Below are 115,343 nucleotides of genomic sequence, written 5' to 3'. Positions count from 1 at the left end.
ATTGGTGCCCTCTCTAAAGGTTATCGCCAGCGGGTGGGTTTGGCGCAAGCGCTGCTGCACGATCCGGAAGTGCTCATTTTGGATGAGCCAACCACTGGCCTCGATCCGAATCAGTTGGTGGATATTCGGCAGTTGATAAAGACGATTAGCAAGGACAAAACGGTAATTCTTTCTACGCACATTATGCAAGAGGTGAAAGCCATTTGCGATCGTGTGGTCATTATTAACCAAGGCAAATTGGTAGCGAACGATTTGCTTGCGAACATGACAGCCAATAAAACCACCCTAAAAGTGGAGTTTCAAGAAGCTGTTGACGAGGCTGAATTGAAAACCTTTGGTGCAGTTACAAAGAGTGGTCAGGTTTACCATATTAGCACTACTGCAAAGGAGGATTTACGCCCTAAGCTGTTCGATTTGGCTAAGCAAAATAACTGGACTATCCTGAGTCTATCGCAAGAGCAGCAAGACCTAGAAGAAATTTTTCACCAACTAACACAAGCCAAATAGCATGTGGTCGATTTATAAAAGAGAGATACAGCAATTTCTGAATTCGCTCATCGCCTACATTGTCATTGGGGTGTTTCTTACGGGCATTGGTTTGCTTATGTGGGTTTTTCCCGAAACCAGTGTGCTCAATTATGGCTTTGCCGATTTGGAAACGCTCTTTTCGCTAGGGCCTTTTGTGTTTATGTTTCTCATTCCGGCCATTACCATGCGCATGGTGGCGGAAGAAAAGAAGTCAGGTACGATTGAACTGCTGTTGACCAAACCTATAACAGAAGCCCAAATTCTGCTGGGTAAATATTTCGCTGCGGTTACTTTGGTGCTCTTTGCCATATTGCCAACCTTGGTTTATGCCTATTCGGTTTATCAGCTGGGCAATCCTGTGGGTAACCTAGATGTCCCGGGAATTACCGGCTCTTACATTGGTTTGTTGCTGTTGGGTGCTGTGTTTGCGGCCATTGGTTTGGCAGCTTCTACACTCACCGAAAACCAGATTGTAGCTTTTATTTTTGCCGTTTTTCTTTCCTTTTTTCTGTACACAGGGCTGAGCTCTATTTCGGCATTGTTTAGTGGGAATGCTGCGGTTTATATCGAAGACTTGAGTTTGAGTTTTCACTATGAGGCACTAAGCAGAGGACTAATTGATACACGAGATTTAGCCTACTTTTTAAGCACCATTATATTCGTGCTTTTTGTGAGTTACTGGAAGTTGGTGTCGCGAAAGCTGAGTTACAAGCCGGTCAGGGCTAGGCTTATTGAGCATTTTTCAATTGGTCTTTTTATCATTTTGCTCATCAATTTTGTGGCTGCGAATTTCTTTGCCCGTTTCGATTTAACAGCCGATAAGCGATATTCGCTAAAGCCAGCCACTAAGGAATTGCTAAGCCAAATTGACGAACCACTAACGGTTGAAATTCTGATCTCGGGCGATTTGCCTGCTGGCTTTGAGCGCCTGAAAAAGGCCATTGAGCAAACCATTGAGGAGTTTGATATTTATACGCCTGGTGATATTGCCTACTTTCATACCGACCCAAGTGGTGCTGAAACAGTGCAGGAAAGGCAAGAGAATATTACCTATTTAATTCAGCAGGGCTTTGAGCCTACTCAGGTTTTCGATACTGAAAATGGGCGTCAAATTCAGAAAACAGTTTTCCCGTATGTCATTCTGCGTTACGGTCAGCGTGCTGCAGGTGTGCTTATGCTCAAGGGAACTACAGGGGCGAGCTCTCAAGAAAGACTGAACCAATCGATTGAGGGGATTGAGTTTGAGTTGGCAGTAGGCTTACAGCGTATTGCAGGCCTTAATCGCAAAACCATTGGTTTGGTGCAAGGCCACAAGGAGCTCGATTCACTCGATATCGCTGGTTTTTTGGGTGAAATGAGGCAGTATTTCGACTTGGTGAAAACAGATTTGACACAGCCACAGACAATCGCAAGTGTAGATGCGTTGGTGGTTGCGCAGCCAAAAGCTGAATATTCCGTGGAGGAAAAATACGCCCTCGATCAGTACATAATGAGCGGAGGCAAGGTGCTGTTTTTAGTCGATAAGCTTCAGGTTAATATGGGTTTGGCCGGTGGCGAAGGTACTTTTGCGCTACCAATAGATCACGGGCTTGACGATATGCTTTTTCGCTACGGAGTGCGTATTAATGCCGAGTATATTCAGGATATACAGAACTTTGGCCGCTACCCTGTGGTACTCGATAATGCCGAGAACATCATTAATCTGCCGTGGCCATTCTATGCATCGGTGAATGATTTTACCGAGCACCCAATCACTAAAAACTTGGATGCGGTCTATGCACGGTTCTTCAGTACCATGGACACGGTAAAGGCCGATGGTGTGGTCAAAACGCCTTTAATGTTTACTTCACCATATACTCGAATTGTGAATAGTCCGGCAAAGGTTGCTTTTGAAGATTTTGCCAATGAGCCAGATGCTGCTCTTTTCGACCATGGCAAAGAGCCAGTTGCTTATTTATTGGAAGGGGAGTTTACTTCGCTTTTCAAGAACAGGGTTTTACCGAGCAATGCGCAAACGGCATTGAAGGAACAAAGTGAAGAAACTAAGATTGTGGTGGTTTCTGATGGTGATATTATTCGCAACGAAAAGAACTTGCGCACCGGTGCGCCATTTGAATTGGGCTATAACCCTTTTGCCGATCAAGGGGAGAAGTTGAAGTACGCTAATAAGGATTTCTTATTTAACGCTTTAGCTTATTTAGTAGATGAAAACGGGGTGATTACTTCTCGCGCCAAAGATATTACACTAAGGCCGCTGAACAGAGTAAAAGTGAGAGAGGAACGGGTATATTGGCAGATACTTAACCTTGTTGGTCCTTTAGTTTTACTTAGTATTTTCGGGTTGATCAGGGTTTTATGGAGAAAACGTAAGTATCGAGCCTGATTAATCAGGTAATAAGTAAACACACAAATGTATAGAGAACCTTTCGTAAGAACGCCACAAGAGTTGGTGGATACAAAGCTGGAGTTGGCAGAAATAACAGCGGCAGACACTGTAGTAGACTTAGGCTGTGGAGATGCTTTTATGTTGATAGAGGCCTGCCAGCGCTACGGGTGTAAAGCCATAGGTTTAGAGTTAGATGCTGAAGTAATGGCTTTGGCAAAGGCCAATGTTGCAAAGCATAATTTGCAAGAGCAGATTGAGTTGCTTGAAGAGGACTATTATCAGTTCGACTATTCAAGAGGAACAGTGTATTTGATTTACCTTTCGCGTTGGGAGTTAGGAAGGCTTTCGTTGCCGATGGAGAAGTCTGTAAAGCCGGGAACGAGAGTTGTTACACACGATTTTGATATGCCTGCTTGGAAGGAGGCAAAACAGGTGGCTGTTCCGTTGATGGCGGGTGATACAAAGGATGTGTACCTGTATAAAGTGACTTAAGTGGAAGAAAGTGCATAGCTTTTACACTATGCACTAATCTAAGTTTTATTAATACTTCATCATATTCGGATCAATCTCATCGGCCCATGCTAGTATGCCGCCTTTAAGATTGTACAGGTTTTCATATCCGTGATTGGCTTCTAACCAGCTGATGACATCGCCACTGCGTTTGCCACTGCGGCAGTGCACTACCACTTGTTTATCTTTTGAGAATTTCTCTACATTCTGCGGTACAGAATTCATTGGAATAAGCTCCCCATCAATTGCCGCAATTTCGGCTTCGTTTGGTTCGCGTACATCAATCAGTTGAAAATCAGCTCCTTCGTCTTTGAGCTTTTTTAATTCTTTTACGGTAATTTCTTTCATATGCTATGCTTCTGGTTCTTTGCTAACGAGGGTCGAAGTTAGTTCGTTTAACTTTTTCACCTTGTAACCAAAGTTACCTTTTAATTGGTCGCGAATCTCGCGCATGTGCTGTAAAAGTTCGTGAATTTCGTCTGGTAAAACTTCATTCAGTGTTTCTTTTAATCTCTTGGCAATTGTGGGTGATTTTCCGTTGGTCGAAATGGCCACCTTTAAATCGCCTTTGGTTACAATACTGCCCAAGTAAAAATCACACAGGTCTGGCGTATCGGCTACATTGGTTAAAATCTCCCTTGCTTTGGCTTCGGCATGAATTTGCTTGTTTGTTTCATGATCTTCCGTAGCAATAATCGCCATTTGAATGCCTGTTAAATCTTCGGAAAAATAGGCGCGTTCAAAAAGAGTAACCTGCGGATGTAATTGTGCAAGCTCCTTTATTTCTGGTTTAATGGTTTTGCCAACCAGCGTTACCTTGGCATTAGGGCTGCTTTTTAGTAAAAAAGAAAGCTTCTCAAGTCCAACTTCGCCACCGCCAACAATCAAGGTTTCAAACTGATGAACCTTTAAGAATATTGGGTATAATTCATTCGCCATAAGTCTGAAACTGCAGGTTTTGCTGTAGTTGTGGAATCCACGCTTGTTTGCCAAGCCGTACTACTTCGCCAATTACAATAATGGCCGGTGAACCAATCTGCTCTTCGGCAGCAATTTGGCTAATGGAACCCATTGTTCCGGTAACCATTTTTTCGTTTGGCATGGTGCCGTTTTGAATAATAGCAACCGGAGTATGTGATTTGTTTAGGGTAGAAAAGACCTCACAAATCTGATCGAGTTTTTTCGTTCCCATTAAGATCACTATGGTGGCGGTAGACTGAGCCGCTAGTTTAATATCGGGTGTTAAGGTGCCTTCTTTTGTGGTAGCCGTTACTACCCAAAAACTTTGGCTCACTCCTCGTGAAGTAAGCGGAATGTTCTGCATGGCAGGCACCGCATAAGCGCTACTTATTCCCGGTACTATATCGCTTTTTATACCATACTTAGCGGCATACTCTACTTCTTCGTAGCCACGGCCAAACACAAATGGGTCACCTCCTTTTAAACGCACTACATGCCCTTTTTCATGGGCGAAGTGAACGATCAATTCATTAATGGCTTGTTGCGTATGGCTGTGTTTGCCCACACGTTTGCCCACATAAATTTTCTCAGTTCCTTGTTTTGCATAAGCCAGTAGCTCCTTGCTCACCAAGTCGTCATAAAGAATTACATCGGCATCGGCTAGTGCCTTAATGCCTTTTACACTGATAAGGTCTGGGTCGCCCGGACCTGCACCAACTAATGTCAATTTGGGGTTTAGTTCCGTTCTCATTAGGCCTTGTAAAAATCAGATATCACTTCTTTGTCTTGTCCGCCCTGAGCTACTAGTTGTGCCTGGCGGAAGTCTCTTACCTTTTGAAGGAAATCGGCTGCTTGCGCAAAGTAGCTGTTAGCAAAAGCTTCCGATGGCTCGTGCTGGTTCATTTCCAGTACATGTGCTTTAAAGCCGCCATCAAATTGAAATACTTCTTGCGTACTGAAATGCTCTTCAAAGCTTTCAAGAATACCAATTTGCGTGTTGCACTTTACGTCTTCGCTCAAAAGCAAAGCCTTAGCTGCAATTACAAAGCTGCTGTAGCTATTGTAAATGGCATCGGCAAAAGCCTTCTGTTCCAGGCCTTCTACCGACCAATCTAGGCGCTCTTGAGATTCCTCGATAATCGTCCCGATAACATCGAGCATTACGCTGGCACATTCGCCCACGCCAATTTCCGGAACAAAGTTTTCGGTTTTACCCCAATCCATGTAGTCGGCTTGGTCTAGCGTTTCTATTTCTGCCAATGGTTTAAGCAAATGGTAAAAGTGCATTTTACCCAAGCGGTAATAGAAGTCGTTAAAGTATTCGCCTTCATTTGCTTCATTTTCATATTCGCGCAGCAAAGTGGCCAAAGCCTCAGGAATTCGCTTTGAAGGAATTTTAATTACTTTCTCTGCGATAAAGCCGTTGCCATCGGGCGAAACACCACCGCCAATTACCACTTGCATGGCAGGAATTACCAAGGCTTTGTTTTTAATAGAACTGCCATGAAAGCCAATGTTTGCGGCCATATGCTGGCCACAGGCATTCATGCAGCCGCTGATCTTAATTTTGATGTTTGCCTCGTTAATCAGGTCTTTGAATTCTGCCTGAAGCATGTCTTCTAAGGCAGTTGTTAAACCAGTACTGTTGGTTACCGCCAAATTACAAGTGTCGCTGCCGGGGCAAGACGTAATGTCGTGGGTTGAATTAAAGCCTGGTTTTGCCAAGCCAAGCGCGTTCAGTTGCTGATAGAAGTACGGCAAATATTCTGGCCTTACATATTTAATAAGTAAGCCTTGGTTTACTGTAACGCGGATGTCATTAGCGGCATAACCTTGCACCAAAGCAGCTAGTTTTCTGGCAATATCACTCTTTATATCTCCTAGCGGTACGCGTACCCAAATGCCATTGTAGCCCGATTGCTTTTGCTGAAAAACGTTGGTGTTTTTCCATGCTTCAAAAGCTTCCCAATCTTCAATGTGGGTTTCAGGAATAGTTCTTTCTTCTGGAATAAGTAAGTTGGATTGTTCGCTGTTTATTTCTATACGTTGGTGTTTTACGGCTTTTCGTTCCGCTTCGGCTAGTTCAAGTAGTTTTTCTAGGCCAATCTTTTTCAGCAAGAATTTCATTCTTGCCTTGTTGCGGTTGGCACGTTCGCCATAGCGATCGAATACGCGAATTAGTGACTCGGTGAATGGAATGATCTGGTGATCTTCCAAAAATTCATAAGCAGTTTGGGCTGTCATGGCTTGTGCGCCTAGACCACCGCCAACCACTACTTTGAATCCTTTAATTACTTTATTGTCCTCGTACTTAAGCTTTGGGATAAAGCCAATGTCGTGAAAGTAGGTAAAAGCAGAATCGCTGTCGTCTGATGTGAAGGCAATCTTAAACTTTCGGCCCATGTCTTGGCAGATTGGATTGCGCAGAAAGTAGTAAGCCAAACTATGCACGTAAGGGGTTATGTCGAAAGGCTCTTTCGGGTTTACGCCAGCATCGGGAGAGGCCGTTACATTGCGAACTGTATTGCCACAGGCTTCGCGAAGGGTTACATCTTCCTCTTCCAGCTCTGCCCATAGTGCAGGCGACTCTTCCATTTTCACAAAGTGCAATTGAATGTCCTGTCGGGTGGTAAGGTGCAAATTGCCAGTAGCGAATTTGTCCGATACATCGGCAATCTTTACCAACTGCTGCGGTGTTACTTTGCCGTAGGGCAGTTTAATGCGAATCATCTGCACGCCTGCTTGCCGCTGGCCGTACACGCCACGTGTTAGGCGGTATAGTTTGAATTTATCTTCCTCAATCTCACCATTTTTGAACCGCGCTATTCTTGCCTTAAGCTCAAGTATATCTTTCTTGGCTTCAGGGCTTACTTTAGAACTGATTTGAACACTCATTTTGCTTGTTGTTAAGTAGTTTTTAGTGGGTAGTTACTATTCCCATAATGCAAACTTAGCAAAAAGAATATAAAACCTACCGAATTAGTAGGGTAATAATATGAATGGTTCTCAAATGGTTCCATTGGGGTTAATTAAAGTGTCGTGCGGAGAACAAAAGAGAATAGCAGGTAATTGACCTCAAATTGGCTTGATTTAATTCGGTATATTGATTTTATTTCTAACTTTAAGCGCTTAAAAATTCAGAGTATAAAACCATCATATATGAAGTTTATTGTTTCTTCAGCCGAGCTTCTCAAAAGACTTTCCAACATTAACGGTGTAATTACCACAAACCCAGTGGTTCCGATTCTCGAGAATTTCTTGTTCGAGATTAAAGAAGGCCTTTTGACCGTTACCGCATCCGACCTACAAACCTCAATGATTACAGAAATTGATGTTGAGGCCAAAGAGGATGGAAGCATAGCAGTGCCTGCAAGAATTCTGATGGACACTTTGAAGAACTTGCCAGAGCAGCCAGTTACTTTCAGCATCGATCAGGAAACTTACAGTGTAGAAATTAACTCTGACAACGGTCGCTATAAATTGGCGGGCGAGAATGCTACGGATTTCCCGAAAGTACCTGAGGTTTCTGATGGCTACTCTGTAGACATGTCTACCGAAGTATTGAGCAGTGCCATTAGCAACACCATTTTTGCAACCAGCAATGATGAGTTGCGCCCTGCTATGACGGGTGTTTATGTAAAGCTTGACGATACCAACACAACTTTTGTAGCTACTGACGGACACCGTTTAGTAAGGTACAGAAGGGTAGATGTGGCGTCTGATTCGGGTATGTCAATCATCATCCCTAGAAAGGCATTGAACTTGTTGAAGTCTACTTTGCCTTCAGAAAACTCGAATGTAATTGTTGAATTCAACGCTTCGAACGCGTACTTCAACTTTAATAATATTAGAATGATCTGTCGATTGATCGATGAGCGTTTCCCTGATTACGAAAACGTAATTCCTCAGGAAAACCCAATCGAAATGTCTATCGATAGAAGTGAGTTGCTTGGTTCTTTAAAGCGTATTTCAATTTATGCTAACAAAACCACGCACCAAATTCGCCTTAAAATCACTGGTAGCGAGTTGACTATTTCTGCAGAGGACCTCGATTTCTCAAACGAAGCGAAAGAAACTTTGGCCTGTGAGCACGAGGGTGAGGATATCGAAATCGGATTTAACGCCAAGTTCTTGGTAGAAATGCTCGGAAATATCCACTCTAAGCAAATTACCTTGCAAATGTCTGCACCTAACCGCGCTGGTTTAATTGTACCGGCAGAGTCTGATGATAGCGAAGATATTTTGATGCTTGTAATGCCAGTAATGCTAAACAGCTACTAAGTAAAAGCAAAGAAGATATAGAAGGAGCTTCGGCTCCTTTTTTTATTAAAGGCCGATTTAATGGTGCGTTTAACGTGCCGAAGGTTTTCTGAAAAATTTAGATATATTAGGCATTAGAATTTATGCTTTCAAAAAAGACCCAATATGCTTTTCATGCGTTGACCTATTTGGCCGAAAACCAAGCCAAGGGGCCAATCCTTATTTCTGAAATTTCTCAGGAGCGCAAAATTTCACTTAAGTTTTTGGAAAACATTCTGCTTGAAATGAAAAAGGCGGGTGTTTTGGGTAGCAAGAAAGGAAAAGGTGGAGGCTACTATTTAATTAAGCCGCCAGAAGATGTGCAGCTAGCAAAGATCATTAGAATGCTAGATGGTCCAATTGCGCTTTTGCCATGTGTAAGCCTTAATTATTACGAAAGATGTGAGAACTGCACCGAGGAACGTTGTGGTTTAAATGAGGTGATGGCAGAGGTGCGCGATAACACCCTGAAAGTTTTGGAAAAAAAGACATTAAAAGACGTTTTAAGGAACCGATAAAAATTTTTTGCGTTATTAGTCTACAAAAAAGGTAGGGAATATATATTTTTGTCCCCTAGAAAACCAAAAAGAACGCTTATGCTAGTAGATGCTTTGGTAAATAAAAAGATTCAGGATTCGACCAAGTCGGGAGATAGTAGCTTTAAAAGCTTAGCCAAAACGGTAAGCTGGAGGATTGTGGGTACACTCGACACAATGATTATTTCTTACCTAATTACCGGTGAGTTGGCCACCGCATTTTCAATTGGATCTATCGAGGTTTTTACTAAAATGATACTTTATTATTTTCACGAGCGCATTTGGGCCGGAATTAAATTGAGGAAGTAATGCAGGAGAAGGTAGACGAATTAAATCGGTTAGTAGAAGATAAGAGTTTAGTAGCATCGCTAGCATTGGTTGCTGAAGAGTTTCCGGGAACTGTGAGGTTTTCTTCCGCTTTTGGACAAGAGGATCAGGTAATTACAGATGCTATTTTTAAAAATGACATAGCAATTGAAGTATTTACCTTGGATACAGGCCGTTTGTTCAAAGAGACTTACGATTTGATAGACCGTACCAGGTCGCGTTATAAAAAGCCAATAAAGGTTTACTTCCCTAAAGCCGAAACAGTACAAGAATTGGTGACCAATAAGGGCATGCACAGTTTTTACGACTCGGTAGACAATAGAAAAGAATGCTGTTTTGTACGCAAAGTAGAGCCGCTTAAACGAGCACTAAAAGGTGCTGAAGTTTGGGTTACTGGGCTTCGTGCCAGCCAATCGGACAACCGCCAAGGTTTTAACATGTTTGAGTGGGATGAAGGTAATCAGGTAATCAAGTTTAATCCATTGTTGCATTGGGGTTACGATGAAATGATAGATTACCTAAAGGAGTTTGGCGTGCCATATAACACGCTCCACGATAAAGGCTTTATTAGCATTGGTTGTGCGCCATGCACTAGGGCAATAGCGCCAGGTGAACATCCAAGAGCCGGAAGGTGGTGGTGGGAAACCTCGCAAAAAGAGTGCGGCCTACACCAAGTAAAAGCCGTGGCTAGCTAAGCTATAGCAAGTACATCCATATCATTCTTGCCATTCGGAAATTGAAAAAGATCAGTGCAGCCAAAATGATTACGGCTACGTAAATAAAGTTTTCGATTGGCAAGCCAACTATTTTCCAAATAATAAAGGCCGCGACTACTTCTGCAATGGAAAGTCCATAGCTCATATACATTGCGCCAATAAAGTAGCCCGGCTCTTTTTCAAACTTATGCTGGCAGTGCTCACACTGCTCATTCATTTTTGGCCCTTTTAGCGTCAGAATGTTTCCATTCGATTGAAAAACATCTCCATTTTTGCATTTCGGACATTTTTGTTGAAGTACATTTTTTATGAATCCGGCCATGAACTTTAATTTTGTTCAAAATTAATATATGAGGACTGCTGGATTGTAATAAGAAAGTTTCCTTTTTTTGGATAAATGCGACATTGAATGGAGCCGAAACTTGATGTTTTACAGCTAAAGAGGTTTGATGAAAGTATACAGGAGTTCTACTGCAATACTTTTAGCGATCATGTGGAGAGACATCATAAAGAGATATTGGTGCCGCATAAACATGATTTTTACCTAACGGTGCTTTTTACTAGGGGGAGTGGTATTCACGAAATCGACTTTAACAGGTATCGGATTGAACCAGGCGCAGTCTTTTTCTTAAGTCCTGGTCAGTCACACTTTTGGGAGCCTAGTGCCGATGCCGAAGGTGTGATTTTCTTTCATTCGAAGGCATTTTTTGACCTGGCCTTTAATGGTAGATCAGTAGAAGATTTACCGTTTTTCGATTCTCTTTTCAATCCACCACAATTAGTATTATCAACCAATACCGATGGTTTTGCAAGTCGGTTTAGCGGAGTTTTGGAAGAGTACCGAGGGGAAGCCCCTTTTAGAGGGCAGGTAATTCGGGCAATGCTGGACCTGCTTTATTTGCAATTGAGCCGCGTTTACTTGAAAGCCAACGATGGAAAAATTGGGCATGTTGGCACTGATGCAAAGCATTTGGCACAGTTCGATCAGCTGGTGGAGCGCTATTACAAAACAGACAAGTCGGCAGGGCAGTACGCGCAGCGCATGAACATGACCGTACGCCACTTAAATAGAATTACGCGGGCCTTGCTCAATAAACCAACAACAGTGTTGATTATGGAGCGAGTAGTGCTAGAGGCTAAGAGGCTGTTGGTTAACACGAACAATTCTTTAACCGATGTGGCATTGGCGCTGGGGTTTGAGGATTACGCCTATTTTTCGCGTGTTTTTAAAAAGTACAGTGGTCTTAGTCCTTCTCAATTTGCTAAGCAGTACAAAACAGCGTTTCTGCGTTAGCGTAATTTTCGATCAATAAGATCGTCTAATCGAATGGCCATGCCATAAGTTTTGTCGAATAATGCGTTGAGTTCAATCTCATTCGCCAGCAGGTTGACCACTAGGTTTTTGAACTCAACACTTTTAATTCTATCGAGCGAAAGAATTTTTTCTTCCCCAAAATCAACATCAGACACCAGAAAGTCATTGTAGTATTTTTCCTTCATGCGCACATAGTATTCCACCACATCGCGCAATTGTAGGTAGTTACTCTTAAGGGTAATCAGCTCGTTTTTTAGGTCAGAGTTTTTATTGGTGTAATTAGTGTTTAGGTAGAAGTTAATGGCCTCGATTTGAAATAGTGGCTTGTAGGTTTGGTTGATTTCGAATAGGTAGAGCGCTAAACTATCGTCTTGCATAAATTGGCCAGCATATAGAATTCTGGCTAATTCGCGGGTGTCATCTTCAATTTGCAGGCGCTCATCAATCAGCGACTCGAAAGTGGTAAGATTTAGCTCATTTTCATTGTGGAGTTTTTCTATGGCGGCATTTTCCAGTCTTAGGTCCTTTTTGTCATCGTAATAAACATTGAGCTGGTAAGCGACCGTAATACCAAATATTACAATGAAGACCTCCATAACGTAAGTCCAGATATCGCTTCTTTTTAGTCGTCTTGATGTTCCGAATTTTACCATAATAAACAGACAAAGGTTAGCGCAATAGGCTGCTTAGGAGATAATACCTTCGAGCACAACACCTACATAATAGGCCAATACAGCGGCAGATCCTCCTAGAAATAACGTTTCTAAAATACCGCGAACTTTGCTAGTTGCGGTTATATAGCTCTTCGCGTAGCCTATAGCGGCAAATGTAATGAATGTTAGAATCGATGAATAACGGAACAAGTGTTCTATTGGCTTACCGGTATAGTCGATTACATAGACAATGAGCGGAATAAAGCCCATAATGATGAAAGAAACGAAAGTTACCAGCCCCATTTGAAAGGGTGATTTTTGCTCCTTTTGCATTTCCAATTCTTCCTTCATCATTACATCTACCCAGCGGTCTTTGTCTTCGGTTATTTTGTCGACCACCTGCTCCAATAGATCGCCTTCAAAGCCTTTTGCTGCGTAAATTTCCCTGATCTCCTCTCGCTCAGCATCGGGAATGTTGTCTACCTCCCAATATTCAATGCGTTTATGTTTCTCAAACTTGTCGCGCTCCGACTTGGTGGAAAGGTAACTGCCAACCGACATGGAAAAACCATCGGCTATTAGGTTGGCAAAGCCCAGGATAATGACTACTGAACTGTCCAAGCCGGCTCCGGCAGCTCCGGCTACTACCGCAAATGTAGTTACGCTGCCATCAATTCCACCGTAAATAAACTCACCGATGTAATCTTGAAATTTGGAGAGAAAAGTGGACTCACCGTGTAGAACTGCTTCTTTATGTTTACTCATTGGCTAAAAGTAGTTCAATGGATTGTTCAACTTTTAGCAATTGCTCTTCCGATAGTTTATAAAGGCGGTTTAGCTCCACCTCATACCCCAGTTGATTCCAAATGATGTTCCTAAATTCCAATGAATTGATTTTGTTCATTGAGACTATTACTGCGTTGGAGAAGTCTACTTCATCTCTTAAATACTTTACAAAGTCTTCCGCTTTGAGTTTGTTGTAGGCCTCGGATACAGCAGTAAGTTCCTGCAGGTAGGTTTGCAGTGCAAGTAGTTCGTTTTTTAGAGAGATGTTTGTTGTGCCGTAATTACTGGCCAAATAAGAAGTGGTTGCCTGATGTTGCAGGTCGGGCGTAGAAGTTCTTACAAGTTTGAAAAGGTACTTTTGAGCTGTGTCTTTGCTTATCGCATCTTGCTGAAGCGCTTTTTGAAACTTAGTTGTTTCTTGGGTAATGCCTTTTCTATAAGCTGCAAGGCTTTCAAACTCATCAATGTTGATTTGAATTTCCTTTTGAAGGTTGAGCAGGGCATTCTGCTCTAGTCGGTTGTTTACAATCCGCTCTTTGTAATTGTTAACCTGATATGCGATTGAGATTCCCAAAATCACAATAACAAGCTCCATAAGGTAGGCTTTTGTATTGCGATTCTGGAAAAGTCTCTTTAACCGCATAGGTTAGTCAATTCGTTCGATATTGGCCCCGAGGGCATTAAGTCGTTTATCAATGTTTTGATAACCGCGGTCTATTTGCTCCACGTTGTCAATGATGCTTCGGCCTTCGGCAGAAAGAGCTGCAATAAGCAAGGCTTGGCCGGCACGAATATCTGGGGAAGTCATGCGAATTCCCTTTAGTTTTTGTTGTCTGTTCAGGCCAATTACGGTTGCCCTGTGTGGATCGCACAGAATTATTTGCGCACCCATATCGATTAGCTTATCCACAAAGAACAAGCGGCTTTCGAACATTTTTTGATGCACTAGCACTGTTCCTTTGGCCTGAGTGGCTACTACCAAAACAATACTCAAAAGGTCTGGCGTAAGGCCTGGCCAAATGGCATCGGCAATGGTCATAATTGAGCCATCAATAAAAGTCTCGATCTCGTAACGGTCTTGAGAAGGAATGAAAATATCGTCTCCTCTAAATTCCATTTGAATGCCAAGACGCTTGAAAGTCTCGGGGATTAAACCTAGTTGATCTATTCGGCAGTCTTTAATGGTGATCTCAGACTGAGTCATAGCGGCCAAACCGATGAAAGAACCAATCTCGATCATGTCGGGGAGCATGGTGTGCTCGGTACCGCTAAGGCTTTCAACTCCTTCAATAGTTAATAGGTTAGAGCCAACACCAGATATTTTGGCACCCATGGCGTTCAGCATGCGCGAAAGCTGCTGTAAATAAGGCTCACAAGCTGCATTGTAAATGGTGGTTTTTCCTTCGGCCATTACTGCGGCCATCAGAATGTTGGCAGTACCGGTTACCGAGGCCTCATCTAGCAGCATGTAGCAACCTTTTAGCTGCGATGCATCAATGTGGTACATACCAGTTTCTGCTTCGTACAGAAAGCGTGCACCCAGTTTTTGGAAACCGATAAAGTGGGTGTCCAGTCTTCTACGGCCAATTTTATCACCACCTGGTTTAGAGATCTTTCCTTTGCCAAAACGCGCCAAAAGTGGCCCGAGGATCATGATAGAACCACGCAAAGAAGATGCTTTCTTTCTGAATTCTTCTGTTTCTAGGTAGTCAATGTCTACATCCTTTGCACAAAACTCATAGCTTTCATTGCCAAGGTATTTTACCTCAACATTCATGTCAGAAAGTAGCTCAATAAGCTTGTTGACATCGCGAATGTCGGGTACTTTGTTAATGGTTACCTTTTCTGGCGTAAGTAAAACCGCGCAAAGAATTTGAAGTGCTTCGTTTTTGGCACCTTGTGGGGTTAGTTCACCCGACAGTTTGGTGCCACCTTCGATTACGAAAGAGGCCATTTAGTTTTTTCTTCTGTATTTGTTGTTTCGCTTTCTGTTGTTGCTATTGTTGTTGCCACTGTGGCGTCTTTCCTTAATGTTGTTGTTGAAAAGACCGTGCTCTTTCACTTTTTCGATGTCGATAGTGAGTTTGCCACCAGAAAGTTCTTCGATTTGCTTCAAGATGATTGCTTCATCAATATTGTCTTTGTTCCAAGTATTGTAGAAGGTTTTCATTAGGCGGCCAATGTGAATAATGGCAGACTCCTTAGTCTCAGGGTCTTCCATTTGAATGGCCTGGTCGATCATAATTTGCACGCTACGACCGTAGTGCATGTATTTGATCTTAGAGTTTTTGTATGGCATGCGGGCCGGTTTTTTACCAATGGCCGATTTTTCAGGCATTGGAAAAGGCGCATCAATGTCCATGTCGAAGTTAGAGATGATGTAAAGGTCGTCCCATACTTTTTGGTCATAGTCTTGGCTGTCCTTTACGTTCGGGTTGATCTGACGCATAAGGTCAGTCAATGTTTGCGCATAAGCACTGCGCTTTTCTTTGTCTTCTATGGTTTTAATGTGGCTTACGAGCTTCTGGATGTTGCGTCCGTACTCTTTCAACCTCACATCGCTGCGTTCGGTATTATATTCTAATTGCATTTATTCTGATTTTGCTTTTCTCAAATTAATAATATTTCTCAAAAAGGACGGTGAATTTCTTTTATTCCACAATCCTTAGTTTGGCGAAGGCCAATAAAAGGGTCTTCTCTCCAAAGTCTTCAAAAACAACTTGTGCTTTTTTGTTGGCTCCGTTCACATCTATCTTCCTCACTTTGCCAAAGCCAAATTTTGGGTGTTCTACCTTTTGGCCTTCTTGCAATTCGGAGATATCACTTGGCCTAAAGTTGGCAGAAGGTTTATGATATTGTAACGGTTTCTTCTGGGTTTGTTGCTTGCGGTTAGCAATTAAGTTTTTAGCATAGTTAGAACTAAAGCCTGGAGGGTTTTCGCTGCGGCCTAATTTAGGTTCGCGGCTGCCATAGCGTGTGTTTACAAAGATAAAGCTCGGGTCTACTTCTTCGATAAATCGGCTCGGCTCGCAGTTCATCAGTCGGCCAAAGCGGTAGCGCGAAAGTGCGTAAGAGAAGTACAGATTCTTTTTAGCACGGGTAATGGCTACATAGAATAGTCTGCGCTCTTCCTCTAAGTCGGCACGGCTGCTTAGCATCATTTGCGAAGGAAAAAGGTCTTCTTCTAACCCCACGATAAACACATTGTTGAACTCCAGTCCTTTGCTGGAGTGGATGGTCATCAGGGATACATAATCCTGGTTTTCATCCTTGTCGTTATCCGTATCGGTAAGCAGGGCCACATCTTGCAAAAATGCACCTAAACCTTTGTCTTCTACATCGGGCGAATCAACAAACTCTTTAATGGCGTTCAATAATTCTTGAACGTTTTCGTAGCGGTTTAGCCCTTCTACTGTTTTGTCGGCATATAGCTCTTTTAGCAAACCAGAATTTTTGGCAATATGGCTGGCTGCTTCGTAAGCATCTTTGGTGTCTGCCGAAATTTTAAAGTTCTTGATAAGCGTAACAAACTCATTGACTGCATTGGCAACTCGGCCAGGTAGGAATGAGTTGATGTTGGTGAGTACTTCCCAAAGTGGAATATCGTGCTCGAAGGCGGCTACCACAATTTTTTCTACTGAAGTAGTGCCAATACCACGTTTTGGCAGGTTAATGATTCTGCGGAAAGACTGCTCATCCTCTGGGTTCATGGCATAGCGCAGGTAGGCCATTAGGTCTTTTATTTCCTTACGCTGGTAGAATGAAAGCCCCCCGAATATTTTATAGTTGATACCTGATTTCCTCAAGGCCTCTTCAATTGCCCTCGATTGGCTATTGGTTCTGTAAAGTACCGCGAAATCGCTGTTTTTTGAACTGTCGCTGGCCTTCTTTTCAAAGATTGCAGAAGCAACAAAACGGCCTTCCTCATTGTCGGAAATAGCCTTGATCAATTCGATCTTGTTGCCTTCTCCGTTGGCAGTCCAAACGGTTTTTTGCAGTTGGCCCTTGTTGAGGGCTATCACAGAATTGGCTGCCTTAACAATGTTTTGGCTCGAACGGTAGTTCTGTTCCAGCTTGATCACCTTCAGGTCTGGAAAGTCCTTTTCGAAATTGAGGATGTTTTCAATATTAGCTCCTCGGAAGGCATAAATCGACTGGGCATCGTCACCTACAACGGCAATGTTTTGTGTAACCGAAGCTAGTTTTTTTGTAATAAGGTACTGCGATACGTTGGTATCCTGAAACTCATCTACCATTACATACTTAAAGCGCTGTTGGTACTTGTTAAGTACATCGATGTGGTCGCGGAAAAGTACGTTGGTGTTAAAAAGTAGGTCATCAAAGTCCATGGCATTGGCCTTGAAGCATCGCAGGCAGTAGGTTTTGTATATCCTGCCCATTTCAGGTTTTTGTGCGGCAGCATCGTCACCCGCGTAAATGGGGTTGTTGATGTATTCTTGCCACGAAACCAAGCGGTTTTTTGCACCCGAAATTCTGTTGAGCACTACATTGGGTTTGTAAACTTTGTCGTCAAGCCCGTATTCCTTTACAATGGTTTTGATGAGCGACTTAGAGTCGTCAGCATCGTAAATCGTGAAATTGCTCGGGTAGCCTAGTTTTTCTGCTTCGGCCCTAAGAATTCGTGCAAACACAGAGTGGAAAGTACCCATCCATAAGTTGCGTGCATTGCTGCCCACTACTTGTTCAATACGCTCGCGCATTTCTTTGGCCGCCTTATTGGTAAAGGTGAGCGCCAGAATATTAAAAGGGTCTACCTTTTTTTCTTGAATTAGGTAGGCAATGCGGAAGGTGAGTACACGGGTTTTGCCCGATCCGGCACCAGCAATAATCATTGATGGGCCATCGGTATTTACTACACCTTCGTATTGGGGTTCGTTAAGCGTTGAGAGGTAATCCATTCAGCACAAATTCAAGCGGCAATTTACAAGATGTGCGGGTTAATCAGTAATCAATTCGTAGAAGTATTCCTCGTAGCCATCAATAGTTTTCTCCATGGTAAATTTCTCGAAGGCTGTTTTTAAGCCGTTAGCTATGAGGTGTTGTCTCAAAGAATTGTCTCTAAGCACTTTTTTGATGCGTTCCGCTAAACCAGCAATGTCCTCGTTTTCAAAAAGCAGCCCGTTTTCTCCGTCCTGTACCACATCAGGAATTCCACCAAAATTAGTGGCGATTACTGGGCACTCCATGGCCATGGCTTCTACCAGTACCAAACCGAAACCGTCCATGGTGGAGGCAAGCACATTCACATCCAACAAACGGTAAACGCTCAAAATATCTTCTGGCGGTAGCTTGCCAAGTAGGTGTACTTCATTCTGGATATTGTACTTGTCTAAGTAAGGTTGGATCTGTTCTGGAAAAGCACCGGCAAATATCAGTTTTATGCTCGGGTCATTTAGCTTGGCTATGGCTTCTATTAGCTGCGGTTGTTCTTTGAAGCGAGAAATACAACCAACTACTTTGTCTTCAGGTTTTAGGTTGAGTTGCTTTCGGAACTTCTCAACCTTCTCTTCGTTCCAGTCGTCAAAACGCTTTTTAGGAATACCATTATGTATCACCTTAATGTGATTTTCTGGATAGCCCTTTTCGATGAAAATTCTTTTCAGCCCATCGCTGATAACGATAATACTGGCCGTGTTCTTTATGTAAAATTTTCTCTGTAGCCAACCACCTGCACTTAGTGGGTTTTGCCTACGGGTATGTACAATTTGTACTGGCAGTTTGAACCTCAGTTTGGCAAAAATACTGGTGTACCTATCGTGACTCGACTGTGCATTGATAATGTCTATCTTCTCATTTCGTACCAAATCACGAATCTCTCGCCAGTTCTCAAAGTCGAACTTGCCTGTAATGCGCATGGGTACGCGTGTTACTCCGGGGTGCTCGATCAAATCCCAAATGGGCATTTCTTCGCGAAGCCCTGCAAAAACTTTATGACCACGGTCGGCCAAACCTTTCGCCAAATAGGTGATAGAATAGGTGGATCCCGCCATGCCACCCTGATAGGTAAGGAAGAGTATTCGTAACTGTCGCATCAAATTGAGGTCAAAATTAGAAAGCTTTCAACTGATTAAGAGCGATTAAGGAAATTTATTCGGTTTTAGTGTAAAAATGGGTGAACATTAAAAGGGGTGTGCCGTTGGGGATAAGAACTTGAGTTGGTGGTAAACCATAAAGCTTTTTGGCCTTTTACAGATTGAAAGGTAGTGTGGCTGCTTTATGTTTTTTGAAATCTAGAATGTAATCTGTTGAACCAGCGCGGGTTATGAGTTAAACTATAAAGTTGAAGGTAATTTTACTATTTTTGAGCCATGTCTGAAGAACAGCAACAAGAGGAGCAACAAGTTCGCAAGCAGAACTACTCTGAGTCTGAGAAGACGGATATTTTTGACAATGAGTTTATGGTTCACGTAGACTCCATGTACAACTTTGCCTACAGGCTAACCTTCGATGAAGATGATGCTAAAGATTTAGTGCAAGACACTTATTTAAAAGCCTTTAGGTTTATCAATTCATTTGAGCGCGGAACTAATGCAAAAGCGTGGTTGTTCCGCATTTTGAAGAACAGCTTCATTAACGAATTCAGAAAAAAGAGTAAGCAACCGGCTAAGGTTGACTACAACGAGGTAGAACAATACTACAATTCTGATGATGCTGGAGCCAGCATTACCACCGATTTGAGGGTGGAAACAGTGCAGGATATGATAGGCGATGAAATCTCGGGAGCTTTGAACGGTATTCCGGTGGATTTTAGAACCGTGATTATATTGAGTGACCTTGAAGGGTTTACTTACGAAGAAATGAGTAAGATTCTTGATATCCCAATTGGAACGGTAAGATCAAGACTACATAGAGCGAGAAATATGCTCAAAGAAAAATTGGTGTCTTACGCGAAAGAAATGGGGTATGCAAAAAATGAATAAAGAAGAAATGGGAGAATTTTCTAACTGGTTCAAAAAGACTTTTAAAAAGTGCTATTGCGAACAGGGAAATTTGATAGACGAAGATGGCTTTTCTGAGCTAGTGCAACTGGTGCTAGACGGTGAAGCTGATGATGAGTCGAGGTCGGTTTTTGAAGAGAAAATCAAGACCTGCGTGAAGTCGAACTTTACCTATGAGAAAGAAAAGAGCATTCAAGCAGAAATCAAGGCTAAGCTGTGTGCTCACCGCTCAGAGTTACCAAAAGACTTGGCTCAAACTATCAAAAACAGCGTTAACCTGTAAGCATGACACAAGGTAAGGCCATCATTTTTGCAGCACCGTCAGGTTCTGGCAAGACAACTATTGTTAAACACCTACTGCAGCAAATTCCAACACTCAGCTTTTCAATTTCGGCCTCTACACGTGACAAACGTGGTAGAAGCGAGCAGCATGGAAAGGACTATTACTTTTTATCGAAAGAGGAGTTTAAAAAGAAAATAGACAGCAACGAATTTATTGAGTGGGAAGAGGTTTACACGGGTAACTATTACGGCACATTAAAGGAAGAGGTGCAACGCATTTGGAATGAAGGCAAGCACGTAATTTTCGATGTGGAAGTAAAAGGTGCCATGAACCTTAAAAAGTACTTTGGTGATGCTGCCCTTGCGGTTTTTGTGAAAGTGCCAAGTATGGAAGAGCTTGAAAAGAGGCTTACTGCTCGGGGGACTGAGTCACGCGAAAGCTTGTCGCAGCGTCTTTATCGTGCCGAATTCGAGATGTCTTTTGAAGATAAGTTTGATGTAACCTTGCTTAATGAAGATTTGGACAGTTCTTTTGCTAAAGCAGAAGAATTAGTTTCCGACTTCTTAAAGAAATAGCAGTGAAAGTAGGTCTGTTTTTTGGCTCCTTTAACCCTATTCATATAGGCCATTTGGTAATTGCCGATGTTATGGCCGACCAAACCGACTTGGATGAGGTTTGGTTTGTGGTGAGCCCACTCAATCCTTTTAAAAGTAGTAGTTCGCTATTGCATGAGTTCGACCGACTGAAAATGGTGGAGCTGGCAATTGCCGATAACTATAAGTTTCGCGCCAGCGATATTGAGTTTAACATGCCGCGCCCAAGCTACACTGCCGATACATTGGCCTATCTATCTGATAAGCACGAAAACCACGAGTTCAAACTCATAATTGGCGAGGATAATTTGGTGCATTTTCATAAATGGAAGAATCATCAGGCCATTCTTGAAAACTTTGGGCTTTATGTTTATCCAAGACCACAAGTAGACAAAAGCAAAATAAAAGTTACCCACGACAACATACGGTATATAGAGTCGCCAATGCTCGATATTTCGGCCACCTTTATTCGCAACTCCATTCGCAATAATCATTCGGTGCAATACCTGCTGCCATCTACCGTGGTAGATTACATCAGAATGAAGAAGTTCTATCAATAGACTTCCCTTTTCTGCCTCCCGACTTTTCACCTGCCGCAATCTGTGTAGGCAGGCTTACTTCTGTTTTCCGTGATCCGACTTCGGTCTTTTTGTCCTTTCTTAACAAGAATTATCATTATTTTAGAAATGGATTCCCCAACTTGGAGAAAAAAAGTGGATAGTCAGCAGACCTTTTAACTGCTTTCTGCGTCTACCCCACAAAGGATAGAAACATTGGGGCAATTTTTGCTCTTGGTCAAACAAAACTCAATCAATGCAACGCTCATTACTCACACTTACATTATGCTTTTTCTCGCTGGGAATGGTCGCCCAAGGCATAAAGGGAACCATAAAAGATGGAAAGGGGGCTCCGCTTCCTTTCGCTTCCATTTTTGTAAAGGAAATTGGCACTGGTACTTCTACTAACCTCGAAGGAAACTTTGAACTACCCCTAAGCTCAGGGAGCTATCAGGTTACTTTTCAGTATATGGGCTATGCCAGCCAAACCAGAAAAATCACTGTAAGAAATAGCTTTGTCGAGCTGCACATTAAAATGGATGAGCAGGTAATCGAACTGCCAACTTTCGAGGTTTCTGGCAAAGCCGAAGACCCATCTTATACCATTATGCGAAAAGCCATTGCCAAGGCGGAATATCATCTACTGCAAAACGATAGTTATTCGGCCGATGTATATATGAAAGGAACCGGCCAGATTACGAATGTGCCCTGGATTTTAAAGCGCACTTTCGAAAAAGAAGGACTCGATACCAGCCAGGTGTATACTTCCGAATCTGTGAGCGAAATTTACTTTGAACGTCCTAATAAGTTCGAAGAGAAAGTTATTTCTGTTAGGGCATCGGGGCAAGACATGAACAATGCAAACCCCAATGCATACATTAATGGGAGCTTTTATATGCCCAAAGTGGTGAATGCTATTTCGCCTTTAAACCCTCGAGCATTTTCATACTACAAGTTTGAATACCAAGGTAGTTTCAGAGAGAATGGTGATGAAATTAACAAGATAAAAGTAACACCAAGATCTAAAGGGGATGATGTTTTTGAGGGGATGATTTATATCCGCGAGAATTTTTGGAACATTCATTCGCTTGACCTGATGACCAGTTACATGGGCTTCAAAATTCACATCAAACAGATTTATGCTCCGGTAGAGGAGGAAATTTGGATGCCAGTAAACCAACAATTTGAGTTCTGGGGATCAATCTTTGGCTTGTCAGGTAAGTATTCATACCTGGCTTCGGTAAGTAACTATAAGGTAGTTCCAAATGAAGATTTGGATCCATCGGTAATATTGGTTGACGAGAAAATTGATGCCGCACCAGAGGAAATCGCTGCGATTAGGGAAGGCAATCTGGAGGAAGGCGTTCAGCAAGTTTTTGAAGAAGACAAAGAAGTTTCGCGCAAGCAGTTCCGCAAACTTATGCGTGAGTATGAAAAGGCCGAACTCAAGGAACGTGATGAACCAGATGTGGTGTCGGATTATAGCTTTAAGGTTGATAGTTTGGCAGCAAAGAAGGATTCGCTTTATTGGGCACGTGTGCGCCCTGTGCCGTTAACCAGCAAAGAGGTTGAAGGTTACCAACGAGAAGACAGTACTTACGTGGCGGAAAAAGCTCAGGCAGAAGCCGATTCTACACTAAAGCGGAATGGCGCACGCTTTAAACCAACGGATGTGTTTTTTGGTGGGTATTACAAATTTGGAGAACGCCTGCGCTTCGACTTCCCGGGCTTTGTGCCACACCTAAGGTTTAATACCGTTGAAGGTTGGAACATGGATTTTACGGGTACGTTTTTATGGAGAAACGATACCACTACAAGAACTAGAATAAGCCCCTTTGTGCGTTATGGATTTGCAAGCGAAACACTTTACGGAAAGTTAGAAACTCAATTTGGTATTGGCGAGCGTGAACAGCGTAGCACTTTCAGGGTGTCGGGCGGTAGTTATGTAGAACAGTTTAATCCTGGTGTGGTAGACCCGCTAATGAATACATTATACTCCTTGTTCTTCGAGCGGAATTACATGAAACTTTACGAAAAGCAGTATGTTGATGCCAGTTGGGCGCGTAGGTTCAACTACCGTTATACCTTAAGTGCTAAGGTTGAATGGGCCAACAGGAGCCAGCTATTTAATAATACCAACTATAGATTTTTTGATAGTGAGAATAGGGCGTATGATAGCAACGTGCCGCTAAACATGGAAATGGGACCGAACCCAGATGATGCTATTTACATGTTTAACGATGCTAAGGCTTTCATTACGCAGTTCAACTTTAGGGCAAAACCGTGGTTGAAATTCCGTAGGTACAATGGGCGTCTTATTCCGTTGAACAATAGTTCTCCAGAGTTGAGACTTACTTATAGAAAGGGGATTGAAGGCGTTGCAAATAGTGAAACCAAATTCGATAACCTTGAATTTGGCCTAAAGACAACTTTCGATATTGGTGTTAGGGCCAAAATTGACTTAGACATGGAGGCGGGCAAATTCTTTGGCCAGAATTCTCAGCAGTTACTGTTTATGGATTACAAGCATTTTCAAGGTAACCGCATTGAATTCACACCTATGGATGTAACGGGCGGCTATAGGTTGCTCGATTACTATGCACACAGTACTGCACAGGAATATGTTTCGGTACTGAGCCATATTCGGTTCAGAAAACTGCTTTTTACCCAATTACCGGTACTGCGCCTTAGTGGAATAAAGGAGAACCTTTTTGTGAACTACCTGCACACCCCAACTTCCGACAATTATATGGAGGTAGGTTATACCATCGACAATATTTTCCGTGTGCTTAGGTTGGAGTTTGTGCAGTCATTCCAAGGCTGGGAGGCCAAAGAGTTTGGTGTGAGAATCGGGGTTGCTTCAATTTTCAATAATTAAATTTCACGCTCCATTAAATTAAACTATTTGTTTAGTTGATTTAAAACTATAAAATTAGTTTATTAACTAATATTTTAAATCAACCGAAATGGCTTATAGAAAAAACAGAACACCCAGTGAGGTAAATGCAGGCTCAATGGCCGACATTGCCTTTTTGTTACTAATCTTCTTTTTGGTAACAACCCAGATAGCAACCAATAAAGGCCTGCTTATGCAGTTGCCGCCACCCAAGCAGGAGCAGGAAGATGTGCCGCTGCCAGAACGAAATTTGCTAAAGATCCAATTGAATTCTTTAGACAAACTAATGGTGGAGCAGGAGATTGTGGATGATGTATCAGAGATTGAAGGGTTGGTTTACGATTTCGTGTTAAACTTTGGCAACCCCGATGATAAGAAACGTGGTTCGGATAAGGTTACGGATAATCAGACCTTTCAGTCGCTGCCACCACGCATGCAGAACTACATTCGCTCAAAATTGGGCGACTCAGAATCTTCCGATGCACCGAGTAGAGCAATCGTCTCTTTAAAAACAGATAGAGGGAGTAGTTACGAAATGTTTATTGCCGTAATGGATCAAATCAATGCTGCCTATTACAGTATTTATGGAGAACGTGTGGGACTCACGGCCGAAGAATATCGTAAGCTAAACCGTAATGACCCGAGGCAATTGCAGCTTTACGAGCGGGGGAAACGCGGTATTAATAAAGCCATTTCTTTAGCTGAACCAAGTTCGCAAGGAGGTAGCTAAGTTTTTGGCCTAAAAACGGCTATTAATCGCGGTTTTTCGTTCTATGGGAGTATCTTTTGTTTTACTTTCGTGAAAAACCTAGTGTTATGAAAAACTACCTTTTAGGACTGATTATAATTTTGGCCGCAACAACGGCATGTGCACAAAATAATAAAGAGGAAAAACAAGAAGAGCAGCAAGCTCAGCAAGTTCAACAAAGTAAGTTTCAGGAGGGTGTCCACTACAATGTAGTTTCAGAGAAGGCGTCTGAAGAGCCGGTTGTTACCGAGTTTTTCTCGCTTTACTGTGGTCACTGTTTTCAGTTTGAAGCATACTTAGACACCTTAAAAACCTCGATTAACGGAGCGAAGTTTGAGAAGTCGCACGTAAGTTATATTCCTCAAAACGATTCTTTGCAAGGCGTAGCAATTGTAAAGGCTTTTGTAATGATGGAAGAACTGGGCAAAATGCCAGAGCTTTCAAAGCAGTTTTTTGCTAGAATTCATTTGGGCGAAGAGCCACTTACAGATGTAGCCGGAATTAAAGAAATTTTCGAGGCTAATGAAGTGTCTTCAAGCGAGTTTGATAAGCTTTTTGCCAATAAGAGCATTAATAAAAAGACCGAAGATATGGTGCAGCTATGGCAAGATCGCCAAATTATGAGTGTGCCTACTTTGGTGGTTAATGATAAGTATAGAATAAATATGGGTAGCGTAGGGAGCATGGGAGAGCTTATTGAGCTTACCAATGTTTTGCTCGAAAGAAAGGACTAGTTCCACTCACCACATTTAGTTTTTAAATTCTGCTTCATAGGTCTAATTTTCTGTTCAAAGAATTACACCTATGAAGCATCTTTTTTATACCCTTCTCTTATTAAGTATTGTGGCTTGCCAGCCTGGTGGAAACACTGAAGTTGACCGCTGGAAAGCCCAAGCCGAAAACGTAACCATTATCCGCGATGATTTTGGCGTGCCTCATATTTATGGAAAAACCGATGCCGATGCTGTTTTCGGAATGCTCTACGCACAATGCGAAGACGATTTTCCGCGAGTAGAGCGCAATTACTATTGGGCACTTGGCCGTCTAGCCGAAGCGGAAGGTGAAGAGGCGCTATTTAGCGACCTTCGCGCGAGACTTTACATGACCATTGACGAGGCTAAAGAGGCTTATAAAGAGGCGCCAGATTGGCTCAAAGAACTGTGCCAAGCATATGCCGATGGTGTAAACTACTACTTACATACGCATCCAGAGGTGCAGCCAAAAGTGCTAACGCACTTTGAACCATGGTTCCCGCTGTTCTTTTTCGAAGGATCGATTGGCGGAGATATCGAGAGTGTTTCTACACGCAGAATTGAGGCTTTTTATGGTAAAAATGAAGCCATGGCCTTTGCTGATTTCCAAGAGCAAGAAGATGTTTTTGAAGAGCCAAAGGGGTCGAATGGTTTTGCTATTGCTGGAGAGCATACTGCTTCTGGCAATGCCATGTTGGTAATCAATCCGCATACTTCTTTCTACTTCCGTGGCGAATCGCAGGTGGTTAGTGAAGAAGGACTGAATGCATATGGCGCCACTACTTGGGGGCAGTTCTTCATTTATCAGGGTTTTAATGAGAAAAATGGATGGATGCACACTTCGACCCGCGTAGATTTTAAAGATGATTTTCTGGAAACTGTAGAAGAGCGTGATGGCAAACTGCAGTATAAGTATGGTGAAGAATGGAGAGATGTTTGGACTTCGGAAGTGACGCTTAAGTACAAAGACGGGGATCAAATGAAGGAGAAAACTTTTCCAATGTATAGAACACATCACGGACCGATTACCGGAAAAATTGGTGATCAGTGGGTGTCAACGGCCCTCAATTGGGAGCCGGTAGATGCACTTATTCAGTCTTTCCAAAGAACCAAAACCAGTAACCACAATGAGTTTTGGGACATGATGAAAATTCGTAGAAACTCATCGAACAACACGGTTTATGCCGATGCTGATGGAACAATCGCTTATTACCACGGAGATTTCATCCCGAAAAGAGACCCACAGTTCGACTATTCTCGCCCGGTTGATGGTAGCAACCCTGCTACCGACTGGCAAGGAATGCATGAATTGGAAGACATTATTACAATTGTAAACCCTGAGAATGGTTGGATACAAAACTGTAATTCAACTCCGTTTACAGCGGCTGCCGAATTTAGCCCTAAGGCGGAAGATTATCCGTTCTATATGGCACCGGACGAGGAGAATTTTAGAGGGGTGCATGCCGTAAAAGTGCTGAGTCAAATGGAAGACATGACTATTGATGATGTGATTACGCTCGCGCACGACCCTTATTTGCCAGCCTTCGAGCAGGTTGTTCCAGGCTTAATTCAGGCTTTTGACCGCAACCCTGCAAAGAAACGCGAATGGAAAAAGGCTTACGACATTATGAAGAGTTGGGATCTCACTACATCTAAAGAATCAGTTGCTATGACTTTGGCGCATTTCTATGGCATCGCATACTACGGCAGTGGCGAGGTGCCACGCGAAGGAAATGGCATGGAGCGTTTTGATTACCTTGGTACCGGTTTAGCCGATGCTAAAAAGCTGGCAATCTTCGAAACCGCGCTTAAGCAAATTGAAGCCGATTTCGGTACTTGGGAATTGCCATGGGGTGAGTATAACCGTTTTCAGCGCTTGTCTGGCGATATGGATTTGCAGTACGATGATGACCAACCGTCAATTGCTGTGGGAATGACTACAGGCCGATGGGGCGCATTGGCTGCCTTTGGCGCAAGGGCTGGAAAAGACACCAAAAAGATTTATGGTTACAGAGGGAATAGCTTTGTGGCTATGGTAGAGTTTGGCGACAAAGTAAAGGCTAAGTCTATGTTGGCCGGTGGCCAAAGTGGTGATCCGGATTCTCCGCACTTTCATGATCAGGCGCAGCGCTATGCTGATATTGAGTTTAAAGATGTGCCTTTTTACAAAGCAGATGTTGAGGCTCGCGCGGAAGAAACTTATAAGCCTGGGCAAAGACAAAAGTAGCTTGCTTGGGGCGTTTAGCCTTGTATCTTTGAGTTATGCAGATTAGCTCAAAACTCCCAAATGTAGGGATAACAATATTTACTAAAATGTCTAAAATGGCACTGGAGTACGGTGCCATTAACCTTTCTCAAGGTTTTCCTGATTTTGATGTTGCGCCCGATTTGATCGACCGGGTACATCATTATATGAAGTCCGGAATGAACCAATATGCACCCATGCCGGGGGTGCCTGCCCTTCGCGAAGCAATTGCAAACAAAACGGAGCAATGTTATGGCTACAAGCCCAATGTGGATACTGAAATTACGGTTACCTGCGGGGCTATTGAGGCGATTCATAGTAGTATTTCGGCCTTAGTTAGCGCAGGGGAGGAAGTCATAATAATGGACCCGGCATACGATGCCTACCAACCAATTATTGAACTGCAGGGTGCCAAAGCTGTGAGGGTTCCACTAACCAGTGCTTATGCTATCAACTGGCAAAGTGTGGCCGAGGCCGTTACGCCTCAAACTAAAATGATACTAATCAATTCTCCGCATAACCCGAGTGGGGCGATCATTTCTGAGGAGGACTTAGCAGCGCTTGAAGAAATTACAGCGGGTACCGAAATATTGGTGTTGTCGGACGAGGTCTATGAGCATATTGTGTTCGATGGGGAGATGCATCAGTCAGTTTTTAAGTCTGAAAAGTTGAGGAAACGCTGTGTGGTTACAGCATCTTTTGGTAAGACGTTCCATGCCACGGGTTGGCGTATGGGCTACCTAATAGCGCCTGAAGTGCTGACTACCGAGATCAGAAAAGTTCATCAGTTCAATACGTTCACCATACACACGCCAACCCAATACGCTTTGGCCGACTATCTACAAAATCCTGCGACTTATGAAGCAGTGGCTAAAATGTATCAGCAAAAGCGAGACTATTTCTTAAAAGCGATGAAGCCTTCAAAATTCAAACCCATTCCTTCAAATGGTACTTATTTTCAGCTCATGGATTATTCAGCTATCAGCGATAAAGGTGATATTGAGTTTGCCGAATGGTTAACCAAAGAAGTGGGTGTGGCTGCCATTCCAACTTCGGTTTTTTATGCCGATGGACGAGACAACAAGGTGTTGCGGTTTTGTTTCGCGAAGCATGAAGATACATTGAAAGCAGCAGCCGAAAAACTTTGTGCATTATGAGCAGTTTGAAATTAGCCCTTATTCAGTCCAGTATTCATTGGCATGAAGTACAGGCCAATTTGGCCATGTTCGAAGAGAAGATTTGGCAAATTACTGAGCCGGTAGATATCATAGTTTTACCAGAGATGTTTCAGACTGGTTTTACAATGGAGACCTCGCTTGCCGAGCCAATGAACCTTACCACTTTTAAGTGGATGAAGCAGATGGCGGCACAGAAAAAGGCAGTGGTTACGGGTTCTTACATTGTGAAAGAAGGCGAGAAGGTGTTTAACCGTTTGGTTTGGATGTTCCCCGATGGAACTTATAAAACTTATGACAAACGCCACCTTTTCCGAATGGCGAATGAAGATCAGCACTTTGATGGGGGCAGCGAAAAATTGGTGGTGCAGTACAAAGGCTGGAGTATTTGCCCACTTATTTGCTATGATTTAAGGTTCCCGGTTTGGTCTCGTAATGTCGACTTGGAGTACGATCTGCTGCTGTATGTGGCCAACTGGCCAGCCGCCAGAGTGAGCGCTTGGGATGCACTGCTAAAAGCTCGAGCAATTGAAAACGTGTCTTATGCTGTTGGTTTAAATCGAGTTGGTGAAGACGGATTGGGTATTGCCTACAATGGCCATATGGGAGCGTATTCTCCCAAGGGTGAAACGCTAATGTTTTCTGATAAAGAAGAAACCGTGATTGTGACACTGGAGAAAGGGGAGCTAGATAGATTCAGAGAAAAATTTCCAGCCCAGCTAGATGCTGATAAGTTTTCGATAGAACGTTAGTTTACTTTGCTTCCCTCGTTGGTGTTGTCACCAACGAGCTGCAGGCTTTATCTGTCATACTCAATCAAAATAAACTGAGACTATGTTTAACATATTTAAAAAGAAACCTAAGGAAGTGCCGCCTTTCCATGAACTTGAAAAGTCGGAACAAAAAGATCAATTTTTTAAAAGGCTTTCGCAATGGGACTGGTTAGACTCAGATACAATTCATGTTATTGATAGAAATGCTCCAAGAATGATTACCATGGATCCTTGGCCTCAATTGGTTTTTCTAAGTGCTAAAGGACAAATTACAATTTCGGAGTTCGTTTATGAAATGGTAGGTAAATACGGGAGGAGTCAGACTGTACCGGAGGAATTAGATGTAATTGTTCTTGATACAATTGATCGTCTAATTAATGAAGGTCTTATTGCTTTATTGAATGAGCAGGAGGTACTTCCGTACTATATTGATTTGCCTACAAGTATGCAAGAGAAGGAAAAAGCAGAAAGGTTGATGATTAGAGATAATTTTCTTAAAAAGTAAAAACTACTTCGCCACCATCGGTGTCCTCACCGATGGGATTTGCAACAAACCTAGTTTTTGGGTTGATTCCTCGGCTACGCCTGACTGCGCAGGCAGGCTCGGAAAAGAAAGGGAGTGGAGGTTGTTTCAAGGATTTTGTTACCTCTCGTTGGTGTTGTCACCAACGAGCTACCAAGTTTTTCATCAAAGGGAAGCTGCGAATGCATTTTTCACTTCCTCCCAATCAATCTTATTTAGCTGATACTCTTTTTGGGGATTCAACATGCTAATTGTTTTGGAGAGCATGTCATGCTCTCCTTCCCAAATGACAGATACAGACTTTTTATGCCGCCTTATCGTTTCTAATAGTTTGCTTAGTGGGCCGATTTTTTCGTTTGGAAGTGCATCGAGGTGTAATAGAATAATGCCGCTTTCTTCTATAAACTCAACACCTCTTTTTAAGTGGTAAAGATCCGATTGATTGTCTGCCTCAAACTGAATAATGCTTGGGTCAATCGCCTTTATTTGTTCGCCAATTGGCGATACAAACTTCACTTGTTTAATGGGTTTTAGTTGTAGGTAGCAATAGAGCTTCATTTTGTTACGATTACTTTCTTGCTAATGGTTTTTCCTGTGTCACTTACCAATCTTAGTATGTAAATACCGGCAGGCAAGCCTTGCATATTCACGGTCAGTTGTTCTCCTGCGGTAACAGCTATGCTTGTTTTGATAGTTTTACCATTCGTGTCGTAAATGGTCAGAAGGCCTGTATCGCTACTAATAATTTCTAAGTCCGTAGAAGTAGGGTTGGGCCGAGTGAGTAGCTGAATATCTTCTCCGCCACCTTGCGCATTACTCTCATTTTCAAGGTGGTAAATTCCGCCCTTTAGCGTGCCGATAAAAACATCGGGTTTGCCTGAGTTGCTCACATCGGCAGTGCTTAAAAAGTTCTGTGTGCCAAAGGCAGAAGCTCTGGTGTTGTCGCCAATTATCAAGAGACTAGTATGCGGGTTATTCGCTTCGAAATTCATGTTTATCGGCCCTTCAAAAAGCCGCATTTGTCCAGAGTTATCAATGGTCAGTAAGTCGTCTGTGCCATCTGCATCAAAATCTGCTACAGCCACAGAAAGGTTCAGACGGTCGAAGTCATCTTCAATTCCGCCAAAGCCATTGATTTCTGCTCCAAAGGTGTTGTTGCCTTCATTTAGAAATAGAGAGAGACTGCCAAATTGGTTTCCAACAAGCAAGTCTGGTTTGCTATCATTATTCACATCATAAAAATGTGGGTTTTCGGCCCTGTCCAGGTTTACATTTAGGGTTTGCTGCGATGCAAATGTTCCATCTTCGTTTCTGCTGTAGAGGAACATTCGTGTGTCTCCGATACCGAAGGTAGCTTGAATCAAAAGGTCTTCAATGCCATTGCCGTTAAAATCAATGAACTGAGGCTTTAAGCCAGTGGCGTTTAAATTGAGTAAGGCTAAGTAGTCTTCGCTTTGAAGCTCAAAATTTGGGGCAAGGGTGTTTCCCGTGTTTTCAAAAAAGTATAACTGCCCTTTAAAGTCACCCGTATTTAGTTGGCCTCTGGTGCCAATAAAAAGGTCTAGGTCTCCATCTGCATCAGTGTCGGTAAAGGTTGGGTAGGTGTTTTCGCCTAAGTCCAGCATTTCATGCTGCAGAAAAGGGGATGAAGCTTGAAACGTTGGAATATCTACTGTGCCTGTGTTTTCATAAACCTTAACATGGCTGCTGAAATTAATAAGGTTACCGATGTTATTGTCGGCATTGGAAGCAATCAATAGATCGGGCAAGCCATCTTGATTAATGTCTTCCATAAAAGCACTTGGGAAGAAGGGAAAACCTGCAGGGTTGTCGAGCGGATAAGACTGAACAGAAGTCATTAGTGCATTTTCGGGCGTTCCTACATTCTCCAAAAAGTAGAGCGTTTCACAAGTTTCGTCTGCACTTATTATGTCAATATCACCATCGTTATCAGCATCAAATGGCAAAATGAGTTTTCCACCTGCGTGCTCAACGGCATTTGGAGCCATTACATCGTTTGGGGCATTTGTTGTTGGGCAGGTTTCTCCAAAAACGAACGAGCTACAGTCGCACTCTTGAAAGTCGCCCCAGCGCCTTTCGGCCCTTGTAAACGAAAGGCTACCGCAGCTCCCCGTGTTTTGGTAATAGTCTACAGTACTAGTGGTTCCAAACCGAAAAACCAGCAAATCTAGCACTCCATCACCATTAACATCTGTAATGCCTGGAATGTCCGTTGCGGCCAGCTGAATGTTGGTGCCGGTATCGAAGGATAGAAAATCTGCTGCTATTTCCCAACTGATGGCTTCGGCCGTGCTGGTGTTTCGGTATACTTTAATGCCAAGTGCGGTGGTGGTAAAAATGTCCTTTTTACCATCGCAGTCATAGTCCTTTAATATCAATAGGTTCACTACATCTTCCGGAAAATATTGGGCGTAATCGCTTGACCATACATATTCGCCATCCAAGTTGAGGTAGGTGGTGATTTCGCGTGCCATGCGGTGGTATATAACCAAATCTTCGGTACCATCACCATTCAGGTCCATTGTTTGAAACTGTGGCGAATTAAGTCCGCCTTCCCATGCACGAGATAAAGCGGTTCCGTTAAAACTCAAAGGAATTTCATGGGTTTGTTTAAACTGAAACTGGCCAATTAAGGCTTGGGGGAGCAAAGAAATTAAGGTCAGTAAAAGAAAACTTCTCATGAAATAGCAAGGTAAATCGAAAATGCGCTGCATTCAATCCATGTTAACGTTCTTTTTGATAAAGCTGTATTATCTTGCCCCACTTATGAGCACAATCGAGCAACTTTATAGATGTTACAAACAGAGTACAGGAGTATCTACCGATACCCGAACTGTTCAACAAGGAAATATTTGGTTCGCTTTAAAAGGGCCTAACTTCAATGCGAATAGATTTGCCGATCAGGCGATTGAAAAAGGAGCAGCTTATGCTGTGGTAGACGATGCTGCTTATGTGAAGGATGAGCGATATCTACTCGTAGAGGATGGGCTAAAGGCTTTGCAGGGCTTAGCTACTTACCACCGCAACCAGTTGAGTATTCCGTTTATGGCTATTACTGGGTCGAACGGGAAAACAACTACAAAAGAGTTGATGCGCGATGTGCTGGCTACTAAGTATAATGTGCTGGCCACAAAGGGAAATCTCAATAATCATATTGGGGTTCCGCTCACTATATTGAGCATAGATGAGGAAGTGGAGTTTGCCATTATTGAAATGGGGGCAAATAAGGTAGGCGATATTGCTGAGTTATGCGCAATTGCGGCCCCTGATTATGGCTTGATCACTAACATTGGGCGTGCACATTTAGAAGGCTTTGGTGGAGTTGAAGGTGTTATTCGAGGTAAGACGGAACTTTATCACCACCTAATCAAAAAGGAGGGTAGAATTTTTGTGAACTCAAATGCTGAAGTGCTTAAAAATATCGCTGAAAAGCGTATAGATGAGCCGATTTACTACCCAAATAACGGAGACTTTTTAGTGGCTCATCTTATTTCTGACGTTGATGGACTTACCATTCAAACCGAGGGAAAAGAATTCAAAACACAGCTTACTGGCCGATATAATTTTGAGAATATTTGTGCGGCTCTGTGTTTAGGCAAGTTCTTTGGTGTTTCTGCAGAAAAAGCTACTGAAGCTGTGGCGAATTATGTTTCTGATAATAACCGATCGCAGCTGGTTCAAATCGGAACCAACCAGGTAGTGTTGGATGCTTATAATGCCAATCCATCGAGCATGGATGCGGCATTGAGAAATGTAGCGGCCAAAGCTGCAAAACATAAAATAGTGGTGCTAGGCGATATGTTGGAGTTGGGTGATGATACCGAGAAAGAGCATGCTGCTATTGGCCAACTAACCCAAACCTTAGGTTTTGATGAAGTGGTGTTTTGCGGAAAGCACATGGCCAGTGCAAAAGCTGCTAATACCGAAGCCTTGTATTTCGAGAAGAAGGAAGCCTTGAAAGCCTATTTTAAAATGAACCCTCCTAAGGATAGTCTGATATTGATAAAAGGGTCTAGAGGCATGAGCTTAGAAACACTTTTAGAGGATTTATAAAATGAATGAGGGATGGCACCACCCATCCCTCAACCTCAACCTAAGAATTGGTGAATGAATCGCTTAACCTTAAGATTCTCCACCAATATTTTACCCATTATTTATCACTGAAACGAACTACTTTTCCGCCTTGCTCAAGCTTGGCATCGTAGCCCATTGTCAATTCTATGGTTAATATTGCATCTCTTATTGCCTTGGTGCTAAACGTACCAGACGAAGAGGCATTAAGTTCGTCTTCACTTAAATCGTGTTCTATCGTGACATCAAAAATGCGCTCCATTTCTTCGAATATTTCACGTAGAGGCATGCTTTCGTAGTCAAACTCATTGCTGCGCCAAACATCGGCACGTGTGGCATTAACGGTTATCGGGTCATCAATAGTTCCGTCTTTTACCTTTACCATTTGGCCTGGGTTTATCACCGTTTTTTGTGTGCCACTGCTGTTGCTTACCTGTACTTTTCCGGTTTTACAAACTACTGTCAGTTGTTCGTTGCGGGTACGAACGTTAAAGCTGGTGCCTAGTACTTCCACTTTACCAAAAGGAGTGATCACCGAAAAGGCTTTTCCTTTCTTTACTTCGAAAAAGGCTTCTCCATCAAGTTTTAGCGTTCTTTGTTCGGACCAACCTGTGTTGAATGAAAGGCTGCTCGCGGCATTTAAAAATGCTTTAGAGCCATCGGGTAGGTTAACCTCCTGAGTTTCGGCAAGTGCAGTGGTAATTGTTCGGGAATTAGTGTTAAAAAGGAAAAAAGCACCTAACGTTAAGATGAAAGAGGCCGCTATTCCGATGATCCAATTTCTTCGCGAAATGGATACAACTTTAGGTGAAGAGAATGAAATCTTGCTTTCCAGAGCTTCCCACGCTTGGGAATTAGACAATACACGCGGAATGTCCAAGTTTTTGCTGCCTTCTACAAGCCTTTCAATGTGCTCAATTTGGTCAGCATCAGGGGCAATATTACGTGCCTGTGCTGAAGAGATTTGACCCTCTAACCATTGCTGCTCCCAATTGATATGGCGCTTTTCTCCTTTCATTAACACCTGTATTACCCACCTAAATGTATATACCCTACTATGGGTATTTTAAAAGTTCAAATTGAGGAATACGGATGGTGTAAAATCAAGCAATGTGAGGTCTCTGTAGAGATTTTCAGGGAGTGTTGCATTGGCTCCCTGGCCAATTAATTCCTCCAATTCTCCTTCGTTTAATCTTCTGCTTTGCACGTTCAATCTGTTGTAAACATTGAGCAAGGAGAGTCCTACTTCGCCTTTCATATGTTGGTTTTGGAATTTAAGGGCAATGGAAACATCTAAGCGATGGTAATTGGGGAGGCGCTCGATGGTGCGCGTGTTGTTGTCAATATTGTAGTTGATAACCTCGCCTTGGTTGTTTCTCACAAGTGATATTTCGGGCTGGTAAAAGGGTAGGCCACTTCCGTAAATCCAGGTGGTCGAAAAATTCCAGCGATCAGACTCTAGAATATTCACGAACTTGAATTCGTGCCGCTGGTCTTGGCGTGATGGTATTTCGTTGCCCCTATTTACTTGCTCGAAAGTATTATAGGCCTTGCTGTATGTGTAGGCTACCCAGCCTTGGTACCATGCGGCAGTTTTCTGAATTAATAGGTCTATGCCCTTGATTTCTCCTGCGCCCGAAATTTCATCAACAATTGCCTTTCGGGTATCTTCAGAATGGTCGTAAATGTGCGAAATGTTCGTTTCGTTAATTCCTTTTACGTTTTTCTTATAAAGCTCAATATCGGCCAGCCAGTTGTTCTTTTCGTATTTAAATCCCAGAATGTAATGGGCTGCATTAAGTACCGGCCTGTCTGTGTTTGTGCCGGCCAAATGCCAACCTTCTCTCGAATCTGAAAGCGGGTCGTTAAAAGTTACATCTTGAATAAATTGGTAGTACTTGCCTCCTGAAGCTTTTAATTGAACACTTGGCGAAAGCTGATAGCGAAGTCCGTAGCGTGGCGAAAAGTAATTTTCGTTTGTCAGTGCTGTGGTGTTGTATCTTCCGCCAAAGTTCAGTGTTAACTTGTCTGTAATGGCGTATTCGTCTTCTAGGTAGAAGGAAATCACACTACCTTTTTCCGTTGGATTTTCCGAGCCAGAAACGGTGTTTAAGTCTTCGATAATCCTTTTGTTTTCTACAGTGAGATCGGAAACGTTTAGTCCAAAATCTAGGCTGTGCCGTTTGCCAAGCGTTAACTCGTTGCGGTAGTTTATTTGTAAGTCTTTTATCGCATTTCTTCTTAATAAACGATAAAGGCCGACTTGCTCCCCACTGTCGTCTTTTGATTGGTATTCGTAAAAATAGTTGAAGAAGTGCCTTGAATGAGCAACCTGAAGGCTAGAGTAATAATTTGTATTCCAACTTCTGGACCATGTAAAGCCGAGTCCATCGTTTCCCCACTCAGCCTTTTCAATATAGCTGTCGGCCATTTCTATTTGCGATGGGTCATTGTCTGAAAATTGCAACACGTTAAAGTCGGTGTCTAGGTCGTCTCGCCCGTTGTAAAAACTTACGTTTACTATGTCTCTTTGCGAAACTTCGTAGGTCGCTTTTACATTCATGTCATAAAAATGAAAGTCTGGTCGAAGCACATCGTCAGTATCTATTGGGTTTTGTTGGTTGCCTATTTGTCCCGACTGTGTACGATAATTTTTGTAGAGCGATTCAAACAGGTTGCTCCTAATGATATCCGTATAGGCTCGCCTTGCACTAATGTGGAAAGCACCTTGACCGCCATTTAGTGGGGCGTTTACACTCATTCTGGCACTCATTAAGTTGATGCCAAGAGAGTAGCTTGGCTCGTTGAAGTTACCTGTTGAGCCTGTCATGTCTACTACTCCGGAAACGCGGCCGCCATACTTGGCACCGAAGCCACCTTTATAAATCTGGATGTCGCGAATGGCATCTGCGTTTATGGCACTAAAAACGCCAAAAAAATGGTCTAGCCTGTAAATTGTAAAGCCATCAAAAAGAATGAGGTTGTCGGAAGATGGGCTACTTCTAATGTTAAGATTTGAGGATGTTTCGTTGGTGCCACTTATGCCTGGTAGTAGTTGTAACGAACGGAAAACGTCCATTTCACCGAGGCTTGGAAGTACGGCAAGGTTCTTTTGGTTGATGGTAATTTGAGAAACATCTTCTCCATAGCTAATGGTTTTGTGGTTGTTTTTCACCACTTCAAAATCGGCTAGTTTTAGCGGAGCCTCTTCCATTCTTACCCTTAAAGTTTGTTTGCTTAGCCCAGGTATTAATTTGAGCTTATGGCTTTCGTAACCTAAATAACTGGCGTATAAGGTGCTTGTGTCTGTAGGTACCATGGGCAATGAAAAGTAGCCGTCCTTATTTGTTATGGCCACTCTGTTAGATCCATGTACGCGAATGATGGCGTTGGGAAGGGCTTCTCCTGTAATGGAATCCTGTACTATGCCAAATACGGTGAGGTTGAACAAGCGTGGGGTGTCCACATTTACCGAGACCTTTTTAGGGGTCAGAATGATCTTTCCATTTAATGTTTGGTAGTCAATACCTTTTTCGCCTAACGCCTCAGTTAAAAAAACTTCTAGCGTTTTGTCGTTGTAGTTTCCTGTAATTGTAATGCCGCTTATTAAAGCATCGTCATAAGCGAGTTTTAGCTGGTACTTAGTTTTTAAAAGCCTTATTACTTTGGTGAGCGGAGTTTGGTCAAAATTTTCTGAGATAATAATATTCGTGGGGCCTTGCGCATTAAGGCCTAAACAGATGAGAAATAAGGCTAAGCATATGGCGTTCCGCACTATTCAACAATTACTTGATCTCCTTCGGTTTGGTAGCTCAACCCCATTGGTACAAATACCAACTCTAGGGCTTCCTCCAAATTATCGCTACTAAAATAACCCGAATAATACCTTTCTGAAAGATCTGTTTTGCTGGTGATGTGAATGTTGAATTGCCTTTCGAGTGCTTTTACTACATTGGTAAGCTTGGCAGAGGTGAAATAATGTTCTCCGTTTTGCCAGCGCCCAACTTCGCTAGGTGATACCTCGTCTGTACGAATCTTGGAAAAGACAGCCGTTCCGTTGACTGTTTCGGTATAAGTGGCGCTTTTACCTCCGATTAAAATGGTTTCCTTTTCTCCAAAAGTTGTTTTTACAATACCGGTTGCACAAGAAACCACAGACTTGTCATCACGTGCATAGATATTAAAGGAGGTGCCCAGTACTTCAACTTTTCCATTGGGGAAGTTCACCGTAAAATCTTCGCCCTCTTTTACGTTAAAAAAGGCTTCGCCAGTTAGGGTTATGGTTCTGTTCCTTTCCCAATTTTCCTTGTCGTATTCAATTTTGCTATCCGCGTTTAGCGCTACCGTGGAGCCATCGGGTAGTAGTTCCGCCAGTGTTTTTCCAGCAGGGTTTTCAATGATTGTCAGCTCGGCTTCGGGTATAAACTGAAATATCACCAGAATTATAATGGCTGCTGCGGCAATAAGCATTAGCCCCCTTTTAGCAGTATTTGGCTTGAAAGAGATTGTTTTGCCTTTAGACTTTGTATCAATTTTTGCTTGAATAGCCTCCCATGCGTTGGTTTTAGAGGTGAGAGAAGGAGCTTCTAAAGTCTCTAGTTTTTCCAATACATCGGTTAGGTGTTTTGCATCCTTCTCAGGTAGGTCGTTTAGGTAGGTCGATATGGTGGAGTCTTTCCTCAAGCAGTTTAAATTTTATAATCTAAGTTGTTTCTTAGATGTTCTAGCGCTCCATGCATGCGTTTTTCAATTGCTTTAACACTAAGGTTCAATCTTTCGGCTATTTCCTTATAAGTTAACTCATCTATCCGATTCATAAGAAAAACTGTGCGTTGCTTTTCGGGCATTGCCGAAATAATGTTTTCGAGCCGCGTTCTAAATTCTTTTTCTTCGAGCGCAAATTGTGGCGACTTTTCTTCTTGTCTTGTCTTATGTTTCTCTACAAAATTGAGGACCACTTTGTCGTGCCTAATCTTGTTAAGCAGCATGTTGTTGGCTATGGTATAAACGTAACTCTTTACCGTATCAAGATTTACTTCATCACGCTTCTCCCAAAGTTTGACAAAAACATCTTGAGAAAGGTCTTCGCTTAGGGCAATATCTCCACATTTGAAGTACAGGAAATTTTTGATCGGGTTGTAATATTGATCAAATATGTTTCTGAACTCGCTTAAGGTCATGAAGGATGGAAAGGTTATGGTGAATGCAAGATAAATAAAAAACGCTTGAGGCCTTTATAAAGCATGTTTTTTAGTGTTGAAGAAAAAAGTTAAAATTATTTTTAGTGTAGTGTTTGCAATAATGAAAACCGGTGTTACCTTTGCACTCCCAATCGGATAAAACGCTGCTCAAAAGCAGTCAAAATCCAGAAAAAGGGCGCTTAGCTCAGTTGGTTCAGAGCACCTCGTTTACACCGAGGGGGTCGGGGGTTCGAATCCCTCAGCGCCCACATCAAATACAAAGCTGCATCGATAGATGCAGCTTTTTTCGTTTCTAGACCAATAGAAGCTTGCTTCGTTTTGGGTTGGAAACGAAAAAAGGCAAAAGCATAGCTTTTGTGGCTTTTATTAGCAGGAGTGGTCTCGCCCCGGGATCACCGCAGGTAATCCCTACGATTTGCCTGTTGTTGACAACACCAACAAGGGCAGAAAGAAGTCAGGCTCTGGCATCACAACTCTGGATGTTTCAAAAACTCCAGCACATCGTTGACCTTCTATCGGGCTTACTGTTCAGCCACAGCCACTCCCACAAATGAATCTGCCGTGCCGTAATACATAAACCACTTGCCCTGAAAAGGAACTAGTGCCTCTAAAAATGTAGTTCCGGCTGCATATTGCCCCGTGGTTTCATGAGGAAGTGTGGGGCAAATAAAAGGCGTATCGAGGCGCATGATAAACTTGGAAGGGTCTTTTAGGTCGAAAAGCGCTTGACCTCCACAGTAGGTGCCTTTGGCAATATTTGGGTCGGCTATGTCTCCTTCATCATTCTTTCCATTATAGATAAGAAGAATGCCTTGCTCGGTCAAGAGGGCAGGCGGGCCTGGTTCAGTCAAAAAACTATCAAAATAGCCTGTCCTTGTCTCCATTACTATGGCTAAGTTATCGCCATCTGTTAGTGGTGTCCAGTTGATTAAGTCTTCGGAGTGCGCAAGGTTTACGCCTCTCTCGCCAAAATACATCCAGTATTTTCCGTTTACTTTAGTGGCTATCAGTTCATCGCCTTTTCTTTCTGTAACAATAGAACCCGACTTGCTCCAAGTGTTTACAAACTTTCCTTCGAAAGCATTTAAAAGTGCAGGGCCATGTTTCGTCCAATTTTTTAAATCACGACTTGAGGCTACTGATAACCTGGCGACATCTTGGTTCCATGAAGTATATGTCATAATGTAATTTCCATCGGGAGCTTTTACCACGCGCGGATCTTCACAGCCACCAGGGTAGTCCCATTGCAGGCTTGTGGAGTCTGGGTAGACAACAGGCCTATCATATTTATTGAAATTCATTCCATCTGTACTCCAAGCCAAGCCTATGCGAGAAGTTCTTCCACCTAAATATGCTTTAGGGTTGTCTTCTGCTCTAAAGAACATGAAAACAGTGTCGTTTTTTACTATTGCAGCTGGGTTAAAAACATCTGCTTTTTGCCAAGCAACTAACGTGTCGGAGAGTGGATCGGCAAACACATAAGAACTGTCTGCAGTCATAATAGGGTTAAAATCAGGTTTCTGAAAACCAGTTAGCCAAGGTGTTTTGTCTTCCGAGCAAGCAAAAAATGTACAGGCGATAAGGTATAGATAGAACTTTTTCACCTTGAAAAATAAGTAACTTAATCAGAAAGTGCTAACCTAGCTTTTCGATTAAATCCATATGTTCTGATTGCTCTTTGCCTAAGGATATTACAAGCGTGCCTTTAACGCCATCATCAGTGGTGATTGCAATTAGCTCCGACTCATCGCTTGGGTTTGTCATTCCGTCAAAGCGGTAGCGCTCGTCAACTTTAAGCCGGCTCGGAGAATATTTCTTTGAGGAGAGTGTGGCGATAAAACTGTCTTTCTCAGCTTTGAACTGCTCCTTATAGCCTTCATCGGCCAAATCACTCATTACTTTGGAAAGGGTTCTGTCGGTAGTCTTCATATTTATAAAACAAACAACACAGTCTATTGTTGTGTTGAATCTGAAAACGGTGGGTTCTTCGTATATTTTGATAAAGTGTAGCATTGAGAATTAGTATTATTATACCAACCCTAAATGAGTCGGCAATAATTGCCAGTCAGGTTGAAGATATTAGGCATAAGGCCAGCGGTTCTGAGGTGGAGATTATTGTAGTAGATGCCAAAAGTCCAGATGGTACCGCTGAGCTTGCCAAGGCAGCAGGAGCTAAAGTTCTTTCGGTTAATAAAGGGTGCAGGGCTAAGCAAATGAATGCCGGAGCTGCTGCTGCAACTGGCGAGGTTTATTACTTTGTTCATGCCGACCTTACGTTACCTCATGGCTTTGCCGATGATATTATAGCTGGCGTTAACTCTGGCAACTCTTATGGCTGTTATCAGGTCTGTTTCGATAAGCCAGTTAAAGGGCTTAAATTCAATAGTAGTCTTTCAAAGTATCAGGGTATTTTCTTTCGAGGTGGCGACCAAACGCTCTACATAACAAAGCCGTTTTTTGAGAAAATTGGCGGGTTCGATGATGAGGTGGTAATAATGGAGGATTATGAAATACTACTAAGGGCTAAGAAGCACGAGAAAATCAATATTATGCCAAGGAAGGTTGTGATTTCAGCTCGTAAAATGGAGGAGAATAATTACTTCAAAACCAACGTGATTAACGTGCTGGTGTTTACGCTTTTCTTTTTAGGTTTTTCGCAGAAAACATTGGTAAATATATACCAAGGCTTTGTGAAGGGGGCTAAGTATTCAATAAAATAAGAGGCTGTCTCAGAAGCTAAATACTTTTGCTTTTGAGACAGCCTCAAATAATTAGTTCGATTCGTCTAATGCTGCGAGTAACTTAGGGTCTGTGATCTTCTTTTTCTCACTATTGAATTTGTCATCTAGCCCTTCGCACTTAAAACAGTAAGCCCTTATGTAGTTGGCAAATTCCTGTGTTACTTCCGTGTCTAGCCCGTCAATTTTCTTAAGTTTTTTAAGTGCTTTTTTTGATGCGCCTCGCAGGGCTAAGTTTAAAACTTCATTCAGTTCGGCTAATTGACCAATGACTTGGTCGTCTTTTTTTGTTGCCTTTTTAAAGTAGCGATTACTCGCATTAAAGAACTGGTTTGAGAGGCTATTGTACTCTATGGTTTTGGCTACCTCTTGATAGGCCACAGCGGTTTGAAAGAGGTTTTCGCTATTTTCTTCATTTTCTAGATTGTTGAGCGCAACATACATGTCTTTCAGGTCAGCGGGTAGGGCTTTCAAAACGCTTAGGTATTCGTTTGCTCCAGAGAAACCTGTTCTGTCCCAAAGAATATCTCCATCAGGTGTCATTATGGCCACTCTAGGTATACTGCTCACGCTATACTTTCGTGCCAGTGCCTGATGGTTGTCTACGTCTAGTTTAAATGCTACAAAGTTGTTGGCCAGAGATGTCATTTCTTCCGACTCCCATAAATCACTATCCATTCTTTTGCAGGGGCCACACCAAATAGCCCAAAAGTCTACAAGTAGAAGTTTTCCTTCTCGGAGGGCTGTTTGTTTGGCGCTCTCCATATCATAATGCCAGTTTATTTGAGCTTGACTTGAAAATAGTATAAAAGAAAAGAGTGATAGAAGTATTGTTTTGCGCATGATTTATTGTTTTGAATAAGTTATGAATGAACTTACCAAAACAATATTTAAAACGAAAGAATTAGTTTGATTGGTTGTTAAAAAAGCAGCCCTTTCGAGCTGCCTTTAAAAATGTGAGTTCTCAATTTCTAACCAAGCGAAGCTAACTTCTCTTCCAATACCTTGATTTTAGATTCGGCATCGGCTTGCTTCTTCTTTTCGCTGGCCACTACTTGCTCTGGCGCGTTATTTACGAAGCGCTCATTACTCAGCTTTTTCATTACTGAGTTTAAGAAGCCTTTGGTGTATTCCAGTTCTTTTTCGATCTCTGCTTTTTCAGCTTCTACATCAATTGAACCTTCTGGCATTGGCAGGTAGAATTCATCCGACTTAATTACAAAGCTTAGTGCATTGTCAACTTTGCTATCGGTAAACTGAAGTTCGCCAATGTTACAAAGCTTTTTGATCATGCCATCAAAGCGTTCGTATGCCGCAGTGTCCTTCGCTTTAATGAAAAGGTCGAGCGAATCTTTAGGCGAAAGCCCTTTGCTACTTCGTGCATTTCTGATTTGCGAAACTAGCTCAAACACAATCTCTGCCTGTTTGGTCAATGCCTCGTCAGTACCGCCAATTACTGGCCAAGCCGAAACAATGATGTCCTGTCCTTCGGCCCTTTCTCTCAGCTCACTCCAAATCTCTTCGGTAATAAATGGCATGAAAGGATGTAATATCTTCATGATCTTTTCGAAGAGGTTGAGCGTAATTTCGTAAGTGGCCGGGTCGATTGGTTCGCCATAAGCAGGCTTAATCATTTCTAGGTACCAAGAACAGAAGTCGTTCCAGATGAGCTTATATGTAGCCATTAGCGCATCCGAAATACGGAATTTACTGAAGTGATCTTCGATCTCTGCAAGTGTTTCGTTAAAGCGAGAGTCGAACCACTGAATAGCGACTGCGTTTTCTGTCGGAGTTGCTGTACCTCCAACTTCCCAGCCTTTTACTAGGCGGAAGGCATTCCAAATCTTGTTTGCAAAGTTTCTTCCTTGCTCTACTAATTTTTCATCGTACAACAAGTCGTTCCCAGCAGGCGAAGAAAAAAGCATTCCTGTTCTAATGGCATCTGCCCCAAATTCCTTTATCAAGTCAAGCGGATCTGGTGAGTTGCCTAGCGATTTGGACATTTTTCTGCGCTGCTTGTCGCGTACAATCCCAGTAAGGTACACGTGCTTAAATGGCTTTTCGTCCATGTATTCGTAACCAGCAATAATCATTCGAGCTACCCAGAAGAACAGAATCTCTGGTGCTGTTACCAATACATTGGTTGGGTAGAAGTAGTCTAAGTCGGCATTTTTGCCCTTAATTACTTTTCCAGTTTCCTTATCAAAACAGTCATCTTTAAAACCATCGAAAACCGCCATAGGGAACAGCCAAGAAGAAGCCCAAGTGTCCAGTACGTCCTCATCTTGATTCAAGTCTGCAGCCGTTAAATTGCTGTTGCCTGATTTTTCTTTGGCTAGTGCAATTGCTTCTTCAATGTTCTCGGCAACAACAAAATCATCATCGCCTGTGCCGTAGAAGTATGCAGGAATACGCTGACCCCACCATAGCTGGCGAGAAATACACCAGTCGCGTACGTTCTCCATCCAGTGGTTGTAGGTGTTTTTAAATTTGGCAGGTACCAATTCTACTTCATCGTCCATTACTACCTGGTGGGCAGTTTTGGAAATATCTTTCATGTTGATGAACCACTGAAGCGAAAGCTTCGGCTCAATCACAGTGTTTGTTCTTTCTGAACGACCAATTTTTGTAGTGAACTCTTCAAAGCCCATTAAAATACCGGCAGCATCAAGGTCTTTGATGATTTGCTTACGAACAGCAAAACGCTCCATGCCCACATAGGCTGGCACGCCACACTTTTCGTTCATAGTTCCATCCAAGTTGATGGTGTCAATAACCTCCAGATTATGGCGCTGGCCGATTTCATAGTCATTCGGATCGTGAGCTGGTGTAACTTTCAAGCAACCCGTACCGAATTCAATTTCTACGTAATCATCGCCAATAATCGGAATTTCACGATTTACGAAAGGAACGATAGCTTTCTTACCAATTAGATGCTTGAAGCGATCGTCTTTAGGGTTTACGGCAATACCGGTGTCACCCATAATAGTTTCAGGGCGCTGAGTGGCGATAACCAATGTCTCATCAGAGTCCTTGATTTTATACTGAACCTTGTAAAGCTTAGAAGTTTCTTCCTTGTCAGCATAAATTACCTCTTCATTGGAAACGGTGGTTTGGGCTTCTACATCCCAGTTTACCATTCTCCAACCACGGTAGATGTAGCCTTTTTTGTATAGGTCAACGAATACCCGGATTACCGCTTTGTAATATTCATCGTCCATGGTGAAGGCAGTGCGGTCCCAGTCGCAAGAAGCACCGAGCTTCTTTAGCTGGTCTAGGATAATGCCTCCGTATTTTTCCTTCCACTCCCAAGAATACTCCATGAACTCGTCTCGGGTAAGGTCCGATTTCTTAATGCCTTTTTCGCGAAGCATGCGAACAACCTTTGCTTCTGTAGCGATAGACGCATGGTCGGTACCAGGTACCCAAAGGGCTTCTTTGCCCTCCATTCTTGCCTTACGAATAAGCACATCCTGAATGGTGTTGTTCAGCATATGCCCCATGTGTAGCACACCTGTCACATTCGGTGGCGGCATGACGATGGTAAAGGGCTCTTTCTGCGGGTTGACCTTAGCATTGAAGTAACCTTTTTCCATCCAATGTTGATACCATTTGTCTTCTACAGACTGCGAATTGTATTTCGTTGAAAGTGACATGTATTTGTACTACTTAAAAATTGAGGTGCAAAAATAGTTGGAAAAGCTGGAAGCTGGAAGCTGGAAGTCGGAAGATTGGAGAGTAAACTATGTAAAGATGGTTATTGACACCATATGAAGTGTTATGTGCGAAGTTATTTACCTAGTCTATATCCCAAGGTAAGATATGTCCTTCTTAAGTTTGTTATTATGGCACCGCTGTTGGTCATGCCATTACTTCTTTCATGCCTGAGGTCAATGGAGTATTTAGAGAATTCGAATCCACCACCAAAAGCAAAACCAATTTCGTGTTTTTTTGTAAAGCTTATTGCCTTTTCCTCTTCTGTTCTAAAGCTGCTTCGGAATGTTATTTCGTCAAAGCGTTTATTCGTTTCACTTATTACGAAGCCATTGGTGATCCCTCCATTAATTTTCAGTCTGTTATTCCCAATAAATAGCCTAAACTGGAGAGAGTTATATAGTTTCAAGTAGCTATATGCTAGATCTGTGGTGTAGTAGGTGTATTGAACTTCGTCTGTATAGTCTAAATAAACATCATCTGTTTTGAAATGAGTGAATGATAGGTCATTATAAAGAGACCACTTTCCTAAGTTTCGTGGGAAAAGAATGTTAAGGCTAACACCAAAAGTTGGGTCTATTGAGGGATCAAATTTGCCGTACTGTAGGTAGTCAAAGACACTACTCTGAAATAAGTAAGAGGTATGAGTTGCCCCAGCAATTACGGCAAATTCAAGCTGTGTTTTGCTTACTCGGTTCTCGCTGTTATGAATTACCCCCATGCAGTTATAGTATGTCTGGAGAGCCCTAGTCAAGCTTTTTTCGTAATACTTTGTTCTTTGAAGTGTTCGTTCAATATCGCTACAGCCAAACAGGTATAGGTTTAATTGCCCTAGAAAATTGTTGTTTTCAAGAACTCTAGGTTTGAGGTCAATATATTTGATGTATTTCTTGAATTTTAATAGCTCGTATTTGCCGTCTGTTTTTATATAAAAATTATCCTTTCCGTCATCAGCTTTTAATTTGTATAGAGACTTTTCGCCTGAGATAATCTCTAGTAAGAATGCCCTGTGTTCCTCTAAAATCAATTCCGGAGTTTTGCTCAACTCTGAGGATGGGCTCAATGGACTCACTTCTATTTCAATACTTGCACTGAAGTATTTATCTCCTTCAACAAAAAAGGAAGTAATATCATTAGGGGAGAAAACCTCTAGCTGACCATTGGCGCCTTTGAACTGAATGCTTGAAGGGTTTTTGTCCCAGTTTAGATATTTTATTTGACCGTATAGCGTGTCTGCTTCAGTAGTTACGAGTAGGGCATCTTTGAATAAATTTTCTTGAGCTTTTAGAGAACTTATTTTAAAGAAGACCAATAAAAAAACTAAGCAGTAGAGTTTGATAAATGATTTCAAAGTGAAAGAATAAAAAAATGAATTCTTAAAATAATGAGAAAAGTAAGGTGAGCAAAAGTGAGGGAGTCAAAAGTGTGGATTTGACAACAATCTTTAAACCTTATAAGCCGTGGTGTGTGTATTCTCAGAAAGAACAAAAGAACTTTGAACTTGGCCACCGCGCACCCTAAATCCCTAAAGGGACCAGCCCGCTTGGCAAATGAAAATTGAATTAGTTAGGGATCCCTTCAGGGACTGAGGGCTTTTGTATTTTAAGTGAAGAATTACTAAACCTTATAAGCCGTAGTGTGTATATTCTCGGAAAGTACAAATGAACTTTGAACTTGGCCAAGGTTGGCGATGGTCGATAGTTTGTTAAGGACGAATGCTTCGTACACCTCCATGCTTTTAACCACTACCTTCAAAAGAAAGTCGAAATTACCGGCAATGTGATAGCACTCCATTACTTCTGGATATTGGCTCACTTCTTCTACAAACTTTTCAAGATACGCGCGGGAGTGCTTGGTAAGGCTTATCGAAATAAAAACAATAAGTCGGAGTCCGAGCTTTTTGTTGTCCACCAAGGCTACGTATTTTTTAATCAGGCCTTCTCTTTCTAGTCTTTTTACCCGCTCAAAAACCGGGGTAGTGGAAAGGTTGAGCTTGTCGGCAAGAGCTTTGGTTGTTATTCGAGCGTCTTGCTGGGTGATCTCTAAAATCTTAATGTCGGTGGCGTCTAGTTTAAGCATAGAATATTTTTCTTCAAGAGGTTCGAATTTAAGTCTTTAAAATTTGAATCTACTATTATTAGATTTGTTATTGGTTGAATATTCTAATTGTATGACTGGTTGTGGTGATATAGTATAAATTGATGCGCTTCTCTATAGATTTGTAATAACGTTTCATGACTTCATTCAGAGCGAGCTTCATTGCTTCGCTTCGTTCTGGATGACGAATCGGAAGCAGGATTTATGAACCTATGGAAGAATTATTAGAGAAGTTTGAGAATAAAAGGCCTGAGATTGTTTTTGAGTGGAACGACCCAGAAACAGAGGCTGAAGGTTGGGTGGTAATCAACTCATTGCGCGGTGGTGCAGCTGGTGGCGGAACTCGTATGAGAAAAGGCTTGAATAAGCGCGAGGTTGAGTCGCTAGCAAAAACCATGGAAGTGAAATTTACCGTATCAGGCCCTCCAATTGGTGGTGCCAAGTCCGGCATCAATTTCGACCCAAATGACCCGAGAAAGGAAGGCGTATTACGCAGATGGTTTACAGCTGTAAGTCCGTTGTTAAAGTTCTACTATGGAACAGGTGGCGACTTGAACGTTGATGAGGTTCATGAGGTGATTTCTATGACAGAGGAGGCTGGGATTTGGCATCCGCAAGAGGGGGTTTTTAATGGACACTTTAAGCCGAATGAAGCATCAAAAATCAATCGAATCGGTCAGCTAAGAAATGGTGTGGTGAAGGTGATTGAAAATCCTTTCTTTTCGCCTGACGTAACACGCAAATACAAAATTGCAGATATGATTACTGGCTACGGAGTGGCCGAGGCAATCCATCACTATTACGATATCTGGGGCGGAGACTATAAGTCGAAGCGAGCTGTGATTCAAGGCTGGGGAAATGTAGGTGCTGCCGCAGGTTTCTACCTGGCGCAAATGGGCGTTTCCGTTGTCGGAATTATCGATAGAGATGGCGGTGTGTTGAAACAAGAAGGTTTCACTTTCGAAGAGGTCCGCGACTTATTCCTTAATAGAAAGGGTAATCAGCTAGTAGCTGAGGATATGATTCCTTATGAGGAAATCAATGAGCAGATTTGGGATTTAGACTTTGAAATCTTTGTGCCGGCAGCTGCTTCTAGATTAATCACTAGAGAGCAGGTAGATCGCATGATCAAAACTAAACTCGAGGTGGTTTCTTGTGGGGCGAATGTTCCGTTCAATGACCCTGAAATCTTCTTTGGAGAGACTGGTTTGTATGCGGATAGCAACCTTTCTGTATTACCTGATTTTATAGCTAACTGTGGAATGGCACGCGTTTTTGCGTATCTTATGCAGAGAGGTGTGGCGCTTACTGACGAAGCCATTTTTGCGGATACATCTGAGATAATCGCTAAAGCCTTGAAGAATGTACACGGCATTTCAAATGACCGTACCGGAATATCAAAAAGGGCGCTAGGCTACTCACTTGAGCAGCTAGTCTAACCACGTTTTTAGAGAACTTAAACGATAAAATTATGCCATTTTATCATCACCTAGGAAAAATACCGCATAAGCGGCACACCACTTTCAAAAAACCTGATGGTGGTTACTATTACGAGCAACTTTTTGGCACCATTGGTTTTGATGGTATGTCGTCTTTATTATACCACAATCACCGACCTACACAGGTTAAGGAGGTGCTCAAGTCGTACGATGTATCGCCAAAAATTGCAGTTGATAAGAACATGCTATCGCTCGGGATTAAGGGTTTCGATGTAAAGCCAAAAGATGACTTTTTAGAAAGCAGAACGGCAGTTTTGGTTAACAATGATTGCGAAATCGTATTGGCTGCGCCTAAAAAATCACTGAGGGAATACTTCTACAAAAATGCCGATTGTGATGAATTACTATTCGTTCATGAAGGCAGCGGAACGTTAAGGACGCTTTTGGGGAATATTCCATTCTCTTATGGCGATTATTTGTTGATTCCGCGGGGCATGATTTATCAGATAGATTTCGATACGGAAGCAAATCGACTGTTTATTGTTGAGTCGCACCGACCAATGTATACCCCAAAAAGGTATCGCAACTGGTTCGGCCAGCATTTGGAGCATTCGCCATTTTGTGAGCGCGACTTTAGAGCACCATCTAAACTCGAAACACATGATGAAAAAGGTGACTTTGTCGTGAAGGTGAAAAAGGAGGGGATGATTCACGAGTACGTTTATGCCTCGCATCCTTTCGATGTTGTGGGTTGGGACGGCTATAACTTCCCATACGCATTTAGTATTCACGATTTTGAGCCAATAACGGGTCGTGTGCATCAGCCGCCACCAGTGCACCAAACTTTTGAGACGGACGCTTTTGTGGTTTGCTCATTCGTGCCAAGGCTTTATGACTATCATCCAGAGGCAGTGCCTGCTCCATACAATCATAGTAACATCGATTCGGATGAAGTGCTGTACTATGTTGATGGCGACTTTATGAGCAGAAATAATATTGAGCGCGGTATGATTACGCTGCACCCAGCTGGTATTCCGCATGGGCCACATCCGGGAGCCATGGAGCGCAGTTTGGGTAAAAAGTCAACAGAAGAATTGGCAGTAATGGTGGATACTTTCAAACCGTTGAAAGTAACCGAAGCAGCCATGCAAATGCTGAATAAGGATTATCATAAATCGTGGTTGGAGTAGTTCAATGTGAGATTTGCCCCAGCCCTAAAGGGTGAAGGATAAAGTCTTCCAGCCAGGTGAACAGAAGTCCCCTTTAGGGGATTTAGGGGTGGAACTAAGAATATACACTTCTGAGTGATGTAACACACTCAAAACGAAAAGAAGAAAAGTAAAACAGTAAACTATAGAATATGGCAACAGAGAACGTAACCTATTCAGGAGAGAAAATATTTAAAGATGCGCAGGATTTTCTGCCTATCAACGGGACGGATTATGTAGAACTATATGTGGGGAATGCCAAGCAGTCGGCTCACTTCTACAAAACCGCTTTTGGCTTTCAGTCAGTGGCTTATGCCGGACTAGAGACTGGTGTAAAAGACCGTGTGTCTTATGTGCTTCAGCAAGATAAGATCAGGTTGGTTTTGACTTCACCACTTAAACAAGATGGCGACATCAATGCACACATCAACAAACATGGTGACGGTGTCAAAGTAGTTGCCCTTTGGGTAGATGATGCTACAAAAGCGTGGGAAGAGACAACAAGTAGAGGGGCTGAGTCTTACTTCGAGCCGAGAGTGGAGGAAGATGAACACGGAAAAGTGGTTCGTTCAGGTATTCATACTTATGGCGAAACGGTCCACATTTTTGTGGAGCGTAAGGAATATAACGGTGCTTTCTTGCCTGGTTTCAAAGAATGGAAATCAGACTATAACCCATCAGAGGTTGGCCTTCGCTATATCGACCATATGGTTGGTAATGTAGGCTGGGGCGAAATGAATAAATGGTGTGAGTTTTACGCGAAAGTGATGGGCTTCACGCAGTTGGTTTCATTTGACGATAAGGATATTTCTACTGAATACACTGCCTTAATGAGTAAGGTAATGAGCAATGGTTCCGGAAGGATCAAATTCCCAATTAACGAGCCGGCAGAAGGTAGAAAGAAGTCGCAGATCGAAGAGTACATCGATTTTTATAATGGGGCAGGGGTTCAGCATATTGCTGTGGCCACTAACAACATTCTTGAAACTGTAGCGCAGTTAAGAGAACGCGGTGTTGAGTTTCTTCGAGTTCCTGAAGTCTATTATGACGATGTGCTTGACCGCGTGGGTGAGATTGATGAAGACCTTGAGCCATTGAAGGAATTGAACATCTTAATCGATAGAGATGATGAAGGCTACTTGCTTCAAATTTTCACAAAGCCTGTTCTAGACAGACCAACTATGTTCTTTGAAATTATTCAAAGAAAAGGTGCTCAGTCTTTCGGTAAAGGCAACTTCAAAGCTCTTTTCGAAGCGATTGAAAGAGAGCAAGAAGCAAGACAAACTTTGTAGAATGTGAAAGCCCCATCCTAACCTTCCCCAGAGGGGAAGGAATCCCTCCTTGGGAGGGACTTAGGGAGGCCAAAGAAACTTTAATATGATCAAAGCAAACGATCCAAAACTTAAAAGCTGGGTAGATATACCCGCTAATTCAGACTTTTCAATACAGAATATACCATTCGGTATTTTCAAAACAGATAGCCTTGGACCAAGAGCGGCAACAGCTATTGGTACTCAGGTACTCGACTTAATGGTGCTTGAGCAGAATGGTTATTTCGAAGGACTAGATTTACCTGATAACATTTTCGCGCTGCCAACTTTGAATGCTTTTATGGAATTGGGTAAAGCCAAAACTAGAGCGGTTAGAAATAGAATTTCCGACTTATTAGAAGAAGGCAATACCGAGCTTAAGAATAATGCAGAGGTATTGAAAGAAGCTTTCTTTGAGCAGCCTGAAGTAGAAATGTGTATGCCTATTCAGGTGCCAAACTACACTGATTTCTACTCTTCAGAGCAGCACGCGTTCAATGTGGGGACTATGTTCCGTGGACCTGAGAATGCACTAATGCCTAATTGGAAACATATTCCGGTGGGCTATCATGGTCGTGCTTCTTCCATTGTGGTTTCAGGTACAGACTTTCATCGTCCAAAGGGGCAAACAAAAGCAGATGATGCTGATATGCCGTCTTTCGGGCCTTGCCGATTGCTCGATTTCGAATTAGAGATGGGTTTCATTACCTGTAAAGAGAATCCGCTTGGCGAACCAGTGAGTACTGCTGAAGCCGATGAATACATTTTCGGGTTTGTGTTGCTCAATGACTGGTCAGCTAGAGATATTCAAAAGTGGGAATATGTGCCGCTAGGACCATTCTTGGCGAAGAATTTTGCCTCGCACGTTTCGCCATGGATTGTTACTATGGATGCGCTTGAGCCATTTAAAGTTGCTGGTCCAGAGCAAGATCCAGAAGTATTACCTTACCTAAAGTATGAGGGCGATAAACACTTTGATGTGAAGCTTCAGGTGGGTATTCAGCCAGAAGGAACAGAAGAAACGGTAGTTTCTAATTCCAACTTTAAGTATATGTATTGGAATGTAAAGCAGCAGTTGGCACACCATACAGTGAATGGTTGCAACATGCAGGTGGGTGACCTTTATGGTTCGGGGACTATTTCTGGGCCAACCAAGCCAGAGTATGGTTCCATGTTGGAAATCACTTGGAGAGGAAGTGAGCCAGTGAAAATGGCTGATGGTTCTGAACGCAAGTTCATTCAAGATGGTGATACCGTAATTATGCGAGGTCACGCTGAAAAGGACGGTGTTCGGGTGGGTTTTGGTGAGGTAACTGCCAAAGTTTTACCAGCCAAGTAATTGGTTTGATTGTTCATATCTGCAATTGTTGTCGGCTGGCGGATAGTCTATCTCATCTGGAAATGAGATACTGCGTATTGCTTTTGAAACATTGATAGATATGAACAATTCTAAATCCAAAACAATCATCACCTGGGTGTTGCGTGTAGTGCCGGCACTCATTATGCTTCAAACCTTGTACTTTAAGTTTACAGGAGCAGAAGAGTCGGTCTACATTTTTACCCAAATAGGCATGGAGCCTTGGGGTCGATATTTAGTTGGGACAACCGAGTTGATAGCAGGAGTTCTACTCTTTACAAGGTGGTATGGACTTGGTGCACTTATAGGTATTGGAGCCATGGCGGGTGCAGTGTTCTTCCACTTAACCAGCTTGGGAATTGAGGTGCAAGGCGATGGCGGATATTTATTCGCACTAGCACTTACTGTATTAATTAGTTGTGTAGTTCTAGTAATTTTGAACTTCAACGACATAAAAACTGAACTACTTTCAATCATCAAATGATAATAGATCCGAAAGAGATTCCGCAGCCACAATTTCACGGTTATATGTTGGGTGTAATTGGTCCAAGACCAATTGCCTTTGCTAGCACGGTAGATGCTGAAGGTAACGTTAACCTGGCGCCATATAGCTTCTTTAATGTGTTCAGTTCTAATCCTGGTACGCTTATTCTTTCTCCCGCATTGCCGCGTAATAGGGCGAAAAAGCACACGTTGATCAACGCCATGGAAACTGGTGAGATTGTTATCAATATAGTGAGTTATCCGATTGTGGAGCAGATGTCTTTGGCTAGTACTGCTTACCCAAAGGGTGTGAACGAATTTGTGAAGTCGGGACTTACTGAGGCTAAATCTGAACTAGTGAAACCTCCTTATGTGGCTGAAGCGATCGCTTCTTTTGAGTGTAAGGTGAAGGAAGTGGTGCATTTGGGAGATGAGCCAGGTGCCGGGAATCTGATCATTTGCGAGGTGCTCTTGGTTCATATGAAAGATGAGGTGCTCGGTGAGGATGGTATGCCTGATCCTTTCAAAGCTGATTTGGTAGGCAGAATGGGAGGCGACTGGTACTGCCGAGCAAATGGACCGGCCATATTTAAGCTGCCAAAACCCAACCGAAACTTGGGAATTGGCGTAGACCAAATTCCCGATGCTATCCGCAATAGTCCGGTGCTTACCGGCAACAATTTGGGTAGATTAGGAAATATTGAAAAATTGCCCGAAATAGAGGCTATTCGGGCTTTTAGTGAGACGGATGAAATACATGAAATATTGACACGTTTCATTAATGATCAGGAATCTTTGATGTATCAACTGCATGAACTTGCACAACGATACTTGGAAGATGACGAACTGGAAAAAGCCTGGTTGACATTATTACAACAACACTTATAAAACTCAATGATGAAAAAACTTATTCTAACATTCGTGCTTTTGGCCATAGGATTTGGCGCAAACGCTCAAATTGATTTTGGACCAAGAGTAACAGTTACTTCTACTAAGCTTTCTTTGAAAGACAACATTACGGCAATAGAAGAGGGAGATAGAGATTTTGGTTATCAGTTTGGCGCCTTTTTGCGCGTAAAAGTGCCAATTATCGGTTTGTACGTTCAGCCTGAAGCGCTTTTTAGTAAAACTGGTGCTACTTTTCAAGATGGAACAGACGACATCGATCTGTCTTTCAACCAGATTGACGTGCCGGTAATGGTAGGTGGTAAAATTGGTCCACTAAGACTTCAAGCAGGTCCTTCTTTCAGGTTCCTTACAAAGGCAGAAACCGATATTAACGGAACCGTGCAAGATGTGAAAGAGAATTACAAGGATACAACAGTTGGCTATCAGGCGGGTGTTGGTATTGACTTGTTGAAGTATTTGGCACTAGACCTTAAATACGAAGGTAGCTTAAGTGATATCTCTGAAGATGCTGGAGGAAATGGTTTTGCGGTAGATCAGCGTGTAAACCAATGGGTATTTGCAGTAGGTTTCAAGTTGTTCTAGTAGCTGCTTACTCCAAAATATTGAAAGCCTCAGGTGCAAACCTGAGGCTTTTTGTTTTTATAACACCCTTATAATCTAAAGAGGGTATGTTGCGAAAAATCCTTCTCAGAGAAATAGTCAACCGAAAGAATCTGTTCGTTAATTGATGTGCATTTATCGGACAGATTCTTTCGGTTTTCGTACCTCAAACCTCAGAATGACTTTTGGTTTACAAAGCTTCCTTTCTTTTTTTGTTAGCCTTTTTAGTGGCTTCTACATTCTTTTCAATACGATGCCCTGGTCGGCTCCACTTGGTTTTTTCACCTTCCGAATTGGTCATTTCTTCTTGTGGTAGTGGAGTAGGCTTAGCGCCTTTGGCGTAAGGCTTCATCGGGTTAATACCGAGGATTTTGAACAACTCCATGTCTTCATTTACATCAGGGTTAGGTGTTGTTAGTAGCTTGTCTCCGGCAAAAATAGACCCAGCACCTGCTAAGAAGCAGAAAGCCTGTCCTTCTTTACTCATTTCCGTTCTACCTGCAGAAAGCCTTACCGTTGTGGTTGGCAATACAATTCTGGTGGTAGCCACCATACGGATCATATCCCAAATAGGTACTACTTGTTGCTCTTCTAGTGGGGTTCCTTCTACAGAAACCAACGCGTTAATTGGCACTGACTCTGGCTGAGGGCTAAGTGATGCCAGTGCTATTAGCATGCCGGCACGATCTTCAATTGATTCGCCCATGCCAATAATACCGCCACTACAAACTGTTACGTTTGTTTTGCGCACGTTCTTGAGTGTTTCAAGCCTGTCTTCCCAGCCGCGGGTTGAAATAATCTCTTTATAGTATTCTTCCGAAGAGTCTAAGTTGTGGTTGTAGGCGTAAAGCCCAGCTTCGGCCAAACGCTGTGCTTGGTTTTCGCTAAGCATTCCAAGCGTGCAGCAAACCTCCATGTCCAATGAGTTGATGGTGCGCACCATGTCCAATACCTGATCGAACTCTGGGCCATCTTCCACATTTCTCCAAGCGGCTCCCATACAAACGCGCGAAGATCCTGAGGACTTAGCACGCAAAGCTTGCGCTTTCACCTGATCAACCGTCATCAAGTCGTTGGTTTCAATATCGGTATGATAACGCGCTGCCTGTGGGCAGTAAGCGCAATCTTCAGGGCAACCACCAGTTTTGATGGAAAGCAATGTGCTTACCTGAACCTCGTTTGGATTGTGATATTTGCGGTGAACGCTGGCCGCCTCGTAAACTAAGTCTAGCAACGGGCGATTATAGATTTCTACAATTTCTTCCTTCGTCCAATTATGTCTTACCTCGCTCATGAAATTCTATTATGAATTGGCAAAATAGTTAGGGTGCCCTTCAACTCCAATAACTATTCATATATTTGCCCGCATGACATCCATTTACCTGCTATTGGGCACTAATTTGGGCAACAAATCTGCAAACCTTCAGCGTGCAAAAGAACTACTCACCTCGCATGCCATCATTATTAAGAAGGAGTCTAGAATATATGAAACGGCCGCCTGGGGTAACGAGGATCAGCCAAGTTTCTTAAATCAGGTAGTGGAGGTTGATAGCAATAAGTCTCCGCAGCGAATTCTTACTTTGGTCAATCAGATTGAGGAGGAAATGGGGCGCGTGCGCTTCGAAAAGTGGGGAGAAAGGCTAATAGATATCGATATCCTTTATTTTGGTTCACATGAGATTCAGAATGAAGACTTGGTGATTCCACACCCTGAGATACAGAACAGACGATTTACTTTGGCACCTTTGGCTGAAATGGCGCCTAACTTTATTCACCCTGTTTTGAAAAAAACGCAGCAGGAACTTTTCGAAGGCTGTGTCGACCCGCTTGAAGTAACTGTTTGGGAACCGGTTTATTCGTAAATACTCCTCCGTGACTTCGATTAAAGAACAGCAAAAGGCAATTTCAGATAAGGGGAGAGGTTATCTCAAGTCTTGGGTAGATAGCATCAGCATTAAAAAAGGCGATGGCTTTGGTACCATTTTACTCAAACTGTTAAAGGCTGTGCTGGGCGTACTGGTTATAATTATTTTGAGCCCAGTTCTGCTACTAATAGTCATTTTAACTTTGGCCATCGCACTGTGATTAGGCTGCTGCTTCACTATAGTTTTGTATTGCCAACTTTAGCTTTTCTAGCCCATCAAGTAGCTTTTTTCTACTTTAATATCTCAATTCCTTTTCTCGATAATTATCTCGATCCATTTTGTTTTAGTGCCATTATGCTGCATTGTTATAAGCTGCAGCACCATTGGGTCGGATTACATAGAGCAGTTTCTAAAGAAGAGGTGTTCGCTTTTGTATTCGTTTTGAGTTTGTTTTCAGAACTGCTTTTCCCCTTTCTTTCAGCCAAGTTTACTGCAGATGTTTTTGATGTGCTCGGGATAACCCTTGGTGGTGTTTGGTTTTACTTTACATCGGCTAAAAATGATGATAAAGTGAAAGGCACCTAAACCCTTGGTTGCTTTCAGTCATCGATAAGAATGAGCTTGTTACCGAAAATGCTCAGCTTAAAATGTTGGTTGCAATACTTTTAAATCAAAAAAAGAGATGAAAAAGTATTCAGTTAAAAACATAAAGAAGGAGTTGAAGCAACTTGCAGCGAAAAGAAATCAATCAGCAATCCATCACTATGCATATTCGGCCAAGCGCTTCGAAATGGCTTGTGCTAATGTGAAATAGGAGAGGTTATTTTCTACTTAGCTCATAATTATAAACTTGCCGGCCTAGCTCGGCCATAAACGGAAATCCAAGTGAGTTGTATTCGTAAACCCCATCGTTAAAGATCTGGTTTTCGTTTACGTGCACAGTTGCTGCCAACATAAACTCAATATCGTTTTCCGAGTCAACTATGTATGCCACATCGGTTAATGTGCCGTAGGCATCGCCTACCTTGTTATAAATTCTGATATTGTCGGGCATAGGATTCTTGTCGTCTCCAAACATTAGAAACTTCACATAGCTCTCGTGGTAACCTTCCGTTTTGTAGTTGGGATATTCACTCTCAAAAGTGTTTCTGCTCATCCAATACTGCAAAAATTCGTGGTCTTCATTGTTAATCTTGAAGCGCTGATCGAGCGGCAGCGTTTTAGGAAACAGTACACCAATCAAGATCTTATTCAAACTGGTGAGTGAAAAATAATTCTTCTCGCTAAAATTAAAGGGCTCGTTATACAAAGTGCCTTCATTATCTGTGTAGCCAACACCTTTTATCATCCCTTTTAGCGGCATGCGGTGCCTTTCTATGGTTGAGGTTAGGCTTGCTTGTTCGTAAACCAGCTCGTTTTGCCCGTTGTAAAACTTAAACTCCCAAGTATGCTTATTGTCTGCTCCGTAAAGAAATTTATGGTTGAGGTGAGAAGGCTCCATGCCATAAATAGAGAGGTAGTTGTTTACGTAATCGCGACCTAAAAAGTCGAAAAGGTAATTGTAAGCATCATTGTCGCTTACTAAAAATATCTTTTTGATCATGTGCCGAATGCTCGGGTAACCCGATTCCGCAGTGCTGTCCTTATCTATGATTACTTCACCGGATTTAGGGTCGAATGCCTCGAAACGGCTATCGAGTGAAATTTCGATACCGTCATGCTGCATTTGCCTAACCTTTTGAATGGCCAATACTGCTACCGGCAATTTGGCGGTGCTTGCCGGGTAGAAGTATCGAAAGTCATCGCGCTGAAAATCAAATGTTTTGAATGATGGATTGCCTGTTTCATCTCGTTCAATTTGGGTGTAGATCACCTGAACTTCGTGTTTGTTCAAATTGTCGGTAATGGCTTTGATCTTTGGTGAATCGCTGGCCATAATTTTATCTAACGGATTTTTAGATTGACAACTGGTAATCATATTCAAACCGAAAATGGTGAAACAAACTATTGCGAATGACTTTAGCGCTGAATTGTTCATTTAGTACTGGTGAAAAGCATCAGAGATGAATTTAAGAACAACTGGCAGCGATTCTCTCCAGTATGTCCAGGTGTGCCCGCCCTGGCGTACACGGTACTCGTGTGGTATTTCTTTCTTGCGCATGGCAATGTGCACCAAGCTGTTGCCTTCATACAAAAAGTCGTCATCGCCACAGTCGATAAACCACCTTACTGATTTGATCTTTTCAATATCGCCATCTTCGATTAGCGAAATGGCATTGTGATTTCTAAAGTACTCTTCTAACTCCGACTGAGAAGCGGAAAGCCCCATTCTTTCCGCTTGTTGTTTAAATTGGTCGAGTGAAAGCGGACCAACATAAGCACTCAAAGGTGCAGCAGAAGAGAATAGGTCAGGTCTGTGTAGGGCGTACATAAATGTGCCGCCACCGCCCATCGATAGGCCAGAGATGGCCCTGAATCGCTTTTGGCTTTTTATGCGGTAGTTTTTCTCCACATAAGGCATCAGTTCTTCAAAAAAGAAGTCTTCGTAGTTCCAATTGTCCGAAGGGTTGTTGAAATAGCCGCGTTGCCCGGTGTTGGCATCTGGCATTACAATTATCATTGGTGTGGCCGTGCCATCTTTTATTGCGCTGTCGGTAATTCTCAATACTTCGCCAAACTGCACCCAGCCGGTGTGATCGTCTCCCGCACCGTGAAGTAGATAGAGCACAGGGTAGCTTCTTTCCGAAGTTTCGTAGTCTGGTGGTAAGTAGATGGCGAATTTTCTGTCGCCTTTCAGTATTTCACTTTTAACAGAAAGGTTGTCGAATACTTTTCCGGTTTGTGCTATGGCCAAAGTGCCCATTAACAACAAAGTTGATAGTAAGGTGAGTTTTCTTTTCATGGTCGGTTGCGTTTCAAGGTGAATAATTTGCGGAAAGAATTTGCAAACGCAAAGCGCAAAGTGATGAAAGGGGAAATAAAAAAGTTCGTCAATGGAGCTTTGAGATTTACAATCTACCCTCAAAAAGGAGACTGTTCAGCCATGCTCACAATGACGAACTCTTAAAAGGAATTTCTATTGTAATTTTAGATGCTTGCTACGTCTGCTTCTCTGTGAATTTTCTTTACCAAGCCTTGCAATACTTTGCCAGGGCCTGATTCAATAAAGTTTGTAGCACCATCGGCAACCATTGCCTGAACAGACTGTGTCCACCTTACCGGAGCGGTAAGTTGCGTCTTTAAGTTGGCTTTGATCACGGCAATATCGGTTTCGGCTTGCGCACTTACGTTTTGATATACCGGGCAAATTCCCTGGCTAAAAGTGGTGGCATCAATTGCTTTTTCTAGCTCTTCTTTAGCTGGTTCCATTAATGGTGAGTGGAATGCGCCACCTACCGGCAACGGAAGTGCTCTTTTGGCTCCGGCTTCTTTTGCCTTTTCGCAAGCTAGCTCAATGCCTTTGTGCGAACCAGAAATTACCAACTGACCCGGACAGTTATAGTTTGCAGCTACAACCACCTCGTCAATCGAAGCGCAAATGTCTTCTACCACTTTATCTTCCAGCCCTAAAATTGCAGCCATGGTAGATGGGTTAATTTCGCAGGCACGCTGCATGGCTAAAGCTCTTTGCGATACCAGTTTGAGGCCGTCTTCAAAAGCTAAAACACCATTGGCAACCAATGCAGAAAACTCTCCTAATGAGTGGCCTGCCACCATGTTTGGCTCGAATGAGTCGGAAATTTTAGCCAAAACCACCGAGTGAAGGAAGATGGCGGGTTGTGTTACTTTTGTTTCTTTTAGCTCTTCTGCTGTTCCGTTAAACATGATATCGGTAATTCTGAAACCGAGAATAGCATTAGCAGATTCTAAAAGTTGTTTTGCTTGCTCTGAGTTATCGTATAGGTCTTTGGCCATTCCTGGGAACTGCGCTCCCTGGCCAGGAAATACATATGCTGTCATAGGCTTAATTTAATTGCGACTGCAAAACTAAGTAATAATCGTTAAGCATCCACAAAGCGGGCACGAAGCTCTGGGGTAGGCATGCGGCAGCTGTCTCTTTTTCCCCACCATTTATAGCGGTTTTTGGCAATAATATCATAAACACCATGTCGAATGAAAGGTGGAATTATGATGAAAACGTAGAGCAAAGGATAAAGCCCGCTAAGTTTTTTGGCTATTCGTAAAGCAGCAGAGCTTTTCTTATAAACTTTGTCTTCGCTTAAAAGCACCAAGCTGTCGAAGTCTTGCTGATTGTAGCCTAATTCTTTCAGTTTTTCTTGTCCAAAATCTGACTGTAGGGCAGCAAATTTAAAATGCCCTTTAGGGTCGTGGTCAATAATGAAGTTTACAGCGCCATTGCATAGGTTGCAAACTCCATCAAAAAGCAACACATCTTGATTTTCTATCGAACTATTTTTACCCAATTTTTAAACTCCTGTTTAGCTTTTGATGGATCCAATACATCAAAGGTAACAGTTGCGGTGTAATAGTAAGTTCCGGATGGCAATTCATTACCGTTTTTATCTGTTCCTTTCCAATCGATGTAGAAGTTCGGTTCCGCAACTCCTTTTGTATTATAGCTAAAGAGTTCATCTCCGCCCCAGCGATTGAATACCTTAAATTCGACTCCCTGAATAAATCTAGGGCACTTTTGGTTTGGCTGGTCAAAGGCTCTGAAGGTGTCATTCATTCCGTCTGCATTAGGGGTAAAGGTGTTTGGTAGCTCGTAGTATGGGCAGTTGTCAAAACAAACGGCATTGCTCATGGTACTCTCGTTATTCGAACGGTCTACTGCAGCAATTTTGTAGCAACCTTTGTAAGAGGCTAGTCCTGTATGAGTGAACTCAGTGTTACGTGTGTTGCCAACTAAAATGTAGCTTTCTTCTTCTCCCGTGGTAGAAAAGTAGATGTTGTAACTCGCTATGTCATTGTCAATATTGTCAGCTGTCCAGGTTAGTGTGTTGCTGTAGTTGTCAAAAGCGCAGGGCTCTAAAACCACTCGTGAACAGTTGGGGTTTTCCAAAATTACAAGTGGTGTTCCGTTAGGCCCCTCAACTGTTGTGGTGTCTCCCGGGACTTCTATTTTGGGTTCCTCTGGTGGAATTTCATCACCAGGCTGCACGCAAATAACTTGCGCGTTATTAATCAATGGTTCTGGTAAAATAGGATTGCCGTAGCTGCCTTGCGTAACTACGTAGTAGCAATAGTCTCTATCGTTAAGCAATGGTGTTCCGTTAAAGTTACCTTCATCCAAATAAGTAAAGCCTTCGGCTGTGACCAGCGTTGAATCAATGAGTTCAAAGTTGTCGGTGTCACTTGCTGCTGCATCAGTGCGATTTCGATAAATATAATGGTAAGGGAAGTTCTGCGTACGATTAGACCATGGCACGTCCGCTTCCCAATTCAACTCTATTGCCTCAATTAAACTCAGTGCTTCTAGCCTAACAGAAGAGGCTGTTGCAGAGCTGTCTATCAGGTTATCTGCATTGTCATAAAAGCGTACCATGTACCGATAGGGTAGGTTTTCGGTATTCAAACCTGAGTCAATAAAAGTGGTATCGGTTGTGGTTGTTACCAAACTGCGTTGACCAAGCCCGTCAAAACCTTCAAAGCGGATTAGTTCGTATTTGTACGGAGGAGGAAAAAGCGTGGTGTTGATCTCCAGAGGGCTGGTCCACCTTACATATATTTCGCCATTCGTTTCATCCGTATTTTCGACAGAAACATTCGTAATGGCCGGAACATCTAGCGGAATGGTAATGCACTTTTCAATAGACGCGTAACTGGTACCTCCTTTAGGCAGTGGGAATTGTGCTACAAGTCTGTAGCAATATGTGGCGCCAGGGCTAAGTTTGTCATTGTCGGTGTAATTGGTTTGGTCAATAGGTAGTTCGTCTATTAGTTCGTAACCGGATTCAGGTGGGATTCCGACATTGCAATTTTCTGGGTCGAAATCGTAACTGTCTACTTTTCGGTAAACCTGCATTACCGGAGCGTAGTTTGCACCAACATATGCTTCCCAAAAGAGCTCTATGTCGAGGTTGGAGCCTATTCGAGCCGCCAATCTTTTAGGTGCAGGCGCAACAACCTTCACATTCCATGTTTCAAAATTAACAAGTTCTGGTAGGCTAGAGTCAGCGGGTTTATCACTCACTTTAAACCGAACCTGATAAGGCCTTTCCCTCACATGGGATAGGTCGGTTTGCCACTTGAATAGAGAAGAGGCTGGCGAATTTCTAAACTCTGGAACTGGGTTGAGGTCTGGGATGCTTAAGAATTCGGCTGGATTACTGTTCTGTTGAAAAACACCACCAAAAGATTCGAGCAAAATGGGGTTGTTGTCAGGGTCGAAACCTTTGATTTCTGCCTGTAAAAGAGCTCCTGCTTCAATGCAAGTGTCTGCGGGGACTTCGAGTTCTGGCCTATTGTTATTGCATTCCTCTACTAAAATCTGCATGTCTCTTGTTACATACCCTAATAGTTCGTATTCCCCTGTTAGGTTAGAAAACCGCCATTCCTCGACTATAAAGGCTATGTTGTATTCCCCAACAAACAAGGGTGCGTCCCATGTCAGGTCTCCCGTAAGTGGATTGATGCTGAAGTTGGCAGGTGAACCACCGTCTTCTCTTGTATTAGAAATGTTAGGGTCGTCTAAAGGAATATAAGTTCTTACGTTTACGCCTCTGTCTTGCATTGGGGTGACAATTTTATAGGCTAAGCTGTCGCCATCTGGGTCATAAGCGCCAGGGTTATGGATAAAGCGTGTGCCTACGCATGCTTTGTCAATAGGCGGGATTGTGAGTTGTGGAGTGCCATTTATATCTAATCCCGGATCGATTTTCAATATTGTTTCTACGTGAAAGGGAATATTTAAAGAATTGGCTCCGCCAAGGTTGATGATTCCCGAGTTTCTGTTTTGCTCAGTATAACTTACCACATAAACCCCTGGGCTATCGAAGGTGTGATCGAATTGAATAACAACCCGCTGCGTTTCATTTCCAACGTTTTGTTCATGAAATACGCCATCTATAGAAGCGTCTTGCAGGGCGGCTCTTCCCGGACCGATTATTCTTCCTTGACCAAAGTTGAAAATCCCACCATCGCCTACTTTTAATGCAGAACCAGTGTCTTTATAAATGATTAGTGTAAAGCGATACCTTAAGCTCGATTGAGAAATGCGTACTGCAGTGATTTCACCTGCTCTGATGTGCGTTGCCCAAAGATTAGTTGAAAAAGTAACAACGAGTAGTAGTGTTAAAAAGTATTTCATGTGTGGTTGTAAAGTTATTAGAACGACCACACATGAAATATATTTTAATTGGGTTTAGCGGATAATTTTCACCCAGTTTTTAAACTCTTGTTTTGCCTTTGCTGGGTCTAGCACATCAAAAGTTACTGTTGCCGTGTAATAGTAAGTGCCAGATGGTAGTTCATTACCGTTTTCATCAGTACCATTCCAGTCGATAAAGAAGTTTGGCTCAACTTCTTCCGTAGTATTGTAGGTAAAGAGTTCTTTGCCTCCCCAGCGATTGAAAACTCTAAACTCAACCGATCTTACAAAACGTGGACATTGCGCATTAGGCTGGTCAAAGGCTCTAAAGGTATCGTTTACACCATCATCGTTTGGAGTAAAAGTGTTTGGCAAGTCATAGTAAGGGCAATTGTCAAAGCAAACCGAATTACTCAAAGTACTTTCGTTATTCGATCTATCTACAGCGGCTATTTTATAGCAGCCCTTGTACGATGATAAACCAGTGTGCGTAAACTGCATGTCTCTAGTGTTTCCTACAAGAGTAAAACTGTCTTCGGCACCCGATGTGGAGTAATAAATGTTGAAACTGGCAATGTCATTGTCAACATCGTCTGCGGTCCAAGTAAGTGTATTGCTAAAGTTGGCGAAAGCACATGGCTCTAATTGTAATTGGTCACAATTCGGATTGTCCAATATAATTAGGGGAGTGCCATCTGGGCCTTCTACGGTGGTACTGTCGCTAGGTATCTCTATCTCCGGTTCTTCAGGTGGTTCTTCATCATTTGGCTGTATGCAAACCACCTGCGAATTATTAACCAATGGTGCTGGTATTATTGGGTTACCATAGCTGCCCTGAGTAACCACGTAGTAGCAATATTCACGGTCTTCTAACAATGGTACACTGTTAAACTGCCCTTCATCTAAGTAAGTAAAGCCATCGGCTGTAACAAGGGCTGAATCTATGAGTACAAAGTTATCAGTGTCGTTTGCGGCAATATCTGCTCTGTTTCTGTATATGTAATGATAAGGGAACGATTGTACTCGGTTAGACCACGGTACATCAGCCTCCCAGCTCAACTCAACAGCCTGTACCAGTCCGAGAGCCTCCAGTCTAACAGAAGATGCTGTGGCAGAACTATCAATCAGGTTGTCGGCATTATCGTAAAAGCGAACCATATAATGATACGGGGTGCCTTCCGTGTTTAAGCCAGTATCCATAAAGGTAGTATCGAGTGTTGAGGTTACCTGCGTTCTGCCTACGTTGCCATCAAATCCTTGGTAACGAATTAATTCATAGCGGTATGGTGGAGGGAAGAGTATTGGGTTGATTTCCAGCGGAGAAGTCCATTTAACAAAAATTTCTCCGTCTGTCATACCTGTGTTTTCAATAGAAACATTGGTAATGGCAGGTACGTCCAAAGGAATGGTAGTACATGTTTCTATAGAGGCATAGCTTGTTCCACCTTCGGGAAGTGGGAACTCGGCCACAAGTCTGTAGCAATATTTTACTCCTGGTCTAACATCATTATCGTCAATATAATTGGTCTGGTCAATCGGTAGCTCGTCAATCAGTTCATAGCCAGATTGTGCAGGTATACCCACAATACAATTTTCAGGGTCAAAATCGTAACTGTCTACCCTACGATAAATCTGCATAGTTGGCGCGTAGTTTGCCCCAATGTAGTCGTCCCAATTTAGTTCAATGGAAAGTCCTGAGTCTACAGATGAGGTTAAGCCGGTTGGCGCAGGAGCCACTACTTGTATGTTCCATGTAGCAAAGTCAACGAGTTCAGGAGCTTCTGGGTCTGAAGGGTCGTCTGTAATTTTAAACTGTACTTGATATGGCCTTGCTCTAACATGAGAAAGGTCTGTTTGCCATCTAAAGAGAGAGGTTGCTGGAGAATCTCTGAACTCAGGGTTTGGGTTAAGGCCTGGTAAGCTTAGGTACTCAGCAGCATTGCTGTTTAGCCCAAATACGCCACCAAAGGCTTCCATTAGTACTTTGTTTCCATCAGGGTCTCTACCCAAAATTTCGGCTTCTAATAATGTGCCCGCTTCAATACAAGTATCTGCAGGTATCTCGAGTTCTGGCCTTTCATTATCACATTCTTCTACCAAAATCTGCATGTCTCGGGTTACGTAGCCAAGCAGTTCGTATCTGCCAGTTAGTTGCGAAAAACGCCACTCTTCTATAATGAAAGCTACATTATATTCACCAGCAAATTTTGGTGCATCCCATACTAGGTCTCCAGTAAGTGGGTCTATGCTGAACTCTGTTGGTCCACCATCTTCACTAATGTCCGAAATGGCTGGGTCGTCAAGCGGCACATAGTTTCTTACTTCTACTCCTCTGTCCTGAAGAGGGGTAACGATTTTATAGGCAAGGCTGTCTCCATCAGGGTCGTAAGCGCCTGGATTGTGAATAAATCTGCTGCCAATACAAGCTCTATCAATTGGTGGAATAGTAAGCTGAGGCGTTCCGTTAACATCTAACCCTGGGTCGATTCTGATTACTGTTTCAATATGAAAAGGGATTTCTTCTGAGCTAGCACCTCCCATGTTGATAATGCCCCCATTACGGTTTTGTTCGGTGTAGCTAATTACGTAAACACCTGGGCCATCAAAGGTATGGTCGAATTGAATTACCGAAATGAGTGTTTCGTTTCCGATTACTCGCTCATCAAAGCTACCATCTACCGATTCTTGCTCAAGTGCGGCTCTTCCCGGGCCAATTGTTCTGCCTTGGCCAAAGTTAAAAATCCCGCCTTCTCCAATTTGAACGGGTGACCCAGTGTCTTTGTAGAGAATTAGAGTGAAGCGATACCTTAAACTTGATTGTGAAATGCGGACAGCTGTAATCTCTCCTGCTCGTATGTGGGTTGCCCATAAGTCAGTTGAAATAGCCGTAAATATTAACAGTAGTAGTAAGCTTCGAATGTTGGTCATCAGTCGGTGCCTTTAAAGGTCTTAACGCAATATCAGTAATTAGTTATATTTTCAAACAATAAAATGTCACATTCTGTTGCGCATCTGTGGCTCTTATTTAGAATCTTTCAACGTAAGAATACCTTTGTTTGATAACGATTGCGACTTAAATTTGAGCCGATTATTAAAAGATTTTCAATCAATGAGCTGGATGAAACAGACGTTCAATAGTTCCATAGGACGCAAATTTGCAATGGCCCTTTCGGCCTTGTTCCTAATGTTTTTCCTATTGCAACACTTTGCCATAAACTTTACTTCGGTATTTAGCGAGCAAGTGTTTAATGACTTATCTCACTTTATGGGTACTAACCCTTTGGTGCAGTTTGCCCTACAGCCAATTCTTATTTTTGGTGTGGTTTACCACTTTGTAATGGGCTTTGTATTAGAGGCTAAGAACAGAAATGCAAGGGCAGTAAAGTATGCTAAGAATAATGGCGCTGCCAATTCTACTTGGTTTTCTAGAAACATGATTTATAGCGGAATGGTGATTTTACTTTTCTTAGCTGTACACTTTTACGATTTCTGGATCCCAGAAATTTCTACCAAATATATTCAAGGCGACATGTCTGGATTATTGGCCAATGGCGAGTTCAGATACTATGAAGAAATGGTTGAGAAATTTCACGACCCAATAAGAACTGGTATTTATGTACTTGCTTTTGTCTTTTTAGCATTACACTTAATGCACGGTTTTCAGTCGGCATTCCAGTCGGTTGGTGCCAGACATAACAAGTATACTCCGGCCATCCAAAAACTTGGAAAACTTTACGCCATCGTAATTCCTGCCGGTTTTATCTTCATCGCATTGTTTCACCACTTAACTGGACATTAATAAAGCTATGACCAAATTAGATGCTAAGATCCCTGAGGGCCCAATTGCCGAAAAGTGGACAAAACATAAAAACAATATTCGATTAGTAAACCCTGCTAACAAGCGTTTGATAGACGTAATTGTAGTGGGTACTGGTTTGGCTGGTGGTTCTGCAGCTGCAACACTTGCCGAGCTTGGTTACAACGTAAAAGCATTTTGCTACCAAGATTCGCCAAGAAGAGCGCACTCAATTGCTGCCCAAGGTGGTATTAACGCTGCAAAAAACTATCAAGGTGATGGTGATTCTACCTACAGGTTGTTTTACGATACTGTTAAAGGTGGTGACTACCGCTCTCGCGAGGCCAATGTTTATCGTTTGGCGGAAGTATCTGCGAACATCATTGACCAATGTGTTGCGCAAGGTGTTCCGTTCGCTAGAGATTATGGTGGGTTGTTAGATAACCGTTCTTTTGGTGGTGTTCAGGTATCAAGAACATTCTACGCCAAAGGCCAAACAGGTCAGCAGTTATTGTTGGGATGTTACTCAGCAATGTCGCGCCAAATTGGTAAGGGTAAAATCAAAATGTACAATCGCCACGAGATGCTTGATTTGGTGATTGTAAACGGAAAAGCTCGTGGAATTATAGCCCGTAACTTGGTTACTGGCGAAATTGAAAGACACTCAGCACACGCAGTAGTGATTGCCTCTGGCGGTTACGGTAACGTGTTCTTCCTTTCTACAAATGCTATGGGGTCGAATGCTTCAGCAGCATGGAAAATCCACAAAAAAGGAGCTTTCTTCGCTAACCCTTGTTACACGCAAATTCACCCTACATGTATTCCTCAGCACGGAGACCAGCAGTCTAAACTAACGCTGATGTCCGAATCGTTGCGAAACGATGGTAGAATTTGGGTGCCTAAAAAGAAAGAAGACGCTGAAGCGATTCGTGCAGGCAAATTGAAGCCTACACAAATTGCTGAAGAAGATAGAGATTACTACTTAGAAAGAAGATACCCATCGTTTGGTAACCTAGTGCCTCGAGATGTAGCTTCAAGAGCTGCAAAAGAGCGTTGCGATGCCGGTTACGGTGTAGGAACTAATGAAACTGGCGAAGCAGTATACTTAGACTTCTCTTCGGCAATTATGCGCTACGGTCAGGAAACAGCTAACGTAAAGGGTTATCATAATGCGAGCCAAGAAGAGATCAGAAAGCTTGGTGAAGAAGTAGTAGAGAAAAAATACGGTAACCTTTTCCAGATGTACGAAAAGATTACTGCAGATAATCCATACAAAACTCCAATGAAGATTTACCCGGCCGTGCATTACACTATGGGTGGAATTTGGGTTGATTACAACTTGATGACAACCATTGAGGGTTGTTACGCTGTAGGAGAGGCAAACTTCTCTGATCACGGAGCCAACCGTTTAGGTGCTTCGGCCCTTATGCAAGGTTTGGCCGATGGGTACTTTGTGTTGCCTTACACCATTGGCGATTACTTGGCCGATGATATTAGAACTGGCGCAATTTCAACCGACCTTCCTGAATTTGAAGAGGCTGAAAATGCTGTAAGAGAAAGAATCGATTTCTTCTTGAATAATAAAGGTTCTAAGTCGGTAGACCATTTTCACAAGCGCTTGGGTAAAGTAATGTGGAATAAGGTAGGTATGGCTAGAAACGCGCAAGGGTTAAAAGAGGCCATTGAAGAAATTAAGCAAATTCGTGAAGAATTCTGGAAAGACGTTCGAGTGCCTGGTTCTGGCGATGGTATGAACCTAGAGCTTGAAAAGGCAGGTCGTGTGGCGGATTTCTTGGAGCTGGGCGAACTGTTCGCAAGAGACGGTTTGTTGAGAGAAGAGTCGTGCGGTGGTCACTATAGAGAAGAGCACAGTACGGAAGAAGGTGAGGCTGAACGTGATGACGCTAACTTTACACATGTTTCGGCATGGGAATACAAAGGAGAACCTTCTGATGCTGTATTGCATCAAGAGGCACTCAAGTACGAGAACATTGAGTTGAAAACACGTTCGTACAAATAATCAATTTAGAAACTTAGAAAATAAGAATATGTCTGCTAATAAAGGATTAAACCTTACACTTAAAGTTTGGAGACAAAAGAACCAAGACGACAAGGGACAGATGGAGACCTATCAGGTTAAAGACATCTCGACCGATAGCTCGTTTTTGGAAATGATGGACATTCTAAATGAGCAATTGATTGCCGAAGACAAAGAACCGGTTGCCTTTGACCACGACTGTAGAGAGGGTATTTGCGGAATGTGTTCTATGTACATCAATGGTGAAGCACATGGTCCGGGTAGAGGAATTACTACTTGCCAGCTTCACATGAGAGAGTTTAATGATGGTGATACCATTTATATAGAGCCATGGAGAGCGAAAGCTTTCCCTGTCATTAAAGACTTGGTTGTAGACCGTGGTGCTTTCGATAGAATTATGGCTGCAGGTGGTTTCGTGAGTGTAAATACCTCTGGTAACACACAAGATGCCAACGCTATTCCAATCGAAAAGGCCAATGCAGACAAAGCATTTGATGCGGCAACTTGTATTGGTTGTGGTGCATGTGTAGCCAGCTGTAAGAATGCATCAGCCATGTTGTTCGTGTCGGCTAAAGTTTCTCAGTTTGCCTTGTTGCCACAAGGACAAGTAGAGGCTGCCGAGCGTGTACAAAACATGGTAAAAGTGATGGACGAAGAAGGCTTTGGTAACTGCTCTAACACAGGAGCCTGCGAAGTGGAGTGTCCTAAGGGAATTTCTTTAGAGAACATCGCCCGAATGAACAGAGAATATTTAAGCGCTAGTTTTAAGTCTGAGGAGGTTTAACGCAGCCACAAAATAACAGAGATAAAGGCTCCCAAATGGGAGCCTTTTTTGTTTTTCAAATACATAGAACTGCTTTTATTTCGAAAAACTATAGTTGTTCGTTAATAAAAAATTATATTTTCTCTCCTTTTAAATAAAAATGAAAAGGGTGTTTCCAGTATAGGTAAATAGGTCATATTTTGTGGCCTACAATCTAAACTACATGAGAACATACCTTTTACCATTCATTTTTACTTTTCTAGTATCCTTTTCTTCTTTTTCTCAGACTAATGTTAGTGGTACAATAAGTACCAATACAACTTGGACTAAAGCCAGCTCTCCATATGTTTTGAATGGTGATATAACAGTCGCAGATGGTGCCGTTTTAACACTGGAGCCAGGTACTATATTAAAAAGAGGAAGTTTAAGTTTTCAGGTTTTTATTGAAGGAGCTATTAAAGTAGCTGGACAAGAAAGTGATTCGGTTTATGTAGAGGATGGTTTTTCTTATAGAACTAACGCCCTTCTAGAGTTTAAAGATGGTGCTGATTTGTCTGAAAGTTCAATATCTTATTTAAGTGCAGAGAGTAATTACTCCCTAATACCATCAATTATTGAGTTAGGAAAAAATACGAACTCTGATGGTGATGGCAGTTCAAGCGCAGGAGAATTACGAATTGAGAACTCTAAAATAGACGGTTTTTATATAACGATTTTCAATGGCTCTGGTGCAGGTAAGTTATCCATAACTTCTTCATCAATAATAGATTCCGAGATAGACGTAGAAGGTAAGTTTGTTTCTGAGTTGGAGATATCGGACTCTTACCTGAATAATACTGATTTGCGTTTAGTGTCTCATGATTTTGTGTTCTTGCTGAAGAACTCAAGGGCGGTAAATGGCTATACGGATATAACCTATGATATAGCTCAGTATAAAGTTGTTGATTCTGAGATTAGTAGACATCATATCAATGGGGCAAGCAACACCCCTAGTAAAAGGGGAGGTGAATATTCACTTTCGGGTTCAAAGTTTATTAATAGTCGAGTTCGACTTCCTGAGTCTTTTGTTTCTATAGATAAGTCGATTTTTTACGTATCACAAAATGTTACCTACTCAAGTACAGGACATCTAACTGTGAGTTCACCTATAGTAGCCAATGGAGTGGAGATAGAGAATAGCCAAGTATTTGCAGATGGCGGATTCGCTTGTTTAGATTTAAAAGGTACTTATGTCAATGCTCCTGATGAGGTTAACTTAATATCGAATTCATTTTTTCAGAATAAATATTCTACTGTAGCTGTAGGTGCAATATCTGTAAAAGGCCTAAATGGTTTAACCATTCTCAATTCTAATTTTGATGTTTACAATACACAAGCAATCACTAATTATAGTGAGCAAGATATTGAGGCCACTAATAATCATTTTGAAGGGTATTCTTCTGTAGAAGAAATAGAGCAGATTGTCTTTCATCAGCAAGATGCGCCTAGTAATGGTCTTGTAGACTTTTCGAGTTTTTCTAATTCTGCGTACAATGTTTCTACTTTTTCTCCACCAAGAGTGGTTAAGAAAAGGAAAAGTTCCACTGGTGATTTTATTGATGAGTTGGGTTTTGAATTTCTGAAAACTCATAGCCAAACAGATAAGCTTCGAATATATAAGATTCCTAAGGATGCATTTGGTGGGAGTGGGTATTTTAATAGGGAGTTCGTTCAAGAAGTTGAATCCCCTTTTAGTGCTGTGTCGCTCAGTTTGTCGAATGACTTTGAATACCTTTTTACCGCAGTAAAATCGGATGGAACTGAGAGCTTCGGAGTATTTGGCGAGAATGATTATCCAGAATTAATTACAGATTGGGGAGAGCTAAATATACTGGAAGATGAAAGTCTCGTAAGAGAATTTAAGGTTTTTGATAGAGAAGGGGATATAGTACAGCTAGAGCTAGAGCTAGAAACTGATAATGAAAACTTGGCAGACCTTTCCAACTTTGAAATAACAGAATTACGGACTGAGAGTGATACGGTTCTCTACCAATTAGAATTTACTCCTAACCAAGACATGTATGGGGATCTTGATTTGACTTTGAAGTACATGGATGGGCTGAATTCTGCGTCTATTGCACGTGAAATAAAGGTGCTGCCAGTTAATGAATATAAGCCTGAACTGACAGATATATGGCCAATAATTGATGGGGTCGAGGATCGGACACTGTTTTTCGATTATCTGAACTTTTGGTACCGGGTGATTTCATCAGATCAAGATGGGGATGAAGTGAGATATTTGATTACCGAATTAATTTCAGGAAAGCTTGAAGGAACTTTTAATGGGGAATACAGAGAAGCTCAAGTTGGAGATACTTTATATAGAAATGATGATTATAGATGGACCCCCCCCCAAGATCAATTTGGAGACCTTCCAGCTTTTAAGCTAAGAGCGACCGATGGAGAGTTGCTTTCAAACGAAGAAAAAACAGCTATTGTTCAAGTTGAAGCAAGAAATGATCGACCGATCTATGACGAGGTAGGGGATCAAATTTTTCAAATGAACACTGAAGGAGTGTATGAGTTCCTGATTACTGGGATCTCGCCAGGCCCCTATGAAGAGGAGAGTGTTACAATGGAAATGGATATTTCCTATGATAATGATTTTGTGGATGGTAACGATGTGACTTTTGAGTATTTGGAAGACAAGTCTTCTTTTAAAGTCAAGTTTAATACAAACAATAAAGATATAGGAATTACAGAGCTTAGGCTCAGACTGTCAGACGGGTTATTGAGTACAGTGATTTATCAGCCAGTTATTGTTTTGCCATACCCCAACCAAATTGACTTTGTATCACCGTCAGAGGTAAACGCTTACGCTGAGCTTGAATTTAACCATATACCAGAAGTTGAGACCCAGATTCCAGTACAGGTCTTACCAATAGAATTACCGGAATCACTAAGTGCTGACCTTACATGGAGAGTTGCTACCTTCCTAGGGACAGGTGTTAAGGGAGATCGTCTAGGAGGAAGGATTTCCGCCCAATTCAATCAGCCTAACCGTTTAGTCAAGGATTCAAGAGGAAATTATTTTGTAATGGACAGGGGTAACTTTAAGATATACAAGGTTACACCTTCAGGAGAGGTTTCTTTATTTGCGGGAGGGACTCACGGTCTCAATGAAGGTGTTGGCTCAGAGTTACAGTTTAAAGGGCCGTCTAGTATTGCTATTGACGGTAATGACAACCTCTATGTCACCGATAATGATTGGGAAGACAGGTTGATTAAGATAACACCAGAAGCAGAAGGTACAGTCATTATTGGGAAGCACGGGCGTGACGGTTATGTTGATGGCCCTGCAAATGTGGCTGAACTTCTGGATCCAAGTGATGTTTTAACAGATAGTCAAGGGAACATATATATAATAGAGCCAATAGGTGGGCATATTCGAAAGCTTGATACTAATAATAATGTATCCACCTATTTCAAGACAAATGAATGGGCTTATCCTACTGCAGCTGACATAAACTCTCGAGATGAGATTATTGTTGCAGACCACTTTTCGCATAATCTGTACAAGGTGAAAAATGGTGTAATGGAAATAATTCCATTACCCAATCAGGAATTGACTTCAACAAACATTGCCTATTTGACAGATGATGTTGTCGTTTTTAATATGAAAGTAGATAACCTACTCAAATTGTATACATTCAATTTGAGCACCAAGGAGCTACATCAGATTGCTGGTGCAGGTAACGCTCCATTTATTGAGGAGGGTAACTCCTTGCATCATAGTATTCTTGGGTTTGAGTTATTCATTGATGATGGAAGAATTCTAGTCAATGATGAGAGGAATGGCAGGTTGTTCATTCATTATAAGTCCATTGATGAAGTAAAGGGTGTTTTTGATCATGATGACGTAGGAGAACAAGAATTATCTTTTATAGCTAGGGATATTTTTGGAGTAGAAGAATTTCATAATACTGTTATTAATGTATCTCCTTCAGATAAAGTAGATGCAACTAACCTAAACCAAAGCCTAACCTATACCGAAGATCAGGCAGTAGATCTAGAGGATGTAGTAATTTCAGGAACAACGGCAGACGAACTTATTGAAGCCGTATTGGTACTTAAAAATCCTGGCCAAGGAATTCTATCAGCAGAATCAGGAAGCGGGGAGTCTTATCTTGCTAATTCAGGAGAATGGTCAATCATTGGAACTACAGGACAAGTGAATGCTGCATTAGCGCAGGTTCAATTCATTCCTACAGAAAACTTGGACAAAGACTCACAAATAGAAGTTAGAGTTATTAGGAATGGCGGCCATGTTCCGAATATTGGAACAATAACTCTCGAGGTAACTCCGATTAATGATCCATTAACTTTAGATCCTTCCCCTGTTGATAGCGCATATAGCGAGATACCCTACTATACAACTTTTAATTTGTCTGACCCTGATGACTACTTTTTTGGAATAGATGTGTTGGAAAAACCAGAATGGTTGACAGTTAACTCATTTTTGGAGGTTTCTCGTTATAGTGGCAATAAAGATGAACGGTTTAGTATTGATGGAAACCTAGAGGATGCGAGATTCTCTTCACCATCTGATATGGCATTGCTTGACGATGGCTCAGTAGTTTTACTTGATAACTACCAAATTAGGAAGATTACACCAGAAGGGGATGTGATTACTTTGGCAGGCTCAACCTATGGGGACGAAGACGGCCCCGCTCTTGAAGCAAAATTCAGTTACCTACAAGGGTTGGCTGTTTCTAAAGATGGAACAATCTTTTTCGGAGACAGCCAAAGGCTCAAAATGCTAGACCTTACAGGTAATGTAAAGACTATTGCGGGCAACAATAGGCCTTGGTTAGAAAATGGGTGGCAACCATCTATTTATTTCTCCGGGATAAATGACATTGAGATCTCTCCGAGTAATGAACTGTATATATTGGATGGTACTGGTAGGTTACTAAGAGTTTCACAAAACAGAAATGCAGAGGTTGTTTTTGGTGATGGTAGAGGCTATGAGCAAGAAGGTAGTTTTGAAGAGTTTGGTGGGTATGTTACATCTTTGTCATTCTCTCCAAATGGTAGGTTGATTCTTGCGGGCGGCTGGGATATTTATGAGGCGGACCTTGTAACTGAACAGATTAGAAAGTTAAAGGGAAGTGCCGATGGGGTTTCTGACGTTAAAGATGTTGAAGTTGATGATTATGAGAATGTTTGGTTCATAGATGAAAACAAGCTTAAACTATTAAAGCCCGACAATACTGTAGCAACAGTGGCAGGCAGTGATAAATATGGGTATATAAATGGAAAAGGAGAAGAAGCACTTTTTTATGATTCGCAAAGTGTTTTGGATACAGGAGATGGAAAGCTGCTTATTACTGAGAGCTACCAAGGTCAGGTAAGAAAGGTTGAGCTTAATCATTTTACGGCCTTCGGTACACCATCAGAATCCGACTTAGGAGATAATCAAGTTATAATACAGTTTAAACAGAGAGATGAAGTGGCTTATCTCTTGGATATGCAGATTGATGTAAGGTCAAGTGGTATGCCCTTGTTGGTGGGTATGGGACAAACATTCTCTGGTGCTGAAGATGACTCCTCGTTGAAGATTACCGGGTTAGGTATTTCAGAAGTGCCAAACAATAATGTGGAACTTAGCCTTACACTGTCCGAACCTTTGGCGGGTACTTTTAGTGCTAGCACAATACTAGAAAATGAATTCAATGTAGAAACAGGAGAGTGGAAAATCACTGGCTCTCAAAGTGAGCTGAATGACTTCTTAAATCATTTTGAGTTTTTCCCGAACAAAGATGCATTTGGAAATATTGAAGTCAATGTTGAAGCGAAACGTGAAAATGGACTTTTTAGCAGAAATGGCGTATTCCATATTTCACTAACCCCATCTAATGACCCCCCTGTTTTAATCACGGATGGAGTGAAAGGAGATGTTGGAGAGTTTTTGGAGGAGTTTTTGGAAATTGATGAGCCCGATGATGATCTTTTAAAGGTTGAGATTGCTGACTTACCCAATTGGGCAACTTTAGGACAAAAAATTACAGTTGAATATGAGCTTTTAGCTGGCCTTACTAAGGTTTCTACGGTAGATCAAGTGATGGATGGAGATGTTAATGTTTCCACCATTAGTAGTATGGTGGACTTTTATTTAGAATCTGGAGATGAGATTTATTGGTTAGAAAGATCTTGGGGGGTAAGAAAGCTGCAAAATGGCATTGTTTCTACTGTTTTTAAGGCACCATCAGAGCTTACGCACTTAACAGAGCAAAGTACAATCTTACGCGTGTTCAATAGTAAGGTATACCTGTCAAGTAATCGACAGATTTTCGAAGTGCTAGATGAAACGGCAGAGCTTATTGCCGGTAACTATTCCTATGGTGATGTAGACGGTGATGCAACTACGGAGGCTCAGTTCAGGGAGATAAATGATTTTATACCTGATGAACATGGTGGTTTTTATATTTCTGATAAGGGCAGTTACAAGATTAAACACTTGTCGGAAGAGGGGGTGGTAACAACATTTGCTGGAAATGGTACTGCGGCTAATTATGAAGAAGGCGATAAGTTGAATGTAGGCTTTTATGATGTTAGTGGCTTGAGGCTTGATGCGAAGGGAGATTTGTTAGTGTCTCATAATAACAATAGGCGTCTCAGGATGATTTCCAATAGTACGGTGACCAATGTGTATTTTAACGCACAGGGATGGGGAAACCATGGTCTTTTATTTCCTGATGGTCTAGGAGGTGTTTTGGTATTTGGTAACACCAATACTATAGCATTGAATGATTTAAATGGTAACAATATTGATCAGTATTATGTGTACGGAATAGGGGATGGTTCTGAAAATAATCCACAATTGTTAATTGATAATATGGCTTTCAACCATTTGGTGGGGCAGGATTTGTTTGTTTTCGACAGCTCTAACAATAAGTTCTGGAAGCTAAATGTTGGTTATAAATATAAGTTATTCGGAATCCCTCAGCTTGGTGATGATGGTGTGACACAACATAGCGTTACACTAAATGATGGAAGGGGTGCTCTGGAAAGTGCTGACATTTCCATAACTATTGCATCTCCTGATATACCAAATTTAATTGGTCTAAACCAGAGTATTACCTACACTGAAGGAGATGGGGCGATACCAATTAAAGGCATTAATATTACTGATGAGGAAAATGAGAGCCTTGTATTGACGCTAGAATTGAGTGATGCTAGTATTGGGGTAGTGAGCTCCGATTTTCTAGATTTATCAAGTTATAAATTAAGTGGTAAAAAGTATCAGCTGAAAACTTCAACTATTGAAGCCAATAAGGTGCTTTCTTCATTAAGCTTTAGTCCAGAGACTAACAACGATAGGAATGGAGAACTATATATTGATGTTCTTAAAGATGGAGAGAAATTCTCTGCCTACGGGACAGTAGAGTTATTGGTTAATTCTGTTAACGATGCTCCTCAAATTCTCAATTTAAAAGACACAGTCGCCTTTATTGGTGATAGCCTAGCCATAGTTGTAGATGCTTTTGATGTTGAAGATGGAAGAAGCATTGAGCATTTAGTTATGAGTAAGCCTGATTGGCTTAACCATATGAGGCTTGAGGCTAGAGATGAGCCAGTGGCAGGTAACCCCGATGGGGGTATGGGCTTTGAAACAAGAAGCCTTAAAGAAGCGAAATTTCATTCTCCCGGTTATTTGGACTTTGATACTGATGGAAATCTTTTGATGGCCGATGCAGGACTACATTCAATTTTAAAGCTAGATTTTGAAAGGGATACAGTTTCTGTTTTTGCAGGAAGCCTATCAGGTGGTAATAAGTTAGGGGCTAAGCTAGAAGCTGAGTTTAACGAACCAGGAGATATAGCTGTGGCTACCGATGGAACAGTTTATATTGCAGATAGGGGGAATAATCAAATTAAGGCAATTCTCCCTTCTGGTGAGGTAGTATTAGTTGCTGGTAGTGGGGTATCAGGTAATGATGATGGCTATGCTGAAACAGCTAGTTTCAGTAATATGAAGGAGCTTTATCTGGATAAGGCAGAGGAGAGTCTTTATGTTAATGACAATGGGATAATTCGAAGAATTAGCTTTGTGACCAAGAGTGTCTGGAGACCTGATTTCACAGCTAACATTCAGGGTCAGGTTCGAGCCTTCTATTTAGCAGATAATGGAGATTATTGGGTTTTTGTAGATTATAAACTTTATCAATTCGATTCGAATGGGCTTCTTGTAAGCGAGTTTGGCTCTACATATGGCTTAGAGGATGGTTCTGCGGTAGAGGCTAAATTGGGATATGTAACCTCTATTTTGGAAGTCCAAAATGAACTCCATTTTGTGGAGTATGGAAAAGTGCTTCGCAAAATAGATGATCAATCAAATGTTGTTACAGTCTTGGGGGACTTAAATTCTGGGGCTAAGTCAGGAATCAATGGAGAGATAGGACTAGGTAACTCCAAGAGTTTCGTAGTTAAAAATGGGGCTATCTATTTTACGGACTATCCTGGGGTTCGCAAAATAGTGTTTGATGAGAGTTTATTCTATGGGGTGCCTACGGAAAGCGATCTTGGGGTTTCTTCAATTGAATTTAGTGCTACGGATTCTGAAGGATTGGCAACAACAAAAACTGCTAGTATAAGTGTTTTTGAAGTTGATATGCCAACTGTTTCAGGTTTGGATACAGCACTTTACGTGAAAGAAAAGCAAGGCGAATTTGCGCTTGATTGGATTAGGATTGAAGGAGAAGAAACTGCGGAATTTGAGCTTTCAATAGAGTCGGTTAACAGTTTTTCTTACAATGTCAACGCAACACCAAGCGTTGCTTGGGAAGAAAACCTCGGGAAGTGGCGTGCTTCTGGTTCAAGAGAGGAGCTTAATAACCTATTAAGCAGCCTAACTTTTTCTGCACCTAGCTTTAAAGAAGATCTCTTTACGTTTACCATTAAACAGCTTAATGGCAGGCAGCAGAAAATAGACTCGGTATACTTGTTTGCGGAGCCAGAGAACGATGCACCTGAGTTTAATATGGCGACAACTTATGAGGTAGTGGCTGGAGAAACATTAGAACTGAAATTAGGCGGAACTGATAGCGATGGAGATTATTTGGCGTATAAAACAGCCGGAATGCCAACATATGCTTCAGCCGATTCCTTACTATTATTGCAAAAGCTACTATATCCAGTTTATTCGGATAATTTGCCTGATTCTATATTGCATAAGCAGCTGTCTTATCCTTCAGGCCTTTCTTTAAACCCTGAAGGAAAAGTCTTTTATACAGATAGGAATAGACATCAAATAAGAGTCTTAGACCCTATTAGTGGTGTAGACGAAGTATATGCGGGTACTGGAACTTCTGGCATGTTAGATGGGTCAAAAGAGGAGGCTGAATTTTCATTTCCATATGGATTGTTAGTTGATAACGATGGAAACCTTATCGTGTCAGATTTCAATAATGCAAGCCTTAGAAAAATCACGCCTGGAGGAGACGTTTCAACTATTATAGGTACAGGTCCGATTACAGATTACTATAGCCACACAGGTGTTGATGGAGATATTACAGTGGCTCAGCCTTGGAACATCTTTGGGCTTAATCAGGGAGGAGATGGCTCTATTTACATGGCGCAATATCTATCTGTGGCAAAACTAAATACTAATGGTTACTATGAGTATTTAGTTGGGGATCCTAATTACCCAGATGGCAGAGGGGATATAGATGGTAATACTGATATAGCAAAACTCGGTTTGTATGTGTATGATCTTGAATATCTATCGGAAGACTCGTTGCTTATTTGGGATGCCTCAAACAGAAAACTTAAGCTTTTACATAATGAATATGTTACCACTATTATCGGTAATGGAGGAGTAGCTAGTGGAATTAACTATAAGGATGGAAATATAAATTCGGCTAGAATAGGAGGCGTGTGGGCCTCCACAAGACTAAAAGATGGTCGGATTATTTTTAGTGATGCTACTAATAATGCTATTCGAATGCTTGACCTCAAGGCTGATACTGTCTATACCGTCTTGGGTAAAGGGTATGCTGAGAGAGTCTATGGTAAAGCGTCTGAAATAGGGTATCAAGAGGCGAGGGATTTCTTGGAGCTGGATAATGGTGATATCCTGGTGGCGGCTACCGGAAGAATAGATAGGTTGACGCATTCTGTAAATGCCATCTCTTTCAATCCACAAATTACCGATGTTGGACAACACAAATTTACTCTGAAAATCTCTGATGGTAGAGGTGGTACCATTTCAGAAGAAATCACTATCAATGTAGTAGCTCCAAATACAGCTCCAGAGGCGCTTGATGTGGCGGATGTTACAGCAACTTATGGGGATGGAAACATTTCGGTGAGTTTGTTTGAATATTTCAATGATAAAGAAAGTAGCGATAACGAATTGACCTATGAGGCTTCATTGATTTCAAATGAGAATGTTGTTGGAGCAAGTCCTATCAATTCTGAAAATGGTGTCTTATCACTTAGTGTTATTGGAGCCGGAGAATCGGATGTTACAGTGGTTGCAACCGACCCAGAGGGACTTCAAGCATCTACCACTTTTAAAGTAACAGTAGCACAGGTCGAAGCTTTAGTCGTTTTTGGGACTTCAGAATTTATCAATGATGAAACTGCAAAGTCCGTTGAAGTTACTACTTCACCAGAAGGATTGAACTACACCATTACTTACAACGGAATCGAAGAACTACCATCTACAGTTGGTGAATATGATGTTGTAGTAACAATTGATGAAGCTAACTACTATGGTTCTGAATCAACCACCTTAAGTATTCAGAATATCGCGCCCGAAGCTCTGAGTATTTCTAACCTTTCACTTTTCGAAAATCAGGAAGGTGGGAAAGCAATAGGGGATTTAAAAGTTGTGGACCAAAACCCTTCAGATACCCATACTTATACCTTGGAAAGCGGTGTTTTGGATAATGATTTGTTCGAAATAAATGAAGATGGGTTGGTGTCTAATACATCCTTCAATTTTGAGGAGCAAGCCACTTACCAAGTAGCTGTTGAAGTGATGGATAATTATGGTGGTACGTTTGCTAAAGAGTTTACGATAGAAATTCAGGATGTTAATGAAGCGCCAACAATTGACGAGGTAGAAGCGGTCGGAATAGTGAAGAACTTAGGCCAGCTTTCCATAGACCTTACCGGAATTGGTGCAGGAGAGGAGCTTGACCAAGAGGTAACTGTAACCGCTAGCGTTTCTGGAATAGTGGCAAGTGCTCAGGTGAGCTTGCAAGAAGGTAATACCTCAGCAACTCTAATTTTTGAAACAAATGTCGACCAAGAAGGTGAAGGGCTTATTGCTGTTTCCGTAAAAGATAATGGAGGTACCGAGAATGGTGGTGTGGATGAGCTAGTGCTCGAAATACCAATTAAAGTGCTTTCTCCAAACATTCAGGTTGTAGATGGAAGCAATTGTGGGGAAGGGATAGTAACGCTTACAGCGTCTGGTGCCGAATCATTTGTTTGGTATGAGTCACCATTGTATGGAAATAGTATTTCAACGGATAATCAACTGGAGGTTGACTTAACCTCTTCGAAAGTTTATTACGTTTCAGGAGTTTTCGATGGCGTTGAGTCCAATTTGCGTGTTCCTGTTAAAGCACTGATTTTTGATGAATTAACTGTGCCGGAGCTTCAAAATATAGATGGTGTACTCAGCACAGAAGCAGTTGATGGGTTGAGCTATCAATGGTTATTAAATGGAAGCCCGATTGACGGTGCAACATCAAATGAGTATACCCCTGAAGAAACGGGGAATTATGCCATTGAAATAATCAATGAAAACGGGTGTATGGCGGTTTCAGCTAATTTGGAGGTTGTAATAACTGCAATTGAGTCAGGTTATGAGGTACTGCCAATGAGGGCCTATCCATCGCCAGCTGATCAATTCATAACGCTGGAGTTTGATGTGATGGTTAACAAAGGGGCCACCATACAGTTAATCGATCAGTCGGGGAGGGTTTCAGTAACCACTGAGCTTAAGGAGGCTAGCCAAAAAATAACAATCGATGTTAGCAGCGTTGCCTCAGGGATTCATACCGTTGTAGTAAAAGATGGCGTGAGCCTAAGTGTAAAAAAAGTGATGATAAGGCGCTAGCTTGAAGACACTTGTAATAAAGTATTAATGAATAAAGGCCATCTAGAGATGGCCTTTATTCATTAATACTAATCCTCAACCCCAAACACCCTAAAGTCTACACGGTTTTCGCTAGCCTGTTCTTTGATGAGAATATGAAGCCCAGCGTTACTGGCAAACGCATTGCTATTGTGGTTTGGTCTTAGACTTAACTCTTCCACAGAGAGGGCTATTGATGATGTTTCACCCGATTGCGTATTGTAAACAAGTAGAAGAGCCTCTTGAACCCGTGGCATTTCTTTTTCAAGGTTTTCAACGTATTCTCCCCTTGTTTTATTGATGAGTATTCGGTAGACGAATTTTTTGTTAGGTGATAGATAAAGTCCGGCAAAATGTGGTGGTTGAATAGGTTCTGAAATCGTTTGGACGCCATTCTTTAATTGCTCCATTCTATTTAACGAAAGGTAGGTTTTGTAGTCAGTGATTTCAATATCTGGCGAGCTCAGGTAGTCAGTTTTAACTAGTTTTCCAGATTTTATGAAGTATATACTATCGGAAATACCCGTGGAAGTCACAAGGTCAGTGTAGTCTCCGGCAAAGCTAACCCTTAAAGGGTCTAGTTTTTTGCTAGAATTTTCTATAAACGTTTTCATGTCTCCGTAATTAGGTATAAAGGTTTCCGCATTTAGCAGATCAAAAGTTTCTTGGGCTGTATTGAGGTCGATTGTTCCCCAGAAATAGGAACTGCCTTCCCCTTTATTGATGAGGCTATACTTTAATGGGCCTATTAGCTTCCCATTTCTGTAGCTGGTGGCTTGCATAAGGTAAACAGGCGTAGCATTGGCTCTATATTTTTGTTCTTTTGGATTGTATAGCTTTTTGAGTACTTCGGCTTTACTGTTGACTAAATAATAGTCCTGAAATCCACTAATAAAAATCGAATCTAGTGAGTGAGGAAAGAAGCTCAGACTGAACAATAAATTAATAGCATTTGGCCCTTCATTAGCTAATTTTAGCTTATTTATTTGTTCGCCTTTTTCGTAGTCGTATATGTTAATTGACTTAGTGGAAGGATTAGAAAAAGAAAAATATTCCTTTCCTTCAATTTCATCCAGTCTAAAGCTACAGGTGATGTCTACGGCCGACTCAAAGTCCAAAGGAAAAGACTTAGTGCCTTTATCTACCAGTTTAAAAACTTTGGTGGTTAATGTTGCAGTGCTCTCTGCTTCGTTGGTTGAATCTTTGGTTCCGCAAGAACATAGTGCTAAAAGGGCGCAAAAAGAGATGAGTGTAAGACGCATGTTTATTGTTTTTGAATCTTACACTCAATAAAATGAATTATTCCTTCATTACAATGATGGTTTCTTAATGAAAACGCTCAAACGCCTCTTTCTCCAATGCTTCTTGGTGGTCTGGATGAGCTACGTTTATCAAAGCTTTAGCACGTTCTTTTAGGCTTTTTCCATAAAGGTCGGCTATGCCGTGTTCTGTAACCACATAATGCACATGGGCGCGCGTAGTCACTACACCGGCTCCTGGTTTTAACGTAGGGACAATTTTGGTTTCACCTCGTTTGGTTGCCGATGGTAAAGCAATAATTGGTTTTCCACCTTCGGAAAGCGAAGCGCCACGAATAAAGTCCATTTGTCCACCAACGCCTGAGTACATGGTTTTACCAATGGAGTCAGCACAAACCTGTCCGGTTAGGTCTACTTCTATAGCGCTGTTAATGCTGGTCATTTTTGGCATTCGCCTAATCACTGCCGTGTCGTTTACATACTGAATATCCAACATTCTGATCATTGGATTATCGTCTACAAAGTCATAAAGCTTTCTAGACCCAATCATAAAGCCTGATACGAGTACGTCTTTATGTTTTGTTTTGTACTTGTTGTTAATTACCCCACTTTCAATTAATGGAATTACCCCATCGGAAAACATTTCGGTATGAACGCCTAGGTCTTTGTGATTGCCCAGGCAAGAAAGCACGGCATCGGGTATTGCACCTATGCCCAGTTGTAGCGTGGCCCGGTCTTCGATCATTCCTGCTATAAATTCCCCGATTTTAGATTCTTCTGGTGTTAATGGGTGAGGGGCATGCTCGTGTAATGGTGTGTCTATTTCTACGCATTTCGCAAATTTGCTCATATGAATCAGTCCATCTCCATGAGTTCTTGGCATTTGTGGGTTGATCTGGGCAATTACAGTTTTGGCTACATCTACTGCCGCTTTTGATGTGTCAATAGACACACCAAGAGAGCAATAACCGTGTGCGTCTGGCGGAGAAACTTGTACTAGCGCTACATCAACGGGAATTATGCCAGCCCTAATCATAGTGGGTACTTCACTCAAAAAGCATGGAATAAAGCTGGCACGACCTTCTTTATGCGCCTTTCTCACATTGGCTCCAATAAACATGGAGTAAATGTTAAAGGTGCCTTCATATTGTGCTTCAGCGTAGGGCGCATTGCCTTCGGTGTGCATTTGATAAATGGATACATTATTTAACTCTGGCGCTCTCGCGGTCATGGCTTCTACCAGGGCTACGGGAGTAGCTGCAGCGGTGTGTAGGAATATATTATCTCCAGATTTTATGTCCGATACGGCTTCTAGGGCTGTTTTTACTTTCATGGGCTTGTTTTTGAACAAATATTTAAAAGTAATGCTTGTAGTGATATGACTTATGTCATACTAAGATATGGGATTTGACAGGAACTGCTAGTCTAAGGTTTTACCCCATTCGTCATGTAATTTCTTCGAATAGTCGATAGCGAAGTGGAATGCAGCAGGTTTCTGTCTATCTTTCTGAAAATGCCGTAATAGGCATAACATGTCACCTACAAAAATGCAAAGTACTATGAAGAGACTTGCTCTCGGCATATTATTGGTAATACTCTGTTTCAATTGTTTTGCTCAGCAAGACAGCGTAGCGGTTAAGCATAAGGTTGCACTTGGAGAAAATCTGTTTCGCATTTCCCTTAAGTACAACGTTAAGCTTGATAAACTTAAACAATGGAACAGTTTAACATCAGACGCCATTGGCGAGGGACAAGAACTGATTGTAGGCTATGAGGTGGCTAATACAAAGCCTCAACCTTCCAAAAGCAGCAATACACTTGACTATTTAAACCGTTTACAAAAGCTGGTTGATCAGGTAGAAAATCTCTATTATTTATCACTAGCAGAAGAATCTGAGAAACGAGATTATGCCGATACGGCCTTGTTGAATGCGCTGTTTTCACGTCAGTATAGCGAGAATGCCGAGTATCAGTTGATGAATGAAATGAATTCTGTAATGATGCAGGCCTTAAAAGATGATATTGGCCTTAGCTTTTACAGCAGCTTTACTCACAACTTTGAGCCGGGTATTTTCGAAGGAGAAGATCTTTTCTTTAGGACCCGAGCGAATGTTGGGTTCGATTGGCAACTGTTTGGTTCCGGGTTTTTAGGTAATAAGGATGAAGCCAAACGCCTTGAAGTTGAAAACCAGATCAATAGCTTGTTGGAGTCTAAGGTGGCAAGAAATGAAAACTACATTTATAGCTACAACTACTTTATTTACCTTTTTAATAAGTCACAACAGAAATATTTAGAGCGAAGGCTCTCAATGATCAATAGTTTTTTAGAGATCGCCTCGCAGATGTATTTGGTGAGGGCAACGCCATGGGAGCAAATTGTTAAGCTAAAAGGTAGAAAAGAAGGGCTTGAGAACATGGCTAAGAATTTGGCCAATTACAACAAGGGATTCGATAGTGCCTATGCCGAATTGAATTTTGATAGGCTATTGGATGCGGAGTCTTTGCCGGTGCTAGAAATTATTCCTGAAATGGTTTTTTCTGGTGTAGAAAGCGATTCGCTAAATCAGAGTCTGGTAGCCTTGGAAAAGCAGAAAGTAGACCTTGAGTATAAGAAAACTCGCGACTTAAGTTTTAGAACATACGTGCGCTATAACCTGTACGATGAAGACCTGAGTGACATTCGTAGCTACGGTTCTGTTGGAGCTACTTTTTCCGTTCCCCTCTTTAAAAACAGGCGAAATAGCGAGCTAAAAGAGAAGCGACTGGCTGTGCTGTCATCTCGCTTGGGCAACCAAGCTACTGCCATTAATAATGAGTTAATGAACCATTATTATGAGTATGAATATACCCTAAAGCAATTTTTAGAAATGTATGGCGACAAGGAGTTGGCATTGGAACGACTTAGAAGAGAACTGGCCAAAGATTATTTGCAGGACCCAAGCTTTACCCCAATAGATGCCATTAATTACTTAGATCAGCTTTTTGCCATCGACTTTGAATTGCTTGACCTAAAGCAGAAGATGTACTTAAAGCTTCTGAAGATTTATTCTTTAATGAAGGATAATAAGGCGTCTGATATTACGCGGGTTATGAATTTGGGCAACTTCTTAGATAAAATGGCTGGAGATAGGGCTGTTTATGCCTGGTCCGCTACGCTTGGCAAGTTCGACCCAGGCTTTCTAACCAAATACAGTATTAATAATGACTTTTCTCGTTTGTTCATCTCTCCGGGAAATACCGATCCTTCAACGCTCGAATCTTTAATGGAACTGGCACATAAAAGTAATCAAAAGGTATACAGGCTAATTGGCGAGAACAGCTTTGCTAAAGATGGACAGTCTGATGGATTAATGACCATTGCTCAGTCTGCTATAGAACAGGGCTACGATGGTATTCAACTTGATATTGAGCCACACACATTTGACGATTGGGACAACAATAAGGAAGGCTACTTAGCCAATCTGTCCGCAGCGATTAGCGGTGTGCGCGATATAATTGGTGATGAAAAACAGTTGTCTGTATCTATACCTCTTTTCTATTCTGAATCATTTCTGGAAAGTGTAGAAGGAATAGTGGATGAATTTATTTTAATGTGCTATGAAAGGCCTGAAGTTGAGTTTATAGTTGCTCAAATTAGTCAAGAAGTTGCTTTGAATCAGGATAAAGTGACTTTAGCTTTAAGAACTGATGACTTTTCTGATCGCATTGAACTGGAAGATTTTGTGAAAAAACTAATCGATGCTACCGGTATCGATCGTATAGTAATACATGATCTGGGCTCACTTATATCGCTCGATCAAGAAACCATAATGGGAAACTAATAATATCGTGAAAAGAATAAAGTTCGGAAATCAGCAGAGCCACGTTGCGGAAGAAGAGCAGCCAATTCGCAAAAAGCGAATCAACTGGGATAGGTTGGTGTATTTGGCTATTCTCTTTGCTATAGTTGGTAGTTTAGTTTTATACCTAGTAAGAAACTTCTATTTCATTACTGCTCCGGCTCAGGTGGTTAAAGAGAGCTATGCAGTTTTGTTGCCTTACGATGCCCGGATTGAAGAAATTATGGTAATGGAAGATGATTCTGTTACCCGTGGTACGCCACTTTTAAAATTCGAAAGAGATTTTCGAGTATCGGACAACACTTTGGTTAACTCTACTCGTTCTGTAGAAGAATGGATAACCAAAGAGCGATTTACTGCCCAAAGGAACATTCGCGTTAAGCAAGTAGAAGTAGAGGAGTTGAACAGGAGAATGGCAGAAATAGACGAGCAGATTGCTCAACTAGAGCTTTTAGTAATTCTGGATGTTTCCAATGCCACAAAAATTGAGCAACTGAAAGATGAAAAGTCTAGGTTAAAGTCTGACATTAGAGTGAAGGAGGAGGAAATCAAATACTGGCAAAAATACTTGTATGAACTGCCACAGTACAAAGAAAGATATACTACCAGCCTGGTAGAGCAACTAAGCGCTAATAACGAAATATCAGTTTTTAATACACCGGTAAGCGGAATCATAACCAACATTAACTATAAGCAATTTGAACTGGCTTATAAGGGGGAAATAATAATGAGCGTAGAGTTAGACGATGCCTATGTTCGCGCTTACATCCCTCAAAAAGAGTTCGGGTCCATTTTTGAAGGCGATGTTGTTACGGTAAGCTTCCCCGATAGATCAAAAGGCAAGGGTATTATAGAGAAGATTTACTCAAGCTTGGAGCAGTTGCCTCCAGAGTATCAAGATGAAACAAGAGTAACCACACGCTCATTCTTAGCCATTGTTAGGCCATTGAATGAGTCGCAACAGAAAAAATGGCGTATCAATAATAATTTGGGGGTTGAAATTCGAAAAAGGAGGTTTTTCTAATGATAAAAAAAGCATTTGCATATAGAGAAGCCGCTCCTTCGGTAAATAAGGAAGAAAAAAAGGCTGCATTTGATAGGTCCAAGAATGCTGTGCTCAATGAGAATGGGCTGGATGTACTTTTGGTCAGAAATTTTGATGACTTAAGAGTGCCTACTTTGGCGGCTTACGATGCTATAATTCTTCAGTATCAGGATGTAGAGCGTGTTTATGAGTTGCTCAAGGCTGTTCGCTCTTCAAGCTTTGAAGAAATATACCTAAAGCCTTGCTTTATTTTGGCCTACGAAGCTCATGTAGACCCTGTTGTAGAGCAGCTGAGCGATGGAGTATTAACCGAGCCGTCAATACTTTCGCACTTTGCTAAGACAGAAAATATTTTAGAAGCAATGGCCGAAATTGCTGATGTAAAGACAGATTTTACAGGCCGTAAGCTTTTGCTAAAACTAATGCGCTACTTGTATAGTAGGCAATCTCCGTTAGTTCCGGTGCCTTCAAAAAGGTCGCATACAGGTTATGCATTTCCTTTTTTGGAAGCCAACGTAAAGAACTACGAATACGAAGAAATTTTCCACCTATTAGAGGCGGGAGTACAAAGAGGTTTTCTCAGCGAAGACTTTGTAGACGTAATGCACCTATGTAGTAAATGTAACTCAGGTTTTATTAACTACAGAGAGGTTTGTCCAAAGTGTAATACCCGAAAGCTGACCGCTCAAAATACTATACACCACTTTGTTTGTGGAAATGTTGGTCCAGAGTCGGATTACAAAGAAAATGGAAAGCTTGTTTGTCCTAAGTGTGATAGACAGTTAAGGCATATTGGTGTAGATTATGACAAACCATCTTTGGTGGTAGAATGTGAAAATGGTCATATTTTCCAGGAGCCAAATATGGAAACCTTCTGCTTTAACTGCCATAGTGTTGGGCAGATAGAGGATATTGTGGAGCAGCCGGCAAATGAGTACCATCTCACTGCTTCTGGAGCCGAAACAGCATTGAGCGGCAAGGCAAAAGTAAAAGAAGAGCAGAAACTGGCAGATGGATTTGTGTCATTGCCAGTATTCCGAACTTTCTTGAAATTGGAGATTGAGCGACTCAAACTCAACGATATTCATACCACCGTATCTTACATCAGTTTGCTGTTGTCTCCGGCTACGCTCAAAAAGCACGAAGATAATTACGAGGACTTCAGAAATGACTTGGGCACCTTGCTCGTAGAGCAATTAAAGCCTTCGGAAATTGCCACCATGCTCGATGATGACGTGTTCTTGGTGATTAGCCCTGAAGGAGAAGAGGAGCCAACCAAGCAGCGTTTTAAAGAGATTTGCGAACGAATTACCGGAGTACTTGTAAACTCTCTTGACGGTAACAAGGCCGATAGAGTAGCTTACGGCTCTTTTGAGGTGGAGGCAGATAATGAGTCTGAGTCCGTAATGATGCAGATTAACGAGAAGCTTAAGGTATTCTAAATGTGGGAAAAGGTATTCGACTATTTTCAGAGCCTAACAACCAATGATTTTATTCGAATCTACTGGTACCTATTCCTTATAGAAATACCGCGTTACCTATTTTTCGACTACATCATATTAGTCCTTTATTACCTTAAGCGTTTTTCTACAAGGCACGATTACAGAAGAGCACAAAACCGGTTTTGGACAGAGCAACCATTGATTAGTGTGCTTGCTCCTGGGAAAAATGAGGGAAAGAACATTTATAAGCTGGTAAAGTCGCTAGAAGCGCAAACATATCAGAATTACGAAATCATAATTGTTGATGATGGCTCTGATGACGATACGCCAATTATCGGTAGATCGTTGGAAAAGGCCGGTTTGATAGACCTGTTTATCAGAAATCAGGTGCGTGGGGGGAAAGCCAGTGCTGCAAACCTTGCCTTAAGATATGCCAAGGGGAAATACATTTTGCACCTCGATGCTGATAGTTCGCTTGACAGAACTGCTATTGAGCGCATTATTACCCGGTTTTACATGGACGATGAAATTGGCTGTGTTGGGGGCAACCTAAAAGTGCGTAATGCCAAAGAAAGTGTGGCTGCCACAATGCAGGGAATCGAATACCTAATGTCCATTTCTGTGGGTAGAATGATTACTTCCTATTTGGGTATTTACAGAATTATTTCTGGTGCATTTGGTGCTTTTAAAACTGATGCCTTAAAAAGAATTGGTGGCTGGGATATTGGCCCTGGTTTGGATGGTGACGTTACCCAAAAGTTCAGAAAGATGGGCTATAAAGTGGCCTTTGAAGACCGCGCAATTTGTCTTACTTCGGTGCCAACTACCTTTAAAAAACTAGCCAAACAAAGGCTAAGATGGAATAAATCTATTGTTCGTTTTAGACTCAGAAAGCACATTGATGTTTTCTTTCCAAATCAAAACTTTACTTGGGCCAACTTTCTAGCCTCTGCGGAAAATGTACTGTTCAATGTGGTGTTTGCCTTCCTTTGGCTCTTTTACATGATAGACATCATCATTCATTTCCCCGAGACTTTGCCATTGATTATCGCAGTTAAGTTGGTCATTTATACATTTATAAATTATCTGCAGTTTTTTGCTTTGTTGGCGGTTTCAGAAAGGTGGAAGCAAGAAATTTGGTTCTTGCTTTATATTCCGCTCAAGTCAATTTACAATGGCTATTATATGCGTATAATCAGGTTGATGGCCTACATCAAGGAAATGTACTTCTATAGCTCTTACAAAGATGCGTGGAATCCGGCCAAAACCTCAGACAAGGCTTTGGATCACGGAAAACTCTAGGCCTTTTTTAGTACCATGGTGAAGGAAGAACCAACGCCTTCTTCAGAAACTAGCGAAAGCTCTACATCAAATAGGTCCGCTAGGGTTTTTAAAGTGTAAAGCCCAATACCGATTCCGTCTTTCCCAGAAGTTTGTTCGGGGTTAATAAATGGCTCAATCTCTTCCAAGTTTGTGTCGCTAAAGCCAATGCCTTGGTCAATCACCATAATGTCGTACTCATGTTCTCTGCTCAATCCAGAGATCTTCACTGGGCAGTTTCTCGAAGAGTATTTAAAGGCATTACTCACCAACTCTTTGATGGAAAACTCAATAAACTCTTGTGGAAATTGAACATGTGTTTCTTCTAAGTGTAGCTGTAAGTCAGATGTTCTACCGTTTTCTTCAGCAATTTGCTCGCCTATCGCCCGTATGGTTTCATGCAGGTCTTCGGTAGTCATTTGCTTCAGTGTATTCAGGTCTTCGCTGTGGTTTTTAAGTGCCTCAATTCTGTAGAAATACAAGATCTTAACGATCATTTTACGTAACTGGGCAGCCTTTTTATTGATAAGGCCTGCAATTTCTTTCTCTTCTTGGTCTTGAAGTAAAACCTTTTCACTGCTCAGCATTTCGGCCAATCGCTCAATATTACGTAGCGGATCGTCAATTACGCTGGCAATTGGTAGTCCCACAACACTTTTCAGTTTGTCGAACTTATCTACCTCTTTGGCTATAATTCTTTCACGAATGTCGAGCCTGTTTTTTACGGCAGTAGTAAGTTCCACCATGTCGAAGGGTTTGGTCAGGTAATCGTCTGCGCCCAGGTTCATTCCATCGCGCAGGTCTTTCATGGTGTTTTTTACTGTAAGAAATATAAAGGGAATGGTCTTCGATTCTTCTTTCGATCTAAGTTCTTTCAACATTTCCATACCATCCATAATAGGCATGTTAATGTCGGAAATGATTAAATCTGGTCTGTTTTTAAGCGCCATTTGCGCACCAACTTGTCCATTTTGAGCACAGGCTACATCGTATCCTTCCAACTCCAGAATCTCACAAATATTCTCTCTCAGTAACTCGTTATCCTCTACTACAAGTATTGTTTTCATCTTATACTACCAGCTTAAATCTAAATATAATCAAAATGGCTTTTCATAAAGCGTAAATTGACTAATTTCAACATTATGTCGTTGGGGAAAATTATTATTGTTGAGGATGACTCTCTGAGTGCCAGGCTTTTACAGCGAAATGCTGAGAAATTGGATTATGAGGTGGTTGGTAACTTCTCAAATCCACAAGAAGCACTCGAATGTTACAAGGAAAATGACGTAGATGCAGTACTGCTCGACTTTCAACTTGGCGATGAGTGGGATGGAAGTGAATTGAATGCGCGCATTCAAGAAATAAGACCCGTTACTGTGATTTTTATTACCTCGGCAGACGATGACGAGAGTTTGCAAAAAATACTAACGGCAAACCCCGATGGCTACATTCAAAAGCCCATTAATTCTCGAGAATTGCGCGCCATTTTGCAAATGGCCATTTATAAGACCAAACAAGAGAAGGCACTTACCGAGCTAAACGAAACCTTGGACGAAAAGGTGATTGAACGCACCCGGGAGTTGGATGTGGCGGTAACGTCCTTGGTAAAGGAAATGGCCGAAAAGGAAAAAGTGCAGTTGAAGTTGGAGCGTGCACTTGAGGCTGAAAAGGAGTTTAGCCAGCTTAAGTCGAGCATTGTTTCAAACCTTTCTCATGAGTTTAAAACACCCTTGGCTTCTATCAGGTCTAGCGCTCAATTAATCAAGGCTATAGGCGATAAGGAGGGCAGACCTAAAGAACAAAAACATGCCCATAGAATTGAAAAGGCCGTTGATAGTTTGACGGACATTCTTATGCGCATATTACTGGTTGAAAAAGATCAAGATGCAGTTTATTCGGCTGAGATTATGACTTTTAACCTAGCTGAATTTATGAAGGGACTTTTGCAAGAGAGTCAGTTCGATAAAGTGGATAATGTGAGCATAGCGTATGAGGAGCAACTTGCCGGTGTGGAAATAAGCTCGGATAAGCGCTTGCTAAAGCAGATATTTATTAACCTCATATCAAATGCCTGTAAATACTCTCACCCGAATGGTACGGTATATTTAACCCTAAATATTGAAAACGGCACCTTAATATTTGTGGTGAAAGATGAAGGGATAGGAATGTCTTCAGAAACCCAACAGCAGATGTTTCACAGGTTTTTTAGGGGCGATAATGTAGGTTCGATAGAGGGGACCGGCATAGGCATGTCTATTGTAAGGCGCTGTTTAGATGCACTTAGGGGCGAGGTAAATGTTGACTCTACTGAGGGCAAAGGCACAACAGTAACCATATCTATTCCAATAGAGGGGTAAAGCCTAAGAATCAAACGTTTGCAATTAAGTTTCTGTTACGGCAAATGCATATGCCGTTCTAAACACGTAATTTTATAGTCCGTCAAAACCGATTGAGCTATGAAGTTGAAGCATCCGTACAAATTTGGTAAAGGTTATGAAAAACCTGTGGCTTACTTTTCAATGGAATTTGCCATTGATCAGCCGCTTAAAATCTATTCTGGTGGCTTAGGCTTTTTGGCCGGTTCGCACATGCGCAGCGCCTACGATCTCAAGCAGAACGTAATTGGCATTGGCATTTTGTGGAAGTATGGTTACTATGACCAAACCAGAAAACACAACAACGAGATGGATGCCCTTTGGCAAGAGCGCCATTACAACTTTTTGGAAGATACTGGCATAGTGCTAGAGGTTACAATCGACAACCATCCTGTAAAGGTTAAAGTGTTTTACCTTCCGCCAGAAGTGTTTGGCACCGCACCAATATTCTTGCTTTCAACGGATCATCCTGAAAATGACCATTTAGCGCACACCATTACGCACAAACTGTACGATAATAATATCGCTACGCGCATTGCGCAGTATGTGGTGTTAGGAATTGGCGGAGCCAAGTTGCTAGAGGTGCTTGGCCACGAGGTAGACCTCTATCATTTTAATGAGGCGCACGCCTTGCCGGCTGCTTTTAGGCTGCTAGAAAAGCTGGGCAGTTTAGATGAGCTAAAACAGAAACTGGTGTTTACTACGCATACCCCGGTAAAGGCTGGTAACGAAGTGAACGATCCTAACTTGCTGCATAAATTGGGCTTCTTCAATGGCTTTACTATTAAGGATATTGAGGACTTGGTTGGTTTTGAAAACGGCATGTTCAACCATACGCTTGCTGCTCTGCGCATGTCTAAAATTGCCAATGCGGTTTCAAAAAAGCACTGCGAAGTGTCGCGTGATATGTGGGGCGGCTTTGAAGATGTTTGCGATATTATTCCAATTACCAATGCCCAGAATAAGGCGTATTGGGTTGATGATGAAATAGAGAAGGCTTACCAGAAAAAGAACGACAAGAAGTTTTTAAAGCGTAAGCTAGAAATGAAGAAGACGCTATTTGAGCTTGTAGCTGATCAAACAGGCAAAATATTCGATCCGAATGTCTTGACTATTGTTTGGGCCAGAAGGTTCGCAGGTTATAAGCGTGCCGATTTGATTGCCAGAGATGCGGAGCGTTTTGAACGACTGCTAAACAATAAGAAATATCCAGTACAAATAATCTGGGCTGGTAAGCCATATCCACTAGATCATGGTGCTGTAAGTACTTTTAACTGGTTGGTGCACTTTACCCGCAAGTTCCACAATGCTACTATATTAACTGGCTACGAGCTTGGCCTTTCGGCTTTAATGAAAAAAGGGTCTGACGTTTGGTTGAATAACCCTAGAATTCCGCTCGAAGCATCTGGGACATCTGGAATGACGGCCGCTATGAATGGTTCTTTGAATTTTTCAACCAATGACGGATGGATTCTGGAGTTTGGCGAACACGGCAAGAACGGGTTTGTGATTCCTGAAGTAGATACAAGCCTGCCAGAAGGAGAGCAAGATCGGCACGATGCTGAGCATATGATGCAGATTTTGGAGGAAGAAATAGTGCCAATGTACTATGATGACAAGGCCGCTTGGACCACCATGAACTACCAAAGCATGGAAGATGTGGAGAAATACTTCCGCGCAGCTCGTATGGCCGATGAGTACTATAAGAAGTTGTATAACTTGTAGTTATTCCCACTCCTCTATTAGTAAAATGTAGGAATTATTATACTTGTAAGAGCAGGCTTGGCCTGCTCTCGTTTTTAATCGGGATGTGGCGCAGTCCGGTAGCGTACTCGTCTGGGGGGCGAGTGGTCGCAGGTTCAAATCCTGTCATCCCGACAAGCTAATCAAAGTCTGCAGTAGCAGGCTTTTTTAATTTAAGGTAATTCAAGCTTGTTTGAAATTGCCGAATAATTGAAAAAGTAGTCACGCAGTAAGTAGACTTTGATTAGGTTGAATCCCCCACCCAAGGATCACCGAAGGTAATCCCGTCAAAAGTCTTTGAATATAGGTTTCAAGCATCAAACTTCGCAAATCGCAAATCGCAAATCGCAAATCGCAAATCGCAAATCGCAAATCGCAAATCGCAAATCGCAAATCGCAAATCTACCCCTGACTCTCCTCAATCACTCCTCTTAGCCATTCGTTGGGAATCATGTCGATGGTAAGGTTTACGCGTTCTTCAGTGCTGTTATTAATAATTCTGTGTGGGTCGGTTAGGCGCATATACCAGCATTCGCCCAATGCCATATGCATCAATTCATCGTTTAGATAAAACTCCACTTGCTCGTTGGAGAAAATTGGAACGGTTAGGCGCACCACAGATTTTTCTATTTCTATACCAAGCGTTGGGTCGGTGTGTTCTTTTACCGTAGAGTTGGGTGCCAAGCGAAGAAGCCTAACCAATGTTACCTTGGTTTTGGCCTTAAAAAAATCTACCACCTCATTAAGGTAGGGCGATTTCTCTAGCTCTTGAGTGTCCATCCAGTCGCACCACGAACCATCAGCATAGTCGTCAGCTGGTGGAGGAAAAGGCAAGGAGGTGTCAACCAAGTGAGCTGGCGAACGCAAGGGAATTACGTTGTAATAGGTAAAGCTGCCAAGTTTTAGAGCTTTGTACTCTTCTTGAAGTTTGTTTACATCGAACGTAAACGGAAGCTTAATGCGATCCTTAAAGGCGGTGCTGTTTTCTGCTTGGGTAATCATAATTGTGTATGTTGATGATATAAATCTATTCGATTTAGGACTTAAATGAAAGTGATTTATACTTTGATCACGATTTTCTTTCGGTACAAAACATAACCCAGCAAGTAGCAAATGGCCAGATGAAACAAGGCCATTAGTAAAGATGAAAACTTTAGGTGGTTGGGAGTGATTTGACTAAAAATGTTTGCCCAAAGCCAGCTATTTCCATTGATGGTATTACCAGCCTCGTTGGTCCAGCGAACAATGTAGAGCATGGTTTTCACGAAGACACCCGAGAAAACAAAGATAATTAATGGGTTTAGGCCAAAGACCTGAAATGGCTTAGCCCAGCTCTGTCTTTTCCTTACATCCAGTATTTCTACCAAAATGCCTAACACCATGCAGGCCAAGCCTCCGGTGTAAATTACATAAGAACTGGTCCATAGCGATTTGTTAAGTGGGAAATAGATGCTCCAGCATAAGCCAACGAATACGGCTATCACTCCAACCAAAAGCAGGTTTTTTACCAGCAGATGCTGCTCTTTATATTTTTGGATAAGAGCCCCAATGTAGAAACCAAAAACAATGGATATAGCTGCCGGAATACTGCTCATTATGCCTTCCGGATCGAAAGAGATTCCTTTTCCTTTCCACATATGGTTTTCGCCAAGCACCTTAAGGTCTATTGCCCTCACCCAATTGTCTTCGATACTAAAAGGGTTTTCCCCTCCATGAATAATGGAGCTTGTCCAGTAAAAGATTAAAATGAGCAAGGCGACTCTCCATAGGTTTTTGATAGAAATGCTCAGGCATAGGAAAGCAGCAATTAAATAGGCCAGGCCTATGCGCTGCAAAACGCCCATTATGCGTATGCTTTCGAAGCTTTTATTATAAAAAGGGTAGAAGTGCAGGGCCAGACCAATTAGGAATATCAGTGCACTGCGTTTAATGATCTTTATCGCGCTTTGCTTCGACAGTTTATGATCGTACTTGCTGTACGACATGTAGAGCGATACGCCAATAATGAAAAGAAAGAATGGAAACACCAGATCGGTAGGAGTTACTCCATGCCAATCGGCATGTAGAAGTGGAGGATAAACATGCCCCCAACTACCGGGGTTGTTCACCAAAATCATTAGGGCTATGGTAAGCCCGCGGAATACATCTAGAGAAAGTAGTCTTTCGGTTTTTTGCACCATTTGGTATGTGTTAAACCGAAATATATGGAATTAACCCAAACTGGTTACTTCTTAAAATACCGGATAACTAAATAGAGCGCCCCGAGCATAAGGTAAAAGCCTCCAAAATACACAAAGGTATTGTCGATCTTGCCGCAACAACGGGTAACATCATAAATAATGGTACCGAAATAGGGTAGGCAGGTAAGTAAAAATAAAGGCACGGCCAATTTATAAGCCGGCTGCTCTTCCACAAGTGTTGATCTCTCTTCCAATTAAAAAATGTTTAGCTGATGGAGACAACGAAACCTCGGCTGTTGGGTTTTGGCAATCGGACGAACTGCTTGGTTTTTTAGACAAACGGGAACGAAAATGTAGGGCATAAAAAAAAAGAGGCTGTCTCAAAAGCATGGGGCAATTCCATTAGTGGTTTGAACCTGCAGTGTTTTGAGACAGCCTCTTTAAGGCTTTTGCTTCAGCAAGAATTAATTCCCGTTGCCCTTTTTAAAGCTTTCGAATCGAGAATCAGTGTTACTAGCTGGCTTAGGGAATGAGTTGTTCTCTAAATCAGTGTCACTAAGTTCTTTGTTTGGGTCGAAAACCACGCTGGCTACTTCTTTGTCTTTTACAAACATGTGCGTTACCTGCTTTTCATTGTATCGCCAGATTTCTGCCGGTACTTTTTCAATTTCTGTGGTGCCGTCTTTATAAGTCCACTCTACAATAATTGGCGTTGCCAAGCCACCAACATTCGTAAAAGTGGCTTGGTACACGTTTTTGCCTGCAAAACGCTCCCTAATGGCATCATTGTCAATTTCTCCTCTGTACTCTCCACGCACTTGTGTATCGGTAAGCTCTAGCTCTTGTGGTTGCCCGAAGAAAGGGTTGCCATCAGCGCCTTCACCTTCGCCAAGGTTACCGCCTTGCGTTTGAACTTGGCCTTCAAAAGTTTGGCCTTCGCCTTTTACGCGCATCCATTTTACGTTCGCTACTTCAACGTCCACATGGTCGGTGCTGTAGAACCAGCCTTTCCAGAACCAATCAAGGTCTACTGCCGAGGCATCTTCCATAGTACGGAAGAAGTCCGCTGGTTTTGGGTGCTTAAATGCCCATCTTTCGGCATACTCTTTAAATGCTTGGTCGAATAATTCGGGTCCCATAACCTGCTCGCGCAAAATCACCAATGCTGCCGAAGGTTTAGAGTAAGCCTCTGGCCCAAGTTGCATAGACTGCTCTGGGTTGGTCATGATTGGGCGTTGGTAATCTTTGCTGCCCTTCATGTAAGGTACAATAGAAGCTGGATCGTTGCTGTTGTACGGTAAATCAGGGTAGTATTTTTTCATGGTCATATATTCCAAGAAAGAGTCCAGACCTTCATCCATCCAAGCCCACTGGCGTTCGTCAGAGTTTACAATCATTGGGAAGAAGTTGTGCCCAACCTCGTGCACAATTACATAAACCATTCTGGTTTTAATAAAGTCATCGTAAGTGCCGTCAGCTCTTGGGCGGCCAAAGTTGAAGCAGATCATTGGGTATTCCATACCGATGCTCGCAGCATGTACCGAAATGGCTACCGGGTAAGGGTAGTCAATTGTCATTTCTGAATAATTGATGAGCGTGTTTTTAACTGCAATAGTAGACTCACGCTCCCAAAGTGGGTTACCTTCTTTAGGATAGTAAGACATGGCCAAAGGCGTGTTGTTGCCAACTTTTACAGCCATAGCATCCCAAATAAATTTTCTTGAAGAAGCAAAGGCAAAGTCCCTCACATTCTGTGCATGGTAAACCCATGTTTTTGTGTCAGTAGCTTTTTCCTTCTCATTGGCAATAGCCTCTTTTTCGGTTACAATAATTACCGGTTTGTCATAGGTCTTCTTGGCCTTGTCAAAACGCTTTTGTTGCTCTTTGCTCAGTACATCGCTTGGGTTTTGCAGTTCACCAGTCGATGCCACAATGTGGTCAGAAGGAACTGTGATCTCTACTTCAAAATCGCCAAAAGTAAGTGCAAACTCACCAGAGCCCATAAATTGCTTGTTCTGCCATCCATTAAAATCATCGTAAACGGCCATGCGTGGGTAGAATTGCGCTATGGTGTAGAGGTAGTTATCGTCTTCTTTAAAGTATTCATAACCAGAACGGCCGCCAATCAAACCTCTGTCATTTACATTGTACCACCAGTCAATGGCAAAATTGAAGCTTTCGCCTGTGGCCAAAGGCTCAGGTAGCTCAATCTTCATCATGGTGTAATTAATGGTGTAGTTAAGGTCGTTTCCCTTGGTGTCTTTAACGCTCATTAGTTTGAAGCCACCGTCAAAACCCGTGTCGCCAAAAATGCTTTGAGCCTGTGCCGTGCCTATGGCTTTTGCATTATCTGGTATGGCACTGCCACCACTGGTTATAGCGCCTAGGTTGTCTTTTTGTCTTACGTTTTGGTCCAACTGCACCCATAAGTATTTTAGGGTAGAAGGGGAATTGTTGTGGTAGGTAATTACTTCTGAGCCGGTTACTTTCTGGTTCGTATCGTCTAGCGTAACCTTAATTTTGTAGTCGGCTTGTTGTTGCCAGTAGGCTGGTCCGGGTTCACCAGAGCCTGTTCTGTATTGATTGGGTGTGGGTAGCAAATTATCAATCTGCTCGAATTTGGCTCCCCATTGGGTTTGGGCAGCTAAGCCGAGCGTAAAGATTGATAGCGCAAGTGTTAATATGGCTTTCATAGCGTTAGTGTTTGTTTCAAATTTTTTGATCAACAATGAATGATTGAGACTGACAATATTAAATAAATTTTAGAGTAAAATAATGGCTGTTTTAATCTATTTGCAACATTGTTGCGTTTAGTACTAAGGGATTGCTTCATCGAAAATCATAATATTGTGTTCATCTGGCTGCGGCAATCATTTTCTATTTTAGGCAAAATTGAAGTTATGAAGTACATTTTTACATTGGCTTTTTCTTTTATGGTTTCTGCAGTATTTGCGCAACAGTTAGATATTCAAGGGCATAGAGGAGCAAGGGGTTTGGTGCCAGAGAACACCATTCCGGCTTTTATCAGAGCTATTGAAGAAGGTGTGACAACCTTGGAACTTGATGTGGTAATTACCAAAGATAAGCAAGTGCTTGTTTCGCACGAGCCATACCTTTCTGCCGACATATGCTCAAAACCCAATGGCGAACCGATTGCTAAAGGCGAAGCACACGATTTCAATATTTATCAAATGACTTATGCCGAGATAGCCAAATATGACTGTGGCATTAGAGGCAATAGCCGTTTTCCTGAGCAAGAGCCAATGAAGGTTTCCAAGCCTTTGCTAAAAGACGTGATAGACGCTGCTGAGCAATACCTAGCAGATAATGACCTGCCAAAAGTTCAATATAATATAGAGTTGAAGAGTTCTGAGAAGGGCGATGGTGTAAGTCATCCGGAAGTTACCGAGTTTTCCGAGCTTGTTTTCGATCTGCTTTCCGACAAACTGACTGCCGATAGATATACTATTCAGTGTTTCGATTTTAGGGTGTTGCAGTATTGGCACAAGACTTACAGTAATGTAAGATTAGTCGCGTTGGTGGAAAATATTAAGGGTGTAGAAAAGAATATTGAAACTTTAGGATTTACGCCATATGCTTACAGTCCGTACTACAAGTTGCTGAATAAGAAGTCGGTAGCGGCTTGTCATGCCATGGGTATGAAGGTGGTGCCTTGGACGGTAAATACATTAAAGGAAATGAAAGACTTGGTAGAACTAGGGGTAGATGGTATTATTACGGACTACCCCAATCTCGCAAAGGGGCTTTGAGCAATCTTCATCATATATTTGCAGCCGTTTTTATGTTTTGAAGAACTCACTATTTTTGGTTTGCAGAATATTGAATGAGAGTCCAAGAAGTTAACGACAAAAAATCCGAAAAGCAGTTTATCCAGTTGCCAGTTAGGCTCTACAAAAATGAGCAGAACTGGATCAGGCCACTCGATAAAGATATATGCGCAGTTTTCGATCCGGCAAAAAACAAAAGCTTTCGTCATGGCGAGGCTATTCGCTGGATTTTACTCGATGACAACGAGCAAGTAATTGGCCGTATTGCTGCGTTTTACGATACCAAGACAGCCAAAAAGAACGATCAGCCAACCGGTGGGGTCGGTTTTTTTGAGTGCATAGATAATCAGGAGGCGGCCAATATGCTTTTTGATGAGGGCAAAGCATGGTTAGAAAGCAAAGGAATGGAAGCCATGGATGGCCCAGTTAACTTTGGCGACCGCAACAATTGGTGGGGGCTTTTGGTCGATGGTTTTAGTGAACCTAACTACCAAATGCCATACAACTTTGCTTACTACAAGGCGCTTTTCGAGAATTACGGCTTTAAACTTTACTTCAATCAGTATACCTACAGCAGGCCAATGGGCTCTGAGGTAGAGCTTTCTAGAAGGTTTTACGAAAAGGCTGATATTCAAATTAACAATCCCGATTACGAATTTCGCCATATTACTAAGAGCGAATATGCTAAGGCGCACCACTACTTTTTAGAGGTGTATAACAAAGCTTGGGCAGGTTTTAGCGGGGTAAAGGCCATGACATTGAAGCAGGCTGAAGGGATTTTTAAACAACTGAAGCCCGTAGCAGACCTGAAGCTACTTTGGTTTGCTTTTTACAAGGGAGAACCTGTGGCTTTCTTTCTTTCTATGCCCGAGCTAAACCAAATTTATAAGCATTTAAATGGGCAGTGGAATCTGTGGAGCAAGCTTAAATTCATGTATTTGCTGAAAACGGGAGCCACAAATAAGGCTTTGGGGATTGTGTTTGGTGTTGTGCCAGACCATCAACGTAAAGGAATAGAAGGTGCTTTGGTAGTTTCTTTTGTGCGTAAATTTGCATGGAAGAAGAGCCAGCGCAGCTATCAAGATATTGAAATGAACTGGATTGGGGATTTTAACCCCAAAATGATGCGTGTTGTTGAACAAATAGGAGGTGAGGTTGTAAAAACACATATTACTTACCGTCTACTTTTCGATGGCACTAAAGAATTTGAAAGAGCAAAGAGTCTTTAATTAGAAACAATGAAAAAATACGATGTATACGGCATTGGAAATGCCTTGGTTGATCTGGAGTTGAAGGTAAATGATCAGTTTTTATACGATCATAAAGTGCAGAAGGGATTGATGACCTTGGTAGATGAGGATACCCAGTTCAGGCTAATTGGTGCGATTAACGAGCAGGAGACCGAGCGCAAGTCGGGTGGGTCAGCAGCCAACACAGTAATTGCGGTAAGCCAATTTGGCGGCAATTCCTTCTATTCGTGCAAAGTAGCAAACGATGAATTCGGTGATTTCTATTTGAAAGACATGAATGATGCGGGTGTAAAAACCAACCTTGATAATGCTGAGCGAGAAGCCGGTGTTACGGGCAAGTGCTTGGTAATGATTACGCCAGATGCCGACCGAACCATGAATACGTTTCTTGGCGCAACTACCAACCTGTCGACAAGCGAGGTAGATGAAAACGCCATTAAAGACGCAAAGTTTGTGTACTTGGAGGGCTACCTTACGGCATCGCCAACAGGTTTGGAGGCCATGAAGCTGGCTAAAAAAATAGCTGAGGAAAATGGAGTGAAAACTTCTATCACGCTTTCTGATCCATCTATTGTTCAGGCTTTCAGAGAAAAGTTTGTGGAGGTAATTGGCGCGTCTGTCGATCTGCTTTTCTGTAACGAAGAGGAGGCTATGGCTTATACCGAAACTAGCGATGTGCTTGCTGCAAGAGAGGCACTGAAAAAAGAAGCCAAACAATTTGTAATTACTCAAGGTGAAAATGGTGCCATAATTTTTGATGGCGATACCTTTATTGATATTGAACCGTATAACACCAAAGCGATAGATACAAACGGTGCAGGCGATATGTTTGCAGGCGCTTTTCTATACGGAATTACTAACGGCATGCCCATGGCCGCTGCAGGTAAATTGGCTAGTATGGCAGCTTCTAAAGTTGTATCACAATTTGGCCCAAGGCTACCATGGCACGATGCACAACAAGTGCTTAAGTCGTTAAAGTAAACGGCATCTTAAAACTCCATCCAGCCGGATGGAGTTCCGCTAATCATTTCTGTACCAATTCGCCTGTGCTTGCACATTATTTTCGAAAACCATTTAAATTAAAATGTAACTATGATAGGAAAAATTAGGTATTTGCTGGGGTTGGTGCTGCTGACGGCTGTCAGTGCTCAGGCACAGAACATCCAGTTTGAAGAATACGAGTTGGACAATGGGCTCCACGTAATTCTTCACCAAGACAATTCAACGCCCATCGTTACGGTTTCGGTGTTGTACCATGTAGGGTCTAAGAATGAGCCTCCGGGCCGCACTGGTTTTGCACACTTCTTCGAGCACCTTATGTTCGAAGGTTCTCCTAACATCAAGCGTGGTGAGTACTTCAAAATCATTCAGGCTGCTGGTGGTACTTTGAATGCCAATACTTCAAACGACAGAACCTATTACTACGAAACATTGCCTTCTAACCAGTTGGAGCTTGGTTTGTACATGGAGTCGGAAAGAATGTTGCACGCAAAGATTGATTCCACCGGAATTGCTACGCAAAAGGAAGTAGTAAAAGAGGAAAAACGAAGTGGTGTAGACAACAGACCTTACGGAACCATTTTGATTGAAATGCTTAAGAATGCTTACGGTGGTACCAACTATGAGTGGGCGCCAATCGGAAGCTTCGAAGATATTGATGCGGCAACCGATCAGGATTTTGTGGATTTCTATGAGACTTTTTATGTGCCGAATAACGCCACACTTACAATAGCTGGCGATATAGATAAAAAGGAAGCCAAGAAATTGGTTGAAATGTATTTTGGCGAAATTAAAAGAGGTACAAAAGATATTCCTCGTCCGTCAATTACAGCGCCTAAGCTCGATGGCACTGTAGAAGCAACAGTGTTCGATAATATTCAGGTGCCGGCTGTTATTCAAGGTTACAGAATGCCACCGCAAGGCACTGAAGATTACTACGCACTACAAATGTTGACGCAGCTATTGTCTGGCGGGCAGAGTTCACGTTTCCAAAAGGAATTGGTAGATGAAAAGGGAATGGCCTTAGCGGTTCAGTCAATTCCTTTGGCTCTAGAAGATGGCGGTTTGTTCATCAACTTTGCACTACCAAACCAGGGGTACGAAACAGAAGACTTGGCCAAAGAGGTAGATAAGCTGATTGAGGAAGTGAAAACAACGCCAATTCCTGAGCGTGAATTCCAAAAGCTTAAGAATCAAATTGAAAACAACTTTGTGTCGGGTTATGGTTCGGTGCAGTCAATTGCTGAAAGCTTGGCTAACTACCACGTTTATTTTGACGATACCCAGTTAATCAATACTGAGATTGAGCGCTATAGAAAAGTAACACGCGAAGACTTAATGCGCGTGGCTAAAAAATATTTTGTTCCAGAAAACAAAGTGGAACTCACCTACAGACCAAAGGCTGAACAAGCAAAGCCTGAGGATTCTAAACTTAAAAAAGAAGGAGGGAATAGATAATGAAAAAGTTATTCACTCTGGCAATGCTAGTGCTATGCACTGCTGCCTTCGCACAAGTAGATAGATCGAAATTACCTGAGCCGGCTGAGGCAAGGGAGATTGAAATTGGAGACTACGATAAATTCACCCTTAAAAATGGGCTAACCGTAATTGTGGTTGAGAATGACAAGTTACCAACTTTAAGCTGGACACTTTCATTCGATAATGGTACCATTACTGAGGGCAAAAAAGCTGGCTATACCAGCATCTTCGGCCAAGTAATGCGTGCCGGTACAACTTCTAAATCAAAAGAGGTATTGAATGAGGAAATAGACTTTATGGGAGCATCTGTAAATGTGGGTTCTTCTTCAATTAGTGCTTTTTCACTTTCAAAGTACAAGGAAGATATCCTGTCAATTTTTACTGACATTCTCTATAACCCGGCTTTTCCTCAAGACGAATTCGACCGCGCCATAGAGCAAACGCTCACTGGTTTAAAGCAGTCGAAGGACAATCCTGATGCAATTATGGCCAATGTACGTGGTGTAGTTAACTATGGTAAAAAACACGTTTTTGGTGAAATTGTAACTGAGGAGACCATTGGCAACATTGAACTTCAAGACCTTAAGAATCACTATATCCACTATTTTAAGCCAAACATTGCATACTTGGTTGTAGTAGGCGATATCAAAACCAAGGAAGCTAAAAAGCTGGTAGAACAGCATTTCGGTGATTGGGAAAGCGGTGAAGTGTTAATTGAAGATTTCAAGCAGCCAGAGCCTGTTGAAAAAACTACGGTATCTTTTGTAGATAGACCTGCCTCTGTGCAGTCGGTAATTAATATTACTTACCCAATCGATAATAAACCTGGGTCTGATGATGTAACCAAGCTTTCACTTTTAAACACCATACTTGGTGGCGGTGGTTTGTCAACTCGTTTAAATATGAATTTGCGCGAAGACAAAGGCTATACTTATGGGGCTTATTCGAGCATGGGGTCTAGCCGCTACAGTGCTACTTTTAATGCTAACGCAAGCGTAAGAAATGAAGTGACTGACAGCGCTATGGTTCAGTTTATGTACGAGCTCAACAAGATTTCAACCGAGCTTGTAAGTGAAGAAGAGTTTGAATTGGCCAAAAATACTGCAAAGGGAAGTTTTGCCCGTTCTTTAGAGAGCCGTGGTACAGTAGCGTCATTTGCGCTAAATACTGAGATCAATGATTTGCCGGAAGATTATTACGCCAATTACCTTAAGCGTGTAGATGCAATCACTCGCGAGGACCTTTTGGAAGTGGCGAAAAAGTATGTGCGACCAGATAAAGCGAACATTATAGTGGTAGGTAAGGCCGATGAGGTTGCCGACAAGCTAAAGCAGTTTGGTGAAATTACGTACTACGATGCTGAGGGCAATGTGATTGATGTAGAAGCAGCTAAAGCAGCTGTGGCTTCTGTAGATGCACAGACTATCATCAATAAATACCTTGAGGCTGTAGGAGGTGTAGATAAAATCAAATCAATTGAGGACATCACCACGGTTTCAAAAGCTACTATTCAGGGGCAACAGATCAGCATCACTCAGGTTCAAAAAGGGAATATTATGAGTAAGCAACAAGTTGGTATGGCCGGAATGGTGCTGCAAGAGATGATTTTCAATAATGGCGAGGCTGTTATGAAGGCCCAAGGTCAAAGTCAGCAAATTCCTCCTGGCCCACAGTTGGAGGCATTGAAGGAAGGAGCCGTAATCTTCCCTGAACAATACTACGGTGACTTGGAGTATGAGCTGACCGTTAAAGGAATTCAGAAAGTGCAAGGTAAGGATGCTTATGAAGTGTCAGTAAAAACGCCTGCGGGGACTACAGCATCTCAATTCTTTGATGTTGAAAGCGGACTACTTGTAAAACAAGCATCGGCACAGGGTGGAAGCGAAATTTTGGAATACACTGAAGTGAACGGGATTAAAGTACCAAGCAAAATGACGTTGACACTTCCAGGAATGGGTTCTGTTGAAGCGACAGTTGAGGTGAAAATTAATACGGGTGTAGAGGACTCGGTCTTTAGCCTGAATTAAGAGGTATAAATGGAATGAAAAAGGGTGGTGCAATTGCACCACCCTTTTTTGTTTATGCCAATTCCAGCCAACCCTTTAATAGCGGGTTGTTCTGATTTATCGTTAATGAGTTTAGTTCTGGCGTTAGAAAGTAGAACAACTCCCCCTGCTGCACAGTCACTGTTTTTTTTACCCCGAACCTGTCAATGGTCAGTTTTAAGCCATTTTCGGTTTCTTCGGTTTGCTCAATTTTGTCCTTTAAACTCAACACTGTCTCTGCATGCGAACCCGCAGCAATGACCGTAACAAACTGATCTTGAGTTTTAAATCCATAGTTGTGTTCAATGCCATTGTCTTTCGGCAACTCTAGCAACCGAAGCCCGAATTTTTCGAATAGTGGAGTTAGCCATTCCTTATAATCTGCGGTACCGAAGAGCAGCTCGTTAAAATACTGGTCGAATGAGGCTTCGTACACTTCTTCTACAATGGCTCTATAGTCAGCATCAGTATAGCCCGACATGTCTTGCCCATGGAGAGCCCACATCAGGCGCATCACATCGTCAAGCGACTTTTCGTTGTTGAATTTGCTGCGAATACTCAAGTCGAGAATTAGTGCTGCGAGGGCGCCTTCATTATAAATGCTCACCTTTCTGCCCGGAATGCCTTTTTCGTATCCATCCAGCCACAAATCCCAAGAAGATTCCGCCACCGAATAATTGCTTCTGCCGTCATTTTCGAAGTGGCGCATTAGCAGTTTGTTCAGCTCTTCTACATATTCTTCAAAACTAAATACACCAGAGCGCATCAAGATCAGGTCACCATAATAAGTGGTAATGCCTTCAGTTATATATCCCGTGGTGTGGTAGTTTTCTGCCTGAAAGTTATATGGAACCATTTCCTTTGGCCTAAGCCGAATCACATTCCATGTGTGGAATAACTCATGACTACTTACACCTAAAAACTCTTTGTAAAGCTTTCGCTCACTCAGTTCTTCGGAAGGCCCAATGGTAATCACGGTGGAATTCCAGTGCTCTACACCGTGGTAGTGTTTATAAGGCAAGCATTGAAAGAGAAAGTGATAATCTTCGCATGGCAATTCACCCATTATTTCTACTTCTTTTTGGGTGAATGCTTCGAAATCTGAAATTACGTCAGCATCCGTTTTAGGTAATTCTCCTTGAATCCAAATATGATAGTTGGTTTCGCTGTGCGTATAGGTGATGTGGCGTAGACTGGCACTCGCCATCATTGGGCTGTCGACCAACTGGTAGTAGTTGGGAGCATAGAGTTTGTGCTTATCCAGTTTTTTTAAACCACAAGCCACTCGGTAGCTTTCTGGGAGTTCAAGGTGCACTTCACAAGGTGCATTCAACTTATCTTCTGCATAAATACAGCAATTCACAAAGTTGAGGTAAAGCTGCTCATCGTCAAGCCAGCTATTGCCGGCATCCATGGCAAAGGCAAAAAAAGCATACTTTACCACAATTGTATTGCAACCATTAAGGGCAACGCGCCAACTATCCTTAGTAGTTTTAGTGAATTTTAATGCTTCACCCGAAGTGTTTTCAACTTTAAAGCCTTTTATGTTCTTGGCAAAATTCTGAATCTGATAGCGGCCCGGTCTCCAGCTCGGTAGCGATAAATCTGTATATTTGCCCGATAAATCGTCAATTCGTACCTCAAATTGCACAAAGTGGGTAAGCGGGTTTTGATAACTGATGGTATATCTTGTCATATTATTCTAATATTCTGGCCAACAATTTTACACTCTGGTTGGCAAATAAAAAAAAGCTCTCTATCTTTGCAGTCCTTTTAAGAAAAAGCATTTAATAAATAGCGGAAATGAAAAGAACATTCCAACCTTCGCAGAGAAAAAGAAGAAACAAGCACGGTTTCAGAGCAAAGATGGCTACTGCTAGCGGTAGAAGAGTGTTGGCGAGCAGAAGAGCAAAAGGCAGACACAAACTGACTGTTTCTAGCGAGAGAAGACACAAGGCGTAATTGCATCTGCTGAGGTTTTTATAATTTAGACCTCGTGACAGAAGTTAGAGCCGATATTTATAGAAATACCTTTCCTAAAACGGAAAGGCTATACAAGAAAAAACTTATCCAGGAGCTTTTCGACAAAGGCTCCTCTTTTTATTTGTATCCCTTCAAGGTCATTTACTTCGATACAAAAGAAGAAAGTGTACCTAACCAAGTACTGTTTTCAGTTTCTAAGCGCAAATTTAAAACTGCCGTTGCCCGGAACAGGATTAAGCGCCAGCTACGCGAAGGTTATAGGTTGAACAAGCGCCTTGCCGGAACGTCTGGCTATCTAATCGCTTTTATTTATACAGCCGATAAGCAGCAAGAGTCTCGCATGATCCATAAAAAAATGGTGAAGGCACTTCAGAAGCTTGCTCAGCTACACGCTTGATTTCTTTATTTGAGAATATAATTATCATTCTGCCAAATTCTTCTTCGCAAAATGGGGTTTTGGGGCTTTTTAGAGCTCTTTTTCCTCTTGGAACGGCCTTTGCAACTATGTTAAGTGAAATTCAAAACTTAAATCACAAGACATATGAACGATACAGCAAAAATAGTAACAGGAGTAGTAGCAGGAGTAGCCGCAGGTGCAATCACAGCAATTTTAATGGCACCAGATAGTGGTAAAAACACAAGAAAGAAAATTGTAAAAGGTACCAAAAGCATGGTAGCCGACCTGCAAGAAGAAGTAGAAACAAAAGCCAACTCGGCTAAAGAGTCTTACAACGAGTCGCTTAAAAAAGCAGCTAACTCTACCAAGAATGGAGTTGATAAGGCGAAAGAAAAGCTTACCATGGCATAGGCCATTACGCATTTGTGCAAAAAGCCCTTCCGGAATTCCGGAAGGGCTTTTTGTTTTTTAACCATCGGTCTGAAAAATATTTCATTCAAAAACATGAACTGTTATCTTCCGTTTTATTCCTGAACAAAGCCCTTCTGCTATGAAACGGATTCTATTATGCCTTTTACTTGTGCTGATTGTTGTAAGTGCTGCATCAATTCGACAAAACGATAAGTACTTCGAGATCCTGAAGAACCTCGATATTTTCGCGACCATGTATAAAGAGGTGAACGCCAATTATGTGGATGACCTAAACCCGAATACCATTATGCGTACCGGGATTGATGCCATGTTGGAGTCGTTGGATCCTTACACTGTTTACTATTCAGAAGACCAGATTGAAGATGTTCGTACAGAAAATACCGGGCAGTATGGCGGTATTGGTGCAACCTTGGGCGAAAGGCTTAATGGTGGTGTCTATGTGCTTATGCCTGATAAAGGTTTTGCGGCAGATAAGGCAGGGTTAAAAAGAGGAGATGAGATTGTAGAAGTTAATGGCATCAACGTTAAAAACGACTACGACAAAGCTGCAGAGTATTTACGCGGTCAGGTGAGTTCTAAACTGAACTTAAAGATTAAAAGGGGTGATCAAACGTTGGATATTGAGGTTGGTCTGGAGAAAATAGAGCTGCCAAATGTGCCTTACTTCGGAATGGTTAATGAAGAAGTGGGGCTGATCAAACTCACGGGCTTTAGACCAAACGCTTCTCGCGAAGTGCGTTCGGCACTTAGGGATTTAAAAAAGGAAGGAGCTACGAGTATAATGCTGGACTTGCGCGGCAATGGCGGAGGCTTACTGAATGAGGCGGTAAATATTTCGAATTTGTTTATAGATAAAGACGAGTTGGTGGTAACAACCAAGGGCAAGCTGGAAGAAATGAATGCCTCTTACAAAACCTTGAATGCCGCTACCGATGTTGAAATACCTGTAGCAGTTTTAATTAATAGTACCAGTGCTTCTGCATCGGAAATTGTGGCTGGCGTTATGCAAGACTATGATCGTGGGATATTAGTTGGGCAAAAATCTTACGGTAAAGGCTTGGTGCAAAGAACCATGCCGCTTTCCTATAATTCTCAGATGAAGGTTACTATCGCCAAGTACTACACACCAAGCGGTCGCTGTATTCAAGCCATTGACTATAGTACAAGAAATGAAGATGGAAGTGTGGGTAAAATTGCAGACTCGCTAAAAACAGCATTCAAAACAAACAACGGAAGGCTGGTTTTCGATGGCGGTGGGGTAGACCCTGATTTTACTACAGAAACCAGGGCTTTTTCTCCGGTAACCCTTGGCTTGCTGCAAAGCGATGCATTTTTTGGTTTTTATAATCAACTGAAGTCTCCGCTTCCGCAACTGACTTCGGCTCGCGAAATTGGAATCTCAGGTGAGCTTTATAATCAATTTGTTACTTGGGTTCAGGCTCAAACAATCGATTACTCCTCAAAGCTCCAGCGAGAACTGGCAGCCTTAAAGGATTTGGCCAGGGAGTCAGGGCAGCTTGCTCAAATTGAAAGTCAGATTAATTCTATTGAAAATAAAATTGCTAATGATCTGGTGGCTGATATCAGTGCTGCGAAAGATGAGGTTGAATTTTTGCTGAAGGAAGAAATGGCCGCTCGTCTATTTTTGGACGCAGGTAGGCTAGAGGCCTCTTTTGATTCTGACGTGGATATTGAAAAAGCGATAAGTGTGTTGTCGAACCAGTCGCAATACAGCGCAACCTTGGCTGGGCAGTAATGGTGTTTGACTATTTCCTGCTTTTTGCGGTAGGACTGATCGGTGGTTTTCTGGCGGGGCTTATTGGTATTGGTGGTGGGGTTATGTACGTATTGGTGCTACCTTACCTCATTCTTCAAATGGGCTTTCCCGAGTCCGAAATAGTTCAATATACCATTGCCAATTCGTTGGTAGGGACAATGTTCGCAGCGCTTGCTGGCAATATTGTGCTTATTAGGCAGGGTGTTTTTCCATGGAAAGAAGTTTTACTGGTTGGTTTTTGGGCTGCGACTGCCGCAATTATGCTCCTCAAATTTTTTGTGAATACCGAATATTACCAAGTGCAACAGTTTAATGTTGCTGTAATCGCGCTTATGGTATTTATAATATATAGAACGCTACGCCAGAATTTAAAGAAGGCAGCCACAGCTGAAGAAAAGAAGGTGAAGAATTGGGCCTACGCAATGGTAGGAGGTGCCGCTGGAGCTGTATCAGCCCTTTCCGGGCTTGGCGGAGGCACCATTATTATCCCCATGCTTAATAGTGGCTTCAATATTTCAATCAAGAAGGCCAAGTCAATTTCGCTTGGTGTAATTTGCCTTACATCATTTGGGCTTTCTATCATTAACTTTTTCGAAACGCCTGCTTCTTCACATCAGAACCAAAGTCACGGTTATATCATTATTCCGCTCGCTTTAATTGTGTCGCTTGGTGTTGTTATTGGCTCGCCTTTCGGTGTTAAAGTAGCGCACAAATTATCCAATAGAATTATCAGTCTTATCTTTGTGCTCTTTGTAGTGGTTGTCATTATCGACAAACTCTGGCAACTTATTTAATTCGGCATTCAATGGCATTGATTTTAAGTATCGAAACCTCAACACCCGTCTGTTCTGTAGCGTTGACCGATTCGGGCAACACGTTAGCAACAGAGAAACTCTTCCTAGAAAAGAGTCACTCAAATTTACTCACACTCGTTATTGAGAGTGTATGTAAACATGCTGGGGTCGAAATGAAATCTCTTGATGCGGTGGCCGTTTCGGAAGGCCCAGGTTCTTACACTGGTTTGCGTATTGGGGTGTCCACTGCCAAGGGTATTTGCTATGCTTTGGAAAAGCCGTTGATTGCGGTGCCTACTTTAGAGGCAATGGCTTATGAGGTAAATACCGCAAATCCGTTTGGGTATTTGCTTTGTCCTATGCTCGATGCCCGCAGAATGGAGGTGTATGCGGCCTTGTACAGTCCAGATCTTTCCGTCTTACATGAGGTGAAACCGATTATTCTAGATGAACAATCGTATCAAGAAACTCTAGCCGATAAAAAGATGTTGTTCTTTGGCGATGGCTCAAACAAGTTTAAAGCGCTGGTAGAAGACAGCGCCAATGCTGGTTTTGTAGAAGGTGTTTCGCCTTCGGCTTGGGCAGTTGGTAAAATTGCAGCGGCTAAATTCAGTCAAAACAACTTTGTGGACCTGGCATACTTTGAGCCTTTTTATTTAAAAGAGTATAAAGCGGCCAAACCTAAAAAGCTTTTATAATGGAAAGAGAGATTATAAATCGAGTAGCGAACAGTCCTTTAATCACAATCGACCTCGAAGATTTCTATCATTCTGGCGAAAGAGTTCAATATGATATTGCCGAAAATCTTTTTCAGGGATTAATTCTTCGAGAAAAAGACTTCCGAGAATTCATAAAAGAGCACGACTGGGAACAGTACAATGGAAAAAATATCAACATAATTTGCTCGGCCGATGCCATAGTTCCAACCTGGGCTTACATGCTTTTAACAAGCAAGCTCGAAGGGCTGGCCAATATGATTGTTATGGGTGATAAAGAGTTGCTGGAATATGCTTTGTTCAAGCAGGCTTTAGAGCGAATAAATCTACAGGATTATGCCGATAGGTCGGTAGTAATAAAGGGCTGTGGCGATTTGCCACTTTCGGATGCACTTTATGTAGAAATCACCAGACTTTTAAAGCCCGTTGTAAAGTCCATAATGTACGGTGAACCATGTAGTACTGTGCCTGTGTATAAAAAAGTTCGAAAGCCTAAGGCTTGATGTTCAGTAGATTAGAAATTAATCTCAAAAAACTTTGTATTCAGGTCTTGCAGGGTGAAAGATCTTTTCTACTTTTGCATCCCGTTTGAACGCAGACGGGGTTAAGAAATTGAAATTTTGCAAGGGGCTGGATAGTCTTTGGGAGGTGTTTTTTAGTGGGTTGAGAGGCTTAGAAAAACTTTAAAAAAAATCTTTCAAATTTATTTGGCTTGGGAAGAAAAAAGCTTTTACCTTTGCGCTCCGCTTTTACGGGGCGGAGAGGGGATGAGAGTCGGCTCAAAAAATAAATTAAAATTTTATTTGCGGGTTTAAAAATATTCTTCTTACCTTTGCATCCGCTTTTGCAACGAGAGTTAAAAAAGCGACACAAAAAACAGGGTTCACAACGGTGCTAACCCGGTGAGATTAAAAGGGAAACGACACTTTTGATCACGTTTACTGAGG

The 115,343-nt window shown here is 42.1% G+C and carries 93 protein-coding genes and 2 tRNA genes (1 of these 95 running past the window's edge); 56 read left to right on the top strand and 39 right to left on the bottom strand.

Features of this window, described 5'->3' with window-relative positions:
- The 3 genes in view from gldA to BMW98_RS19210 are tightly spaced (at most 27 nt apart) and all read left to right on the top strand, a layout consistent with a single transcriptional unit that may run on beyond the window.
- On the top strand, window positions 1-507 hold the 3' portion of the coding sequence (gene gldA / locus BMW98_RS19220) for a gliding motility-associated ABC transporter ATP-binding subunit GldA (RefSeq protein WP_090260953.1). The gene continues 390 nt to the left of window position 1, outside the view; the window shows 507 of its 897 coding nt (coding positions 391-897); the start codon falls outside the window, past its left edge; it ends in the stop codon at window positions 505-507.
- Window position 508: 1 nt separating this feature from the next.
- Entirely contained in the window at window positions 509-2,911 is a 2,403-nt protein-coding gene (gene gldG / locus BMW98_RS19215) for a gliding motility-associated ABC transporter substrate-binding protein GldG (protein ID WP_090260952.1), read from the top strand.
- A gap of 27 nt (window positions 2,912-2,938) precedes the next feature.
- Window positions 2,939-3,406, top strand: coding sequence for an SAM-dependent methyltransferase (locus tag BMW98_RS19210; RefSeq protein WP_090260951.1), 468 nt, complete (start codon window positions 2,939-2,941; stop codon window positions 3,404-3,406).
- 48 nt (window positions 3,407-3,454) lie between these two features.
- On the opposite strand, the gene BMW98_RS19205 is transcribed toward BMW98_RS19210, so the two are convergent.
- From BMW98_RS19205 to BMW98_RS19190, 4 genes are read right to left on the bottom strand one after another with little or no spacing between them, the layout of a single operon-like run.
- Window positions 3,455-3,772 carry a rhodanese-like domain-containing protein gene (locus BMW98_RS19205; protein WP_090260949.1) on the bottom strand — a complete coding sequence of 106 codons (318 nt, stop codon included), beginning with the start codon at window positions 3,770-3,772 and terminating at the stop codon, window positions 3,455-3,457.
- A gap of 3 nt (window positions 3,773-3,775) precedes the next feature.
- A complete protein-coding gene (locus BMW98_RS19200) occupies window positions 3,776-4,363 on the bottom strand; it encodes a precorrin-2 dehydrogenase/sirohydrochlorin ferrochelatase family protein (RefSeq protein WP_090260947.1) in 588 nt (195 codons plus the stop codon).
- Entirely contained in the window at window positions 4,353-5,135 is a 783-nt protein-coding gene (cobA, locus tag BMW98_RS19195; RefSeq protein WP_090260946.1) for a uroporphyrinogen-III C-methyltransferase, read from the bottom strand. Before cobA ends, BMW98_RS19200 begins: the two co-directional genes overlap by 11 nt.
- A complete protein-coding gene (locus BMW98_RS19190; protein WP_090260944.1) occupies window positions 5,135-7,279 on the bottom strand; it encodes a nitrite/sulfite reductase in 2,145 nt (714 codons plus the stop codon). Before BMW98_RS19190 ends, cobA begins: the two co-directional genes overlap by 1 nt.
- Before the next feature lie 264 nt (window positions 7,280-7,543).
- Between BMW98_RS19190 and dnaN the strand changes: the two genes are divergently transcribed.
- The 4 genes from dnaN (at window position 7,544) to BMW98_RS19170 (ending at window position 10,241) form a co-directional block, all read left to right on the top strand.
- A complete protein-coding gene (gene dnaN, locus BMW98_RS19185; RefSeq protein WP_090260942.1) occupies window positions 7,544-8,665 on the top strand; it encodes a DNA polymerase III subunit beta in 1,122 nt (373 codons plus the stop codon).
- A gap of 122 nt (window positions 8,666-8,787) precedes the next feature.
- Window positions 8,788-9,201, top strand: a complete 414-nt coding sequence (locus BMW98_RS19180; protein WP_090260940.1) for an RrF2 family transcriptional regulator — start codon at window positions 8,788-8,790, stop codon at window positions 9,199-9,201.
- Window positions 9,202-9,279: 78 nt separating this feature from the next.
- Entirely contained in the window at window positions 9,280-9,528 is a 249-nt protein-coding gene (locus BMW98_RS19175; RefSeq protein ID WP_090260938.1) for a DUF2061 domain-containing protein, read from the top strand.
- Window positions 9,528-10,241: a phosphoadenylyl-sulfate reductase gene (locus BMW98_RS19170; RefSeq protein ID WP_090260936.1), complete on the top strand. Its 714-nt coding sequence runs from the start codon at window positions 9,528-9,530 to the stop codon at window positions 10,239-10,241. The genes BMW98_RS19175 and BMW98_RS19170 overlap by 1 nt, the downstream gene beginning before the upstream one ends.
- A 1-nt stretch (window position 10,242) precedes the next feature.
- Here BMW98_RS19170 and BMW98_RS19165 read toward each other — a convergent pair whose 3' ends face one another.
- Window positions 10,243-10,584: a DUF983 domain-containing protein gene (locus BMW98_RS19165; protein WP_090260934.1), complete on the bottom strand. Its 342-nt coding sequence runs from the start codon at window positions 10,582-10,584 to the stop codon at window positions 10,243-10,245.
- Window positions 10,585-10,671: 87 nt separating this feature from the next.
- Between BMW98_RS19165 and BMW98_RS19160 the strand changes: the two genes are divergently transcribed.
- The gene (locus BMW98_RS19160; RefSeq protein WP_090260931.1) at window positions 10,672-11,556 is read left to right on the top strand and encodes a helix-turn-helix domain-containing protein; all 885 of its coding nucleotides are present in this window, start codon (window positions 10,672-10,674) and stop codon (window positions 11,554-11,556) included.
- Here BMW98_RS19160 and BMW98_RS19155 read toward each other — a convergent pair.
- The 7 genes from BMW98_RS19155 to BMW98_RS19125 form a co-directional block, all read right to left on the bottom strand.
- On the bottom strand, window positions 11,553-12,230 hold the full coding sequence (locus BMW98_RS19155) for a hypothetical protein (protein ID WP_090260930.1): 678 nt from the start codon (window positions 12,228-12,230) through the stop codon (window positions 11,553-11,555). The genes BMW98_RS19160 and BMW98_RS19155 overlap by 4 nt on opposite strands.
- Before the next feature lie 33 nt (window positions 12,231-12,263).
- Entirely contained in the window at window positions 12,264-12,995 is a 732-nt protein-coding gene (locus BMW98_RS19150) for a VIT1/CCC1 transporter family protein (protein WP_090260928.1), read from the bottom strand.
- On the bottom strand, window positions 12,988-13,659 hold the full coding sequence (locus tag BMW98_RS19145) for a hypothetical protein (RefSeq protein ID WP_139177703.1): 672 nt from the start codon (window positions 13,657-13,659) through the stop codon (window positions 12,988-12,990). Before BMW98_RS19145 ends, BMW98_RS19150 begins: the two co-directional genes overlap by 8 nt.
- A gap of 3 nt (window positions 13,660-13,662) precedes the next feature.
- Entirely contained in the window at window positions 13,663-14,970 is a 1,308-nt protein-coding gene (gene murA / locus BMW98_RS19140; RefSeq protein WP_090260924.1) for a UDP-N-acetylglucosamine 1-carboxyvinyltransferase, read from the bottom strand.
- Complete coding sequence (locus tag BMW98_RS19135; protein WP_090260923.1) at window positions 14,971-15,606, bottom strand: DUF4290 domain-containing protein; 636 nt, start codon at window positions 15,604-15,606, stop codon at window positions 14,971-14,973.
- Between the two features lie 61 nt (window positions 15,607-15,667).
- Window positions 15,668-17,935 (bottom strand): ATP-dependent helicase, encoded by a 2,268-nt coding sequence (locus tag BMW98_RS19130; protein WP_090260921.1) that lies wholly within the window; start codon window positions 17,933-17,935, stop codon window positions 15,668-15,670.
- 39 nt (window positions 17,936-17,974) lie between these two features.
- Window positions 17,975-19,069: a glycosyltransferase family 4 protein gene (locus BMW98_RS19125; RefSeq protein ID WP_090260918.1), complete on the bottom strand. Its 1,095-nt coding sequence runs from the start codon at window positions 19,067-19,069 to the stop codon at window positions 17,975-17,977.
- Window positions 19,070-19,345: 276 nt separating this feature from the next.
- On the opposite strand from BMW98_RS19125, the gene BMW98_RS19120 reads away from it, so the two are divergent.
- The 11 genes from BMW98_RS19120 (at window position 19,346) to BMW98_RS19070 (ending at window position 30,502) form a co-directional block, all read left to right on the top strand.
- The gene (locus tag BMW98_RS19120) at window positions 19,346-19,957 is read left to right on the top strand and encodes a sigma-70 family RNA polymerase sigma factor (RefSeq protein ID WP_090260917.1); all 612 of its coding nucleotides are present in this window, start codon (window positions 19,346-19,348) and stop codon (window positions 19,955-19,957) included.
- A complete protein-coding gene (locus tag BMW98_RS19115; RefSeq protein WP_139177701.1) occupies window positions 19,950-20,258 on the top strand; it encodes a hypothetical protein in 309 nt (102 codons plus the stop codon). Before BMW98_RS19120 ends, BMW98_RS19115 begins: the two co-directional genes overlap by 8 nt.
- A 2-nt stretch (window positions 20,259-20,260) precedes the next feature.
- Entirely contained in the window at window positions 20,261-20,833 is a 573-nt protein-coding gene (gene gmk / locus BMW98_RS19110; protein ID WP_090260913.1) for a guanylate kinase, read from the top strand.
- A gap of 2 nt (window positions 20,834-20,835) precedes the next feature.
- Complete coding sequence (gene nadD, locus BMW98_RS19105) at window positions 20,836-21,411, top strand: nicotinate (nicotinamide) nucleotide adenylyltransferase (protein ID WP_090260912.1); 576 nt, start codon at window positions 20,836-20,838, stop codon at window positions 21,409-21,411.
- A gap of 253 nt (window positions 21,412-21,664) precedes the next feature.
- Complete coding sequence (locus tag BMW98_RS19100; protein WP_090260910.1) at window positions 21,665-24,286, top strand: DUF5686 and carboxypeptidase regulatory-like domain-containing protein; 2,622 nt, start codon at window positions 21,665-21,667, stop codon at window positions 24,284-24,286.
- An 88-nt stretch (window positions 24,287-24,374) separates the two neighbouring features.
- On the top strand, window positions 24,375-25,034 hold the full coding sequence (locus tag BMW98_RS19095) for an ExbD/TolR family protein (protein ID WP_090260908.1): 660 nt from the start codon (window positions 24,375-24,377) through the stop codon (window positions 25,032-25,034).
- Between the two features lie 86 nt (window positions 25,035-25,120).
- Window positions 25,121-25,786 carry a thiol:disulfide interchange protein DsbA/DsbL gene (locus BMW98_RS19090; protein WP_090260905.1) on the top strand — a complete coding sequence of 222 codons (666 nt, stop codon included), beginning with the start codon at window positions 25,121-25,123 and terminating at the stop codon, window positions 25,784-25,786.
- Window positions 25,787-25,856: 70 nt separating this feature from the next.
- Window positions 25,857-28,031 (top strand): acylase, encoded by a 2,175-nt coding sequence (locus BMW98_RS19085; protein WP_090260903.1) that lies wholly within the window; start codon window positions 25,857-25,859, stop codon window positions 28,029-28,031.
- Window positions 28,032-28,126: 95 nt separating this feature from the next.
- On the top strand, window positions 28,127-29,206 hold the full coding sequence (locus BMW98_RS19080; protein ID WP_338060845.1) for a methionine aminotransferase: 1,080 nt from the start codon (window positions 28,127-28,129) through the stop codon (window positions 29,204-29,206).
- Window positions 29,203-29,976: an amidohydrolase gene (locus BMW98_RS19075; protein ID WP_090260898.1), complete on the top strand. Its 774-nt coding sequence runs from the start codon at window positions 29,203-29,205 to the stop codon at window positions 29,974-29,976. The genes BMW98_RS19080 and BMW98_RS19075 overlap by 4 nt, the downstream gene beginning before the upstream one ends.
- 82 nt (window positions 29,977-30,058) lie before the next feature.
- Window positions 30,059-30,502 carry a hypothetical protein gene (locus BMW98_RS19070; protein ID WP_090260896.1) on the top strand — a complete coding sequence of 148 codons (444 nt, stop codon included), beginning with the start codon at window positions 30,059-30,061 and terminating at the stop codon, window positions 30,500-30,502.
- A gap of 183 nt (window positions 30,503-30,685) precedes the next feature.
- Here BMW98_RS19070 and BMW98_RS19065 read toward each other — a convergent pair whose 3' ends face one another.
- A complete protein-coding gene (locus tag BMW98_RS19065) occupies window positions 30,686-31,078 on the bottom strand; it encodes a hypothetical protein (RefSeq protein ID WP_090260894.1) in 393 nt (130 codons plus the stop codon).
- The gene (locus BMW98_RS19060) at window positions 31,075-33,222 is read right to left on the bottom strand and encodes a T9SS type A sorting domain-containing protein (RefSeq protein WP_162844621.1); all 2,148 of its coding nucleotides are present in this window, start codon (window positions 33,220-33,222) and stop codon (window positions 31,075-31,077) included. The genes BMW98_RS19065 and BMW98_RS19060 overlap by 4 nt, the downstream gene beginning before the upstream one ends.
- Window positions 33,223-33,307: 85 nt before the next feature.
- Between BMW98_RS19060 and BMW98_RS19055 the strand changes: the two genes are divergently transcribed.
- The gene (locus tag BMW98_RS19055; protein WP_090260890.1) at window positions 33,308-34,594 is read left to right on the top strand and encodes a UDP-N-acetylmuramoyl-tripeptide--D-alanyl-D-alanine ligase; all 1,287 of its coding nucleotides are present in this window, start codon (window positions 33,308-33,310) and stop codon (window positions 34,592-34,594) included.
- Window positions 34,595-34,691: 97 nt separating this feature from the next.
- Here the strand turns inward: BMW98_RS19055 and BMW98_RS19050 are convergent, their stop codons facing one another.
- From BMW98_RS19050 to BMW98_RS19035, 4 genes are read right to left on the bottom strand one after another with little or no spacing between them, the layout of a single operon-like run.
- Window positions 34,692-35,630 (bottom strand): FecR family protein, encoded by a 939-nt coding sequence (locus BMW98_RS19050; protein ID WP_090260888.1) that lies wholly within the window; start codon window positions 35,628-35,630, stop codon window positions 34,692-34,694.
- 48 nt (window positions 35,631-35,678) lie between these two features.
- A complete protein-coding gene (locus BMW98_RS19045) occupies window positions 35,679-38,387 on the bottom strand; it encodes a TonB-dependent receptor domain-containing protein (protein WP_090260887.1) in 2,709 nt (902 codons plus the stop codon).
- Window positions 38,387-39,295: a FecR family protein gene (locus BMW98_RS19040; RefSeq protein WP_090260885.1), complete on the bottom strand. Its 909-nt coding sequence runs from the start codon at window positions 39,293-39,295 to the stop codon at window positions 38,387-38,389. The genes BMW98_RS19045 and BMW98_RS19040 overlap by 1 nt, the downstream gene beginning before the upstream one ends.
- Before the next feature lie 5 nt (window positions 39,296-39,300).
- Window positions 39,301-39,792 carry an RNA polymerase sigma factor gene (locus tag BMW98_RS19035; protein WP_090260883.1) on the bottom strand — a complete coding sequence of 164 codons (492 nt, stop codon included), beginning with the start codon at window positions 39,790-39,792 and terminating at the stop codon, window positions 39,301-39,303.
- A 194-nt stretch (window positions 39,793-39,986) separates the two neighbouring features.
- On the opposite strand from BMW98_RS19035, the gene BMW98_RS19030 reads away from it, so the two are divergent.
- Window positions 39,987-40,061, top strand: a tRNA-Val gene (locus tag BMW98_RS19030).
- 273 nt (window positions 40,062-40,334) lie between these two features.
- Here BMW98_RS19030 and BMW98_RS19025 read toward each other — a convergent pair.
- Both BMW98_RS19025 and BMW98_RS19020 read right to left on the bottom strand, forming a co-directional pair.
- Window positions 40,335-41,417, bottom strand: a complete 1,083-nt coding sequence (locus BMW98_RS19025) for a glycoside hydrolase family 130 protein (RefSeq protein WP_245733648.1) — start codon at window positions 41,415-41,417, stop codon at window positions 40,335-40,337.
- 31 nt (window positions 41,418-41,448) lie between these two features.
- Window positions 41,449-41,742 (bottom strand): hypothetical protein, encoded by a 294-nt coding sequence (locus tag BMW98_RS19020; protein ID WP_090261122.1) that lies wholly within the window; start codon window positions 41,740-41,742, stop codon window positions 41,449-41,451.
- 83 nt (window positions 41,743-41,825) lie between these two features.
- Here BMW98_RS19020 and BMW98_RS19015 point away from each other — a divergent pair, with 83 nt between their 5' ends.
- Window positions 41,826-42,533 carry a TIGR04283 family arsenosugar biosynthesis glycosyltransferase gene (locus BMW98_RS19015; protein ID WP_090260881.1) on the top strand — a complete coding sequence of 236 codons (708 nt, stop codon included), beginning with the start codon at window positions 41,826-41,828 and terminating at the stop codon, window positions 42,531-42,533.
- A 51-nt stretch (window positions 42,534-42,584) separates the two neighbouring features.
- On the opposite strand, the gene BMW98_RS19010 is transcribed toward BMW98_RS19015, so the two are convergent.
- The 4 genes from BMW98_RS19010 to BMW98_RS18995 form a co-directional block, all read right to left on the bottom strand.
- Window positions 42,585-43,394, bottom strand: a complete 810-nt coding sequence (locus BMW98_RS19010) for a thioredoxin family protein (protein WP_090260880.1) — start codon at window positions 43,392-43,394, stop codon at window positions 42,585-42,587.
- A 128-nt stretch (window positions 43,395-43,522) separates the two neighbouring features.
- Window positions 43,523-46,207 (bottom strand): valine--tRNA ligase, encoded by a 2,685-nt coding sequence (locus tag BMW98_RS19005; RefSeq protein WP_090260878.1) that lies wholly within the window; start codon window positions 46,205-46,207, stop codon window positions 43,523-43,525.
- A 134-nt stretch (window positions 46,208-46,341) separates the two neighbouring features.
- A complete protein-coding gene (locus BMW98_RS19000; RefSeq protein ID WP_139177699.1) occupies window positions 46,342-47,616 on the bottom strand; it encodes a hypothetical protein in 1,275 nt (424 codons plus the stop codon).
- A 266-nt stretch (window positions 47,617-47,882) separates the two neighbouring features.
- Window positions 47,883-48,344 carry an Lrp/AsnC family transcriptional regulator gene (locus BMW98_RS18995; RefSeq protein ID WP_090260874.1) on the bottom strand — a complete coding sequence of 154 codons (462 nt, stop codon included), beginning with the start codon at window positions 48,342-48,344 and terminating at the stop codon, window positions 47,883-47,885.
- Window positions 48,345-48,574: 230 nt separating this feature from the next.
- Here BMW98_RS18995 and BMW98_RS18990 point away from each other — a divergent pair, with 230 nt between their 5' ends.
- The 7 genes from BMW98_RS18990 (at window position 48,575) to BMW98_RS18960 (ending at window position 55,650) form a co-directional block, all read left to right on the top strand.
- Window positions 48,575-49,801, top strand: a complete 1,227-nt coding sequence (locus BMW98_RS18990; protein ID WP_090260873.1) for a Glu/Leu/Phe/Val dehydrogenase dimerization domain-containing protein — start codon at window positions 48,575-48,577, stop codon at window positions 49,799-49,801.
- 32 nt (window positions 49,802-49,833) lie between these two features.
- Window positions 49,834-50,991: a homogentisate 1,2-dioxygenase gene (locus BMW98_RS18985; RefSeq protein ID WP_090260871.1), complete on the top strand. Its 1,158-nt coding sequence runs from the start codon at window positions 49,834-49,836 to the stop codon at window positions 50,989-50,991.
- Between the two features lie 170 nt (window positions 50,992-51,161).
- Complete coding sequence (gene hppD / locus BMW98_RS18980) at window positions 51,162-52,301, top strand: 4-hydroxyphenylpyruvate dioxygenase (protein WP_090260869.1); 1,140 nt, start codon at window positions 51,162-51,164, stop codon at window positions 52,299-52,301.
- Window positions 52,302-52,386: 85 nt separating this feature from the next.
- Window positions 52,387-53,658, top strand: a complete 1,272-nt coding sequence (gene fahA / locus BMW98_RS18975) for a fumarylacetoacetase (protein ID WP_090260867.1) — start codon at window positions 52,387-52,389, stop codon at window positions 53,656-53,658.
- Between the two features lie 100 nt (window positions 53,659-53,758).
- On the top strand, window positions 53,759-54,160 hold the full coding sequence (locus tag BMW98_RS18970) for a DoxX family protein (RefSeq protein WP_222843683.1): 402 nt from the start codon (window positions 53,759-53,761) through the stop codon (window positions 54,158-54,160).
- Window positions 54,157-55,047, top strand: a complete 891-nt coding sequence (locus BMW98_RS18965) for a flavin reductase family protein (RefSeq protein WP_090260865.1) — start codon at window positions 54,157-54,159, stop codon at window positions 55,045-55,047. Before BMW98_RS18970 ends, BMW98_RS18965 begins: the two co-directional genes overlap by 4 nt.
- 6 nt (window positions 55,048-55,053) lie before the next feature.
- Entirely contained in the window at window positions 55,054-55,650 is a 597-nt protein-coding gene (locus tag BMW98_RS18960) for a porin family protein (protein WP_090260863.1), read from the top strand.
- A gap of 208 nt (window positions 55,651-55,858) precedes the next feature.
- Here BMW98_RS18960 and bioB read toward each other — a convergent pair whose 3' ends face one another.
- Window positions 55,859-56,962, bottom strand: a complete 1,104-nt coding sequence (gene bioB, locus BMW98_RS18955) for a biotin synthase BioB (protein WP_090260861.1) — start codon at window positions 56,960-56,962, stop codon at window positions 55,859-55,861.
- 73 nt (window positions 56,963-57,035) lie between these two features.
- On the opposite strand from bioB, the gene folK reads away from it, so the two are divergent.
- The 4 genes from folK to BMW98_RS20655 all read left to right on the top strand — a co-directional run bounded on the left by folK (window position 57,036) and on the right by BMW98_RS20655 (window position 58,347).
- Window positions 57,036-57,530, top strand: a complete 495-nt coding sequence (gene folK / locus BMW98_RS18950; RefSeq protein WP_090260859.1) for a 2-amino-4-hydroxy-6-hydroxymethyldihydropteridine diphosphokinase — start codon at window positions 57,036-57,038, stop codon at window positions 57,528-57,530.
- Between the two features lie 10 nt (window positions 57,531-57,540).
- Complete coding sequence (locus BMW98_RS18945; protein ID WP_090260857.1) at window positions 57,541-57,753, top strand: hypothetical protein; 213 nt, start codon at window positions 57,541-57,543, stop codon at window positions 57,751-57,753.
- A 134-nt stretch (window positions 57,754-57,887) separates the two neighbouring features.
- Entirely contained in the window at window positions 57,888-58,118 is a 231-nt protein-coding gene (locus BMW98_RS18940; protein ID WP_147407710.1) for a hypothetical protein, read from the top strand.
- Between the two features lie 97 nt (window positions 58,119-58,215).
- The gene (locus BMW98_RS20655) at window positions 58,216-58,347 is read left to right on the top strand and encodes a hypothetical protein (RefSeq protein ID WP_262501619.1); all 132 of its coding nucleotides are present in this window, start codon (window positions 58,216-58,218) and stop codon (window positions 58,345-58,347) included.
- A gap of 6 nt (window positions 58,348-58,353) precedes the next feature.
- Here BMW98_RS20655 and BMW98_RS18935 read toward each other — a convergent pair whose 3' ends face one another.
- From BMW98_RS18935 to BMW98_RS18910, 6 genes are all read right to left on the bottom strand, one after another.
- A complete protein-coding gene (locus BMW98_RS18935) occupies window positions 58,354-59,571 on the bottom strand; it encodes a serine hydrolase (RefSeq protein WP_090260853.1) in 1,218 nt (405 codons plus the stop codon).
- Window positions 59,572-60,435 (bottom strand): alpha/beta hydrolase, encoded by an 864-nt coding sequence (locus BMW98_RS18930; RefSeq protein WP_090260851.1) that lies wholly within the window; start codon window positions 60,433-60,435, stop codon window positions 59,572-59,574.
- A 185-nt stretch (window positions 60,436-60,620) separates the two neighbouring features.
- A complete protein-coding gene (gene fabD, locus BMW98_RS18925; protein ID WP_090260849.1) occupies window positions 60,621-61,493 on the bottom strand; it encodes an ACP S-malonyltransferase in 873 nt (290 codons plus the stop codon).
- Window positions 61,494-61,534: 41 nt separating this feature from the next.
- On the bottom strand, window positions 61,535-61,957 hold the full coding sequence (locus tag BMW98_RS18920) for a thiol-disulfide oxidoreductase DCC family protein (RefSeq protein ID WP_245733647.1): 423 nt from the start codon (window positions 61,955-61,957) through the stop codon (window positions 61,535-61,537).
- Window positions 61,936-64,803 carry a T9SS type B sorting domain-containing protein gene (locus BMW98_RS18915; RefSeq protein WP_090260848.1) on the bottom strand — a complete coding sequence of 956 codons (2,868 nt, stop codon included), beginning with the start codon at window positions 64,801-64,803 and terminating at the stop codon, window positions 61,936-61,938. Before BMW98_RS18915 ends, BMW98_RS18920 begins: the two co-directional genes overlap by 22 nt.
- A 54-nt stretch (window positions 64,804-64,857) precedes the next feature.
- Window positions 64,858-67,731: a T9SS type B sorting domain-containing protein gene (locus tag BMW98_RS18910; RefSeq protein ID WP_090260846.1), complete on the bottom strand. Its 2,874-nt coding sequence runs from the start codon at window positions 67,729-67,731 to the stop codon at window positions 64,858-64,860.
- Between the two features lie 190 nt (window positions 67,732-67,921).
- Here BMW98_RS18910 and BMW98_RS18905 point away from each other — a divergent pair, with 190 nt between their 5' ends.
- The 4 genes from BMW98_RS18905 to BMW98_RS18890 all read left to right on the top strand — a co-directional run bounded on the left by BMW98_RS18905 (window position 67,922) and on the right by BMW98_RS18890 (window position 83,515).
- Window positions 67,922-68,602 (top strand): succinate dehydrogenase cytochrome b subunit, encoded by a 681-nt coding sequence (locus tag BMW98_RS18905; RefSeq protein ID WP_090261116.1) that lies wholly within the window; start codon window positions 67,922-67,924, stop codon window positions 68,600-68,602.
- Between the two features lie 7 nt (window positions 68,603-68,609).
- A complete protein-coding gene (locus BMW98_RS18900) occupies window positions 68,610-70,619 on the top strand; it encodes a fumarate reductase/succinate dehydrogenase flavoprotein subunit (protein ID WP_090260844.1) in 2,010 nt (669 codons plus the stop codon).
- A gap of 28 nt (window positions 70,620-70,647) precedes the next feature.
- Entirely contained in the window at window positions 70,648-71,421 is a 774-nt protein-coding gene (locus BMW98_RS18895; protein ID WP_090260843.1) for a succinate dehydrogenase/fumarate reductase iron-sulfur subunit, read from the top strand.
- Window positions 71,422-71,623: 202 nt separating this feature from the next.
- Window positions 71,624-83,515, top strand: a complete 11,892-nt coding sequence (locus BMW98_RS18890) for an MBG domain-containing protein (protein ID WP_090260841.1) — start codon at window positions 71,624-71,626, stop codon at window positions 83,513-83,515.
- A gap of 68 nt (window positions 83,516-83,583) precedes the next feature.
- Here BMW98_RS18890 and BMW98_RS18885 read toward each other — a convergent pair whose 3' ends face one another.
- Both BMW98_RS18885 and BMW98_RS18880 read right to left on the bottom strand, forming a co-directional pair.
- Entirely contained in the window at window positions 83,584-84,795 is a 1,212-nt protein-coding gene (locus BMW98_RS18885; RefSeq protein ID WP_090260839.1) for a DUF4221 family protein, read from the bottom strand.
- 64 nt (window positions 84,796-84,859) lie between these two features.
- Window positions 84,860-86,125 (bottom strand): acetyl-CoA hydrolase/transferase family protein, encoded by a 1,266-nt coding sequence (locus BMW98_RS18880; RefSeq protein WP_090260837.1) that lies wholly within the window; start codon window positions 86,123-86,125, stop codon window positions 84,860-84,862.
- A gap of 226 nt (window positions 86,126-86,351) precedes the next feature.
- Here BMW98_RS18880 and BMW98_RS18875 point away from each other — a divergent pair, with 226 nt between their 5' ends.
- The 4 genes from BMW98_RS18875 to BMW98_RS18860 are packed head-to-tail and all read left to right on the top strand — an operon-like array spanning window position 86,352 to window position 92,420.
- The gene (locus BMW98_RS18875) at window positions 86,352-88,613 is read left to right on the top strand and encodes a LysM peptidoglycan-binding domain-containing protein (RefSeq protein WP_162844620.1); all 2,262 of its coding nucleotides are present in this window, start codon (window positions 86,352-86,354) and stop codon (window positions 88,611-88,613) included.
- 7 nt (window positions 88,614-88,620) lie between these two features.
- Window positions 88,621-89,655 (top strand): HlyD family secretion protein, encoded by a 1,035-nt coding sequence (locus BMW98_RS18870; protein WP_090260833.1) that lies wholly within the window; start codon window positions 88,621-88,623, stop codon window positions 89,653-89,655.
- Window positions 89,655-91,118 (top strand): TackOD1 domain-containing metal-binding protein, encoded by a 1,464-nt coding sequence (locus tag BMW98_RS18865; RefSeq protein ID WP_090260831.1) that lies wholly within the window; start codon window positions 89,655-89,657, stop codon window positions 91,116-91,118. Before BMW98_RS18870 ends, BMW98_RS18865 begins: the two co-directional genes overlap by 1 nt.
- The gene (locus BMW98_RS18860; RefSeq protein WP_090260829.1) at window positions 91,119-92,420 is read left to right on the top strand and encodes a glycosyltransferase family 2 protein; all 1,302 of its coding nucleotides are present in this window, start codon (window positions 91,119-91,121) and stop codon (window positions 92,418-92,420) included.
- On the opposite strand, the gene BMW98_RS18855 is transcribed toward BMW98_RS18860, so the two are convergent.
- A complete protein-coding gene (locus BMW98_RS18855; RefSeq protein WP_090260827.1) occupies window positions 92,417-93,505 on the bottom strand; it encodes a hybrid sensor histidine kinase/response regulator in 1,089 nt (362 codons plus the stop codon). The genes BMW98_RS18860 and BMW98_RS18855 overlap by 4 nt on opposite strands.
- 75 nt (window positions 93,506-93,580) lie before the next feature.
- On the opposite strand from BMW98_RS18855, the gene BMW98_RS18850 reads away from it, so the two are divergent.
- The 3 genes from BMW98_RS18850 to BMW98_RS18840 all read left to right on the top strand — a co-directional run bounded on the left by BMW98_RS18850 (window position 93,581) and on the right by BMW98_RS18840 (window position 96,691).
- Window positions 93,581-94,795, top strand: a complete 1,215-nt coding sequence (locus tag BMW98_RS18850; RefSeq protein WP_090260825.1) for a hybrid sensor histidine kinase/response regulator — start codon at window positions 93,581-93,583, stop codon at window positions 94,793-94,795.
- 99 nt (window positions 94,796-94,894) lie between these two features.
- The gene (glgP, locus tag BMW98_RS18845; RefSeq protein ID WP_090260823.1) at window positions 94,895-96,538 is read left to right on the top strand and encodes an alpha-glucan family phosphorylase; all 1,644 of its coding nucleotides are present in this window, start codon (window positions 94,895-94,897) and stop codon (window positions 96,536-96,538) included.
- 79 nt (window positions 96,539-96,617) lie between these two features.
- Window positions 96,618-96,691 (top strand) — tRNA-Pro (locus BMW98_RS18840).
- A 267-nt stretch (window positions 96,692-96,958) separates the two neighbouring features.
- Here the strand turns inward: BMW98_RS18840 and BMW98_RS18835 are convergent.
- The 4 genes from BMW98_RS18835 to BMW98_RS18825 all read right to left on the bottom strand — a co-directional run bounded on the left by BMW98_RS18835 (window position 96,959) and on the right by BMW98_RS18825 (window position 101,429).
- Entirely contained in the window at window positions 96,959-97,558 is a 600-nt protein-coding gene (locus BMW98_RS18835) for an aspartyl/asparaginyl beta-hydroxylase domain-containing protein (RefSeq protein ID WP_090260821.1), read from the bottom strand.
- 56 nt (window positions 97,559-97,614) lie between these two features.
- Window positions 97,615-98,736 carry an acyltransferase family protein gene (locus BMW98_RS18830; protein WP_090260819.1) on the bottom strand — a complete coding sequence of 374 codons (1,122 nt, stop codon included), beginning with the start codon at window positions 98,734-98,736 and terminating at the stop codon, window positions 97,615-97,617.
- Between the two features lie 44 nt (window positions 98,737-98,780).
- A complete protein-coding gene (locus tag BMW98_RS20350; protein ID WP_139177695.1) occupies window positions 98,781-98,990 on the bottom strand; it encodes a hypothetical protein in 210 nt (69 codons plus the stop codon).
- 210 nt (window positions 98,991-99,200) lie between these two features.
- Entirely contained in the window at window positions 99,201-101,429 is a 2,229-nt protein-coding gene (locus tag BMW98_RS18825; protein ID WP_090260817.1) for a M1 family metallopeptidase, read from the bottom strand.
- Between the two features lie 207 nt (window positions 101,430-101,636).
- Between BMW98_RS18825 and BMW98_RS18820 the strand changes: the two genes are divergently transcribed.
- From BMW98_RS18820 to BMW98_RS18800, 5 genes are all read left to right on the top strand, one after another.
- Window positions 101,637-102,506 carry a glycerophosphodiester phosphodiesterase family protein gene (locus BMW98_RS18820; protein ID WP_090260815.1) on the top strand — a complete coding sequence of 290 codons (870 nt, stop codon included), beginning with the start codon at window positions 101,637-101,639 and terminating at the stop codon, window positions 102,504-102,506.
- 74 nt (window positions 102,507-102,580) lie between these two features.
- Window positions 102,581-103,753, top strand: a complete 1,173-nt coding sequence (locus BMW98_RS18815; protein ID WP_090260813.1) for a hypothetical protein — start codon at window positions 102,581-102,583, stop codon at window positions 103,751-103,753.
- 9 nt (window positions 103,754-103,762) lie between these two features.
- A complete protein-coding gene (locus BMW98_RS18810; RefSeq protein ID WP_090260811.1) occupies window positions 103,763-104,755 on the top strand; it encodes an adenosine kinase in 993 nt (330 codons plus the stop codon).
- A 111-nt stretch (window positions 104,756-104,866) separates the two neighbouring features.
- The gene (locus BMW98_RS18805) at window positions 104,867-106,231 is read left to right on the top strand and encodes a M16 family metallopeptidase (RefSeq protein WP_090260809.1); all 1,365 of its coding nucleotides are present in this window, start codon (window positions 104,867-104,869) and stop codon (window positions 106,229-106,231) included.
- Window positions 106,231-108,279, top strand: coding sequence for a M16 family metallopeptidase (locus BMW98_RS18800; protein ID WP_090260807.1), 2,049 nt, complete (start codon window positions 106,231-106,233; stop codon window positions 108,277-108,279). The genes BMW98_RS18805 and BMW98_RS18800 overlap by 1 nt, the downstream gene beginning before the upstream one ends.
- 52 nt (window positions 108,280-108,331) lie before the next feature.
- Here the strand turns inward: BMW98_RS18800 and BMW98_RS18795 are convergent, their stop codons facing one another.
- Window positions 108,332-109,993 carry a M61 family metallopeptidase gene (locus BMW98_RS18795; RefSeq protein WP_090260805.1) on the bottom strand — a complete coding sequence of 554 codons (1,662 nt, stop codon included), beginning with the start codon at window positions 109,991-109,993 and terminating at the stop codon, window positions 108,332-108,334.
- A gap of 107 nt (window positions 109,994-110,100) precedes the next feature.
- Here BMW98_RS18795 and rpmH point away from each other — a divergent pair, with 107 nt between their 5' ends.
- The 7 genes from rpmH to BMW98_RS18760 all read left to right on the top strand — a co-directional run bounded on the left by rpmH (window position 110,101) and on the right by BMW98_RS18760 (window position 114,899).
- Window positions 110,101-110,259: a 50S ribosomal protein L34 gene (gene rpmH, locus BMW98_RS18790; RefSeq protein ID WP_090260803.1), complete on the top strand. Its 159-nt coding sequence runs from the start codon at window positions 110,101-110,103 to the stop codon at window positions 110,257-110,259.
- Between the two features lie 34 nt (window positions 110,260-110,293).
- The gene (gene rnpA, locus BMW98_RS18785) at window positions 110,294-110,677 is read left to right on the top strand and encodes a ribonuclease P protein component (RefSeq protein ID WP_245733646.1); all 384 of its coding nucleotides are present in this window, start codon (window positions 110,294-110,296) and stop codon (window positions 110,675-110,677) included.
- Between the two features lie 144 nt (window positions 110,678-110,821).
- Window positions 110,822-111,088: a YtxH domain-containing protein gene (locus tag BMW98_RS18780; protein WP_090260801.1), complete on the top strand. Its 267-nt coding sequence runs from the start codon at window positions 110,822-110,824 to the stop codon at window positions 111,086-111,088.
- Window positions 111,089-111,227: 139 nt separating this feature from the next.
- A complete protein-coding gene (locus BMW98_RS18775) occupies window positions 111,228-112,865 on the top strand; it encodes a S41 family peptidase (RefSeq protein WP_090260799.1) in 1,638 nt (545 codons plus the stop codon).
- Window positions 112,865-113,680 carry a sulfite exporter TauE/SafE family protein gene (locus BMW98_RS18770; RefSeq protein WP_090260795.1) on the top strand — a complete coding sequence of 272 codons (816 nt, stop codon included), beginning with the start codon at window positions 112,865-112,867 and terminating at the stop codon, window positions 113,678-113,680. Before BMW98_RS18775 ends, BMW98_RS18770 begins: the two co-directional genes overlap by 1 nt.
- An 11-nt stretch (window positions 113,681-113,691) precedes the next feature.
- Window positions 113,692-114,378 carry a tRNA (adenosine(37)-N6)-threonylcarbamoyltransferase complex dimerization subunit type 1 TsaB gene (gene tsaB, locus BMW98_RS18765; protein ID WP_090260793.1) on the top strand — a complete coding sequence of 229 codons (687 nt, stop codon included), beginning with the start codon at window positions 113,692-113,694 and terminating at the stop codon, window positions 114,376-114,378.
- A complete protein-coding gene (locus tag BMW98_RS18760) occupies window positions 114,378-114,899 on the top strand; it encodes a DUF2480 family protein (RefSeq protein WP_090260791.1) in 522 nt (173 codons plus the stop codon). The genes tsaB and BMW98_RS18760 overlap by 1 nt, the downstream gene beginning before the upstream one ends.
- The last annotated feature ends 444 nt before the right edge of the window (window positions 114,900-115,343 follow it).

Source organism: Roseivirga pacifica (assembly GCF_900111145.1).
GTDB lineage: Bacteria > Bacteroidota > Bacteroidia > Cytophagales > Cyclobacteriaceae > Roseivirga > Roseivirga pacifica.
This window is presented reverse-complemented; position numbering and strand designations above follow the sequence as displayed.

Excerpts from the sequence above, each read along its gene's own strand:
- gldG (WP_090260952.1), top strand. The coding sequence starts at position 509 with ATGTGGTCGATTTATAAAAGAGAGATACAGCAATTTCTGAATTCGCTC.
- BMW98_RS19210 (WP_090260951.1), top strand. The coding sequence starts at position 2,939 with ATGTATAGAGAACCTTTCGTAAGAACGCCACAAGAGTTGGTGGATACA.
- BMW98_RS19205 (WP_090260949.1), bottom strand. The coding sequence starts at position 3,772 with ATGAAAGAAATTACCGTAAAAGAATTAAAAAAGCTCAAAGACGAAGGA.
- BMW98_RS19200 (WP_090260947.1), bottom strand. The coding sequence starts at position 4,363 with ATGGCGAATGAATTATACCCAATATTCTTAAAGGTTCATCAGTTTGAA.
- cobA (WP_090260946.1), bottom strand. The coding sequence starts at position 5,135 with ATGAGAACGGAACTAAACCCCAAATTGACATTAGTTGGTGCAGGTCCG.
- BMW98_RS19190 (WP_090260944.1), bottom strand. The coding sequence starts at position 7,279 with ATGAGTGTTCAAATCAGTTCTAAAGTAAGCCCTGAAGCCAAGAAAGAT.
- dnaN (WP_090260942.1), top strand. The coding sequence starts at position 7,544 with ATGAAGTTTATTGTTTCTTCAGCCGAGCTTCTCAAAAGACTTTCCAAC.
- BMW98_RS19180 (WP_090260940.1), top strand. The coding sequence starts at position 8,788 with ATGCTTTCAAAAAAGACCCAATATGCTTTTCATGCGTTGACCTATTTG.
- BMW98_RS19175 (WP_090260938.1), top strand. The coding sequence starts at position 9,280 with ATGCTAGTAGATGCTTTGGTAAATAAAAAGATTCAGGATTCGACCAAG.
- BMW98_RS19170 (WP_090260936.1), top strand. The coding sequence starts at position 9,528 with ATGCAGGAGAAGGTAGACGAATTAAATCGGTTAGTAGAAGATAAGAGT.
- BMW98_RS19165 (WP_090260934.1), bottom strand. The coding sequence starts at position 10,584 with ATGGCCGGATTCATAAAAAATGTACTTCAACAAAAATGTCCGAAATGC.
- BMW98_RS19160 (WP_090260931.1), top strand. The coding sequence starts at position 10,672 with ATGGAGCCGAAACTTGATGTTTTACAGCTAAAGAGGTTTGATGAAAGT.
- BMW98_RS19155 (WP_090260930.1), bottom strand. The coding sequence starts at position 12,230 with ATGGTAAAATTCGGAACATCAAGACGACTAAAAAGAAGCGATATCTGG.
- BMW98_RS19150 (WP_090260928.1), bottom strand. The coding sequence starts at position 12,995 with ATGAGTAAACATAAAGAAGCAGTTCTACACGGTGAGTCCACTTTTCTC.
- BMW98_RS19145 (WP_139177703.1), bottom strand. The coding sequence starts at position 13,659 with ATGCGGTTAAAGAGACTTTTCCAGAATCGCAATACAAAAGCCTACCTT.
- murA (WP_090260924.1), bottom strand. The coding sequence starts at position 14,970 with ATGGCCTCTTTCGTAATCGAAGGTGGCACCAAACTGTCGGGTGAACTA.
- BMW98_RS19135 (WP_090260923.1), bottom strand. The coding sequence starts at position 15,606 with ATGCAATTAGAATATAATACCGAACGCAGCGATGTGAGGTTGAAAGAG.
- BMW98_RS19130 (WP_090260921.1), bottom strand. The coding sequence starts at position 17,935 with ATGGATTACCTCTCAACGCTTAACGAACCCCAATACGAAGGTGTAGTA.
- BMW98_RS19125 (WP_090260918.1), bottom strand. The coding sequence starts at position 19,069 with ATGCGACAGTTACGAATACTCTTCCTTACCTATCAGGGTGGCATGGCG.
- BMW98_RS19120 (WP_090260917.1), top strand. The coding sequence starts at position 19,346 with ATGTCTGAAGAACAGCAACAAGAGGAGCAACAAGTTCGCAAGCAGAAC.
- BMW98_RS19115 (WP_139177701.1), top strand. The coding sequence starts at position 19,950 with ATGAATAAAGAAGAAATGGGAGAATTTTCTAACTGGTTCAAAAAGACT.
- gmk (WP_090260913.1), top strand. The coding sequence starts at position 20,261 with ATGACACAAGGTAAGGCCATCATTTTTGCAGCACCGTCAGGTTCTGGC.
- BMW98_RS19100 (WP_090260910.1), top strand. The coding sequence starts at position 21,665 with ATGCAACGCTCATTACTCACACTTACATTATGCTTTTTCTCGCTGGGA.
- BMW98_RS19095 (WP_090260908.1), top strand. The coding sequence starts at position 24,375 with ATGGCTTATAGAAAAAACAGAACACCCAGTGAGGTAAATGCAGGCTCA.
- BMW98_RS19090 (WP_090260905.1), top strand. The coding sequence starts at position 25,121 with ATGAAAAACTACCTTTTAGGACTGATTATAATTTTGGCCGCAACAACG.
- BMW98_RS19085 (WP_090260903.1), top strand. The coding sequence starts at position 25,857 with ATGAAGCATCTTTTTTATACCCTTCTCTTATTAAGTATTGTGGCTTGC.
- BMW98_RS19080 (WP_338060845.1), top strand. The coding sequence starts at position 28,127 with ATGGCACTGGAGTACGGTGCCATTAACCTTTCTCAAGGTTTTCCTGAT.
- BMW98_RS19075 (WP_090260898.1), top strand. The coding sequence starts at position 29,203 with ATGAGCAGTTTGAAATTAGCCCTTATTCAGTCCAGTATTCATTGGCAT.
- BMW98_RS19070 (WP_090260896.1), top strand. The coding sequence starts at position 30,059 with ATGTTTAACATATTTAAAAAGAAACCTAAGGAAGTGCCGCCTTTCCAT.
- BMW98_RS19065 (WP_090260894.1), bottom strand. The coding sequence starts at position 31,078 with ATGAAGCTCTATTGCTACCTACAACTAAAACCCATTAAACAAGTGAAG.
- BMW98_RS19060 (WP_162844621.1), bottom strand. The coding sequence starts at position 33,222 with ATGAGAAGTTTTCTTTTACTGACCTTAATTTCTTTGCTCCCCCAAGCC.
- BMW98_RS19055 (WP_090260890.1), top strand. The coding sequence starts at position 33,308 with ATGAGCACAATCGAGCAACTTTATAGATGTTACAAACAGAGTACAGGA.
- BMW98_RS19050 (WP_090260888.1), bottom strand. The coding sequence starts at position 35,630 with ATGAAAGGAGAAAAGCGCCATATCAATTGGGAGCAGCAATGGTTAGAG.
- BMW98_RS19035 (WP_090260883.1), bottom strand. The coding sequence starts at position 39,792 with ATGACCTTAAGCGAGTTCAGAAACATATTTGATCAATATTACAACCCG.
- BMW98_RS19020 (WP_090261122.1), bottom strand. The coding sequence starts at position 41,742 with ATGAAGACTACCGACAGAACCCTTTCCAAAGTAATGAGTGATTTGGCC.
- BMW98_RS19010 (WP_090260880.1), bottom strand. The coding sequence starts at position 43,394 with ATGCGCAAAACAATACTTCTATCACTCTTTTCTTTTATACTATTTTCA.
- BMW98_RS19005 (WP_090260878.1), bottom strand. The coding sequence starts at position 46,207 with ATGTCACTTTCAACGAAATACAATTCGCAGTCTGTAGAAGACAAATGG.
- BMW98_RS18995 (WP_090260874.1), bottom strand. The coding sequence starts at position 48,344 with ATGCTTAAACTAGACGCCACCGACATTAAGATTTTAGAGATCACCCAG.
- BMW98_RS18990 (WP_090260873.1), top strand. The coding sequence starts at position 48,575 with ATGGAAGAATTATTAGAGAAGTTTGAGAATAAAAGGCCTGAGATTGTT.
- BMW98_RS18985 (WP_090260871.1), top strand. The coding sequence starts at position 49,834 with ATGCCATTTTATCATCACCTAGGAAAAATACCGCATAAGCGGCACACC.
- hppD (WP_090260869.1), top strand. The coding sequence starts at position 51,162 with ATGGCAACAGAGAACGTAACCTATTCAGGAGAGAAAATATTTAAAGAT.
- fahA (WP_090260867.1), top strand. The coding sequence starts at position 52,387 with ATGATCAAAGCAAACGATCCAAAACTTAAAAGCTGGGTAGATATACCC.
- BMW98_RS18970 (WP_222843683.1), top strand. The coding sequence starts at position 53,759 with ATGAACAATTCTAAATCCAAAACAATCATCACCTGGGTGTTGCGTGTA.
- BMW98_RS18965 (WP_090260865.1), top strand. The coding sequence starts at position 54,157 with ATGATAATAGATCCGAAAGAGATTCCGCAGCCACAATTTCACGGTTAT.
- BMW98_RS18960 (WP_090260863.1), top strand. The coding sequence starts at position 55,054 with ATGATGAAAAAACTTATTCTAACATTCGTGCTTTTGGCCATAGGATTT.
- bioB (WP_090260861.1), bottom strand. The coding sequence starts at position 56,962 with ATGAGCGAGGTAAGACATAATTGGACGAAGGAAGAAATTGTAGAAATC.
- folK (WP_090260859.1), top strand. The coding sequence starts at position 57,036 with ATGACATCCATTTACCTGCTATTGGGCACTAATTTGGGCAACAAATCT.
- BMW98_RS18940 (WP_147407710.1), top strand. The coding sequence starts at position 57,888 with ATGCTGCATTGTTATAAGCTGCAGCACCATTGGGTCGGATTACATAGA.
- BMW98_RS20655 (WP_262501619.1), top strand. The coding sequence starts at position 58,216 with ATGAAAAAGTATTCAGTTAAAAACATAAAGAAGGAGTTGAAGCAACTT.
- BMW98_RS18935 (WP_090260853.1), bottom strand. The coding sequence starts at position 59,571 with ATGAACAATTCAGCGCTAAAGTCATTCGCAATAGTTTGTTTCACCATT.
- BMW98_RS18930 (WP_090260851.1), bottom strand. The coding sequence starts at position 60,435 with ATGAAAAGAAAACTCACCTTACTATCAACTTTGTTGTTAATGGGCACT.
- fabD (WP_090260849.1), bottom strand. The coding sequence starts at position 61,493 with ATGACAGCATATGTATTTCCTGGCCAGGGAGCGCAGTTCCCAGGAATG.
- BMW98_RS18915 (WP_090260848.1), bottom strand. The coding sequence starts at position 64,803 with ATGAAATACTTTTTAACACTACTACTCGTTGTTACTTTTTCAACTAAT.
- BMW98_RS18910 (WP_090260846.1), bottom strand. The coding sequence starts at position 67,731 with ATGACCAACATTCGAAGCTTACTACTACTGTTAATATTTACGGCTATT.
- BMW98_RS18905 (WP_090261116.1), top strand. The coding sequence starts at position 67,922 with ATGAAACAGACGTTCAATAGTTCCATAGGACGCAAATTTGCAATGGCC.
- BMW98_RS18900 (WP_090260844.1), top strand. The coding sequence starts at position 68,610 with ATGACCAAATTAGATGCTAAGATCCCTGAGGGCCCAATTGCCGAAAAG.
- BMW98_RS18895 (WP_090260843.1), top strand. The coding sequence starts at position 70,648 with ATGTCTGCTAATAAAGGATTAAACCTTACACTTAAAGTTTGGAGACAA.
- BMW98_RS18890 (WP_090260841.1), top strand. The coding sequence starts at position 71,624 with ATGAGAACATACCTTTTACCATTCATTTTTACTTTTCTAGTATCCTTT.
- BMW98_RS18885 (WP_090260839.1), bottom strand. The coding sequence starts at position 84,795 with ATGCGTCTTACACTCATCTCTTTTTGCGCCCTTTTAGCACTATGTTCT.
- BMW98_RS18880 (WP_090260837.1), bottom strand. The coding sequence starts at position 86,125 with ATGAAAGTAAAAACAGCCCTAGAAGCCGTATCGGACATAAAATCTGGA.
- BMW98_RS18875 (WP_162844620.1), top strand. The coding sequence starts at position 86,352 with ATGAAGAGACTTGCTCTCGGCATATTATTGGTAATACTCTGTTTCAAT.
- BMW98_RS18865 (WP_090260831.1), top strand. The coding sequence starts at position 89,655 with ATGATAAAAAAAGCATTTGCATATAGAGAAGCCGCTCCTTCGGTAAAT.
- BMW98_RS18860 (WP_090260829.1), top strand. The coding sequence starts at position 91,119 with ATGTGGGAAAAGGTATTCGACTATTTTCAGAGCCTAACAACCAATGAT.
- BMW98_RS18855 (WP_090260827.1), bottom strand. The coding sequence starts at position 93,505 with ATGAAAACAATACTTGTAGTAGAGGATAACGAGTTACTGAGAGAGAAT.
- BMW98_RS18850 (WP_090260825.1), top strand. The coding sequence starts at position 93,581 with ATGTCGTTGGGGAAAATTATTATTGTTGAGGATGACTCTCTGAGTGCC.
- glgP (WP_090260823.1), top strand. The coding sequence starts at position 94,895 with ATGAAGTTGAAGCATCCGTACAAATTTGGTAAAGGTTATGAAAAACCT.
- BMW98_RS18835 (WP_090260821.1), bottom strand. The coding sequence starts at position 97,558 with ATGATTACCCAAGCAGAAAACAGCACCGCCTTTAAGGATCGCATTAAG.
- BMW98_RS18830 (WP_090260819.1), bottom strand. The coding sequence starts at position 98,736 with ATGGTGCAAAAAACCGAAAGACTACTTTCTCTAGATGTATTCCGCGGG.
- BMW98_RS18825 (WP_090260817.1), bottom strand. The coding sequence starts at position 101,429 with ATGAAAGCCATATTAACACTTGCGCTATCAATCTTTACGCTCGGCTTA.
- BMW98_RS18820 (WP_090260815.1), top strand. The coding sequence starts at position 101,637 with ATGAAGTACATTTTTACATTGGCTTTTTCTTTTATGGTTTCTGCAGTA.
- BMW98_RS18815 (WP_090260813.1), top strand. The coding sequence starts at position 102,581 with ATGAGAGTCCAAGAAGTTAACGACAAAAAATCCGAAAAGCAGTTTATC.
- BMW98_RS18810 (WP_090260811.1), top strand. The coding sequence starts at position 103,763 with ATGAAAAAATACGATGTATACGGCATTGGAAATGCCTTGGTTGATCTG.
- BMW98_RS18805 (WP_090260809.1), top strand. The coding sequence starts at position 104,867 with ATGATAGGAAAAATTAGGTATTTGCTGGGGTTGGTGCTGCTGACGGCT.
- BMW98_RS18800 (WP_090260807.1), top strand. The coding sequence starts at position 106,231 with ATGAAAAAGTTATTCACTCTGGCAATGCTAGTGCTATGCACTGCTGCC.
- BMW98_RS18795 (WP_090260805.1), bottom strand. The coding sequence starts at position 109,993 with ATGACAAGATATACCATCAGTTATCAAAACCCGCTTACCCACTTTGTG.
- rpmH (WP_090260803.1), top strand. The coding sequence starts at position 110,101 with ATGAAAAGAACATTCCAACCTTCGCAGAGAAAAAGAAGAAACAAGCAC.
- BMW98_RS18780 (WP_090260801.1), top strand. The coding sequence starts at position 110,822 with ATGAACGATACAGCAAAAATAGTAACAGGAGTAGTAGCAGGAGTAGCC.
- BMW98_RS18775 (WP_090260799.1), top strand. The coding sequence starts at position 111,228 with ATGAAACGGATTCTATTATGCCTTTTACTTGTGCTGATTGTTGTAAGT.
- BMW98_RS18770 (WP_090260795.1), top strand. The coding sequence starts at position 112,865 with ATGGTGTTTGACTATTTCCTGCTTTTTGCGGTAGGACTGATCGGTGGT.
- tsaB (WP_090260793.1), top strand. The coding sequence starts at position 113,692 with ATGGCATTGATTTTAAGTATCGAAACCTCAACACCCGTCTGTTCTGTA.
- BMW98_RS18760 (WP_090260791.1), top strand. The coding sequence starts at position 114,378 with ATGGAAAGAGAGATTATAAATCGAGTAGCGAACAGTCCTTTAATCACA.